83 protein-coding genes, 1 tRNA gene and 1 other annotated feature are annotated in these 80,747 nt (G+C 59.5%); of the genes, 38 read left to right on the top strand and 46 right to left on the bottom strand.

Features of this window, described 5'->3' with window-relative positions:
* Positions 1-51: 51 nt before the first annotated feature.
* The 3 genes from NFS22_RS11950 to NFS22_RS11960 form a co-directional block, all read right to left on the bottom strand.
* Entirely contained in the window at positions 52-213 is a 162-nt protein-coding gene (locus NFS22_RS11950; protein ID WP_251317986.1) for a hypothetical protein, read from the bottom strand.
* A gap of 32 nt (positions 214-245) precedes the next feature.
* Positions 246-740: a recombinase family protein gene (locus NFS22_RS11955; RefSeq protein ID WP_251317987.1), complete on the bottom strand. Its 495-nt coding sequence runs from the start codon at positions 738-740 to the stop codon at positions 246-248.
* Positions 741-858: 118 nt separating this feature from the next.
* Positions 859-945: transfer RNA gene (locus NFS22_RS11960), tRNA-Leu, on the bottom strand.
* 364 nt (positions 946-1,309) lie between these two features.
* Between NFS22_RS11960 and larE the strand changes: the two genes are divergently transcribed.
* The 9 genes from larE (at position 1,310) to NFS22_RS12005 (ending at position 9,041) form a co-directional block, all read left to right on the top strand.
* Complete coding sequence (larE, locus tag NFS22_RS11965) at positions 1,310-2,065, top strand: ATP-dependent sacrificial sulfur transferase LarE (RefSeq protein ID WP_251317988.1); 756 nt, start codon at positions 1,310-1,312, stop codon at positions 2,063-2,065.
* A 13-nt stretch (positions 2,066-2,078) separates the two neighbouring features.
* The gene (larB, locus tag NFS22_RS11970; RefSeq protein ID WP_251317989.1) at positions 2,079-2,837 is read left to right on the top strand and encodes a nickel pincer cofactor biosynthesis protein LarB; all 759 of its coding nucleotides are present in this window, start codon (positions 2,079-2,081) and stop codon (positions 2,835-2,837) included.
* Positions 2,834-4,063, top strand: coding sequence for a nickel pincer cofactor biosynthesis protein LarC (larC, locus tag NFS22_RS11975; RefSeq protein ID WP_251317990.1), 1,230 nt, complete (start codon positions 2,834-2,836; stop codon positions 4,061-4,063). Before larB ends, larC begins: the two co-directional genes overlap by 4 nt.
* A 92-nt stretch (positions 4,064-4,155) precedes the next feature.
* Entirely contained in the window at positions 4,156-5,688 is a 1,533-nt protein-coding gene (locus NFS22_RS11980) for an ABC transporter substrate-binding protein (protein ID WP_251317991.1), read from the top strand.
* On the top strand, positions 5,685-6,665 hold the full coding sequence (locus tag NFS22_RS11985; protein ID WP_251317992.1) for an ABC transporter permease: 981 nt from the start codon (positions 5,685-5,687) through the stop codon (positions 6,663-6,665). The genes NFS22_RS11980 and NFS22_RS11985 overlap by 4 nt, the downstream gene beginning before the upstream one ends.
* A complete protein-coding gene (locus NFS22_RS11990) occupies positions 6,662-7,480 on the top strand; it encodes an ABC transporter permease (RefSeq protein ID WP_251317993.1) in 819 nt (272 codons plus the stop codon). The genes NFS22_RS11985 and NFS22_RS11990 overlap by 4 nt, the downstream gene beginning before the upstream one ends.
* Before the next feature lie 9 nt (positions 7,481-7,489).
* Positions 7,490-8,287, top strand: a complete 798-nt coding sequence (locus tag NFS22_RS11995; protein ID WP_251317994.1) for an ATP-binding cassette domain-containing protein — start codon at positions 7,490-7,492, stop codon at positions 8,285-8,287.
* Positions 8,284-8,901: an ABC transporter ATP-binding protein gene (locus tag NFS22_RS12000; RefSeq protein WP_251317995.1), complete on the top strand. Its 618-nt coding sequence runs from the start codon at positions 8,284-8,286 to the stop codon at positions 8,899-8,901. Before NFS22_RS11995 ends, NFS22_RS12000 begins: the two co-directional genes overlap by 4 nt.
* Positions 8,898-9,041, top strand: coding sequence for a hypothetical protein (locus NFS22_RS12005; RefSeq protein WP_251317996.1), 144 nt, complete (start codon positions 8,898-8,900; stop codon positions 9,039-9,041). The genes NFS22_RS12000 and NFS22_RS12005 overlap by 4 nt, the downstream gene beginning before the upstream one ends.
* Positions 9,042-9,271: 230 nt before the next feature.
* On the opposite strand, the gene NFS22_RS12010 is transcribed toward NFS22_RS12005, so the two are convergent.
* The 5 genes from NFS22_RS12010 to NFS22_RS12030 form a co-directional block, all read right to left on the bottom strand.
* Positions 9,272-10,096, bottom strand: coding sequence for a hypothetical protein (locus NFS22_RS12010; protein WP_251317997.1), 825 nt, complete (start codon positions 10,094-10,096; stop codon positions 9,272-9,274).
* Between the two features lie 6 nt (positions 10,097-10,102).
* Positions 10,103-13,816, bottom strand: a complete 3,714-nt coding sequence (locus tag NFS22_RS12015) for a phosphoribosylformylglycinamidine synthase (RefSeq protein ID WP_251317998.1) — start codon at positions 13,814-13,816, stop codon at positions 10,103-10,105.
* Positions 13,817-13,902: 86 nt separating this feature from the next.
* Entirely contained in the window at positions 13,903-15,423 is a 1,521-nt protein-coding gene (locus tag NFS22_RS12020; RefSeq protein WP_251317999.1) for an ABC transporter substrate-binding protein, read from the bottom strand.
* A gap of 13 nt (positions 15,424-15,436) precedes the next feature.
* Entirely contained in the window at positions 15,437-16,249 is an 813-nt protein-coding gene (gene pgeF / locus NFS22_RS12025) for a peptidoglycan editing factor PgeF (protein WP_251318000.1), read from the bottom strand.
* 154 nt (positions 16,250-16,403) lie between these two features.
* Positions 16,404-16,616, bottom strand: coding sequence for a hypothetical protein (locus tag NFS22_RS12030; protein ID WP_251318001.1), 213 nt, complete (start codon positions 16,614-16,616; stop codon positions 16,404-16,406).
* 276 nt (positions 16,617-16,892) lie between these two features.
* On the opposite strand from NFS22_RS12030, the gene NFS22_RS12035 reads away from it, so the two are divergent.
* Positions 16,893-17,606: a helix-turn-helix domain-containing protein gene (locus NFS22_RS12035; protein ID WP_251318002.1), complete on the top strand. Its 714-nt coding sequence runs from the start codon at positions 16,893-16,895 to the stop codon at positions 17,604-17,606.
* Positions 17,603-17,974 (top strand): hypothetical protein, encoded by a 372-nt coding sequence (locus NFS22_RS12040; RefSeq protein WP_251318003.1) that lies wholly within the window; start codon positions 17,603-17,605, stop codon positions 17,972-17,974. Before NFS22_RS12035 ends, NFS22_RS12040 begins: the two co-directional genes overlap by 4 nt.
* Before the next feature lie 255 nt (positions 17,975-18,229).
* On the opposite strand, the gene NFS22_RS23730 is transcribed toward NFS22_RS12040, so the two are convergent.
* The gene (locus NFS22_RS23730; RefSeq protein ID WP_277614767.1) at positions 18,230-19,075 is read right to left on the bottom strand and encodes an AraC family transcriptional regulator; all 846 of its coding nucleotides are present in this window, start codon (positions 19,073-19,075) and stop codon (positions 18,230-18,232) included.
* A gap of 357 nt (positions 19,076-19,432) precedes the next feature.
* On the opposite strand from NFS22_RS23730, the gene NFS22_RS12055 reads away from it, so the two are divergent.
* The 5 genes from NFS22_RS12055 to gnpA all read left to right on the top strand — a co-directional run bounded on the left by NFS22_RS12055 (position 19,433) and on the right by gnpA (position 25,176).
* A complete protein-coding gene (locus NFS22_RS12055) occupies positions 19,433-20,824 on the top strand; it encodes a carbohydrate ABC transporter substrate-binding protein (protein WP_251318004.1) in 1,392 nt (463 codons plus the stop codon).
* A gap of 98 nt (positions 20,825-20,922) precedes the next feature.
* Positions 20,923-21,795 (top strand): carbohydrate ABC transporter permease, encoded by an 873-nt coding sequence (locus tag NFS22_RS12060; protein ID WP_251318005.1) that lies wholly within the window; start codon positions 20,923-20,925, stop codon positions 21,793-21,795.
* Positions 21,796-21,807: 12 nt separating this feature from the next.
* Complete coding sequence (locus tag NFS22_RS12065; protein ID WP_251318006.1) at positions 21,808-22,698, top strand: carbohydrate ABC transporter permease; 891 nt, start codon at positions 21,808-21,810, stop codon at positions 22,696-22,698.
* An 87-nt stretch (positions 22,699-22,785) separates the two neighbouring features.
* Positions 22,786-22,989, top strand: a complete 204-nt coding sequence (locus NFS22_RS12070) for a DUF6903 family protein (RefSeq protein WP_251318007.1) — start codon at positions 22,786-22,788, stop codon at positions 22,987-22,989.
* A gap of 12 nt (positions 22,990-23,001) precedes the next feature.
* Complete coding sequence (gnpA, locus tag NFS22_RS12075) at positions 23,002-25,176, top strand: 1,3-beta-galactosyl-N-acetylhexosamine phosphorylase (protein ID WP_251318008.1); 2,175 nt, start codon at positions 23,002-23,004, stop codon at positions 25,174-25,176.
* 172 nt (positions 25,177-25,348) lie between these two features.
* On the opposite strand, the gene NFS22_RS12080 is transcribed toward gnpA, so the two are convergent.
* From NFS22_RS12080 to NFS22_RS12115, 8 genes are all read right to left on the bottom strand, one after another.
* On the bottom strand, positions 25,349-26,332 hold the full coding sequence (locus tag NFS22_RS12080; protein ID WP_251318009.1) for a 2-dehydro-3-deoxygalactonokinase: 984 nt from the start codon (positions 26,330-26,332) through the stop codon (positions 25,349-25,351).
* Positions 26,329-26,967, bottom strand: a complete 639-nt coding sequence (locus tag NFS22_RS12085) for a bifunctional 4-hydroxy-2-oxoglutarate aldolase/2-dehydro-3-deoxy-phosphogluconate aldolase (RefSeq protein WP_251318010.1) — start codon at positions 26,965-26,967, stop codon at positions 26,329-26,331. Before NFS22_RS12085 ends, NFS22_RS12080 begins: the two co-directional genes overlap by 4 nt.
* 68 nt (positions 26,968-27,035) lie before the next feature.
* Positions 27,036-28,520 carry a tripartite tricarboxylate transporter permease gene (locus NFS22_RS12090; RefSeq protein WP_251318011.1) on the bottom strand — a complete coding sequence of 495 codons (1,485 nt, stop codon included), beginning with the start codon at positions 28,518-28,520 and terminating at the stop codon, positions 27,036-27,038.
* Between the two features lie 15 nt (positions 28,521-28,535).
* A complete protein-coding gene (locus NFS22_RS12095; protein ID WP_251318012.1) occupies positions 28,536-29,003 on the bottom strand; it encodes a tripartite tricarboxylate transporter TctB family protein in 468 nt (155 codons plus the stop codon).
* A 101-nt stretch (positions 29,004-29,104) separates the two neighbouring features.
* The gene (locus tag NFS22_RS12100; RefSeq protein WP_251318013.1) at positions 29,105-30,154 is read right to left on the bottom strand and encodes a Bug family tripartite tricarboxylate transporter substrate binding protein; all 1,050 of its coding nucleotides are present in this window, start codon (positions 30,152-30,154) and stop codon (positions 29,105-29,107) included.
* Positions 30,155-30,367: 213 nt separating this feature from the next.
* Positions 30,368-31,393, bottom strand: coding sequence for a sugar kinase (locus NFS22_RS12105; RefSeq protein ID WP_251318014.1), 1,026 nt, complete (start codon positions 31,391-31,393; stop codon positions 30,368-30,370).
* Positions 31,394-31,524: 131 nt separating this feature from the next.
* The gene (eda, locus tag NFS22_RS12110) at positions 31,525-32,469 is read right to left on the bottom strand and encodes a bifunctional 4-hydroxy-2-oxoglutarate aldolase/2-dehydro-3-deoxy-phosphogluconate aldolase (RefSeq protein ID WP_251318015.1); all 945 of its coding nucleotides are present in this window, start codon (positions 32,467-32,469) and stop codon (positions 31,525-31,527) included.
* A gap of 338 nt (positions 32,470-32,807) precedes the next feature.
* Positions 32,808-33,188, bottom strand: coding sequence for a helix-turn-helix domain-containing protein (locus tag NFS22_RS12115; protein WP_338147968.1), 381 nt, complete (start codon positions 33,186-33,188; stop codon positions 32,808-32,810).
* Positions 33,189-33,271: 83 nt separating this feature from the next.
* On the opposite strand from NFS22_RS12115, the gene NFS22_RS12120 reads away from it, so the two are divergent.
* Entirely contained in the window at positions 33,272-33,565 is a 294-nt protein-coding gene (locus NFS22_RS12120) for a hypothetical protein (protein ID WP_251318017.1), read from the top strand.
* A gap of 143 nt (positions 33,566-33,708) precedes the next feature.
* On the opposite strand, the gene NFS22_RS12125 is transcribed toward NFS22_RS12120, so the two are convergent.
* Positions 33,709-33,876 carry a hypothetical protein gene (locus tag NFS22_RS12125; RefSeq protein WP_251318018.1) on the bottom strand — a complete coding sequence of 56 codons (168 nt, stop codon included), beginning with the start codon at positions 33,874-33,876 and terminating at the stop codon, positions 33,709-33,711.
* 89 nt (positions 33,877-33,965) lie between these two features.
* On the opposite strand from NFS22_RS12125, the gene NFS22_RS23735 reads away from it, so the two are divergent.
* The gene (locus NFS22_RS23735; RefSeq protein WP_277614768.1) at positions 33,966-34,088 is read left to right on the top strand and encodes a hypothetical protein; all 123 of its coding nucleotides are present in this window, start codon (positions 33,966-33,968) and stop codon (positions 34,086-34,088) included.
* A 64-nt stretch (positions 34,089-34,152) separates the two neighbouring features.
* On the opposite strand, the gene groL is transcribed toward NFS22_RS23735, so the two are convergent.
* From groL to NFS22_RS12140, 3 genes are all read right to left on the bottom strand, one after another.
* Positions 34,153-35,778, bottom strand: coding sequence for a chaperonin GroEL (gene groL, locus NFS22_RS12130; protein ID WP_251318019.1), 1,626 nt, complete (start codon positions 35,776-35,778; stop codon positions 34,153-34,155).
* 178 nt (positions 35,779-35,956) lie between these two features.
* Positions 35,957-36,241 carry a co-chaperone GroES gene (locus NFS22_RS12135; RefSeq protein ID WP_251318020.1) on the bottom strand — a complete coding sequence of 95 codons (285 nt, stop codon included), beginning with the start codon at positions 36,239-36,241 and terminating at the stop codon, positions 35,957-35,959.
* 506 nt (positions 36,242-36,747) lie between these two features.
* Positions 36,748-36,990 carry a helix-turn-helix domain-containing protein gene (locus NFS22_RS12140; RefSeq protein ID WP_251318021.1) on the bottom strand — a complete coding sequence of 81 codons (243 nt, stop codon included), beginning with the start codon at positions 36,988-36,990 and terminating at the stop codon, positions 36,748-36,750.
* Between the two features lie 146 nt (positions 36,991-37,136).
* Here NFS22_RS12140 and NFS22_RS12145 point away from each other — a divergent pair, with 146 nt between their 5' ends.
* The gene (locus NFS22_RS12145; RefSeq protein WP_251318022.1) at positions 37,137-37,334 is read left to right on the top strand and encodes a hypothetical protein; all 198 of its coding nucleotides are present in this window, start codon (positions 37,137-37,139) and stop codon (positions 37,332-37,334) included.
* Here the strand turns inward: NFS22_RS12145 and NFS22_RS12150 are convergent.
* The 10 genes from NFS22_RS12150 to NFS22_RS12195 all read right to left on the bottom strand — a co-directional run bounded on the left by NFS22_RS12150 (position 37,304) and on the right by NFS22_RS12195 (position 47,157).
* Complete coding sequence (locus NFS22_RS12150) at positions 37,304-38,233, bottom strand: diacylglycerol/lipid kinase family protein (protein ID WP_251318023.1); 930 nt, start codon at positions 38,231-38,233, stop codon at positions 37,304-37,306. The two genes, NFS22_RS12145 and NFS22_RS12150, sit on opposite strands and share 31 nt — an antisense overlap.
* 70 nt (positions 38,234-38,303) lie before the next feature.
* A complete protein-coding gene (locus NFS22_RS12155; RefSeq protein ID WP_251318024.1) occupies positions 38,304-39,419 on the bottom strand; it encodes a THUMP domain-containing class I SAM-dependent RNA methyltransferase in 1,116 nt (371 codons plus the stop codon).
* A gap of 51 nt (positions 39,420-39,470) precedes the next feature.
* Positions 39,471-40,499: an ankyrin repeat domain-containing protein gene (locus tag NFS22_RS12160; protein ID WP_251318025.1), complete on the bottom strand. Its 1,029-nt coding sequence runs from the start codon at positions 40,497-40,499 to the stop codon at positions 39,471-39,473.
* Entirely contained in the window at positions 40,496-41,341 is an 846-nt protein-coding gene (gene murI, locus NFS22_RS12165; protein ID WP_251318026.1) for a glutamate racemase, read from the bottom strand. The genes NFS22_RS12160 and murI overlap by 4 nt, the downstream gene beginning before the upstream one ends.
* Before the next feature lie 72 nt (positions 41,342-41,413).
* Positions 41,414-42,229 carry a two-component system regulatory protein YycI gene (locus NFS22_RS12170; protein ID WP_251318027.1) on the bottom strand — a complete coding sequence of 272 codons (816 nt, stop codon included), beginning with the start codon at positions 42,227-42,229 and terminating at the stop codon, positions 41,414-41,416.
* Positions 42,230-42,232: 3 nt separating this feature from the next.
* Complete coding sequence (locus NFS22_RS12175) at positions 42,233-43,594, bottom strand: hypothetical protein (RefSeq protein WP_251318028.1); 1,362 nt, start codon at positions 43,592-43,594, stop codon at positions 42,233-42,235.
* A complete protein-coding gene (locus NFS22_RS12180) occupies positions 43,584-45,362 on the bottom strand; it encodes an ATP-binding protein (RefSeq protein ID WP_251318029.1) in 1,779 nt (592 codons plus the stop codon). The genes NFS22_RS12175 and NFS22_RS12180 overlap by 11 nt, the downstream gene beginning before the upstream one ends.
* Before the next feature lie 51 nt (positions 45,363-45,413).
* Complete coding sequence (locus NFS22_RS12185; protein WP_251318030.1) at positions 45,414-46,118, bottom strand: response regulator transcription factor; 705 nt, start codon at positions 46,116-46,118, stop codon at positions 45,414-45,416.
* Positions 46,119-46,142: 24 nt separating this feature from the next.
* Positions 46,143-46,685, bottom strand: coding sequence for an NUDIX domain-containing protein (locus tag NFS22_RS12190; RefSeq protein WP_251318031.1), 543 nt, complete (start codon positions 46,683-46,685; stop codon positions 46,143-46,145).
* 259 nt (positions 46,686-46,944) lie between these two features.
* On the bottom strand, positions 46,945-47,157 hold the full coding sequence (locus tag NFS22_RS12195) for a helix-turn-helix transcriptional regulator (RefSeq protein WP_251318032.1): 213 nt from the start codon (positions 47,155-47,157) through the stop codon (positions 46,945-46,947).
* 132 nt (positions 47,158-47,289) lie between these two features.
* Here NFS22_RS12195 and NFS22_RS12200 point away from each other — a divergent pair, with 132 nt between their 5' ends.
* On the top strand, positions 47,290-47,544 hold the full coding sequence (locus tag NFS22_RS12200) for a hypothetical protein (RefSeq protein ID WP_251318033.1): 255 nt from the start codon (positions 47,290-47,292) through the stop codon (positions 47,542-47,544).
* A 95-nt stretch (positions 47,545-47,639) separates the two neighbouring features.
* Here NFS22_RS12200 and rplL read toward each other — a convergent pair whose 3' ends face one another.
* Positions 47,640-48,017, bottom strand: a complete 378-nt coding sequence (gene rplL / locus NFS22_RS12205) for a 50S ribosomal protein L7/L12 (RefSeq protein WP_160570392.1) — start codon at positions 48,015-48,017, stop codon at positions 47,640-47,642.
* Between the two features lie 72 nt (positions 48,018-48,089).
* Positions 48,090-48,641 carry a 50S ribosomal protein L10 gene (gene rplJ / locus NFS22_RS12210; RefSeq protein ID WP_251318034.1) on the bottom strand — a complete coding sequence of 184 codons (552 nt, stop codon included), beginning with the start codon at positions 48,639-48,641 and terminating at the stop codon, positions 48,090-48,092.
* A 25-nt stretch (positions 48,642-48,666) separates the two neighbouring features.
* Positions 48,667-48,799 (bottom strand) — a sequence feature (ribosomal protein L10 leader region).
* Between the two features lie 134 nt (positions 48,800-48,933).
* On the opposite strand from rplJ, the gene NFS22_RS12215 reads away from it, so the two are divergent.
* The 11 genes from NFS22_RS12215 (at position 48,934) to NFS22_RS12265 (ending at position 56,801) form a co-directional block, all read left to right on the top strand.
* Positions 48,934-49,566: a TetR/AcrR family transcriptional regulator gene (locus NFS22_RS12215; RefSeq protein ID WP_251318035.1), complete on the top strand. Its 633-nt coding sequence runs from the start codon at positions 48,934-48,936 to the stop codon at positions 49,564-49,566.
* A gap of 209 nt (positions 49,567-49,775) precedes the next feature.
* Complete coding sequence (locus NFS22_RS12220) at positions 49,776-50,693, top strand: GGDEF domain-containing protein (RefSeq protein ID WP_251318036.1); 918 nt, start codon at positions 49,776-49,778, stop codon at positions 50,691-50,693.
* 20 nt (positions 50,694-50,713) lie between these two features.
* A complete protein-coding gene (locus NFS22_RS12225; RefSeq protein ID WP_251318037.1) occupies positions 50,714-51,397 on the top strand; it encodes a PilZ domain-containing protein in 684 nt (227 codons plus the stop codon).
* 452 nt (positions 51,398-51,849) lie between these two features.
* A complete protein-coding gene (locus tag NFS22_RS12230) occupies positions 51,850-52,761 on the top strand; it encodes a stage III sporulation protein AB (RefSeq protein ID WP_251318065.1) in 912 nt (303 codons plus the stop codon).
* Positions 52,762-53,271, top strand: a complete 510-nt coding sequence (locus NFS22_RS12235) for a stage III sporulation protein AB (protein WP_251318038.1) — start codon at positions 52,762-52,764, stop codon at positions 53,269-53,271.
* Between the two features lie 33 nt (positions 53,272-53,304).
* Positions 53,305-53,499 carry a stage III sporulation protein AC gene (spoIIIAC, locus tag NFS22_RS12240; protein ID WP_251318039.1) on the top strand — a complete coding sequence of 65 codons (195 nt, stop codon included), beginning with the start codon at positions 53,305-53,307 and terminating at the stop codon, positions 53,497-53,499.
* Between the two features lie 8 nt (positions 53,500-53,507).
* Positions 53,508-53,888, top strand: a complete 381-nt coding sequence (locus tag NFS22_RS12245; protein ID WP_251318040.1) for a stage III sporulation AC/AD family protein — start codon at positions 53,508-53,510, stop codon at positions 53,886-53,888.
* Positions 53,885-54,946: a stage III sporulation protein AE gene (locus NFS22_RS12250; protein ID WP_251318041.1), complete on the top strand. Its 1,062-nt coding sequence runs from the start codon at positions 53,885-53,887 to the stop codon at positions 54,944-54,946. Before NFS22_RS12245 ends, NFS22_RS12250 begins: the two co-directional genes overlap by 4 nt.
* On the top strand, positions 54,943-55,440 hold the full coding sequence (locus NFS22_RS12255; protein ID WP_251318042.1) for a stage III sporulation protein AF: 498 nt from the start codon (positions 54,943-54,945) through the stop codon (positions 55,438-55,440). The genes NFS22_RS12250 and NFS22_RS12255 overlap by 4 nt, the downstream gene beginning before the upstream one ends.
* Positions 55,437-55,952, top strand: a complete 516-nt coding sequence (locus NFS22_RS12260) for a stage III sporulation protein AG (protein ID WP_251318043.1) — start codon at positions 55,437-55,439, stop codon at positions 55,950-55,952. The genes NFS22_RS12255 and NFS22_RS12260 overlap by 4 nt, the downstream gene beginning before the upstream one ends.
* A 201-nt stretch (positions 55,953-56,153) precedes the next feature.
* Positions 56,154-56,801: a SpoIIIAH-like family protein gene (locus NFS22_RS12265; protein WP_251318044.1), complete on the top strand. Its 648-nt coding sequence runs from the start codon at positions 56,154-56,156 to the stop codon at positions 56,799-56,801.
* Between the two features lie 96 nt (positions 56,802-56,897).
* Here NFS22_RS12265 and NFS22_RS12270 read toward each other — a convergent pair whose 3' ends face one another.
* The 8 genes from NFS22_RS12270 to NFS22_RS12305 form a co-directional block, all read right to left on the bottom strand.
* Positions 56,898-57,983, bottom strand: a complete 1,086-nt coding sequence (locus NFS22_RS12270; protein ID WP_251318045.1) for a 6-phosphofructokinase — start codon at positions 57,981-57,983, stop codon at positions 56,898-56,900.
* A gap of 243 nt (positions 57,984-58,226) precedes the next feature.
* Positions 58,227-60,452 (bottom strand): polyphosphate kinase 1, encoded by a 2,226-nt coding sequence (gene ppk1, locus NFS22_RS12275; RefSeq protein WP_251318046.1) that lies wholly within the window; start codon positions 60,450-60,452, stop codon positions 58,227-58,229.
* Between the two features lie 536 nt (positions 60,453-60,988).
* Positions 60,989-62,473: an L-fucose/L-arabinose isomerase family protein gene (locus NFS22_RS12280; RefSeq protein ID WP_251318066.1), complete on the bottom strand. Its 1,485-nt coding sequence runs from the start codon at positions 62,471-62,473 to the stop codon at positions 60,989-60,991.
* A gap of 15 nt (positions 62,474-62,488) precedes the next feature.
* Complete coding sequence (locus NFS22_RS12285; RefSeq protein WP_251318047.1) at positions 62,489-63,124, bottom strand: DUF4867 family protein; 636 nt, start codon at positions 63,122-63,124, stop codon at positions 62,489-62,491.
* 14 nt (positions 63,125-63,138) lie between these two features.
* Positions 63,139-64,614 carry a xylulokinase gene (gene xylB, locus NFS22_RS12290; protein WP_251318048.1) on the bottom strand — a complete coding sequence of 492 codons (1,476 nt, stop codon included), beginning with the start codon at positions 64,612-64,614 and terminating at the stop codon, positions 63,139-63,141.
* 11 nt (positions 64,615-64,625) lie between these two features.
* A complete protein-coding gene (locus tag NFS22_RS12295; RefSeq protein WP_251318049.1) occupies positions 64,626-65,804 on the bottom strand; it encodes a sugar ABC transporter permease in 1,179 nt (392 codons plus the stop codon).
* 16 nt (positions 65,805-65,820) lie between these two features.
* Entirely contained in the window at positions 65,821-67,362 is a 1,542-nt protein-coding gene (locus NFS22_RS12300; RefSeq protein ID WP_251318050.1) for a sugar ABC transporter ATP-binding protein, read from the bottom strand.
* A 94-nt stretch (positions 67,363-67,456) separates the two neighbouring features.
* Positions 67,457-68,650, bottom strand: coding sequence for a substrate-binding domain-containing protein (locus NFS22_RS12305; protein ID WP_338147969.1), 1,194 nt, complete (start codon positions 68,648-68,650; stop codon positions 67,457-67,459).
* A 332-nt stretch (positions 68,651-68,982) separates the two neighbouring features.
* Between NFS22_RS12305 and NFS22_RS12310 the strand changes: the two genes are divergently transcribed.
* Together NFS22_RS12310 and NFS22_RS12315 are read left to right on the top strand one after the other, a co-directional pair.
* Positions 68,983-70,122, top strand: a complete 1,140-nt coding sequence (locus NFS22_RS12310) for an ROK family transcriptional regulator (RefSeq protein ID WP_251318052.1) — start codon at positions 68,983-68,985, stop codon at positions 70,120-70,122.
* 56 nt (positions 70,123-70,178) lie between these two features.
* Positions 70,179-70,532 carry an arsenate reductase family protein gene (locus tag NFS22_RS12315; protein WP_251318053.1) on the top strand — a complete coding sequence of 118 codons (354 nt, stop codon included), beginning with the start codon at positions 70,179-70,181 and terminating at the stop codon, positions 70,530-70,532.
* A gap of 516 nt (positions 70,533-71,048) precedes the next feature.
* On the opposite strand, the gene NFS22_RS12320 is transcribed toward NFS22_RS12315, so the two are convergent.
* Entirely contained in the window at positions 71,049-72,371 is a 1,323-nt protein-coding gene (locus NFS22_RS12320; protein WP_251318054.1) for a Na+/H+ antiporter NhaC family protein, read from the bottom strand.
* Between the two features lie 250 nt (positions 72,372-72,621).
* Positions 72,622-73,209: an Ntn hydrolase family protein gene (locus NFS22_RS12325; RefSeq protein ID WP_251318055.1), complete on the bottom strand. Its 588-nt coding sequence runs from the start codon at positions 73,207-73,209 to the stop codon at positions 72,622-72,624.
* 355 nt (positions 73,210-73,564) lie between these two features.
* Between NFS22_RS12325 and NFS22_RS12330 the strand changes: the two genes are divergently transcribed.
* Positions 73,565-74,548 carry a glycoside hydrolase family 25 protein gene (locus NFS22_RS12330; RefSeq protein WP_251318056.1) on the top strand — a complete coding sequence of 328 codons (984 nt, stop codon included), beginning with the start codon at positions 73,565-73,567 and terminating at the stop codon, positions 74,546-74,548.
* A gap of 206 nt (positions 74,549-74,754) precedes the next feature.
* Here NFS22_RS12330 and NFS22_RS12335 read toward each other — a convergent pair whose 3' ends face one another.
* Positions 74,755-75,840, bottom strand: coding sequence for a sugar kinase (locus NFS22_RS12335; RefSeq protein ID WP_251318057.1), 1,086 nt, complete (start codon positions 75,838-75,840; stop codon positions 74,755-74,757).
* Between the two features lie 186 nt (positions 75,841-76,026).
* On the opposite strand from NFS22_RS12335, the gene kduI reads away from it, so the two are divergent.
* The 3 genes from kduI to NFS22_RS12350 all read left to right on the top strand — a co-directional run bounded on the left by kduI (position 76,027) and on the right by NFS22_RS12350 (position 78,497).
* On the top strand, positions 76,027-76,869 hold the full coding sequence (gene kduI / locus NFS22_RS12340; RefSeq protein ID WP_251318058.1) for a 5-dehydro-4-deoxy-D-glucuronate isomerase: 843 nt from the start codon (positions 76,027-76,029) through the stop codon (positions 76,867-76,869).
* Between the two features lie 9 nt (positions 76,870-76,878).
* Positions 76,879-77,679: a gluconate 5-dehydrogenase gene (locus NFS22_RS12345; RefSeq protein WP_251318059.1), complete on the top strand. Its 801-nt coding sequence runs from the start codon at positions 76,879-76,881 to the stop codon at positions 77,677-77,679.
* Positions 77,680-77,822: 143 nt separating this feature from the next.
* A complete protein-coding gene (locus NFS22_RS12350; protein ID WP_251318060.1) occupies positions 77,823-78,497 on the top strand; it encodes a GntR family transcriptional regulator in 675 nt (224 codons plus the stop codon).
* An 84-nt stretch (positions 78,498-78,581) separates the two neighbouring features.
* Here NFS22_RS12350 and NFS22_RS12355 read toward each other — a convergent pair whose 3' ends face one another.
* Positions 78,582-79,283: a hypothetical protein gene (locus tag NFS22_RS12355; protein WP_251318061.1), complete on the bottom strand. Its 702-nt coding sequence runs from the start codon at positions 79,281-79,283 to the stop codon at positions 78,582-78,584.
* 200 nt (positions 79,284-79,483) lie between these two features.
* Between NFS22_RS12355 and NFS22_RS12360 the strand changes: the two genes are divergently transcribed.
* Positions 79,484-80,278: a recombinase family protein gene (locus NFS22_RS12360; protein ID WP_277614769.1), complete on the top strand. Its 795-nt coding sequence runs from the start codon at positions 79,484-79,486 to the stop codon at positions 80,276-80,278.
* 142 nt (positions 80,279-80,420) lie between these two features.
* On the opposite strand, the gene NFS22_RS12365 is transcribed toward NFS22_RS12360, so the two are convergent.
* The coding region (locus NFS22_RS12365; protein ID WP_251318063.1) for a DUF4368 domain-containing protein at positions 80,421-80,747 on the bottom strand (327 nt) is incomplete at its 5' end.

Raw genomic sequence — 80,747 nt, forward strand, 5'->3', positions numbered from 1 at the left:
AGGGAAAAGCAATCACTTTGTTGTCTGCCGGTATTGACTTTTATCAGTCCTTTATGGATCTATTTTGCGTGCCTGATTGATTGTTTCAAACAGCTCCCTGCTGGTCTGCTCCTCCAACTCCGTGCTGACCCGGCAGTAAGCAGCTACACGAAGATGACGCAGTTCTATTGGACGATGGTCTTGCGTAGGAAGAATTTCAGTCACCTTTCGCATTCGCACGACCTCCCGCAATTTTCTTCATTATATCAAAGCGAGAGCTTCATGGCAATGTGATTTTGCGGTTCTTTGGAGCGGCTGAGTTTCTCCTGCTGTACCGCCATAAACATCTCGTCAGAAATAATGGCCTCATGGGAGCCGGTATAGAGATACCGTTCCATGAGGCCATTGTTTTCGATCTGGACAGCGCCGGTGCTGAGCGTCTTCTGGAGTAGCACCCGTCCGGTGTATTTTTCATTGGAGAGCAGTTTGTCGATGGCTTCACGATTCCATCTGGGTTTGTCGGTGGGGGAGGGAATGCCCTGCCTTTCCAGACCCGCAGCAATTTTCCCAAGGCTGTCACCAGCAAGATACCGTTCAAATATCCAGCTCACCACCTTGGCTTCGTCCGGATTTATTTCCAGTTCTCCATCAGAATTGATCGTGTATCCATAGCACTTGCGCTTTGCCATTTTGGAGCTGCCGTCCTGAAAGCCTTTCCGGAGGCCGTTCTTAATTGCTTCACTTTTTTGTACCACATTCATTAAAATTTCCTCCTATAAACAAGAATACCGCAGTGAAATCACTGCGGCACAAAGGGTTTATGTGACTATACATAAAAGTTGACAGACCACTCCCTTGGTGTAGTCTGTCAACTTATCATGGTGCGCGAGGCGGGAGTCGAACCCGCACGCCCTTGCGAGCACTGGCACCTGAAGCCAGCGAGTCTACCAATTCCACCACTCGCGCATGGTGCACTCGTTCAGCGCAAGAAAGATGTTACCACATCTAATTCCAGATGTCAACACTTTTCGCAAATTTTTTTATTTTATTTTTTCACATGCCATACATACGAAAAGATGGGATTTTTATCCCTCCGGATATTGACAGTGGTTGGGCGGCTTTGGTATACTAAACGGGCAGCAGGAAGCTGCAAAAGGGCCAGAAGGCCCGCAAATCCAGACAAATCAATTTACAATACGCACCCGGCGCAGAAGGCCCGCAAATCCAGACAAATCAATTTACAATACGCACCCGGCGCAGAAGGCCGGGGCTTGCCAGAAGGCATACCGCAGCGGTATGTCTTTTTATTTTTTGAAAGGTGGAACCAGCCATGACGCTGGAAAAATTTTTTGCGGAAAATCCCCGGGTGGCGCTGGCCTTTTCCGGAGGGGTGGACTCCGCCTACCTGCTGTGGGCAGGCGTCCAGGTGGGAGCGGAGGTGCGGCCCTATTTTGTCAAGACACCCTTTCAGCCCCGGTTTGAGCTGGACGACGCCCGGCAGCTGTGTGACAGCCTGGGCACAAAGCTGACCATTATCCACTTTGACATCCTCACCGATCTCCAGGTGACTGCCAACCCTGCTAACCGCTGCTACTACTGCAAGCGGCGGTTATTCTCCCTGTTAAAGGAGAGGGCGGCGGCGGACGGTTTCTCCCTGCTGCTGGATGGCACCAACGCCTCAGACGAAGGGGGAGACCGGCCCGGTATGCGGGCGCTGGCAGAGCTGGAAGTCCGCTCCCCTCTGCGGGAGTGCGGACTGACTAAGGAAAGCATCCGCTGTCGGTCCAGGGAGGCGGGGCTGTTTACCTGGGATAAACCCTCCTACGCCTGCCTGGCTACGCGGGTGCCTACCAGACGGGCTATTCTCCGGGAGGACCTGGAAAAAGCGGAGGAAGGAGAAATGCTGCTGTCTGGCCTGGGTTTCCGGGACTTCCGCCTGCGGCTGACTCACGGCGGCTGCAAGCTGCAGGTGACAGAAGACCAGTTCCCCCTTGTCCAGGCCCGCCGGGCAGACATTTTGGCCGCCCTGTCCCCCCTCTTCCCTGAAATAACCTTGGACCTGCGAGCCAGAATTTCAATCGACTAAGGAGGTGCTCCATATGGACAACCGGTATGATATTTTACAGCTTCTCCGTCAGGTGGCGGAGGGGGATATCCCCCCTGAGGAGGCTCTCCTCCAACTGAAGCGGGAACCCTTTCAAGACCTGGGCTATGCCAAGGTGGATTTCCACCGCTCCGTCCGTCAGGGGGCGGCGGAGGTTATCTACGGCGCAGGCAAAACGCCGGAACAGATCGCGGGCATTGCCGGGGCTATGGGGGAGCGGGGCTGTCACAACGTCCTCATCACCCGGCTGAGCCGGGAGGCGGCGGATCTTGTGGGAAAAACGGTCCCTCTGGACTACCACCCCGTCTCCCGGCTGGCCGTGGCCTGGCCCGGGGAGACAAAGTCTCTGGGCCACATTGTGGTAGCCACCGGTGGCACCAGCGACATGGCCGTGGCCGAGGAGGCTGCCCTCACCGCCCAGGCACTGGGTAATAAGGTCACCCGGCTGTACGACGTGGGGGTGGCCGGGCTCCACCGGCTGCTGTCCAACCTGGAGCCGCTGATGAGCGCCCGGTGTGTGGTGGCGGTGGCCGGGATGGAGGGAGCGCTGGCCTCCGTCATCGGCGGGCTGGTGGACTGCCCTGTCATTGCCGTACCCACCAGCGTGGGCTACGGGGCCAACTTCGGCGGGCTGTCCGCCCTGCTGGCTATGCTGAATTCCTGCGCCTCCGGGTGCAGTGTGGTCAATATCGACAACGGCTTTGGGGCTGGATATCTGGCCAGTATGATCAATCAAATGGAGGGAATTTCATGAAAACCTTATATTTGGAGTGCAATATGGGGGCCGCAGGCGATATGCTCATGGCCGCGCTGTACGAGCTGCTGGACGAGAAGCAGCAAAAAAGCTTTTTGGACACCATGAACGCTCTGGGTCTGCCCGGCGTGGAGGTGTCTCCCGCCGCCGCAAAGACCGGAGGGATTGCGGGCACTCACATGAAGGTGACGGTCCACGGTCTGGAGGAGCATGAGCACGGCCACCACCACGATGGCGGCCACGAGCACGGGCACAGCCATGAACACCACCACCATCATCACGCCACACCGGGGCACATTGCCGGGATCATCCAGGGGCTGCCCCTGCCCCAGGCGGTAAAGGAGCGGGCCCGGAGCGTCTACGACGCAATTGCCCAGGCGGAGGCACAGGCCCACGGCTGTGATGTGGGGGATGTCCACTACCACGAGGTGGGGGCGCTGGACGCGGTGGCCGATGTGGTGGGGGTGTGCTGCGCCATGGACCTGCTGAACCCTCAGCGGGTGACGGCCTCACCCGTCCACGTGGGCAGCGGGACGGTGAAATGCGCCCACGGCGTTATGCCCGTTCCCGCTCCCGCTGCCGCCGCCCTGCTGGCGGGAGTGCCCACCTATGGCGGAGCGGTCCAGGGAGAGCTTTGTACCCCCACCGGGGCGGCGCTGCTGAAATGCTTTGTCCAGAGCTATGGCCCCATGCCCCTTATGGTGACGGAAAAAATCGGCTATGGCATTGGCTCCAAGGAGTTTGAACAGGCCAACTGCGTCCGGGCCTTTCTGGGGGAGAGCCGGGAGGAGCCCCGGGAGGAGATTGTGGAGCTGGTGTGCAACATAGACGATATGTCCCCTGAAGCTCTGGCCTTTGCCTGTTCCTGCCTGCTGGAGTTGGGCGCCCTGGACGTATACACCACCCCTGGCACCATGAAAAAGGGCCGCCCCGGTCACGTGCTCACCGCGCTGTGTCAGCCCGGCGGGGAGGACGAGTTTGCCCGTCACATCCTGGCCCACACCACTACCAACGGCCTGCGGGTCAGGCGGTGCGGGAAGTACTTTCTGGAGCCCGGCGCGGGCCAGGTCCAGACCCAGTGGGGGCCGGTTCGGGTAAAGCTGGCTCAGGGCTATGGCGTGTCCCACACCAAACCGGAATTTGAAGATGTGGCCGCCCTGGCCAAAGCCAACGGACTGCCCTATCAGACCGTATTCCAGGCCGCCATGGGACAAATCAAAGGGTGAGGCATTGGAAGGGGCGGTCTGCGGCCGCCCGCGATACCCGCAAACCAGACGGGCGGCCATAGGCCGCCCCCATACAGAACAAGGAGTATTTCATGAAAAAAGTCACCCTTTTCCTTCTGGTACTCTCCCTTTTGGCCGGCTGTCAGGCCGCGCCGCCGGAGGACGGCCCTCGGGACAAAACCAGCGTCACCGTGGTCATGCCCCCTACCTCAGAGCCGGAGGCCGGCTTTGACCCCGCCTTTGGCTGGGGGGCGGGGGAGCACGTCCATGAGCCGCTGATTCAGTCCACACTGACGGTAACCAACCCCGATTTGACCATTGGCTATGATCTGGCCACCGGCATGGAGGCCAGTGAGGACGGCCTGACCTGGACAGTGAGCATCCGGGATGATGCAAAATTCACCGACGGAACGCCCCTCACCGCCGCCGACGCGGCCTTCACCTACAACACGGTGAAAACCACCAGCTCGGTGAACGACTTCACCATGCTGGACTACGCCGATGCGGTGGATGACACCACCGTGGTCTTCCACATGACCCGCCCCTTCTCCATCTGGCCCTACACCATGGCCATTGTGGGCATTGTCCCGGAGCACACCTACGATCCAGCCGTCTACGGGTCCAACCCTATCGGCTCCGGACGGTACATTTTAAAGCAGTGGGATCGGGGCCAGCAGGTCATTCTGGAGGCCAACCCGGATTACTACGGCGAACCGCCCCGGATGGAGCGGGTGGTCATCCTGTTTATGGAGGAGGACGCCGCCTTTCTGGCCGTCCAGGCCGGGCAGGCCGACTTGGCCTACACCTCCGCCGCCTATTCCGACCAGAGCGTGAACGGCTATTCCCTGCTGTCCGTCCAAACGGTGGACAACCGGGGGATCAACCTGCCCGTCTGGAACAACGCGCTGACCTCCGATCCGCTGGTTCGCCACGCCATCAATCTGGGGCTGGACCGGCAGGCTATGATTGACCATGTGCTCAGCGGCTACGGCACCCCCGCCTACAGCGTGTGCGACGCAATGCCCTGGTGGTACAGCGCCGCCCAGGTGTCCGACAACCCGGAACAGGCAAAAAATGTTCTGGATTCGGCGGGCTGGCTTCCCGGAGCGGACGGGGTGCGGGAAAAGGACGGGGTGCGGGCATCGCTCACCGTCCACTACGCCGCCGGGGATTCTGTCCGTCAGGGACTGGCTGCCGAGCTGGCAAACCAGCTCAGGGAGCTGGGTATTGAGACGAACATCAAGGGCGTGGGCTGGGACACCGCCTATGACGACGCGCTGTCTAACCCTCTGGTCTGGGGCTGGGGGGCCCACACACCCATGGAGCTGTATAACATCTACCACACTGCCCCTAATTCTGACAGCGCCCGGTACTCCCCCTATTCCAATGCCGCAGTAGACGATCTGATGGAGGCCGCCTTGGCCTGCCCCGGCCTGGAGGAGTCCTATACCCTGTGGCAGGCGGCCCAGGAGGAGATTGCCAAAGACGTCCCTTGGGTGTGGCTGGTGAATGTGGACCACCTGTACTGGGTGCGGGAGGGCCTGGAGATAGCGGAACAGAAAATTCACCCCCACGGCCACGGGTGGTCTGTGGTCAACAACGTAGATCAATGGAGCTGGACATGAGACACCGACTGCAATTTACCGCGAAAAAACTGATCCGCATGGCCTTGCTGCTGCTGGGCGTCAGCCTGACGGCCTTTCTGCTCATGGACGCATCCCCTCTGGACCCTCTCCAGACCAACGTGGGCCAGACCGCTCTGGGCTCCATGAGCTCGGAGCAGATTGCCAGGCTGGAGGAGTACTGGGGTGCAAACACCCCGGCGGCGGAGCGGTATCTAGGCTGGCTGGGGTCGGCCCTGCGGGGGGACCTTGGCGTATCCCTGCTCTACCGCAGGCCGGTGCCGGAGGTTATTGGCCAGCGGCTGGCAAACTCCCTGTGGCTGCTGGTGCTGGCCTGGGCGCTGTCCGGGGCGGCTGGGCTGGCTCTAGGTGTGCTGGCCGGGGCCAGCCGGGGCCGGTGGCCTGACAGGCTGGTCCGGGGCTGGTGCCTGCTCATCTCCAGCACTCCCGCCTTCTGGCTGGCCCTGCTGCTGCTTATGGTCTTTGCCGTGTGGCTGAAGGTGTTACCCGTCGGGCTGTCCGTCCCCATTGGTGCGGCCGCTCCAACCCTGGCGCAGCGCCTGCGTCACGCCCTGCTGCCTGTGCTCACTCTGTCCATCACCGGCGCAGCTAATATCGCCCTTCACACCCGGGAAAAGGTGGTTGACGTGCTGGACAGCGACTACATCCTCTTTGCCAGAGCCCGGGGGGAGAAGCACATTCTCCGCCGCCACGTACTGCGCAACGTGGCTCTGCCCGCCATCACGCTGCAATTCGGCTCCATTGGGGAGATTGTGGGGGGCTCGGTGGTGGTGGAGCAGGTCTTCTCCTACCCCGGACTGGGTCAGGCGGCGGTGGCTGCCGGGCTGGGGGGCGACATGCCTCTGCTGCTGGGCATCACGGTTATCACCGCCGCATTGGTCTTTGGGGGAAATTTGGTCGCCGACCTGCTCTATGGGGTGGTGGACCCCCGCATTCGAAGGGGGGCGGCCAGAGGATGAAAAACCGCCGGAAAAACGCCCTCATTCTGTTGTTTTTTGCATGCTTATTACTGCTTGCTATCACATTGGCCGGGGGCGCACTATCAGAAACGGCTTCTGAGACTAACTTTGCACACAAAAACCTGTCCCCCTGCCCTGCCTACCCCTTCGGTATTGATTGGATGGGCCGCGATATGCTGGCCCGCACTTTGGCGGGGCTGTCTCTGTCCATCCGGGTGGGAGGGCTGACGGCCTGCGTCAGCGCGGCTATCGCCCTGGCCCTGGGAACGGCCTGTGCCCTGTCCGGCGGCTGGGTGGATGACCTGATCTCCTGGCTCATCGATCTGGTGATGGGAGTCCCCCACATCCTGCTGATTATCCTCATCTCCCTGGCCTGCGGGCAGGGCTTTTGGGGGGTGACGGCGGGGGTGGCCCTCACCCACTGGCCCTCCCTGGCCCGGCTGGTTCGGGGGGAGGTCATCCAGCTGTGTGCGGCCCCCTGGTTTCGGATGTCCAGGCGGCTGGGGGTATCCCGGGGCCAACTGCTCCGGGACCACCTGCTGCCCCATCTGCTGCCCCAGTTTTTAACAGGGCTTATCCTCCAGTTCCCCCACGCCATCCTCCACGAGGCCAGCGTCACCTTTCTGGGCTTTGGCCTGCCCCCGGAGAAGCCCGCTATTGGGGTAATTCTGGAGGAGAGTATGGCCTATCTCACCACCGGCCGGTGGTGGCTGGCCCTGTTCCCGGGGCTGACCCTGGTGGCGGTGGTGGCGCTGTTCGCCCTGATGGGAGAGCGGCTGCGCCTGCTGCTGGCCCCGGCCAGCGCTCAGGATTAGGAGGGAGCTATGAAACCGATTCTCACTGTGGAAAATCTGTCTGTCTCCTTCACCCGCTATGGCCGGGGGCTGTCCCGGGTGGAGCTGAACCCCATCCGCCGGCTGTCTCTCGCTGTGGAGCCAGGTCAGGTGGCGGCAGTGGTGGGGGCCAGCGGCTCCGGAAAAAGCCTGCTGGCCCACGCCATCTTCTATCTGCTCCCCCGGAATGCCCGGGTGTCAGGGACGCTGCTCTATGACGGCGTCCCCCTCACCCGTCCGCTGGCCGAAAGCCTCCGGGGCCGGGAGCTGGCCCTGATCCCCCAGGGGGTGACCTATCTGGACCCCATGATGAAGGTAGGCCCTCAGCTCTGCAGGGGACAGCGGGACCAGGCCTCCCGCCTGCGCTGCCGCCAGGCCCTGGGCCGCTACGGACTGGGCCCGGAGGTGGAGGAGCTGTACCCATTCCAGTTGTCCGGCGGGATGGCCCGGCGGGTGCTGATCGCCTCCGCCGTGGCGGGGGAGCCCCGGCTTGTGGTGGCCGACGAGCCCACCCCCGGCCTGGACCTTCGGGCCGCCGGGCGGGTGCTGGGTCACTTCCGGGAGCTGGCCGGTCAGGGCGCGGGGGTGCTGTTCATCACCCACGACCTGAACCTGGCCCTCACCGTGGCCGATAAGATCGTGGTCCTTCAGAACGGGCAGACGGTGGACGAAGTTCCGGCCTGCGCCCTTCAAAAGGGTGAGGGGCTGACCCACCCCTACACCCGGGCTCTGTGGCGGGCCATGCCCCAAAATGCCTTTGACCCCGGTGAGGAGGTGGGCGGCCCATGATTCTGGAGGCGAAAAATCTCACCTTCCGCTATCCCCGCCAGCAGGGGGCGCCCGCGCTGGAACGGGTCAGCCTCACTCTGGAGCCGGGGGAACAGGTGGGCCTGTCCGCCCCCAGCGGGCGGGGGAAGACCACCCTGTGCCGGCTGCTGGCCGGGTGGGAGAAGCCCGACAGCGGCCAGGTGCTGCTGGACGGTCTCCCTGTCACCGGGTATCGGGGGTTCTGCCCCGTCCAGCTGCTGTGGCAGCATCCGGAGGAGGCGGTGGACCCCCTTCTCCACCTGGGTACCACCCTGCGCCAGGCCGGGACAGTGGACCGCGCTGTCCTGGATGGTCTGGGCATTCAGGACAGCTGGCTGGAGCGCTACCCCTCGGAGCTGTCCGGAGGAGAGCTGCAGCGCATCTGTGTTGCCCGGGTCCTGCGGCCCCAGCTGCGCTTTCTCCTGTGTGACGAGGCCTCCGCCATGCTGGACCTGATTACGCAGGCCCGGCTGTGGCAGTTCCTTCTGGCTCAGGCGGAAGCGCGCCGGCTGGGCCTGCTGGTAGTCAGCCACGACACCCAGCTGCTGAAGCGGCTGTGTACCAGGATTCTCAGCTGGAAGGAGCTGACTTTATGACAAAAGGGCGGGCACAGGATGATATCCCACATGATGGCGAAGCCATCGCCGCAGCCCCTGTCTTTGAAAGCGAGGGTATCACCGCCAGAGACGCAGGAGAGGTCGCAGGCAATGTCCAGATGATGTGGCAGACAGTTTGACGCCCTTGTGGTGTGTATCAATTTACACACTGTTCTTCCAAAGAAAAAGCCAGATGCATATGAACATACACATCTGGCTGAGCTTGTCAGAGTAATCTGGTTGTCCCTCACCCTGGCAAAACAGAAAGTCATCTTCTATTGAGAGCTGATTGCAGCAGTGAAACAGTGCAGATCGCTCAGACTGCTTCCACCGTTCGCTCCACAAAAGAGAGCCTGGGGAGGGGAGGCGGTCAGTCTTGAAGCGCCGGAGACACCAGCTTGGAAAGGTTCTCGAGCTGGTTCCGCCCAATGCAGTAGGCATACAGGTGTGTAAGGTCAATTTCATAGCCGTCCTGGAACCGCAGGGCATAGTTATAAGTGGGATAGGTGCGGCCAGCACCACGTCCGGCTCTGTAGTCTTTGCGATAGTATTCCGCTTCCTCCAGTTCCTCGAAAGGGTGCCAACTGGTCCGGATGCCGAGAACATAAGTAGATACGCCGGTGGAGGTGGCCTCGGTCCGGCTGAGGCAGGAGAGCAGAACCGGCCCCCAAAAGAGTGCCAGCCCGGCGGCAATCAGGAGCAGCCCACCTTTCAGTTGGGATATAAAGGGACGAAATTCAATCTTGGATTGGAACCAGTCCCGCAATGCGAAAAACAGGATGTTGAGCGCAATGCTAAAAATGCCGATCTCCAACATGCACACAAGGAAAGCCGCAATTGTGCTGGAGAAACCATAGCGCAGATAAAGGGTGTCAGGTCCCACCAGAAACCAGTGGTGAAGCTGATTTTGGTAGACGAAAACAAACAGGTACAGCGAAAGCGCGCAGCCCAAAATAAGGGCAAGAAAAGAGTATTCCGGCTTTTGAGCTGTATCGATTTTCTGGTCCTCCCACTCCTGTCTCTTCCGCTGGTTGGAAGGGAGGCTGCTGTAAGTGGGCCCTTTCTTTTTCTGGCACCACCAGGCCTGTCTTTTGTCCGCCTTGACGCTGGACTGTTTGGACAACGCGCTGGCCCGCTCCCGCTTCTTTTGGAGCTTTTTCCGCTCCAGGGAAGCGGGAGATTTTTTCCTTGCCACGGCGGTTTATTTAAAGTACTCCGCCCCGCTCTCAAACAGGGGCATGTGCTTCTCGCCGGGGATGTTGACGGCTACGAAGGGCCCGCGGCGCTCCAGGTGGCCCATCTTGCCGAAGACCCGGCCATCAGGGGAGAAGATGCCTTCGATGGCCTCCATGGAGCCGTTGGGGTTAGCCAGGATGTCCATAGTGGGGCGGCCCTCCAGGTCCACGTACTGGGTACCCACCTGGCCCTTGGCGATAAGGTCCGCAATAACGTTGGAAGGGGCCACAAAGCGGCCCTCGCCGTGGGAGATGGGGATGGTGTACTGGTCGCCCACGCTGCACTTGAGCATCCAGGGGGACTGGACGCTGGCCACCCGGGTGGTGACATACCGGCTCTGGTGGCGGCCAATCTGATTGTAGGTCAGGGTTGGGCAGCTTTCGTCCATGGGACGGATCTCGCCGAAGGGCACTAGCCCCAGCTTGACCAGAGCCTGGAAGCCGTTACAGATGCCCAGCATCAGGCCGTCCCGGTGCTTGAGCAGGTCCATGATGGCGTCGCTGAGGGTGCTGTTGCGCAGGAAGGAGCAGATAAATTTGGCGGAGCCCTCCGGCTCGTCGCCGCCGGAGAAACCGCCAGGGAGGATCACCATCTGGGCGTCCCGGATGGCTTTCTCCAGCGCCTGGGCGGACTGGGCCAGAAAATCAGTGGTCAGGTTGCGCACCACCACAATCTCCGGGTCGATTCCGGCGCGGATGCAGGCTCGGGCGGTGTCGTACTCGCAGTTGGTGCCGGGGAAGGCGGGAATCACCGCCTTGGGGTGGGCAGTCTTATGCTTGCAGACGGCGGGGGACCGCTTGTCCCAGGAAATAGCCTGAACTTCTTCAGAACTGCCCGCCCTGGTGGGGTAAACCTCCTCCAGCACACCCTCGTTGAGGACCAGCAGCTCGTCGATGGGGGCAGAGTCGTCCCCTAGCGTGATGACTGGCTCCTTAGTGGTAAAGCCCAGCGGTTCGGCACCGGATTCGTTGATTTCCTCGGTCAGTTCAACTACAATGGCGCCGGGCCGGCCGACGCAATGCCAGGGAGTGGCGTAATTGTGCTCCACCCCTTGGAACCCAATTCGGTTGCCGAAGGACATGTTCATAATTGCCGCCGCCGGACTAGTCTGCTGGTCCAGCGCCCAGGCGGCTTTGACCTTGCCCAGCTTGTGGAGCTTGGCGAGACGTTCCCAAGCGCCGATGACGGCAGATGACCAGGAGATATCAAGGTCTTCATCCGCAAAGAGATAGACCGGATGTCCTGCTTCTTTAAACTCAGGCGTGATAATCTCACCCGCCTTGACGGGAGCAATCGCAAAGGAGATAAGGGTGGGAGGTACATCCTTGTCCAGGAAGGAACCGGACATGGAATCCTTGCCGCCGATGGCGGCGCAGTTGAATTTTAACTGCGCGTGCAGCGCGCCCAACAGAGCCTGGAAGGGTTTGCCCCAACGCTTGGGGTCGTCCCGCAGCTTTTCAAAAAACTCCTGGAAGGTGAGATAAGCCTTTTTATAATCTGCTCCAGCGGCCACCAGCTTGGCAATGGAGCTGATTACGGCATCATAAGCGCCCCAGAATGGATTGCGCGACATATCGTCCGGGTCACAGCCCCAGGCCATGACGCTGGCCTGGTCGGTCTCCTGCCCCGGCAAAACGGGCAGCAGCGCCGCCATGGCCTGGGCGGGGGTGGTCTGGGTCTTGCCGCCGAAGGGCATGAGGACGGAACCCGCGCCAATGGAGCCGTCGAACCGCTCAGTCAGTCCCCGTCGGGAGGCGCACTGGAGGCTGGAAGCCATTTCACGCAGGGAAGTAAAACGCTCCCCGGATACTTTGCCGCCCCGGTCCGCTTGAACCTTGGCGTGCTTCACCGCGCCGTTGGTATTCAAAAAGGCCCGGGACAAATCGGCGATTTTCTGCCCCTTCCAATACATGACCATCCGGGGGCTCTCGGTGACCACGGCCACCTGATAGGCCTCCAGGTTTTCTTTCTCGGCGGCGGCAATGAACTGAGCCGCATCCTCGGGGGCGACCACCACCGCCATGCGCTCCTGGCTCTCGGAGATGGCAAGCTCGGTGCCGTCCAGGCCGTCGTACTTTTTGCGCACGGCGTCCAGGTCGATCTCCAGGCCGTCGGCCAGCTCGCCGATAGCCACCGACACGCCCCCCGCGCCAAAATCATTGCACCGCTTAATCAGCCGGGTGACCTCCCCGTCCCGGAACAGCCGCTGGATTTTCCGCTCCTCAGGGGCGTTGCCCTTCTGGACCTCGGAGGCCATGGTGGTCAGCGACTTCTTGTTGTGGCTCTTGGAGGAGCCGGTGGCCCCGCCGATACCGTCCCGGCCGGTGCGGCCTCCCAGAAGGATGACCACATCCCCGGGGGCGGGGCGCTCCCGGCGCACATTCTCCGCCGGGGCCGCGCCCACAACCGCGCCGCACTCCAGCCGTTTGGCGATATAGCCCTCGTGGTAGACCTCGGCCACATGGCCGGTGGCCAGACCGATCTGGTTGCCATAGGAGGAGTAGCCCGCCGCCGCCGTCTGGCACAGCTTGCGCTGGGGCAGCTTGCCCTCCAGGGTCTGGTCAAAGGGGACCCGGGGGTCCCCCGCGCCGGTAAAGCGCATAGCCTGGTGGACGTACACCCGGCCGGACAGGGGGTCCCGGATACAGCCGCCGATACAGGTGGCCGCGCCGCCGAAGGGTTCAATTTCGGTGGGATGGTTGTGGGTCTCATTTTTGAACATGAGCAGCCAGTCCTGCTCCTCGCCGTCCACCTGGGCGGGGACGTGGATGGAGCAGGCGTTGATCTCCTCGCTCTCATCCAGTTCAGGGAGCAGGCCCCGCTTTTTCAGCACCTTGGCGCCAATGGTGGCAATGTCCATCAGGGTCTGGGGCCGCTGAGCCGCCTTCTCCTGGCCGTAGACCTCCACCCGGGCGGCCAGATACCGCTCGTAGGCGGCTTTTACATCGGGGTCGTTGATGGTAATTTCGTCCAAATGGGTGGAGAAGGTGGTGTGGCGGCAGTGGTCAGACCAGTAGGTGTCCACCACCCGCACCTCGGTGATGGTGGGGTCCCGCTTCTCCTCGTCCCGGAAATAGGTCTGGAGGAATTTCAGGTCGTCAATATCCATAGCAAGCCCCAGCTTGTCCAGCAGGGCGGACAGGGCTCCCTCGTCCATGGAGATAAAGCCGTCCACCGTGCCCACCCGGTCGGGGATGGCGTGCTCCCGCACCAAAGTCTCGGGCTTGTCCATAGACGCCTCCCGGCTCTCCACCGGGTTGATGAGAAAGGCCTTGATCTTGTCCAGCTCCTCCTGAGACAAAGCGCCCTCCAGGAAATAGACCTTGGCATAGGCAATGAGGGGCCGCTCCACCCCGGCCATCAGCTGGATGCACTGGGCGGCGGAGTCCGCCCGCTGGTCAAACTGGCCGGGCAGGGCCTCCACGGCGAAGCAGACCCCCGCAATGCGGGGCATGGGGAAGTGCTCGTCGTAGACCACGTCCACCTGGGGCTCAGAGAAGACAATGTCCTTGGCCCGCTCGTAGACCTCACGGTCAATCTGATCAGCGTCATACCGGTTCAGAATGGTCACATTGTGGAGGGTGTGGATTCCCAGCTGCTCCCGCAGCTGTTTGCACAGCCCCTGGGCCTCCACGTCGAAGCCCTCTCTCTTTTTGGAATAGCAGCGGTAAACACTCATGTCGGTTCCTCCATTATTTAAAATGTATGGGCGGCCTGCGCCGCCTGTTTCTCTTTTCAGGCGGCCACAGGCCGCCCATACGGACATCACTGAACGGTCCAATTCTCCAGCTGATAGAACACATTTCCCCGCACCGGCGACAGTCCGGACAGCTGGCCCCACTGGGTGAGGACGGAGCCGTTTTTGAACAGAATGGGGACAATGGGGGCCTCCTCATTCAGCAGGGCAAAGAGCTGGCTGGCACACAGGGCCTTGTCCTCAGCCGCCCCCTGCATGGCGGCCAGGAGGGAATCCGCCTCCTCGGCCCACCAGCCGCCATAGTTGAGAGCTCCGGCGGAGGAAAGCAGAGGTGCCAGGTCAAAGCCGGCGGTAAATACCGTCTCCCCCAGGTACAGGTCAAACGCTCCCCGGCTCAGGGCGGCGGTGTAATCCTCAAAGGGCAGCTGCTGCAAATCCACCGCGAAGCCGGCTGCCTCCAGCTGATAGGCAATCAGCTGGGCGGCGGAGGTCTTGGCTACATTTTCGCTGTTTACCAAAAAAACCAGCTGGCTGCCCTGGAGCCGCAGTTCCTCCATCTGAACCGCCAGCCCCTCCGGATTGTAGACCAGGGGGGCGTCCCCCGGCTGATACAGGGCGCTGGCCGGATGGACAGGCAGAAGGGTAGAGATGGCGTGGTTAGAATAGGCGGTGGTGGCAATGGCGTCCCGGTCCACCGCCAGGGAGACGGCCCGCCGGGCGGCGGCACTGCGGAAGGGACCCGTCCGGGTGTTGAAACCCAGGTAGAGGAAGTCGGTGGTGGGGTAATCCCAGGCCTGGTAGTTGCCGCCGTAGCCCATGGCGTTGGTGGCCATCAGGTCCACGTCCACCAGCGAGATCGCCCCACCGTCAAAGGCATAGATCAGCTCGTCGCTTTTGCTTACCCCCCGGAGGAGGATGGCAGAGGCGGGGAGGGTCTTGTCCCGCTGCCACCAGCCCTCCCGGGTGGTGAGGCAGCTGCCGTCCTCTGAAAGCACATAGGGCCCGGTGCCGACTGGGCGGTCCCCATCCCCCAGGGCAATGGGGATGTCCAGCAGCACAGGCAGAGAGCCATTGGCCCGGCGGAGGGTAATTGTGAGCTGATAGGGGGCCTCCTCCGAAGAGGAGACAGAAACAACGTCGGCCAGCCGCTCCTGATAGCGGCTTCCGGCGGAGCGGGCCAGGTTCAGAGCGTCCGCCGCCTCCCGGGCGGTGAGGGGGGTACCGTCGGAGAAGGTGACTCCGGAGCGCAGAGTGAAGGTCCACACCAGCTTGTCCTCACTGGCGGTATAGCTTTGACACAGCAGGGGCTGGGCCTGGAAGGAGGCGTCCACTGTGAACAGGCTCTCGTAGAGCAGGGAGGCCAGCGTCAGATTGGCCCGGTTGCCGGCCAGAGTGGGGTGAAGGCTGTACGCCGGATAAAAAGCCAGGGTAAAGGGAACGGGCTCAGGGGGCGGAGCCTCCTCCTGGCTGGCGTCCGCAGAGGAGGACCCGGCCGCGGAGCCGGAGTCCGCAGGGGGCGCTTCACCGCCGCAGGCGGCAAGGGTGAGGAAAAGCGCGGCGGTCAGGACAGAGGCGAGCAGTTTTTTCATGGGTATCTCCTTGTTACAGCAGCTGGATCATAGCGGCCATGCTGCCCCGCTGGCTCCCCTGGACCCGGTGGGACCAGAAGGTGTCTAACTCGCAGGCGGTGCAGGCGGAACACAGGGCAATGTGCTCCGGGCGCAGCCCCACCTCTTGCAGCATATAGGCGTTGATCCCCTTCAGATCCACGGAGAATTTTCCTTCTCTGGACAGAGGACGGATAAAGGGCTCCGCCCCCTCCCCCAGTCCAGAGCGCAGGCCGTCTGGGACGTCGGCGTGGGTTTCAAAGCAGCATGGGCCAATCCCTGGACCGATAGCCGCCAGAATGTTTTTTGCCTGACAGCCGTAGTTATGGACCATAGCCGCCGCCGTCCAGGCGGCGATCTTGGCGGCAGTCCCCCGCCAGCCGGCGTGGGCGGCAGCGGCGCACCGGCGCACCGGGTCGTAAAGCAGGATGGGGATGCAGTCCCCGGAGAAGATGGTCAGACAGACACCGGGCTCTACGGTAATCAGACCGTCGGCCTCATAGGTGCCGGGGGCCTCGGGGCAGTCCATCACGTCCGCCCGGGTGACCGGACGCACCTGGCTGCTGTGAATCTGATGGTTTTTCACCAGCGCGTTGGGGTCGGCACCGATCGCGGCACAGAACCGGGTGAAATTTTCACGGACATTGGCCGGGTCGTCCCCCCGGTTGGCCCCCAGGTTCAGGCTGTCCATGGGCGCAGGGGACACGCCCCCCAGCCGGGTGGAGAAACCGTGGGCCGCTCCCGCCCAGGCGGGATCCGGACAGGCATAAAAAAGGACGCCACAGCGCTCCAGCTTTGTAATCTCCATGACATCTCCTCCGGCAGTCTCTTATTTTCAGCGGTTTCCCGCCCTCTGGGCGGGAAACCAGCTTTGTCTTATTTTAGCCTAAAACCTGGCAAAAGACAACCCATAACAAAGGAGAATTGGAGTATATTTTTCAGGTCGCTCAGGGCAAATTGCCTCAAAGCTGCTCCAGCTCCCGCAGGGTGTCGTCAATGGTTTTCTGGGGCAGATAAATGGATGCCATCTCCGCCAGCTGGTCCAGAGAGAGTGTGCGGGCCGCGCTTACCATGGGATGCTTCATAAACCGGCCGAAGCGGCGCTGGAACACAGCTTTGGATTTGGGATTGTCCAGAAGTTCGCCTACTGTGATCTGCTTATTGCGTAAGTCCATGTAGTTCACCTCCAGAACAGTCTATGCTGATAGTGCCCCGGCCTTGACAGCAGATCAACAGTATTTACAGCGGATCAGATTTGCTGTTATACTGATTCTTAATAAAACGATGTAATCTTTTTATCAAGAAACAGTATTATGTCCAGTTGGGGCCAAAAAACACCTCTACAGACCTGATATCAACCTTGTCAACCTGAGGTTGACAAGGTTCCAGCTTTCTTTTCTTGCCAAATAGGGCCGGTTTTGGTATGCTGAACGTAAAAGGAGGGAACTGATATGTCATTAGGAGAACGCATCGCCCTGGCCCGGAAAAAGGCGGGGCTGTCTCAGGAGCAGCTGGGGGACAAGCTGGGGGTATCCCGCCAGGCGGTGAGCAAGTGGGAATCGGACCAGACCAACCCGGACGTGGCCTATGTGGCCCAGATGTGCCGGCTGCTGGGGGTGTCCTCTGACTGGCTGCTGCTGGGGGAGGAGTCCGCCCAAAATGCCGCCCCGGAGCGGTGCCCCGGCTGTCAGGCTATCGTCAGCGGACTGGACCAATTCTGCCCCAACTGCGGACGCAATTTAAAGAGCGGTCCGCCGGAGGGCTACAGCATACTTTTAAAGGCCGCCTTCTACACAATGCCCAATCCGGCGGCGGATCTGCTTCGCCTTTCCCAAAGCGGACAGTTTCCCCCAAATTCCCCTCTGGCCAATCCCATATCCTATGAGGAGGCCCTGGATTTAACCGCATCAGCCCCCTTGGTTTTGGGCCGGGGACTTTCTAAAGAACAGCTGTTCTCCGCCTGGGATGCCATAATTTATCCCAACAATTTCCTTTTCTTTAAGGATAGTGACGAGGAAGACCCACGGGTGCTGGCCCACTATCCCGGATTAAACCCCAGCACTTTGATAAGCGCTTCGCCAAGGGAGCCGATGTCTTTCGGTATGATGGTCCTGGCCGTCATTCTGGGTGTTGTGGGTGCTGTTATTCTCCTCATGTTTCTATGAGAGAAAAAGGCTTTGACCTGGCTGTCCTCCTGGCGGCCGGAGGGTTTTACCTGCTGAACCGCCTGTGGGTGGCCGGCGGTCCGGCGGGCTGGTTTCTGTCCTGCTACGCCAACGACATCTTCGCCGGGGCGGCCATCGCGGCCTGGACCGATCTGCTGCTCCGCCTGGGCCGCCTGCCCCCGGTGCGCTCCTGGAGACAGACCGTCCCCCTGCTGCTGGTGTGCGGTTTTGTTTGGGAAGTGCTTGCCCCGATGTGGAAAACAGGGGCCGTCTTCGACCCCTGGGACTTTGCCGCCTATCAGGCCGGGGGCCTGCTCTGGCTGATGGGACAAAAAACCTTCCGCAGTAAACAAACGCAAAAATCCTGACAAATGGGCAGGGGCCCCTGCAAATCATCTGTAGGGGACGCCGCCCTCGGCGGCCGCTGGCCGCATTTTTGAAGATTGCTATAAGAACCTGTATTCACAGGCGTTGAACGCCGTCTGGCCGGGTCTTTAGCCGCCCCTGCCGCGTTAAAAAATCTTGAAATACATCCAGTATTCCTGCGATTTTTTGCCTTGCAGGCCGGCAAAATCCCTCGCCCATCCGGCGTCCTCCGCCTATGAATACAGGTTCTAAGGGCTTCAAATGCTCCGGCTGTATCGATATTGCCGGCGGTACTCCATAGGGCTGACGCCCTCCACCCGGCGGAAGCACTGGGAGAAGTAGCTGGGAGAGGAAAACCCCAGCATTTGGGCAATGAGGGACAGGGAGTGGTCAGTCTCCCGAAGGAGGAAGCGGCTCTCCTCCACCCGCCGGGAGATCAGGTAGCTGATGGGGGAGGTGCCGAACTCCCGGCGAAAGGTGTGAGCCAGATAGTATTTGTTCACATGGGCCAGCTGTGCCAGCTGGTCCAGACTCAGATCCTCCTTAAAATGGTTGTCGATATACCGCCTTACCAGGCCGCACTCCCGGCTGGCCCTGGGGCTGGAGGCCTCCGCGCCCAGGGTCAGGTCCCCCTGACGGCTCAGGCAAACCAGCACCACCTCCAGCAGGTGACGGCATACCTCCTCGTGGCCGGCCTGGCCCTCGCTGGCCTCATGGAGCATCAGGTCCAGGCAGCTGTGCAGCTGCCGCCAGCCGCTGTGCAGATGGAACATGGAGTAGCCCTCTGTCCCTCCCATGGCCTCCAGCCCCTCCACCCCCAGAACAATGTATTCCAGGGGACTGTCCATCTGGCTCAGCTCGGTGTGGAGCACGTTGGCGTTGACGATAATCAGATCGTGGATGGCCACTGGAAACTCCTCATGCTGGGTGCGGAATCTGCCGTGGCCGTCGGTGATAAAGAACAGCTCGGCGCAGCCGTGGGTGTGCAGGTTGGAATTCCACTCCTGGGAGTACTGCGCTTTGGAGATATAGCTCAGCCGGAGGGTCCTGGGGCTGGAAAACTCAGGGCCGGTTTGAGGAAGGGTGTACTGTGTACTGCTCAAGGCAAACGCCTCCCGTTCTGCGCAATTTTGCGAAAATGTGTGGGGACGAACTCTCGATTCCATTATACCTCCACCTAAAAAATTGTGCAACTTTTAAATTCCGGCGCCATTTTCTCCGTCCGATTTCGGCGCTGTTTCGACAGACTGCCATCCCTTTGCCGGAGCGAATTATAGATTATCGCAAAAGCATCCGGGGTTTTTATGAAAAAATGTACAAAATTGCAAAAAAGCAATATATCTAAAGAGTTGCGCAAGAATCGGGCTGTTATCCGGGGCGGGGCGCATATATACTTATGAGCATAAGGCCGTTGCTTTGGCCAAACGCGTATGCCCAACCATTTGAGGAGGTTAGAAACGATGAAAAAGATTCTCAGCTTGCTCCTTGCATCCGCCATGTCCCTGTCCCTGCTGGCCGGCTGCGGCGGCGCACCCCAGACGCCTGCCCAGTCCAGCAATCCGCCCGCCAGCTCCAGCTCCAGCCAGAACGGCTCTGAGCCCTCCGCCCCCGCCGGCCCCATCAAGGTGGCCGCCCTGTCCTCCGGCTACATTGACGCCTACCCCGACATGTGGAAGGAGGTCTGCCAGGCCTTCACCGCCGAAACCGGCATCGAGGTCACCCTCACCCTGGAAAAAAACCTGGAGGACGTGATCGGTCCCTCCATGCAGGGCGGCGACTACCCCGACGTGGTGCTGCTGGCCACCGGTCGTGAGAAGGGCCTGACCGAGCAGTTTATCAAGGATAAGCTCATTGCCGACATCACCGACGTGCTGTCCATGACCATCCCCGGCGAAAGCGCCACCGTCAGCAGCAAGCTGATCCCCGGCTTTGTGGGCACCAACGCCACCAACCCCTACGGCGACGGCAAGACCTACCTGGCCCCCATGTTCTACTCCCCCTGCGGCCTGTTCTACAACGCCAACCTGCTCAATGAGAAGGGCTGGACCGTCCCCACCACCTGGGACGAGATGTGGGAGTTGGGCGACAAGGCCAAGGCCGAGGGCATTGACCTGTTTACTTACCCCACCACCGGCTACTTTGACGCCTTCTTCTACGCCCTGATGTACTCCGTGGGCGGCGCTGACTTCTTCAACCAGGCCACCTCCTACGCCGAGGGCGTGTGGGATACCGCCGAGGGCCAGCAGTGCTTTGACATTGTGGCCAAGCTGGCCGAGTACACCGCCAAGGTGACCCCCGCCCAGGCCAACGAGAGCGACTTCAGCCAGAATCAGCAGCTGATCCTGGACAACAAGGCCCTGTTCATGCCCAACGGCACCTGGATCGTGGGCGAGATGGCCGACGCTCCCCGTGAGGACGGCGACGCCTTCCAGTGGGGCATGACCGCCCTGCCCGCCGCCAAGGCCGGCGGCGCCGGCGCCAGCTACGCCTTCCTGGAGCAGATCTGGATTCCCTCCGGCGCGCAGAACGTGGATGCCGCCAAGCAGTTTGTCGCCTATATGTACAGTGATGATGCCGCCGATATCTTCCTCAAGGGCGGCGCGGTTCAGCCCATCAACGGCATTGTTGACAAGCTGGAGGGCGACAACGTGATGTTCTACTCCATCTATGACAACGGCGCCAACGCCGTGGTAGGCATTTTCTCCGCCTACGCCTCTGTGGCCGGTCTGGGCACCGTGCGTGAGGTCTTCTTCGATCCCGTCAACGGCCTGGTCAGCGGCAACGTGACTAAGGACCAGTGGATTGCCGACATTAAGGCCGCCAGCGACCAGATGCGGGAGAATCTGGTGTAATAATAATCGCAAGTCTGATTCAATAGTCTGTCATGCAGGCGGCGGTGAGTGTGATCTGCTCACCGCCGCCGCTGTTTCAGCGAGAAAGGAGCGATTTCATGCGCAGCAAAGGCCGCAGCCGGTTTATCTTTTTGTGTGTTGCCCCGGCGGTCATCCTGTTTTTCCTCTTTATGGTTATGCCCACCATCAATGTCTTCCGCATGTCTCTCTTTGAGCGGGGGGCCTACTCCCCCACCGAAACCTTTGTGGGGCTGAACAACTTTAAGGTCCTGTTCAAGGACACCAAGTTTATCACCTCCATGCAGAACACCATCCTGCTCATTGTCACTGTGACTATCATCACCTTTTTCTTTGCCATTGTCTTCGCGGCCATCCTCACCCGGGAGAAGATCAAGGGCCAGAATTTCTTCCGCATTGTCTTCTACATCCCCAATATCCTGTCCATTGTGGTCATTGCCGGTATTTTCTCCGCCGTCTACAAGCCGGAGAACGGCATGCTGAACAGTATCTTCTCCCTGTTCGCCGGGCGGGAGGTTATGGTGCTGTGGAAGGACCAGCCTATGGTGATTGTCAGCATTATCATTGCCATGGTGTGGCAGGCCATTGGCTACTACATGGTCATGTACATGGCCTCTATGTCTGCCGTCCCCGCCAGCCTCTATGAGAGCGCCGGGCTGGACGGCGCGGGCCGGGTAAAGCAGTTTTTCCAGCTCACCCTGCCCCTGATCTGGACCAATATCCGCACCACCCTCACCTTCTTCATCATCTCCACCATCAATATGGCCTTCCTGTTTGTCAAGGCCATGGTGGCCAAGGGCTCTTCCGACGTGGCTCTCAGCTTCATGTACAACCAGAAGGACGCCGGACTCTACGGCTACTCCATGGCCGCCGGCGTGGTGATCTTCCTGTTCTCCTTCCTGCTGTCCGCCCTGGTCAGCAAGGTGACGGAGCGGGAAGTGCTGGAAATGTAAGGAGGGACGGCTATGAATACAACAAAAAAGACCTCCTCCGGCGAGACGCTGTATAAGGTTTTCATCTATGTGGTGCTGGCCATGCTGGCCATTGTCATCATAGTGCCGGTGGCCTGGGTGTTCCTGGCCTCCGTCAAGCAGAACAGCGAGTTCTACGGCAACCCCTGGACCCTTCCCGCCTCCTTCTACTGGCAAAACTTTGTGGACGCCTGGAACGCCGCCAGCATGGGCAGCTACATGCTCAACTCGGTGATTGTCACTGTGCTGTCCCTGGCCATCCTGCTGGTGGTGGCTCTGCCCGCGGCCTACTGCCTGTCCCGCTTCCGGTTCCGGGGGGGACGGTTCCTCAACCTGGCCTTTATGGCGGGGCTGTTCATCAACGTGAACTATATCGTGGTGCCCATCTTCCTGATGATGCGGGACTGGGACAGCTGGATGAACTACTTTTTCGGCAAGACTATCTTTTTGAACAACCTGCTTATGCTGGCTGTCGTCTACGCCGCCACCGCCCTGCCCTTCACCATCTATCTGCTGTCGGGCTACTTCGCCACCCTCCCCCACGACTTTGAGGAGGCCGCCTACATTGACGGCGCGGGCTACGGCCAGGCCATGATCCGGGTGATCTTCCCTATGGCCCAGCCCTCCATTATCACCATCATTCTGTTCAACTTCCTGTCCTTCTGGAACGAGTATATCATCTCCATGACCCTGATGAGCAGCTCCACCGGACAGAAGACCCTCCCCGTGGGTCTGCTCAACCTGATGCAGGGTCAGCAGTCCAAGGCGGAGTTTGGCATTATGTACGCCGGACTGGTGCTGGTGATGCTGCCCACTCTGATTCTCTACATGTGCGTGCAGAAGAAGCTGACCCAGGGCATGACGGTGGGGGGACTGAAGGGATAACCCCGCCGAAGGGGCGGCCTGTGGCCGCCCGCGACCCCGGGGACTGATAACCCCCTACACACAGCGCATTTGAAATGAGGTGCATTTATGAAATTCTGGAAAGAGCACACCAGCCTGCGGGTGACGCTGATCGCCCTGTTCTTCTTTGTGGGGCTGGGGCTGGTCATCTACGGCTGGACCCTGACAGGCAAGCTGTCCGGCCTGGGGCTGATGATTGTGGGTGTCATCCTGCTGCTGGCCGCCCTGATGATCTACAACAAACCCTTCGAGACGGAAAAACGCAAGCTGTAAAGGGAGGCACATATGACCGACACACACAACACAGGCCGGGTGACCATCCCCACCGACGTGGATGTGGTCCCCGAGACCCTGGAGCTGCTGAAACGCTGGGGGGCGGACGCCATCCGGGACTGCGACGGCACCGACTACCCCGAGGAATTAAAGGGAGTGGACGCCAAGGTCTACTCCACCTACTATACCACCCGGAAGGACAACGAATGGGCCCGAGCCAACCCCGACGAGGTCCAGCAGTGCTATATCATGACCGGCTTTCACACCGCCGCAGGCGGCCCGCTGTCCATTCCCCTGATGGAGGGCATCAGCCAGGAGCTTCTGGAGGTGAACACCAGGGACGACATCAAGCGCTGGTGGGAGGTGGTGGACCGTACCACCGGCCAGCCTCTGGCCCCCGAGGCCTGGCGGTATGAGAAGGGCTGCGTCATTCTGGACAGCCCAGAGGACTTTCACGACTACACCGTCAGCTTTCTGGCCTACCTGATCTGGGACCCGGTCCATATGTACAACGCCGTCACCAACGGCTGGACCAATTTTGAGCACCAGATCACCTTCGACGTCCGCCAGCCCAAGACCCGAAAATTCACCATGGAGCGGCTGCGGAAGTTTATCGCCGACCACCCCTATGTGAATGTGATCCGGTACACCACCTTCTTCCACCAGTTCACCCTGGTCTTTGACCAGCTGAAGCGGGAGAAGTATGTGGACTGGTATGGCTACTCCGCCTCCGTCTCCCCTTACATTCTGGAGCGGTTTGAGAGGGAGGTTGGATACAAATTCCGGCCTGAATACATCATTGACCAGGGGTACTACAACAACCAGTACCGGGTGCCCTCCAGGGAGTTCAAGGATTTTATGGCCTTCCAGCGCCGGGAGGTGGCCGCCCTGGCAAAGGAGATGGTGGACATCACCCACGAGCTGGGCAAGGAGGCCATGATGTTCCTGGGAGACCACTGGATCGGCACCGAGCCCTATCTGGAGGAGTTTAAATCCATTGGCCTGGACGCTGTGGTGGGGTCCGTGGGCAACGGCTCCACCCTGCGGCTCATCTCTGATATCCCTGGGGTGAAGTACACCGAGGGCCGCTTCCTGCCCTACTTCTTCCCCGACACCTTCCACCAGGGGGGCGACCCCGTCCGGGAGGCCAAGGAGAACTGGGTCACCGCCCGCCGGGCCATTTTGAGAAAACCCATCGACCGCATTGGCTATGGCGGCTACCTCAAGCTGGCCTGCCAGTTCCCCGAGTTTATCGACTATGTGGAGTCGGTCTGCAATGAGTTCCGGGAGCTGTATGACAACATCAAGGGGGCCGCGCCCTACTGCGTGAAGACGGTGGCTGTTCTCAACAGCTGGGGCAGGGCCCGGTCCTGGGGCTGCCACATGGTCCACCACGCCCTGTATCAAAAGCAGAACTACTCCTACGCCGGGGTCATTGAAGCCCTGTCCGGCGCCCCTTATGACGTGCGGTTCATCAGCTTTGACGATCTCAAGGCCGACCCAAGCCTGCTGGACGGGGTTGATGTCCTCCTCAACGTGGGGGATGGCGACACCGCCCACACCGGCGGGGCGGTCTGGGAGGACCCGGAGGTCTCCGCTGCGGTGAAGCGGTTTGTCTGGAACGGCGGCGGCTTTATCGGCGTTGGCGAGCCCTCCGGACATCAGTACCAGGGCCGCTATCTCCAGCTGGGGGCCGTGCTGGGGGTGGAGAAGGAGACCGGATTTACCCTCAACTATGACAAATACAACTGGGAGGAGCACCCCGGCCACTTCATCCTGGCCGATTGCCAGGGGGATGTGGACTTCGGCGAGGGCAAAAAGGGCATCTATGCCCTGGAGGGGGCCCAGGTGCTGGTCCAGCGGGACAGAGAGGTCCAGTTGGCGGTGAACGAGTTTGGCGCTGGCCGGGCGGTGTATATCTCCGGCCTGCCCTACTCCTTTGAAAACAGCCGGCTTCTCCACCGGGCCGTGCTGTGGTCGGCCCACAGTGAGGGGGAGCTCTATGTGTGGCTGTCCACCAACTGCGATGTGGACGTCCACGCCTATGTGAAAAACGGCAAATTCTGCGTGGTCAACAACACCTATGAGCCCCAATCCACCACCATCTGCCGGGGGGACGGCTCCTCCTTCTCCCTGAATCTGGAGGGCAACGAGATCCGGTGGTATGAGATTGACGATCACCGTTGAATACAGCCAGCGCGCCCCTTGTTACACACTTCGGCGGCCGGGAGCGCCGCATGCTTCAAAAGAATCATGTTGATTTTTTGGGGTACTTTTGATTATAACTGCAATAAAAACATCCTTTCCGTCCCGTTTCAATGGGACAGAAAGGATGTTTTCTTTATTGGGAAGGACAAATTTACCGCCTGACACTTAATATCTTTTTCAGACCGCTGACACCGTAGCTCTTTTCCCGAGAAATGGGCAGCCACAGCACCTGGTCTATGAAGGGGCTGTCTTCCAGGAGGATGGAGAACAAGCGGTACATGAATTCGTCAGACACCAGGGCTGCCGTGCGGCAGTTGGGCCAAAAGTGTTGGCAGTAGTACTCCAGCGACTGCCGCACACCCCCCAGGATGACCCCCTCGCCGTAGGAGAAGCGCTGGGCCGGGGTGCCCTTACCGAAGGCATCCATAGCCCGGCAGATATACAAAGCCCGGTTGAACCCGAACTTTTGCAGGTTTTCATAGCCCTTGCGGACCATCTCCGGGTCCAGAGGGGAGCCGTCAGAGACCAGGACGGGAGAGAGGATCGTGTCCTTTTGGATGGCGTGGAACAGCTCACCGGTAAAGTTGGAGATGATATCGGCAATCTGTTCCCCCTGGAGATAGGTGACGTGGGTGTGGGAGCCTGGCAGGATCATGGCCAGGTCTTTGGGCGCGCCCAGGCTCTGGAGCTCGTCCAGAGCTCCGATAATCTCAATCTCCTCCCCGCGCATATTGTTGACGTAGGTGATATCGTCATTGACCGTTTTCAGGCCGGGGATCAGAACGATCTCCCGGTGGAAGCAGGTGTCCTCCAGAAAAGGGACCAGGCTGTCTGCAAAGCCCTCCAGGGTGAGGGGGAGGGCCAGGTGGGGCACCTCTTTCAGCCCATAGGCGCAGGTAATCATCCCCGAGGCGTAGATGGCGGAGATGTCCCCCTCCTCCAGGCTGTTGGCAGACAGCACGTGGTCATACAGCTCTTTCAGGCCCTCAATCAGCACCCGGTTGCTCCCGGAGATGGCGGAGTCTTTGGAGCCCACCGTTTTCTTTGCGGTGTACCGCACCTGAAAGTCCCGGTCCAGCAGATAGGCCCGGGTGTTGGAGGTGCCGGAGTCGTAGTAGAGAATATAGTCTTTCATCTCAGCTTCTCCCTGTAGGCCCGGGCGGTGGCGGTGATTTTGTCAAAGTGCCCCTCCTTCACCAGCAGGGGGCTGACCAGACTGCCTCCTACGCCCACGCCCACAGCCCCGGCCTGGATGAAATCGGCGCAGTTGTCCACGGTGATATTGCCCACCGCGCTGACAGGGATGTGCTTTAAGGGGGCCTTCACCGCCTTGACGTAGGCAGGACCCAGCAGGCCGGCGGGGAAGAGCTTTACAATATCCGCTCCGCACTGGTAGGCGAAGGCGGTTTCGGTGGGGGTCATGGCGCCGGGGATAGACACCTTGCCCAGGGCCTTGGTGGCCCGGATGACCGCCTCGTCCACGTTGGGGGAGATCATATACTCCGCCCCGGCCTGGGCGGCCAGCTCCACCTGCTCTGCCGTCATCACGGTGCCCGCCCCCAGGCAGACAGCATCTCCCAGCTCCGACTTGATGGCCCGGAGGGAGGCCAGGGTCTCCTCCAGGTTGGTCTGGTCAAAGGTGACCTCAATGCAGCTTACGCCGCCCTCTGCCAGGGCGCGGGCCAAATCCACAATCTGAGCGCTGGAGATGCCCCGGACAATGGCGATAATTTTTTCCGCGTAAATGCGGTCCAGAACGGACTGTGCCATAGGTAATTCCTCCTTGTCAAAAAGGCGGGCAGAGCGCCGCCAGAGGGGGCGCTCCGCCGCAAAACAGATTATGCCGCTTTTTTCCGGAACAGCAGGGCTTTGATCTTACCGCCAAACAGGCTGATGATAATCAGGGCGATAAAGAACCAGCAGATTACGGAGTTGAAGAACACGGTGGGGTCGCCGCCGGACTTCAGCAGAGCAGTGCGGAAGTTCTTCTCGGCCATGGGGCCCAGAATCAGGCCCAGGATGGCGGGGCTGGTGGGCACCTTGACCTTGGCCAGGAAGTAGCCCACAATGCCGGCGATGAGCATGACCCACACGTCAAACAGGCTGTTTTTCATGGCGTAGGAGCCGATGACGCACAGCACAAAGATGGCGGGGGTGAGGATGACCTTGGGCACGCTGAGTACCTTGGTAAACAGGCGGATACCGGCAAAGCCGAACAGGCACATCAGGGTGTTGGCAATGAACATGCCCAGGAAGATGGTATACACCAGCACCTTGTTGGTGTTGAACAGCATGGGGCCGGGGGTGAGGCCCTGGATGGTGAGAGCGCCGATCATAATGGCGGTAACCGCGTCTCCGGGGACGCCCAGGGTGAGCATGGGGATCATAGCTCCGCCGGTAACGCCGTTGTTGCCGCCCTCGGGGCCGGAGATGGCTTCCACCGAGCCCTTGCCGAACAGCTCAGGCTCCTTGGCGACAGACCGGGCCACGTTGTAACCCACAAAGGAGCCGATATCCGCGCCCGCGCCGGGGATGATGCCGATAAAGGTGCCAATCAGGCCGGTGAGGGGGGCAATGCGGATGATCTTTTTTAGATCTTCCTTTCTGGGGAGGATGTTGGTCAGCTTTGCCTGGACCTCCTCCTCGCTGAAAATATCCTCAATATTCTCAAACGCCTGGCTCATGGCGAACAGGCCGATCATAATGGGGATGTAGCTGATGCCGCCCATAAAGTTGAAGTTGCCCTCTGGGGCGAAGCGGATATAGCTGGTAACGCTGTCGATACCCACACAGGCCACCAGAATGCCCAGACAGCCGCAGATCAGGCCCTTTTCAATGTCTTCACCGGAGATGTTGCCGATAATGCACAGGCCGAACACGGCCAGCAGGAAGAACTCAGCGGAGCTGAACTTCAAAGCCAGCTTGGCCAGCAGAGGACTGATGAGCCACAGACAGGCCACAGAGACAAGGCCGCCCAGGTAGCTGGACAGGGTGGCGGTGCCTAGGGCCCGGCCGGCCTCGCCCTTCTGGGCCAGGGTGTAGCCGTCAATGGCGGTGGCGGCGGAGGCGGGGGTGCCGGGGGTGTGCAGCAGCACGGCGGAGATGGAGCCGCCGTAGATGGCGCCGCAGTAGATGCCCAGCAGCATCAGGATACCCTGGGCGGCGTCCATGCCGAAGGTCATGGGCAGCAGCAGGGCCACGCCCATGGTAGCGGTCAGGCCGGGCAGCGCCCCAATGCAGATGCCGGACAGCACGCCGATGGCCATATACAGAAAGACCATAGGGGTCAGACTGGTCGTAAAAATCTCAACTAATAAGCTCATGAACGTCCCTCCTTCTTAAATTGTGAAGATGCCGAAGGTATGCACCGGCACGTTCAGCAGGAAGCGGAAGGCACAGTACACCACCATGGTGATGGCGGCGGCAATGACTACGGTGATTACGGGGTTCTTTTTGGCAAACCACTGGATGAAAATCAGCTCCAGCACAAAGGTGGCGATAATAAAGCCCAGAAAGGGCAGCAGCAGCAGATAGACCATCAAAATGCCCATGGTGAGGTACACCCGGCGGGTGCCGGTGGTCCACAGCTCAATTTTGCTGTCCTTTTCTGGGGGCATTTTCAGGGTGCGGAAGAGCAGGATGGCCGTACAGGCCAGCAGGACGATGGAAATGACGATGGGCCACAGACCAGGACCGGGAACGCCGGTGCCGTAGTCGGCCGCCTTGGGATACCCGGAGGCCATGGCAATCACGCCTATGCCCAGTACCGCACAGATGGCGGCTAAGACCAGGTTGCCTTTTTTCATACGTTTTCTCCCTCTAAATCATCAAAATGGGGGGCCGGGAAGCGGAAGCCTTAGCCCGCTCCCCGGCCCGTCAAGTGCCAATGGTGCTATGGATCAGATTATTAGCCGATCTTCAGGCCCAGATCCTCCACCAGGCCGGTGTACAGCTCCAGCTGCTCGCCGATCATGGTGTTGAAGGACTCGCCGTCCATAATGTCGATCACGTTGTTGGTGTTGGCCATGAACTCCTTGAAGGCATCGGAATCGGCGGCCTCAGAGAAGATGCGGTACAGCTCGTCCACCACTTCGTCGGGAGTGGAGGCGGGAACGCCCAGGCCGCGCCAGGTACCCAGAACGGCGTCATAGCCGCACTCCTTGCAGGTGGGCACGTCGGGGATGGCCTCCAGACGGTCGTTGGCCATAACGGCCAGCACCTTCAGGTCGCCGGACTGGACAAAGCTGTTGACCTCGGCGTAGGACACGGCCACGGCGTCGATATGGCCGCCCAGCAGGTCGGTGATGGCGCCGTTGGCGCCGTCGTAGCCCACGTGGTTGAACTCAGTGCCGGCGGTCTTGGCCAGGCCGGCGGCGGCCAGGTGCCAGATGGCGCCGATGCCGGAGTTGCCAACCTGAACCTTGTTGGTCTTGGAGTACTCAATGAAGTCCTCCAGGGTGTCAAAGCGGTCGTCGTCAGCCTTCACGGTGATGGCGGAGGCGGCGGAGTTGACCATCATGATGGGCTTGAACTGGGAGTAGGTCAGGCCGGCGTTGTTGCCCATGGCCTCCAGGGTGGCCAGCTCAACGGTAATCATGGTGACGATAGAGCCGTCGTTGGCGGCCTGAGCGCCGTACAGCATGCCGGTGGCGCCGCCCGCGCCGGAGCGGTTCTCCACGGTGATGTTCTTAAAGCTGCCCTTGGCCGCGTCGGCCAGGCCGCGCATCACGGCGTCGGTGCCGCCGCCCGCGTCGTAGGGAACAATGCAGGTGACGCTCAGGTTGGACAGGTCCACGCCGTCGCTGGCGCCGGAACCGGCGGTGCTGTTGCCGCTGGTGCTGGGAGTGCTGGGGGTGTTGTTGTTGTTGTTGTTGTTGTTGCCGCCGCCGCCGCAGGCCGTGAGGGACAGGGCCGTGGCCAGCGCCAGAGCAAGCGCGGTAATCTTCTTCATCTTCATACTTCTACCTCTTTCCAATAAAGTTTGGTATATATTTGACATCCGTGAGGATGGTCAAACCGAAGGTCCTTCTCCTGCGGGTTTCCCGCAGGAGGGACAGAGGGCGCGCCCTCTGTCAAGATTGATTCCTGTGTTATGATACTATAAACCGCCCAGGCAGTCAACCGGTGTATGGAAGTTTTTGGTCGTTTTGCCCGGATACACCGGCTGGTGTTACCGCTGGATACGGCCGGAGCCGTCGCCGCCGGCCAACTTCTCCACCTCGGCAAGGGTGACCATGTTGTAGTCGCCCTCAATAGAGTGCTTCAAAGCGGAGGCCGCCACTGCGAACTCCACCGCCTCCTGGGTGGTCTTGCCGTGGGTCAGGGAGTAGATCAGGCCGCCGCCGAAGGAGTCGCCGCCGCCCACCCGGTCAATGATGTGCAGGTCGTACTTCTTGGAGAAGCAGTACTCGTCCTTGGCCACGTTGTACAGCATGGCGGACCAGCCGTTGTCAAAGGCGGAGTGGCTCTCACGCAGGGTGATGGCCACCATCTCAAAGCCGAATTTGCCGGCCAGCTGCTTGGCTACGGACTTGTAGCCCTCGTGATTCAGGGAACCGGCGTAGATGTCGGTGGCCTCGGCCTCAATGCCGAACACGTCCTTGGCGTCCTCCTCGTTGGAGATACACACGTCCACATACTGGCACAGGTCGGTCATAGCCTCCCGGGCCTGGTCCCGGGTCCACAGCTTGCCCCGGTAGTTCAGGTCGCAGCTGATCTTGATGCCCTTGGCCTTAGCGGCCTTGCAGGCCTCCCGGCAGATGTCCACCACGTTGGGGCCCAGGGCCGGGGTGATGCCGGTGAAGTGGAACCACTCTACACCCTCAAAGATGGCATCCCAGTCGAAGTCGGCGGTGGTGGCCTCCTGGATGGCGGAGTGGGCCCGGTCGTAGATGCACACAGAGCCCCGCTGGGAGGCGCCCTTCTCGTTGAAGTAGATACCCACACGGTCGCCCCCCCGGACGATCTTGCTGGTGTCCACGCCATAGCGGCGCAGGGAGTTCACCGCCGCCTGGCCGATAGCGTGGGCGGGCAGCTTGGTGACATAGGAGACATCCATGCCGTAGTTGGCCAGAGAGACGGCCACGTTGGCCTCGCCGCCGCCGAAGGTGAATTCCAGGTGGTCAGCCTGGACAAAACGCTCATAGTTGTAGGGCTGGAGCCGGATCATCAGCTCACCGAAGGTTACCACTTTCATGATTATGTTCCTCCTAAAATAATTTTGGCAGGGGCGGCCTGTGGCCGCCCGCTCTCAAAACCCACTCTGTGATCTTGATCGGGCGGCCACAGGCCGCCCCTGCAGAATGGCGTCAGAGATGGAAAAGGCAATTATTTCTGCACCAGATGGAGGGCAAAACCGCCCACCTCGCCCTTGAGGTAGATGGCTTTGGGCTTGCGGGTGGACTCGTCGAACTCCACGCCCTGGCGGCTCAGGTGGTAGACGGCCCGGTCCAGACTGTTGGTGGAAATGGCGATATGGCCATTCCTGCCCAGATAGGGGGCCTTCATGCACTCCACGGCGCTTCCGGCGAAGATGGAGCTGCTGCCCGGCTTGTAGTCAAAGCCGAAGAAGGCGCACAGGGTCTTGGCCGCCCGCTGGGCCTCCACCTCGTTCTCACAGTTGATGCCCACGTGAGCCAGGGAGAAGCCAAGCATGGTCTTCACCGCCTCCTTGCTGATGGCGGTGATCTCGTCCCATTTCTCCTCCTCAATCAGCTCCTTCTTGCACATCCAGGTTCCGCCCACGGCCACGATCTGGTTGTAGCCCAGGTAGTCGTTGACGTTTTTGGAGTTGACGCCGCCGGTACACATCCATTTGCAGCCCTTCAGCGCCGCGCCGATATTCTTCAGCATGGCCACGCCGCCGTTGGCCTCGGCGGGGAAAAACTTCACCACCTCGCAGCCCTGATTCATGGCCTGCTGCATCTCGCCGGCGGTGGAGGTGCCGGGCACCATGATGCCGCCCTTGTCAATGACATGCTGGGTGACCTTGGGGTCGTAGCCAGGAGCCACAATAAAGGTGGCGCCGGCGGCCATAGCCCGGTCGGCCTGCTGGGTGGTGAGCACGGTGCCAGCGCCCAGCACCATCTCGGGGACCTCCTTGGCAATGGCGCGGATGGCGTCCTCGGCGGCGGCGGTGCGGAAGGTGACCTCGGCTGCGGGCAGTCCGCCGGCGGCCAGGGCCTTGGCCAGCGAGACAGCCTTGCCGGCGTCGTCAATGGCGATAACGGGAACGATACCGATGTTGGAAAGGGTTTGAAGAATTTCATTCATAATGGTTTCTCCTCCAAATAATTTAATCCTGCGGCTCGCTTAATCTTTGTTCGCTATGCCTCTATTATACAACTTGCATACTAGAATACAATCGGCGGATTGGCAGAAATAAAAGCAGTTTTTTTGTGTAAAATACCTATACTCCCAATTTTATATTCCATCTTCGCCATAATAAGGCCAAGGGCCGCAGGATCTATAGACTGCCATTGCAGGGGCGGCCTGTGCCCGCCTGTCACAGGCCGCCCCTGCAGATTCCGCGTCAGTAATTTTGAAGCTTGCAAAAGGACGGGCATGAGTTTTTGACAAGCAAAAATCCCGGCCTTGCGGCCGGGATTTCTTTATAGTTTATGCGCCGCCACCCAGTCAACAAAATCACTGACCAGTTCCAGCTGTCTGCCGTCCAGCGCACGCAGCTTGTCCGCCACTGCCTTCCACTCCTCCCCAGGCCATTTGCCGCTGCCCACCAGAAATTCATCCGGCGTGGTATCCAAAGCGGCGGCCAGCTTCATGATCGTCTCGGTGGAGGGAATGGATTTAGCCCGTTCAATGTTCGACATATGCTGATTACTGATATCTACGCGCTCTGCAATTTGCTCCTGTGTCAGATTCAAACTCTTCCTGCGCTTCTTTATTCTGACTCCAATCAAACTGTAATCCAAAGTCATACGAACCCCTCCCTTACCAACATCATACTGAGAAGGGTTTGCATATTTAATCATTTTAAAGCAGGAAAATATTTATTGACTTATAGTAAAACTGAAATTATAATAGGATTATCAGTTTATAGATTGAAGGGATCGTCATGTATCAAAAAATGTACCACATACTGTTCAACGCCATCACTAACGCCATAGAGAAGTTAGAGTGGCAAGATTATCAGGCGGCGATGGCCCTTTTGGAGGCGGGCTGTCTGGATGCGGAAGATGTTTATATGATGCAGGGCCCTGAACTGTCCGTGTCTTCTAAGGACACGCCGCCTTCTGTCTGCTGTCCTATGTGGTGCCTTCAAAACGGATCACCGGAGTTTAAAAAAGAGCTGGCCCAGATGATGGAAAATGGCCTGGATGATGATGAGGAGGAGGAGGAAGAGCCTTAAAGCTTACAGCAAAGCGCAAAAATCCCGGCCAAAAGGCCGGGATTTCGAACAAATTCAGAATTTCTGACAGCGAAGCTGTAGCGGCGGCCTGTGGCCGCCCGCAGAAACAAATGGCCTGCCTGTGACAGCAAATCTGATGATTTTTATACGTTCACCAGCTCCCACTGGAAGTCCTCCAGCTTCAACCGGCTGCCCAATGTCGTGCCCTCCGGGAGCAGGAACATGGTGATGGAGTGCTCCTGGCCGCTGTCGGTAACTAATTCGGCGTAATCGCCGTTGATGGCGCGGACTGTATAAAAAATGGTGTCCAATAAAATTCCCTCCTCGCAAGAAAAGTCCGGTTTATGGGACTGCTCCTCTTGTATACTGTAGTCACAATACAAGAAAGGAGCAAGACGCTATGGATTACAACATTGTTTGGGTAAGGGGACACGTGGAGGTCTATGACTGGGCCGGGCGGTTTTGCTTCTCCGCCGACAACGAGCGGGAGGCCCGGGAAGAGCTGGCCGCGTCCGCCGCTTAACGGGCCGTCAAGGCAGCGGCCCCTGTAAAAAAGCCCGGAGCTTACGCTCCGGGCTTTGGACTTTTTAATACATGCCCATATCGGGGGAGGGGGCGGCGGGAGGAGCGGGGGGCTGGGGCTTGTCAGCCACCAGAGACTCGGTGGTCAGCAGCACGGAGGCGATAGAGGCGGCGTTCTCCAGGGCGGAACGGGTGACCTTGGTGGGGTCCACGATACCGGCAGGGATCATGTCGCAGTACTCCTCCTTGTAGGCGTCGAAGCCGTAGCCCACCTTGCCGGACTCCTGGATCTTGGACAGGACCACAGCGCCGTCGATACCGGCGTTGGCGGCGATCTGCTTCACGGGAGCGGTGAGCGCCCGGGCAATGATCTGCACGCCGGTCTTCTCATCGCCCTCCACCTGGGCCAGCAGGGCCTCCACGGCGGGGATGGAGTTCAGGTAGGCGGTGCCGCCGCCGGCCACAATGCCCTCTTCCACAGCGGCGCGGGTGGCGTTCAGGGCGTCCTCAATGCGCAGCTTCTTTTCCTTCATCTCCACCTCGGTGGCGGCGCCCACCTTGATGACGGCCACGCCGCCGGCCAGCTTGGCCAGCCGCTCCTGGAGCTTCTCCTTGTCGTAGTCAGAGGTGGTGACCTCAATCTGGCTCTTGATCTGGCCAATGCGGGCCTTGATCTCGTCGGAGGAGCCGGCACCATTGACAATGGTGGTGTTCTCCTTGGTGATCTTGACCTGGCGGGCGGAGCCCAGCATGTTCATCTGAGCCTCCTTCAGCTCCAGACCCACATCGGCGGAGATGACCTGGCCGCCGGTGAGGATGGCGATATCCTGAAGCATCTCCTTGCGGCGGTCACCGAAGCCGGGGGCCTTGACGCACACCACGTTCAGGGTGCCGCGGAGACGGTTGACAATCAGGGTGGACAGGGCGTCGCCCTCCACGTCCTCAGCGATAATCAGCAGCTTCTTGCCGGACTGGACCACCTGCTCCAGAATGGGCAGCAGCTCCTGGATGTTGGAGATCTTCTTGTCGGTGATGAGGATAAGGGCGTCGTCCAGCTCGGCCACCATCTTCTCGGTGTCGGTGACCATATAGGGGGTGATATAGCCCCGGTCAAACTGCATGCCCTCCACAACCTCAGAGGAGGTCTCGGCGGTCTTGGACTCCTCAATGGTGATAACGCCGTCGTGGCCCACCTTCTCCATGGCCTCGGCAATCAGCTTGCCAATGGTCTCGTCGCCGGAGGAGACTGCGCCTACCCGGGCAATGTCGTTGGAGTCCTTCACCTTCTGGCTGTTGGCCTTCATGGCCTCGATAGCGGCGGAAGCGGCCTTGGCAATGCCCTTCTTCATAACCATGGGGTTGGCTCCGGCGGCCAGGTTCTTCAGGCCCTCGGCCACAATGGCCTGAGCCAGCAGGGTGGCGGTGGTGGTGCCGTCGCCGGCCACGTCGTTGGTCTTGGTGGAGACCTCCTTCACCAGCTGGGCACCCATGTTCTCAAAGGGGTCCTCCAGCTCGATCTCCTTGGCAATGGTCACGCCGTCGTTGGTGATGAGGGGAGCGCCGAACTTCTTGTCCAGCACCACGTTGCGGCCCTTGGGGCCCAGGGTGATCTTCACGGTGTCGGCCAGCTGGTTGACGCCCTTCTCCAGAGCCTTGCGGGCTTCCTCACCGTAGCAAATAATTTTAGCCATAAAGCATTACCTCCAAAATATATTTTGTTAAGGCTTCCCCCCCTCAGGGGGGAAGCTGGCGCCGCCGCAGGCGGCGGCTGATGAGGGGGCTGCGGAGGTGCTGAGCCTCTCAAGAACTCACCCTCATCCGCCCCAGTGTGAGCACTGGGGCACCTTCCCCCTGGAAGGGGGAGGCTTATCACTCTACGATGGCCAGGATGTCGTTCTGGCGGACGATGGTGACTTCCTCGCCGTCCAGCTTGACCTGGGTGCCGGAGTACTTGCTGGTGATGACCTTGTCGCCCACCTTCACGGTCATGACGACCTCCTTGCCCTCCACCATGCCGCCGGGGCCAACAGCAATGACCTCGGCCACTTCGGGCTTCTCCTTGGCGGCGCCGGTGAGGATAATGCCGCCCTTGGTGGTCTCCTCAGCCTCCACCAGTTTCACAATAACACGGTCAGCCAGGGGTTTGAGTTTCATAATGGGTTCCTCCTTATATGACTTAATTTTTTAGGATCAACAAACTTTGTTTTAGCACTTAAAAGTTTCGAGTGCTAACTCTGTTTAAGATAATAACCTCTTCCGGCAAAAAAATCAACCCCCAATTTCAAAAAATCGGGGGTTGATTTGAAAGGTTTTACATTTCGTTCACAAACAGCCTTTCGGAGTGCTAAATTCGTGGAGCTTGCAAGGGCTGTCGGGCTATACTACCATTAAGCAAGAGCAGGCAGGGCCAATCCTCAGCAAGTTCCAGGAGGTGAGGCCGGTGAGCGTAGGCGAGATCCTGACATTACATTTGCTCATCATTGCGGCGATCACTTTGGTAATCACTATCGGACGGCACCTAAAGAAGCAGCCGCCCCCTAACCCCAGTAAGAAGACGGCATTTTCTCAAGCTATAAACTTGTCTGAAGATTGACTGTCTTCCAGCTGCAACCTGGTTGACCGCCCTCTTGCGCATATTATAACTTTATCCCTCCGCTTTGTCAAGCCGTCCCGTCCGGGGCGGCTTGGTTCATTTCCCGGCAGTCCGTCCGGCCCAGAAGGTAATCTGTGCTGACGTTGAAGTAGTCCGCCAAAAAGACCAGGCCGTCAAAATCCGGGCAGCTGGTGGCATACTCATAGCATTGATAGCCACGCAGTTTTAGGCCACAGATTTCCGCCATTTCACGCTGTTTCAGGCCCCGCTCCTGGCGTAGTTTCTTCAAACGTTCAGAAAATTTTATCATAAAATACCTCCAGGCACTTGACACGCATAATCTTTACATATATTATAGACGCATAGTTGTTACATAAAAGGAGCCGCAAACATGAATCCTATGCTCAACATCCTATTCCTTGACAACCCTCACATTCCAAAGCAGGTCCGCGCATTTTGCAACCCCTCCCGGAGTACCGGGAGGCGGAACAGGTCTTTCGGGCCGCAGAGCAGGAGCTTGAAAGGCGGTTGGGCTATGAGGTATTCAACCGGTTCATTGAAGCGCAGTCCCACTACACAGCCCAGCAGACCCACGCCTATTATCTTTTCGGCCTGGGTCTGCGTCAAGAGGTCTTATCGGCGCTGGTGGGCTGATAACCGGCCCCGGCGGGATAGAAGAAGTTCACCTTCTTTTCCGACAGGCGGATGGTAAAGGCGGTATCCCGCATGACCTCGCCGTCCACCACCACGGTGATGGGCTCCCGGGCGGAAAAGCTCACACACTGGCCATGATGGGCAAAAATCAGCTCCGGATACCTGCGGTACTGCCCCTTGGCATACTTGCCCACCAGGCGCACAAAGGTAAACAGGCTGACCTGTTTTACCAGCAGCATGTCCAGCACGCCGTCGTCTGGCATAGCCTCCCCTACGGGCATGAACCCCCCGCCGTAGTGCCGACCGTTGCACACGCACAGCAGCGAGGCGGGCTTGTCCTCCCACCGGAGCTCCCCCATCTGCACCGACATAGGCCGGGCGATTCCCTTAAAAAAGATGTTTTCAATCAGAGCCAGGGTATAGGCCCCGATTCCCGAGACAAACCGCCAGTCCTTGTACCGGTGGACATCGGCGGCCACCCGGGCGTCTACCCCGGCGCAGGCCACGTCAATGCCCAGATGTCCGTTGCAGTCGATCAGGTCAAAGGGGGTCTGGGGCCCGTTGGCCAGGGCCTCCAGGTCATAGAACACAGTCCGGTAATCGGGGCCGAAAATTTTCAGGAAGTCGTTCCCCGTCCCCTTGGGGACGTTGGTGACGGCCACATGCTCCAGCCCCGCCGCGCCGTTGACCACCTCGTTGAGGGTGCCGTCGCCGCCGCAGGCGTAGACCCGGAGAGGCTCCCCGGAACGGGCCGCCTCCAGGGTAAAGCGCCGGGCGTCCCCCTCCCCCTGGGTGTACACCACCTGGTGAGGGAAGGATAACTTGTCCAGCAGCTCTTCCATCTGACGGGTGGTCTCCTTTTTGCCCGCAGCGGGATTGATGATGAATAGATGGTGCATGTCCTTCCCCCCTTGCAGGGGCGAATATGATCCGCCCAAAAGCCTCCCTTTGCAAAGGGGGCTTTCTCACTTACAGGTACATAAACAGGTCACATTTCAGCATCCCGTTATACAGCTTGCGCTTTTTGTCCGCCCGCTTGCCAAAGGTCCGCTCAAATTCGGTGTGGGAGGACAGCAGATACAGCTTCCAGCCCTCCGGGAACTTGTCCCAGGCCTTGCCAAAGGCGCGGTACAGCTCCTCCGCCTCCCTGCGCTCCATCACCCGCTCGCCGTAGGGCGGGTTGGTCACCACCCGGCCGTACAGTCCGCCCCAGTGGAACCGGGTGGCGTCGTCCACGTCAAAGCGGACGATATCCTCCACCTCGGCCAGCTGGGCGTTGTGGCGGGCCAGGGCTACCGCCTCGGAGTCAATGTCGCCGCCCCAGATCTCGTACGCGCCGTCAAACTCCCGGTCCATCGCCTCACCGGCGGCGGACATCCAGTGCTTTTTATCCAGCCAGCCCCACTTCTGGGCAGAGAAGGACCGGTTCAGGCCGGGGGCCCGGTTCTTGGCGATAAGAGCCGCCTCAATGGGGATGGTCCCCGAGCCGCAGAAGGGGTCGCACAGGGGGTCCTTCCCCCGGTAGCGGGACAGCAGTACCAACCCGGCGGCCAGCGTCTCCCGCAGGGGGGCGGCCACTCCCTGGGCCCGGTAGCCCCGCTTGTGGAGGCCGGGACCGGAGGTATCCAGCATCAGTACCGCCTCATCCCCCATAATAGAAAACTGCACCTGATACAGCGCCCCGGTCTCCGGGAGGGTATTCAGGCGGTATTTGCCGCCCAGCCGGGCGGCAATCGCTTTTTTCACAATGGACTGGCAGGCGGGCACCGAGTGGAGGGCGGAGTTGAGGCAGTGGCCCTTCACCGGGAACTGGCCCTCTCTGGGGATAAAGTCCTCCCAGGGCAGGGCGCGCACCCCCTCAAAGAGGGCGTCGAAATCCCGGGCGGGGAAGCTCCCCAGCACCAGCAGCACCCGCTCCCCGGTACGGACGTTCAAATTGAGCCGGGGCAGATCAGCGTCCGTCCCGGCGCACAGCACCCGGCCGTTTTCCGCCCGGACCTGCGGCAGCTCCAGCCGCCGCAGCTCATCAGCGCAGATTCCCTCCAGCCCGAAGAGGGTGGGGATGGCAAATTGTAATTCTGACATGGGGTTCCTCGTTTCTCTTTTGTAGGGGCGGCCTTTGGCCGCCCGTCTTTATTACGGCTGCAATCCGGTCAGCCCCGCCTCTCTCAGGTGGTCCTGGGGGGTCTTGCCGGCAAAATCGGGCTGGGTCAGGGAAATGTCCATGGCGAGCAGCTCCCCTGCCCGCTTCTCCGCCCGGCGGGCGTCGGCCTGAAAGTGCTTGTCCCCTCTGTAGTGCCGGTAGAGCAGGGCGCAGCAGGACAGCAGATTCCGGCCCATCTCGTCCCGGCTGTCCAGCCCCTTTTCCAGCCCCTTGAGGAAGGCGGTCATAGCCTTCTTGCTGGCGAAGGGCCTGGCGGTGGGGCCGGAAAAATCCTGCATCAGAAAATCATACTCCACCGTATCCAGATAGAAGGGCGGAATCTCAGGCAGGCGGTCGGGATACATCTCCCGGACGGCGGCCAGGGTCTGGGAAAAATCCCTCCAGCAGGACATCCAGGGGACGGTGCCCCCCTTCCCCTGGTGCCAGCTCAGCCAGCCATCCAGGAAGGGCCGCTTGCAGCCCTGGAGCATACTGGTTCGGGGCGTGAAGATATCACAGCCGCCCCGGACTAAAATGCTGTCCATCCGGTCATCCATGGTGGGGGTGACGTCCTGAAGCTCCACCCCGGGACAGCTCAGCAGATACTCGGCCATCTCGTAATTTTTGTCCTGCACGGCGTAGCGCAGAGCGGTATAGCCGTATCGGTCCCGCTGGTTGATGTCGCAGCCCAAGTCCACCAGCTTTTGGGCAAACTCGTTCTCAAATTGGAGCAGGTACTCCAGGGAAAAATCCCGGCACCGGAGGAAGAAGGCCCGCATCAGCTCGTTCCGGCCCTCCTGGGCGTAAAGGCCGCCCTCCTGCCTGTTCCAAAATTCCACCGCGTCCCGGACACGGCCGATGGTCAGCTCCATCAGCGCCGTCCGGCCGTACTCCTCCACCCCGTCCAGCCCGCCGCGGCTGCTGAGGAACTCCACCAGGGCGTCAAAGTCCACCTTCAGCAGAATTTCGTAGAGCTCCATACCCGAAAAATGGATCCCCTTTTTGATCGGCAGCAAACTCATGGCCGCTCCTCCCTCCTCTGTCCGCTCAGCTCCATGGGCGGGTAAAACTCCACCCGGTCCACCCGCTCCAGCCCCACCTGACGGGCCCGGAGGGCGTACTCGGCCACGTCGCCGGTGGTGTAAACGGTCAGCTTGCCGGGGGAGGTCTGGGGATTGGCCAGCCCCTCACGGTCCAGGTAAGTCTTCAGCCCCTGGGCCATCTCCTCCGCTGGATCAACGAGAGGCAGGCCGGGGTACAGCTTATGGATGCTGTCCGCCACCAGCGGGTAGTGGGTACAGCCCAAAACGCAGCAGTCCACCTTGTCCTCCAGCACCATCTGGTCCAGCTCCTGACGGAGGTTTTCCTCCACCTGGATCATCCCCTGGGGGTCCCCCAGGCTGTGCTCCACCAGCCGGGCCAGGTCGGAGCAGCCGCAGCTGAGCACCACAACCTTTCTGGGGCTCTGGGCCGATATCTTCTGCGGATAAATTCCGGAGTTGTGGGTAAAGACGGTGGAGATCACCCCCACCTTATCTGCCTCCAGCCTGGCCGCTGCGTCCGCCCCCGCCTGAACCGCGTTGAACACAGGGCAGGACACCTCGTCCTCGCATTGGCCAATCACGCAGGAGATGGTGTTGCAGGCCACCAGCAGGGCTTTCACCTCCTGGCACTCCATAAACCGGAACATATACCGGGCCATGTCCACAATGGTCTTCTGAGAGTGGTTGCCGTAGGGGATATGGGCGCCGTCGCCGAAGTAGAGCAGTTCCTCGCCCGGCAGCAGCTTTTGTACCTGACGGGCCACGCTGAACCCCCCGATTCCGGAGTCCAGAATGCCGATTGGGCTGGTTGAATGTGACATAGGGTTCCTCCAAGTTTCCAATGTAGAGGCGGGTAATACCCGCCCCTACAGTCTATGCTCCTCTCTCCCCGCTTAGGACACCCGGCTCAACCCTCCTGTGACGGTATCCAGCTGATAAGCCCCCGTGTCGGTGGTTATCCGCCACACCGGGGTGAGCGTAATGGGGCCGGACAGAGAGGCGGCGGCCACATAGCCCGGTTCAATGGCATCGATGCGGTTGCACACGTCGCCCAAGGCGCTGACGCCGTTGTAAAAATTGATCAGAGCGGTGGCCACCGAGATATTTTTCCGGGCAGCATCCTCCTGGGGACTGCCCACCAGCTGCCTTCCGGAGGTCATAGCGGTCAGGCTGTCCCCCCGGCACACCAGGGTCACCTGCTGGTTAAACAGGGGCACGCCCCTCCAGGTCTGACGGAAAATCAGCTCGTCCTCCGCCTCCTCTAGGATAATCCCCTGGAAACCCATGCGCGCCATCAGCTCCAGGCAGTCTGCCGCCCGGTCGCTCCCCAGGGGAAAGGCCCCCCTCTCCAGCTGGGCGGAAAAGGTGCTGTCGCTGTGAAACTGGACAGAGCCCTTGTCGTTGAAATAGCGGTAGACCTCGCCCCCCCGGGACTCGGCGGTTACCGGACCGCCCAGCAGGGCGGCGGCGGCCTTCTCCTCCCCGGTCAGGTCCCGCTCCACAGTCTGGGGTAGCAGCTCCATAGCCTGGGGGATGACGTCCTCATCCACCTCAACCCCCCGGTTGCGCAGGAACTGGACCGCATCCTCCCGGGCCCGGCTGAGCAGACGGCTGCCCTGAATGGCCTGGCCTCCCACCAGCACCAGAAGGGCCAGGTTGGTGACGGCCAGGATGACCAGGATGATATTTTTCATCTTGCTCCATGGCATGGCTCAGCCCTCCCCCTGGCGGTTGTCTCTGGCCGACCAGCCGGCGGTCAGGGTGTCGCCGCCGGCCTCGGTGTAGGTGAGCAGCAGCTCCTCCCCGCTCAGGCCCCGGGCCGACAGGGCGGCAGCCCCCTGTCTGGGAGGCAGGACCAGAGATGCGGCGCCGTTGTTGGTATAGCTGCGCAGATAGAGAGAAAACTGGACCACCTCGCCCCCCTCTACCACAAAGCGGGCGGCCCGCCCGCTCTCCGTCAGAACGGGGATGCCGTTGAGACTGTAGCCAAAATCGATCTCCCAGCCCTGCTGTGTGGCCTGGGTGGACATGAGGTAGAGCCGGGCCTCGCCGCACCTGGTCCCCATGGCGGACAGGGCGATCTGGCGGCAGGTCTCTACGCTGTCGAAAAGGGTCCCCGCCTCCCCCTGGCTCAAAACGGGGAACAGCCCGCCGCCCTCCCGGCCCTCATACTGATACTGGGCCACCCCTCGGTCGGACAGGCGCACGCTGTCATCCCCGCTGCGGGCCACCTGTTCGTCGGTGGAGTAGAAGCTGGTGGAGTTGAGTGAGAAGCCCAGGTCCTGGACCAGAGCCCGGAGAGTCTCCTGTCCGGCGCTCATAGGGTTGGCGGCGGTGTACACCGCCGGGGCGGGCATCTGGGAGAAGAGGAGGGTATCGGGGTCCAGTTCCCGGTAGTAGTCCGACTCAAAGGCGTAAAAGGCCCCGTTGTCCGTCAGTCCGGACAGCGCTCCGGCCAGGGAGAAGGGGTCGGCCACCTCAGAGCGGCACCGGTAGTAGTTTCCGCTTTTCTCGTCCCGGTAGTACAGGTCCACCCCGTCCTCCCAAACGGTGAGCACCAGGCGGCGGACGGTGGCCGTCAGCGGGGTATCCCCTCCGGACAGCCAGCCCGCCAGCACAGGCATAGGGATCTGGCCCTGAAAGTCCATATACACGCCCAGAGAGCTGGTAAGGGCGCTCTCCCATTGCTGGCGGCCAATCCGCTCCGGCTCGCCGGCGCTGGACAGCGCCTCCACCAGCGACCCGGCCACCTGTTGGAACAGCTCCTGACAGGCCGCCTGGTCATACTGCAAGCCGCAGCGTATCCCCTCCGTCCCCTCGGGCACGCTGAAGCTGTCCGGAAGGCCGGCCCCCACCGGAATGTTGGCCACCATGGCCATGGGCAGCGCCCCCGAGCTCCGGCTGTCTCCCTGGACCTGACCGGGGGCAGTCTGACGGCCCTCCTCCCGGAGCAGACCCCGCAGGGGGGTCACCAGCGGGGTCTGGGCGGCCAGCCACAGGGCAGATATGGTCAGCAGGATGATCAGCACATCCTTGAGCAGCTCCACTGTCCAGATTCTTCTGTTATGTCCCATCGCCCGGTCCCTCAATGTTCAGGTCCAGCCGGATCATCAGTCCGGGGCCCTCCTTGTTCAGCAGGACAATCCGTCCCCGGTGGCGCTCCACAATCTCCTTGGCAATGGACAGTCCCAGGCCGGTGCCCCCCGACTGTCGGGAGCGGGCCTTGTCCACCCGGTAGAACCGCTCAAAGATGCGGGGGCGGTCCTCCTCGGGAATGCCAATGCCGTCGTCATCCACAATCATCCACACTCTGTCCCGCTTCCGTCCGGCGTAGATATCGATATGCCCCCCGTCGGGGGTATATTTGATGGAGTTGGATACGATATTCATGATTACTTGCAGCACCCGCTCCCGGTCGGCCAGAATTTCAGGCAAATCGGGCTCCAGGTCCAGGGTGAGGGTGTGGTTGTGCTTTTGGGCCTCCATGTAGACGGCGTTGTAAATGTCCTTCACCGCCTCGCCAAAGGGGAAGCGGGACAGCTTGAGCTCGTCCCGCTCCGAGTCAAAGCGGGACAGGGTAAGCAGGTCCTGCACGATATGGGTCATCCGGTCGCTCTCGTTGAGGATGACGCCCAAAAACTTCTTCTCCATATTGGGGGGCATCTCCCCGGTGTTGTCGATAAGGGTCTCGGCATAGGAGCGGATGTTGGTCAGGGGGGTGCGCAGCTCGTGGGACACATTGGCCACAAATTCCCGGCGCATCTCCTCGTTTTTCCGCTGCTCGGTGACGTCGTGGAGGACCACCAGCACGCCGCCCCCCGCCCTTCCCCGGTCGAAGGGGGCCATCAGCAGCTGAAGGAAACAGTCGCGGACCTGAAGCTCCCCCTCCAGGTGGTCGGGGACATCCAGCACCCGCTCCAGGGGGGCGATCAGACCAAACAGCTCCCCGTAGGTGGTCTCCGACCCGATAGCCCGGCGGAGCATCCGGTTGGCGGCGGGGTTGGAGTGGATGACCAGGCCCTCTTTTGAAAAGGCCACCACGCCGTCGGTCATGTGGAGGAAAAGGGTGTCCAGTTTGTTGCGCTCGTTCTCCACCTGGCGCAGGGTGTCCTGAAGCTGGCCGGCCATGTCGTTAAAGGTGTCGGTCAGCACGCCGATCTCATCCTGGGAGGGCACCTTGATCTTTTGGGAAAAGTCCCGCTCCGCCACCCGCATGGCCCCCTCAGTCAGGCTCTGGATGGGGGTGACCATGGTTTTGGACAGCAGGAAGGACAGCAGAATGGAGATGACCAGGCCGAAGATCAATGCCTCGATAATCAGCACCAGCATCTGATCGGTCAGGTCGTTGGAGGTGGACTTGTTGTCCACAATATAGATAATATAGTCCTCGCCGCCCCGGTGGACGGGAATGGCCACATCCATATAGTCCAGGGCCAGGTTGCTCTCGTCCCCCACCTCGCCGGTGGTCAGGCCGGTGGTCAAAGCAAAGGTCAGGTTTTCGGTGTACTCCAGCTGGGCCTCCCCCCCGTCGGGGGAGACACGGACTACGCCGCTGCCGTCCAGAATGTAAAGCTTGCGGTTGCGGTTGTCCACGCCCAGCTCGCCCACATAGGCGTCCAGCACCAGGTCCAGCTGGACCGCCCCGTCCTCCTCCTCCTCTGAGGGGGTGGTCAGGTCGTGAAGGAGCAGCGGGTCGCCAAATACGTCGGCCATCTGGCTGTAAAAATCCTCCAGGTAAAAGGCGGTCACCGAGTTAATCAGAAAGGCCCCAACCACCATCATCAACGACAGGATCAGCAAAACCATAATCATAACCAGCTTCATATGCAGGCTGCGCAGCATGGCGGGACCTCCTTTCAGATTTCAGCCTCCCCTGAAAAGGGAGCCGGGGCGTTATTCGCCAAAGTAGTAGCCCATCCCCCGCTTGGTCTTGATGAACATGGGGGAGGCGGGGTCGTCCTCGATCTTTTCACGCAGGCGGCGGACGGCCACGTCCACAGCCCGGACGTCGCCCACGTAGCCCTCATAGTTCCACACGTGCTCCATCAGGGCCTCCCGGGAGAAAATCTTCCCCGGACGGGCGGCCAGAAAGCGGATCAGGTCGTATTCCCGCTGAGTCAGGTCCAGGGGAGTGCCGTCCTTAAAGATGGTGGCCCGCTCCTCGTCTACCTGCACCCGGTGGCCCAGGGGAGTCTCCGGCTGGGGCGCGGGCGCCGGAGCGGCGGGAACCATGGACACCCGGCGGATGTTGGCCTTCACCCGGGCCATCAGCTCCCGGTTTTTAAAGGGCTTGGTGATGTAGTCGTCCGCCCCCAGCTCCAGGCCCCGGACCTTGTCGTCCTCCTCCTCCCGGGCGGTGAGCATGACAATAGGGACGGCCGACCCCGCCTGGCGGAGCTTCTGGCACACATCAAAGCCGCTCATACCGGGCAGCATCAGGTCCAGAAGCACCAGATCCGGGTTCTGCTCCAGGGCCAGCTGCAAGCCGGTAGGGCCGTCCAGCGCCTCCAGGGTGTCGTATCCCTCCTTTGTCAGATTAAAGGACAGAATGTCCACAATACTCTGCTCGTCCTCTACGATCAGGACCTTTTTTGCCATTTGTTAACCTCCTTTTCTGCCCGCTTACAGGCCCAGCAACACCTTTACCTTCAATGTGGTGGACACCGTTTTGCCGTCGGTAATGGTGCCGTCCATCACCTGCCTGACCAGCTCGTCAAAGGGCATGGTGACCACGTCCAGAAATTCGTCCTCGTCCAGGTGCTGCCTCTTCCGGGTGAGCCCCCGGGCCAGATACATGTGCAGCGCCTCGTCACAAAAGCCGGGGGAGGCCAGGCTGTAGCCCAGATAGGTCCACTCCGCCGCCTCCAGACCGGTCTCCTCGCTCAGCTCCCGCTGAGCGCCCAGCAGACGGTCCTCCTCCGCGCCGTGGTCCAGCTTGCCCGCGGGCAGCTCCAGCAGCAGCTGCTGGATGGGATAGCGGTACTGCTTGACCAGATAGACGGTGTTGTCCTTGTCCAGGGCCAGCACCGCCACCCCGCCGGGATGGTAGACTACCTCCCGGGCGGCCAGCGTGCCGTTGGGCAGCCGGGCCTGATCCAGGGTCACCTTGATAATCTTCCCCTCAAAAATCGTCTCACTGCTTACCATCTTTTCGCTCAGATCCATAATCATAATCCTCCTTGCGGATTTTGTGCTCAGTTAGAGGTAGTATAACACAAGTAAGGCTTTTGGTAAAGATGCGCAATGGATTTTACACGGAAATCAATTTTTAGAACATCCAGCCGCATTTGTAGGGCGGGACGACCCGGCCCGCCGCTGGTTGACAGCTTTTTTGGGCGGCGCGCCGAGGCCGTCGCGCCCTACAGCGCCAAAATTGATTTCCTTGTGGACTTTCACTGGAAAAACCCGCCCCAACGGGCGGGTTTCAGTCCCGAAATTCAAACAGCTTGCAAACCGGCACCTCAAGTGCGTCTGCAATACGGAAAATCACATCCAGAGAAGTTCCCGTTCTGGCCAGCTCAATATTTCCCATGTGGACACGCTCGATATCCACCATCTCCGCAAGCTTTGCCTGTGTCAGCTTTTTCTTTCTGCGGTAATAGTGCACATTCATGCCTAATTGCTCATATTTTTCCATTTGCGTTGCATCCATAGAACCACCATAAACAGTATAGGACCATTCACTGTTTATTTAAACATCTTTAAATTTATCTAAAGATAATTGACAAGATACATTTTCGGTCTATAATATGACATAAGGAATGATAACATGGACCAATATATGGAGATGCTGACCCACATGCTGAAAAATCAACCCGCCAAAATCGAAGTAACCTTTCCCAATCTCAGCTTCCGTGCGGATGAAATTGTCAGCACCGCCGCCTTTCAGGCTCTGCTGCAAATTCAAAAAATACTCCAGGACAATTCCCTGAGCGACAGGGAGTGCTTCTACAAAATTGAAGCCATTGTCTATGAGCTGGAGCGGATCGGACTCTCCTGCGGCAGCCGGCATGATTTTGGATAGGAAAGGGCTCCCTCAGTGAGGGAGGCTTTTTCAACTGACGAAAAGGACCTGTGGCCACAGCCGCAGGTCCTTTTTAATCGTTGGTATGGAAGAATTTACTTCAGCTCCACCTTGGCACCGGCCTCTTCCAGCTTCTTCTTCAGTTCCTCGGCCTCGTCCTTGGACACGGCCTCCTTCAGGGTCTTGGGGGCGCCCTCAACGGCGGCCTTGGCCTCAGCCAGGCCCAGACCGGTGATCTCGCGGACGGCCTTGATGACCTTGATCTTGGCGGCGGCGTCGAAGCCGGCCAGAACCACGTCGAACTCAGTCTTCTCAGCAGCGGCCTCAGCGGCACCGCCGCCGGCGGCGGGAGCGGCCATAGCGGCGGCGGACACGCCGAACTCCTCCTCCAGAGCCTTTACCAGCTCGGACAGCTCCAGAACGGTCAGAGCCTTGACTTCCTCGATCATCGCAGTAATCTTCTCACTAGCCATGATAAATAAACCTCCTATATTGTGTAATATATAATGTGTTGTCACCCTCACTTGGAGGACGTTGTGTGCCGCTTACTCAGCGGCGGCGGGGGCCTCCTCAGCGGGAGCGTCCTGAGCGGCGGGCTCGCCGTTCTTCTCGGCAATGGCTTTCAGCACGATAGCCAGGCTGGTAATGGGAGCCAGCATCATGCCCAGGGCCTGAGCCTGGAGCACATCCTTGGAGGGCAGCTCGGCCAGGGCCATGATCTCCTCCAGGGAGAGCACCTTGCCGTCCATGAAGCCGCCCTTGATGTTGAACTTGCCCTCACCCAGCTTCTTGGCGTGCTTGTTGACCACGCGCATAGGGGCAATGGGGTCGCCGGTGCTGGTGGCCAGGGATGTGGTGCCGTTGAGCACGTCATCCAGCTCCTTCAGGCCGGCGTCGTCCAGGGCGAAGCGGACCAGGGTGTTCTTCACCACAGCGTACTGCACGTCGTTCTGACGCAGCTCAGCGCGCAGTGCGGTGTCCTCAGCCACGGTGATGCCCTTGTAGTCCACCAGCACGCCGCTGGCGGCGCCCTTCAGCTGCTCTTCCAGAGCGGCCACGATGGCCTTCTTCTCGGAAAGGACCTTTGCGTTAGGCATTTTTGGTTTCACCTCCAGAAATTCTTCCGCGAAACAAAAAACCTCCCGTCGCAAGACAGGAGGACAGCACAATCAAAGCATATTCCTTTGAAAGCACTCTCGGCAGGAATTACGCCCGTAAGGGCCCCTGCTGTCTTTGAACGCAAAGCGGATTATATCCCAGAGCGGAGAAAATGTCAAGCAATTTTTATAAAAATGTCTCAAGAGAGGAAATGGAGCCAGAAGCTCTTGTCAAAAAGAACGGATTAGTATATAATATCTCTGTAAATAAGTAACTATTGCAGGGGGGGACGTGATTGCGCTGGATGACACCAAAACGAGAATCATTCTTGCAGCAATAAAGGCGGTGCGGCAGTATGGCCTGGAGGGGGTGCGCATCCAGAATGTCAGTGAGTTGGCGGGGATTTCATCCGGGGCGATTTACCGTCACTTTGATGGCAAGGAGCAGCTGCTGGCAGAGTGTTTTACTTATGTGGACAAACAGGCGGCAGCGATTTTTGAACATTTGGAGTTCAATCCTCTGCGTATGCTCACTGACCCTGTGGGGGCGGTAAAGGGATTATGGCTGCCCTATTTTCGGTTTTGGACATCCCACCCGGATGAAACTGTTTTTTACCACCGCTTCCGGGACAGTACATTTTTTCCTCAGTACGACAAAGGCCGGGATATTACCTATTTTAAGACATTTTTCGGAATGGTTCACGCCTTCAAAAGGGTATTTCCCAGCCTGGACAGAATCAATCAGGACCTGTTATGGCTCCATGTCCTTACATCCACTGTTATGTACGCAAAATATGTGGTGGAAGGAATACTGCCCAATAACCAGGAAACCGAGGATACCGTGTTTCAGTTTCTGACCACTGGATTGAGTGGATATTTGAAACCAGATAAACCGCAAAAAAGCGGTTCATTTTGGGCTGTATGATAATAAACGTTCACTTACGTTGGAATAACCTTCTTTTTATTTGGAAAACTGTCAGCATCGAATACAAAGGAGGCTATCACTATGTTCAGTCAGGAAACAGCTTTTACATTCTACAATAAAATGGAGATTCAATTTTCGCTTCAACGCAACATAAGGAAAATTAAGTTGTTTTTAGGATAATTTGAGCAAATATAGTGAGGAGTGCAGTTATGGAAAAAATACTGATTGTTGATGATAGTCTCCTGCAAGCGACGCAGCTGAAGACAATCATAGAGGACGAATATGATGTTACCATTGCGCAGACAGCGGAAGATGGCCTGCGCAGAGCGCATGATGAAGATTTTTCCCTCATTTTGCTGGACGTAGTGATGCCGGAAATGGATGGATTTACGCTGCTGAAAAAGCTGCAGGAGGAACTCATCACCCAAAATGTCCCGGTCATTTTGATTACCAGCCTTGCGGACGCGACGAGTGAACAGCGCGGGCTTATTTTAGGGGCCGTGGATTATATTACAAAGCCATATATTCCCCTGATTGTCAAAGCGAGAGTGAACACCCACGTCAAGCTGTACCGATACCGCCGGCAAATTGAAGAACAATCTATGACCGATCAGCTGACCGGGGTTGCCAACCGCCGCAGATACGACCGTTACAGCTTGACGAAATGGCACGAAGCGGCCCGCCTGCAAGTCCCCTTTTCCATCTGTATGTTCGATATCGACCATTTCAAAGTGTATAACGACACATTTGGTCACCCGGCGGGGGATAAAGTGATCGCTTCTGTGGCAAAAACAATATCCACCTATTTGAAACGCAGTACAGACTTTGTGGCCCGTTACGGGGGAGAGGAATTTGTGGCAATCTCCATGGGCGAGCCCTCTGAAAAAATATTTGAGTATCTGCAAAAAATCCGGCAGGCGATAGAAGATTTACATATTTCCCACAACCCGGATGTGTCCGAATGGGTCACAGTCAGCATAGGGGGCGTTACCGTGATTCCGGAAACGGGGAACGACTATGACATTTACTTGAAAATCGCTGATACAATGCTGTATGACGCGAAAAAGAATGGACGCAACAGAGTTGTTTGGGCCGACGAGCAGTTAAAGCAGAAATTTGAAAAATAGGCAAAACCGGGAGTAAACGTATGAAATTTTTCAAATTATTTGGGAAGAAAACAGACGCGCCGCCTCAGGAAATAGATCATGACGAGGATGAGCTGGAGATCTATTCCGGAATGCGGGTAGAAGTGACGGCTCCGGATGGCCGTATGCTTTTCGTGGCAAAGCTGATAGGTCTGCACGGAAATCAGGCGGAATTGCATCAATATTCGGAAACCGATATTTCTCAGGAGGAACCCTTTCCTGTCAGAATCCGCGGGTACAGCGACCATAATCGAAAGGCTGTCTATATGGAGGGTGTGATTGCGCCCTTGCTGCAAAAGAAATGGTCAGTCACGGAATTGAAGGTATGCCATGTTGGAAACGACCGCGCATTTTTCCGCCTTGATACAAACCTTGACGCCACCGCCACCATGTTCAGCGGTTTGGCAATGGGGGAAAAGCAGTGCAAGCTGCTGAATATCAGCATAGGCGGAGCCTCCATCCGTTCGGAGCACCGATACTATGTCGGTGATAAATTTTTGCTGAAAGTCAGGCTGTTAGAGGACAGGCCGGAATCCGCCATGTTCAGTCAGGTCATGCGTGTCATCGAAAAGGGCGACGCCGGTTTTGAATATGGATGCCGGTTTCTGGAACTGACCGACGCCGATCAGGAACAAATCACGCAAAATATTTTTGCGGCGCAAAGGAAGAAAATGGGACGGTCATAATCATTTTCCTGACAGGAAAGAAGATATGAAATGGGTATGTTCCGTTGTTACATCTGGAGCGGTAAACGGCTCCAACAGAAATCATAACCCGGACAGAATTCAGGAGCGCTTCTTGCCGTGCTCCTTCTCCTTTTCTGACAATGGCTCTATAAGCAGCCGCTGGAATAGAGATGCCAAATCAAACCTGTTGACAGTAAGCTGATTTAAAATAAACATGCATAGCCGGCTTGATGGCGGCTATGCATGTTTGCTGTTTGTGTGGTTTTTGTGCCTGAAATGCTGTATATTCAGTTGTTCTCAGTGTACAGGTGTTCTTACCTATCAGGTTGGAAAAGAGCCATTCCACATATCCTGTCTGACTTTCTCAATGTAATACTCGCAAGGCTGATATTTTTTTGCTGTCATAACCCCCGGCTTGTCCTCATAGGATGGGACAAAGGCTGGTGAAGAACATGATACAGGTGACTGGGGCAAAGAGCTATGTCCAGGCGGTGCAGGCCCTGCCTCTGCGGCTGCGGGAGGAGGCGCTGTCCCTTTCGGAGGGGGAGCGGGCCAGGGCGGAGGAGCTGCGATTGCGGGCGGGCTGGCCCATGACGGTTCTGATTGATGGGGTAGAGCGCCCCCTGGACGGGGATCCGGTGGAGCCCGGGGAGCTGGAGCAGTTGATAGAGATTGCCAGCCGGGCGTCGATCCACACAGTGCTGGACCAGATTCGCCGGGGCTACCTCACCGTTGAGGGAGGGCACCGTGTCGGACTGTCCGGAACCGCTGTCCTCCAAGGGGGGGAAATCCACGCCCTGCGGGCCATCTCCTCGGCCAATGTGCGCATTGCCCGGCAGGTGAGGGGGGCGGCCGCACCGGTGCTGGACAGGCTGTGTTCCAAGGGAGTGCTGACTGACACCCTGATTCTGGCTCCCCCCGGCCTGGGCAAGACCACCCTGCTCCGGGACCTGATCCGGTCGGTGTCAGAGGGGGAGGGCTGTTCCCCTCTCCGGGTGGCCCTGGCTGACGAGCGGGGGGAGGTGGCCGCGCTGTACAACGGCCGGCCTCAGCTGGAGGTGGGGCGGCGCACCGACGTGGCGGAGGGCTGTCCCAAGGCCCAGGGGCTGATGCTGCTGCTGCGGGCCATGAACCCCCAGGTGCTGGCGGCGGATGAGATTACCGCCCCCCAGGATGTCCAGGCCCTGATGACAGCGGCGGGCTGCGGGGTCACCCTGCTGGCCACCGCCCACGGAGAGGGCCGAGTCAGCCTGGAGCGCCGCCCGCTGTACCGCCCGCTGCTGGAGGAGGGACTGTTCCGGTTTTTGGTCCTGATCCGCCGGGAAGGGGAGGGGCGAGTTTATACGGTTGAGGAGCTGAGGTAGATGATTCGTCTGATGGGAGCCGTCCTGGTGGCGGCGGGGGGAGCCTTTTTGGGCTTTCAGGCGGCGGCGGGCCTGCGCCGCCGGGTGCGGGCGGTGCGTCAGATGGGGGCCGGGCTGGCCCTGCTGGAGCAGGAGCTGGAGCTGAACGCCCCGCCCCTGTCCCGCCTGCTGGAGCGGGGCGCCGCCCGGAGCGAGGGTCCGGCGAAGGCGCTGTTTCAGTGCTGTGTCCAGGGTTTGGACCACCTGGAGCGGGAGGAATTTTCCAGCCTGTGGCGGCGGCTGGCAGGAGAACACCCCGAGCTGACTGTGGAGGGACAGGCCATTCTCTCCCCCCTGGGGGACACTCTGGGGCGGTATGAGGCCCCCCGACAGCTGGAGGCCCTGTCCGCCGCCCGCCGCCGCCTGGAGGAGCTGGCCGCCCGTTTGGAGGCGGACAGCCGGAGACAGGGGAGGGTCTATCAGGCCCTGGGCCTGTCCGGTGGGGCGTTTCTTGTTATTTTGCTGCTGTAATATGATACCATCACGAAAGAGGGCGTTTTCCATATGGAGGTTGATCTCATTTTCAAAATTGCGGCCATCGGCATCCTGGTGGCGGTGCTCAACCAGGTGCTCAGCCGGGCGGGACGGGACGAGCAGGCCATGATGACCACCCTGGCGGGGCTGGTGGTGGTGCTGATGATGGTGGTCCAGGAGATTGCCAGTCTGTTCAGCCTGGTAAAGGACCTGTTCGGGCTGTGATGGAGGCCATGGTGAAGCTGGCCGCCGTGGGGGTGACGGCGGTGGCGCTCAGCGCGGTGTTAAAGCGGGGCACCCCGGAGCTGGCCCTGCTGCTGGCCCTGGCTGCGGGACTGTGGATGCTGGCTCTGGCGGCCAATGGCCTTGGGGCGGTTGTGGCGCTGATGGAGGAGCTGGCCCAGCAGGCCGGGCTGTCCGAGGCCCTGCTGGAGCCGGTGTTCAAGACGGTGGCCCTGTCGATTTTGACCAAGCTGACGGTGGAGCTGTGCCGCTCGGCGGGAGAGGGCGGGGTGGCCGCCTTTGTGGAGACGGCGGGGATGGTGCTGGCCTTGCTGGCTACCCTGCCTCTGGTGCGGGCGGTGGCCCAGCTGATGGGGGAGCTGCTGGTATGAGGCATATGCTGATGTTCTGCCTTTTGGCGCTGCTGTGCGCCGCCCCGGCGGGGGCGGCGGAGCTGTCCGTCCCCGAGCTGGACCAGGTGTGGGAGACGGCGGAGGGCTATGGGGTGGACAGGGAGGCCACGCTGGACGGGGGGCTGTCCCGTCTGCTGGACCAGGCCCTGAGCCAGCTGGGGACTCTCTTCCGGGCCAGCCTGTCCACCGCGGCCAAGCTGGTGGCGGTGGTGCTGCTGTGCTCCCTGGCCGAGAGCGCCAAGGTGGGAGAGGGAGAGGGCCTGCAGGCGGTTACCATAGCCGGGGCGCTGGCGATTACGGCCCTCACCATGACGGATATGGCCGCCATGATCGGCTTGGGCCGGGACACGCTGACCAGAATGGAGGACTTTTCCAGCCTTCTGCTGCCCGTTATGGCGGTGCTTGCGGCGGCGTCAGGCTCGGTGAGCGGGGCCGCCGCCCGGCAGGGGGCTACGGTGCTCTTCTCCCAGCTGCTCATCACCGCTATGGACAGGCTGCTGGTTCCGCTGGTCTACTCCTTTGTGGCGGTGAGCTGTGCCCACGCCGCCGTAGGCAATCCGGGGCTGAAAAAGGTGGCTGGTCTGCTGAAGAGCGCCGTCACCTTTATCCTCACCGCCCTGCTGTTGGCCTTTGTGGGCTATCTCACTGCCAGCGGGGCCATTGCGGGCAGTGTGGACGCCGCCGCCGTCAAGGCCGCCAAGCTGGCCATCTCCCGGGCCATCCCGGTGGTGGGGGGGATTTTGGCGGACGCCTCTGAGTCGGTGCTGGCGGGGGCGGGGGTGCTGCGGGGGACGGTGGGCATTGTGGGACTGCTGGTAGTGCTGGCCCTGTGCCTCACCCCCTTCCTGCGGCTTGCCCTGCAATATCTGGTGTACAAGGCCGCCGCCGCCCTGTGCGCCATGGTGGCCCAGCCCAAGCTGTCCGGTCTGATTGATGCCATAGGTTCCGCCTTCGGCCTGGTGCTGGGGATGACGGGGGCCGGGGCGCTGGTGCTGCTGGTCAGCCTGGTGGCCTCCGTGTCGGCGGTGACACCATGATGGGGGCGGTGCGCAGCTGGCTGCTGGCTGTAATTGCTGTGTCACTGCTGTGCGCGGTGGCCGACGCCCTGATACCCTCCGGCGGGGTAAAACGGGTGGGGCGGCTGGTGTGCGGTCTGGTGCTGATGGGGGCCATTTTGTCCCCTGTGGCCAGCCTGGACGTGGAGGGAAGCCAGCGATGGCTGGAGAGCTGCCTGGCCTCGGTCCGGAGCCAGGAGGCGGAGCTGGAAGACAGGGTAAACGGTCAGATGAAAGTCATCATAGAACGGGAGTATGCCGCATATATTGTGGACAAGGCGGCGCAGCTGGGCCTGGAGTGTACTGTCCGGGTGGAGTGTCGGCTGTCGGAGGAGGGCCTGTATCTCCCCGACCGGACGGAGGCGGAGGGCCTGTGGACGGCCAGCGCCCAGGAGGAGATGATCCGGATCATTGCGGAGGACCTGGGGGTTCCGGCCCAGCGGCAGATTTACCTGGAGAAGGAGGAAATACCGTGAAATGGAAGTGGCCCGAGGCGGCCCAACGGTGGAAGGGGGCGCTGGGGAAGTACATATATGTGGTATTGGTCATAGCGGTGGGGATGGTGCTGCTGCTTCTGCCCTCAGGGGGACGGGACAGCCCCGGGGAGGAAACTCCGGCCCGGGAGGAGGGGGCCTCCTTCGACCTGGATGCCTTTGAGAAGAAGCTGGAGTGCACCCTGTCCCAGATTGAGGGGGCGGGGGAGGCTCAGGTTGTCCTCACCCTGGACGGGGGCAGCCGTCAGGTGCTGGCCCGGAATCAGGACCGGGACGGAGACGGCGGAGGGTCCAACACGGTGGTCACCGTGGGCAAAGGGTCGGGCCAGCAGGAGGTGGTCCCCCTCCAGACGGTAGCCCCGGAGTTTCGGGGGGCGCTGGTGGTCTGTCCTGGCGGCGGCGACGCCCGGGTGCGCCTCCAGCTCATTGAGGCGGTGGCCGCCCTGACCGGACTGGGCTCTGACCGGATCTCGGTGTGCGCCGGGGGGGCATGAGGGGATTTATGGCAATTATCAGATTTGCGGCCACATGCAGGGGCGGCCTGTGGCCGCCCGACTGTTACAGACAGCGGCCAGCGGGCCGCCGGGGGCGGCGGCCCCTGCAGCAGGGTCCGGCCCATGTGCCAGCATTTTGACATTTGCTGTAATCTGCATGGCAGACAACATCATACAAAATCAATATGAGGAGGAATTATCATGAGGACGAAGAAGACCGACTGGTCTCAGCTGTGGAAGCGGAACGCGGTGGTGGCGGCAATCGCGCTGTTTGTATGTGCGGCGGTGTATTTGAACTGGAATTACGGCAAGGAGGACGGCACTGATGTGGGCAAGACCCTGGGCCAGTCCGCCATGGTGGGCGGCGAGACCAAGGACCCGCTGGTCAATGGAAGCGGCGCGAGCAGCTCTGCCCAGGGGGCGGCGGTGGAGGACGGCACCGGAGACGCGCCGGCGGGAACGAACGCTCAAACAGGGGGCGAAACCGGCAGCAGCAGCGCCTACTTCGCTACCGCCCGGCTCAACCGCCAGCAGGCCCGGGACAGCGCCCTGTCCCTCCTCCAGGACGCCGCCGCCCGGGAGGACGCCGACGAGGCGGTGAAAAACCAGCTCAATGACAACATCCAGACCATGGCCAACTACACCGTCACCGAGGCCCAGATTGAAAATCTGGTGGTGGCCAAGGGATACGCCGACTGTGTGGCCTTTATCGGGGAGGACACCCTGTCTCTGGCCGTCTCCACGCCGGAGGGCGGGCTCACCGAGGCGGACACCGCCAAAATCCTGGATGTGGTAAAACAGACCGCCGGCTTTACAGCGGATCAGATCACCATTATCGAAGTGGAATAAAAAAAGCCCCCATTAGGGGGCTTTTTCAGCCTGTTAAAACACTTATCCGGCGTGATTCAAATGTGATACCGGGGCTGCAGGGGCGGCCGCGTTCGATCAATCGTCGCCGAAGCTGATGCCCAGCAGGCGGGCCTCGGTGATAATGTCGGACTTGGGGTCGATTGTTTTCAGCTTACCTGCGATCTCCTTCAGGGGGACGGAGGTAATCACATGGTTCTGGATGGCCACCATGTTGCCGTACTCCTCCTTGGAGATCATCAGGGCGGCGGTGGTGCCCAGGCGGGAGGAGAGCACCCGGTCGTAGGCGCAGGGGGCGCCGCCGCGCTGCATGTGGCCGGGGACGGTGACCCGGACCTCCTTGCCCGTCTTCTTCAAAATCTTGTCGGCAATGGCGTAAGACACAGAGGGGTACTTCTCCAGCAGCTTGGCCATGTGCTGCTTATACTCCTTCTTGGACATGGCCGCCTCCTTCTGGGAGATGGCGCCCTCGGCCACGGCCAGGATGGTGAAGCCGTTGCCCGAGGCGGCCCGCTGGTGGATCTTGGCGATGACGCTGTCGATATGATAGGGAATCTCGGGGATGAGGATGATGTCCGCGCCGCCGGCGATACCGGCGTTCAGGGTGAGCCAACCCGCCTTGTGGCCCATGATCTCCACCATGAACACCCGGTTGTGGGAGGCGGCGGTGGTGTGGATGCAGTCGATCACGTCGGTGGCCAGGGAGATGGCGGACTGAAAGCCGAAGGTGGTGTCGGTGCCCCACAGGTCGTTGTCAATGGTCTTGGGCAGGCCGATTACGTTCAGCCCCTCCTCGCTGAGCAGGTTGGCCGTTTTCTGGCTGCCATTGCCGCCCAGCACCACCAGGCAGTCCAGCCGCAGGCGGCGGTAGGTGTATTTCATGGCCTCCACCTTGTCCAGGCCATTTTCGTCAGGCACCCGCATCAGCTTGAAGGGCTGGCGGCTGGAGCCCAGAATGGTGCCCCCACGGGTGAGCAGGCCGGTAAAGTCAATGGGGGACAGCTTTTTGTAGTCCTCATAGATAAGGCCCTTGTAGCCGTCGATAAAGCCAATGATCTCCACCTCGTTGCCATAGATGTTGTACAGTCCCTTGGCAACGCCCCGCATGGTGGCATTGAGAGCCTGGCAGTCGCCGCCGCTGGTGAGAAGTCCGATCCGTTTCATAACCTTACTTCCTTTCAGAAAAAATATGAAAGCCGTTCCGGCTTGGTAAACGGAAATATGGCTCCCTCTGAGAGGGAGCCGTCACCGCCGAAGGCGGTGACTGAGGGAGTAAACTGACAATTTGAATCTCTTTGCCGCGTAAAAACTCCCTCCGTCACGGCTTTGCCGTGCAGCCTCCCTCAGAGAGGGAGGCTTTTCATCATTCATAAAGTCACCGGTTCCGGCGCGCCCAGTGGTCACGCCCTACGGGTCTTTCTTAATTAGCTTTCCCAGCAGTCCGCGCCGGGTCTTCCGGATGGCGGCAGCGGGCTTTTTGGCAGTCTTGGGGGCGGCGGGAGGGGCCTTGACCGGCTTGGGCTTGAGGGCGGGCTGGGGTGGTTCGGCCTGGGGCTGCTCCAGCGTCCAATCTCCGGCGTAGGCCTGGTCACAGAAGTGCTCCTGGGCGTTGAAGGGCTCCCCTGACTGCCGGACATAGGCGCCGTCCGGCTGCTGCACCCGGCCCTTGGCGGTGTCCCGCAGCTGGCAGGCGAACATCTCCTCCAGATGGGCCCGGAGCTGGGGGTCCCGAACGGGGACGGCTACCTCCACACGGCGGGTGGTGTTGCGGGTCATAAAGTCGGCGGAGGAGATATACACCTGCCTGCGCTCCTCCGGGCCGAAGATATAGATGCGGGCGTGCTCCAGATAGCGGCCCACAATGCTGTGGACGGCAATATGCTCCGTCAGTCCGGGCAGGCCGCCCACCAGGCAGCAGATGCCCCGGATCACCAGGTCGATTTTCACCCCGGCCTGGGAGGCCTGGATGAGCTTGTCAATAATCAGCTTGTCGGTCAGGCCGTTGAGCTTAAAGCCCAGATAGGCGGGCCTGCCCAGCCGGGCCTGCTCAATCTCCCGGTCGATAAAGGCCAGCACCTTGGGGCGCAGGCAGGCGGGGGCCACCATCAGGTGGCGGCTGTCCTCCACCACCTCGCCCATGGACAGGCAGTTGAACACCTGGGCAGCCTCCGCTCCAATTTCAGGGGAGGCGGTCATCAGGGCGTAGTCGGTGTACAGCCGGACGGTGTCCTCGTTGTAGTTGCCGGTGCCCACCTGGGTGATATACTCCACCTGGTCGTGGTGCATTCGGGTGATGAGCAGCAGCTTGGAGTGGACTTTCAGCCCGTCCAGGCCGTAGATGACCCGGCAGCCGGCCTGCTCCAGCACCCGGGACCAGCCAATGTTGTTCTCCTCGTCAAACCGGGCCCGCAGCTCCACCAGCACCACAATTTCCTTGCCGTTCTCAGCCGCGTCCACCAGGGCCTCCACAATCTTGCTGTTGTGGGCCACCCGGTACAGGGTCATCTTGATGGATACCACCTCAGGGTCCTGGCCGGCCTCCTGGAGCAGCCGCAGCAGGGGGCGGACGCTCTCATAGGGGTAGGTGAGCATCAGGTCCCGTTTTCTGATCTGCTCAGTCATGGGGCGGAGGGGGTCCACGTTGGGGGAGTTCTGGGGCACCCGGCGGGGGTAGAACAGCTGGGGCTTGTCCCGGAGTATGTCCCGCACGGCCCCGAGGAAGGACAGGTCCAGGGGGACGTCGCTGGAGAACAGGTGCTTTTTGGACAGGCCCAGGCAGGCGCACAGGGAGTCCCGCACCGTGTCGGACAGCTTGCCCTGGTACTCCAGCTTGACCGGCTGGAGCCGCTTGCGGCGGCGGATCAGCTTTTCCATGCTCTTGCGGTACTCCTCGGCCAGCATGTCGCTCATCTCAGAGGAGGCCTCGTCCATGTGAATATCGGCGCTGCGCACCAGACGGATCAAAACGGTGCCCTCCACCTTATAGTGGGTGAAAATCTTGGGCAGCAGGCTGGCAATCAGGTCCTCCACCAGGACAAAGCGCCCTCCGTCGCCGGACAGGGGGACCAGACGGCGCAGTACGCCCTCGCCGCAGGGGACAATGCCCATGCGCTCGCTCCCGCTTTTGGTTTTCAGGATGGCCACGGCGTAGATGGCCTTGTTGCGCAAAAAGGGGAAGGGCTGCTTGCGCCCGATAATCTGAGGGGAGAGCAGGGGCAGCACGTTGGAGGTAAAGTACTTCTCTAAAAAAGACTGCTGCTTGTCAGACAGGCTGTGAAAGCGGCAGATTTCCACCCCCTGCTCCCCCAGCTCGGACATAAGGGCCTTACAGACCCGGTCCCGCTGGCAGAGCAGCTCACGGGTGCGCTCCAGCACAGCGGCGGTCTGCTGGGCGGAGGTCAGCCCCGTTTTGTCGTCGGTGGCGGTGAGGTGGAGGGTGTCCATCAGCATGCCCACCCGGACCATATAAAACTCGTCCAGGTTGCTCTGGAAGATGGAGGCGAAGTTCAGCCGCTCACACAGAGGGTTGGCGGGATCCTCCGCTTCCTCCAATACGCGCTTGTTGAATTGGAGCCAGGACAGCTCCCGGTTCACATAACACTGCGCCACAGCGGGCGCGGACTGGTCTTTCATTGTGGATGGCGCCTCCTTTTGTGGTTTACTGCGCTGATATAAATGTACCACCCTTTTCCAAACGGCGCAAGCCCTTTTCACGACTTTTTCTGTTTTTCCGGACCGCGCCAGCTGACAGGTGGGGCCCGCAGGGCAGACTCTCCTTCCGGCTGGAAGCGCGGCCCGCAGAGACAAACGGGCCTGTCTGTAACAGACAGGCGGCCAAAGGCCGCCCCTGCATGTGGCTGCAAAGCTGATGATTACTACAGGCGGTGACTGAGGAAGTTACACAGCATTTTTCCGTGCAAACCCCCTTCGTCACGGCTCCGCCGTGCCATCTCCCTCAAGGAGGTAGGCTTTTGGCGCAAAAAAAACCACGGGCATATGCCCGTGGCGGATCATGGAAGAGCTGACGCATTGCTTTCCCCCTTCCAGGGGGAAGGTGCCCCCAAAGGGGGCGGATGAGGGTGACCCAAGAGGTACATACATTTCCGGGATCCCCCTGGAGGGGAAAGCCTTTTCCTGTTTCCCGGGAAAAGGCTTTGTGGGTTTCAAATTCAGGCCCAGGGATTTTCCGTGGGATAAGGGAGGGCCTTGGGCTGGTTGTAGGCGATATCCTGTACGCCCAGGAACTTGAAGACCTCAAACAGGGCCTTGCCGTAGTGGCCGAAGGCCACCGCCCCGTGGTGGGGGTAGCGCTTCTGAATCAGGACGTGGCGGTAGAACCGGCCCATCTCGGGGATAGCGAACACGCCAATGCCGCCGAAGGAGCGGGTCTTCACGGGGAGCACCTCGCCCTGGGCGATGTAGGCCCGGAGGATCCCATCGCTGTCGCACTGGAGACGGTAGAAGGTGATGTCGCTGGCGGCGATGTCGCCCTCCAGAGTGCCCCGGGTAAAGTCGGGCTCGCTGTCCTTGGGCTCCAGCAGCCGGTGCTGGATGAGCTGGTACTTCACCGCCCGGTCGGCGCACAGCTTGCAGCTGGGGGTGTTGCCGCAGTGGAAGCCCATAAAGGTGTCGGTGAGGGTGTAATCAAACTTGCCCTTGATGTCCTCCTCATAGATGGAGGCGGGGACGGAGTTGTTGATATCAAGGAGGGTGACGGTGTCGCCGGAGACGCACATGCCGATGTACTCGGACAGAGCGCCGTAGATATCCACCTCGCAGGACACGGGGATGCCCCGGCTGACCAGGCGGGAGTTGACATAGCAGGGCTCAAAGCCGAAGGCCTCGGGGAAGGCGGGCCAGCACTTGTCAGCGAAGGCCACGTACTGCCGGGAGCCCTTGTGGGCCTCGGCCCAGTCAAGGAGGGTCAGTTCCAGCTGGGCCATACGCTCGTTCATGTCGGCGTAGTAGCAGCCCTCGCCCATCTCCTTGGCCATGTCGGCGCACACCTCGGGGATGCGGGGGTCGTTGGCGTGGGCCTTGTAGGCCACCAGCAGGTCCAGCTCGGAGTTCTCCTCGATCTCCACGCCGATCTCGTACAGGCCCTTGATGGGGGCGTTGCAGGCGAAGAAGTCCTGGGGCCGGGGGCCAAAGGTGATGATTTTCAGCTGGGACAAGCCAATAAGGGCGCAGGCGATGGGCTTGAACTCGCCGATCATTTTGGCGATGTCCTCGGCGGTACCCACAGGGTACTCGGGGATGAAGGCCTTGAGATGGCGCATCCCCAGATTGTAGGAGCAGTTGAGCATGCCGCAGTAGGCATCCCCCCGGCCGTTGATCAGGTCGCCGTCACCCTCGGCGGCGGCCACGTACATGCAGGGGCCGTCGAAGTTCTTGGCGATGAGGGTCTCGGGGGTCTCGGGGCCGAAGTTGCCCAGGAAGACTACCAGGGCGTTGCAGCCGGCATCCTTCACCTCGGCCACCGCCTTGAGCATGTCCTTCTCGTTCTCCACAGTGGTCTTGCACTCGTAGACGGACAGGCCGTCCTTGGCGCAGGCGGCCACAATGGCGGAGCGGCGGCGCTCAGACAGGTCAATAATGAAGCAGTCCCGGGAGACGGCAATAATGCCCAATTTTACTTCGGGAATGTTGGTCAGCATATAAATTCCTCCTTAAATATCCTTGGAAATGTCGATGTTTTCGCCTTTCAGGCCGGTGTGAGCCCCCTGAGCGGCTTCACTGGACTCCGGATGGGCCAGCAGCCACTTGTTTCGGGCGGTGAGCCACTTGTCCTCCTCGTTGATGGGCGTTGCGCCGGGGACGCCGGTGTTGGTCCCCCGGGGCAGGACTACCGCCACCCGGAATCCTTCCCCCTCGCTGACGTGGCAGGGGGCGTAGTGCAGGGTGGTGGCGTAGACCTCCACCGCCACTCCGGCGGGGACCTTAAAGGCCTTCACCTTGACAGTGTCCAGCACACCGTCCACAATCTCCTCCTGCCTGGCCAGCAGGAGGATGAAGTCGCCAGTGCCCACGTTGACCTCGCTGTCCCGGTGGTACTCCAGGCAGTTGAGCTTGGTGTTCCGGCCCCAGCACATACCAAGCTGGACGGGCATCCCGCCGTAGGCGTTGTTTTGGAACTGGCCGTAGAGACAGGTGGCTTCCAGCACAGGGATGCTGGGCTCGTAGGCCACCCCCGCCTCGGGCAAGGGGATGGTGTTCATGGCGTTGACCAGGCAGGTGGTGTCGTAGCCCTCCAGCACCTTGCCGTAGGGGATAAATTCCGGGTCTTGGATGGAATAAATCTTCATAAAATTACTCCTCGTTATTGCAGGATGGGGAACAGTTCCTTCATTGCGGGGTAAATCTGCTTGAACTGCCGGTAGCGCTCCTCATACCGGGCGGCGATAGCCGGGTCGGGGGAGACAGTCTCGGCGGTATGGACCAGCTTTTTGCAGGCGGCTGCCACCGTGGGGTATAGTCCGCAGGCCACCATGGCCAGCATAGCCCCGCCCATGCCCGGGCCCTGTTCCGACTCGGGGAGGTCCAGCTGGATGTTCAGCACATTGGCCATGATCGTCTTCCACAGGGCGCTCTTGGCCCCGCCGCCGCACAGCTTGCTGCGCTGAATGTGGATTCCCAGCGCCTTTGCCACCTCAAAGCTGTCCCGGATGGCGAAGGCCACCCCCTCCAGCACCGCCTGGGTCAGGTCGGACCGGCTGGTGTCCATGGTCAGGCCGGTGAAGGTGCCCCGGGCGTTGGTGTCGTTGATGGGGGAGCGCTCCCCCATCAGGTAGGGCAGGAAGTAGACATGGTTGTTCCCCAGCTTTTCCGGGGTAATATCCCTCTGCTCCCCGGCGTAGTCCTGGGTCTGGAAAATGTCGTCCATCAGCCACTTGTTGCAGCTGGCGGCGGACAGCATACAGCCCATAAGATGGTAGTGCCCGTCGGCGTGGGCGAAGGCGTGGAGGGCGTTGTTGGGGTCCACGCCGAACTTCTCGCTGGAGATGAAGATGGTGCCCGAGGTGCCCAGGGAGATGTTGCAGGCTCCCTCTCCCACGGTTCCGGTGCCAACAGCGGCGGCGGCGTTGTCCCCCGCTCCGGCGCAGACGATCACTTGTTCAGACAGACCCAACTGTTTGGCTATGTCGGGCTTCAGGGTGCCCACGGCCTCATAGCTCTCAAAGAGCTTGGGCATCTGCCCCTCGGAAATGCCGCAGATATCCAGCATCTCTCTGGACCAGCACTTGTGCTCCACGTCCAGCAGGAGCATGCCGGAAGCGTCGGAGCAGTCGGTGCAGTGGACGCCGGTGAGGACGTAATTGATATAGTCCTTGGGGAGCATGATCTTGTCGATTTTGGCAAAGAGCTCGGGCTCGTTTTCCTTCATCCACAAAATCTTGGGGGCGGTAAAGCCGGCAAAGGCGATGTTGGCGGTGAGCTGGGACAGCTTTTCCCTGCCGATGACGTCGTTGAGGTAGTCCACCTGTTTGGCGGTGCGGCCGTCGTTCCACAAAATGGCGGGACGGAGGACCTTGTCCTCCCCGTCCAGCACCACCAGGCCGTGCATCTGGCCCCCGGCCCCGATTCCCGCCACCTGGGAGGGGTCAAAGCCGGTGAGCAGCTCCGGAATGCCCTCCAGAACGGCTTTTTTCCAGTCCTCCGGGTTCTGCTGGCTCCAGCCTGGCTGGGGGAACTCCAGAGGGTACTCCTTGGAGATGATATTCTTGATGGCCCCCTCCCCGTCCATCAGCAGCAGCTTGACGGCGGAGGTGCCCAGGTCGATTCCGATATACAACATAAGCCTACCTCTTACTTCGCCCCGGACTTGCGGCTGGTGACCACGTCGAAGATGACAGCGATCAGGAGCACGCCGCCCTTGATAACGTACTGCCAGGAGTCGCCCAGGCCCATGATGGACATGCCCATGTTGATTACGCCCAGCAGCAGCGCGCCAATGACCACGCCGCCCACCGTGCCGCTGCCGCCATAAGCGGAGGCGCCGCCGATAAAGCAGGAGCCGATGGCGTCCATCTCAAAGGAGGTGCCGGTGGAGCCGTTGACAGAGCCCACACGAGCGGTACACAGCAGCCCGCACAATCCGGCCAGCAGGCCCATGTTGGCGTAGGCGATAAAGTAGATTTTGTCGGTGTTGATACCGGACAGCTTGGTGGCCTTCTCGTTGCCGCCCACGGCGTAGAAGTACCGGCCAAAGGCGGTTTTGGAGGTGATAAAGTTATAGATCAGGCAGATGGCCAGCACCCACACCAGCATCACGGAGATGCCCCGGTACTGGGCCAGCATCCAGCAGTACCAGAGGATCAGGGCGGCGATCAGGCCGGACTTGGCAAAGTCGGCAAGGGCGCTGTTCTGGTGATAGCCTTTTTTGGAGCGGTCCTTGCGGCTCTTGGCGGTGTTGGCCAAAATCAATACCGCGGCCGCCACGCCCACAATGATGGGGGAGAGCTTGATGGCGCCGTCGTCCAGGCCGGGGATTTTGATGTAAGCGGTAAAGATGTTCAAAAAGGTGGGGTCCTGCACGGCCACGGTCTTGCTGTTGAGCACAAAGCGCCCCAGGCCGCGGAAGATGAACATGCCGCCCAGGGTGGTAATAAAGGGCGGGATGCGGACATAGCCGATCCAGTAGCCCTGCCACACGCCCACCAGCAGACCCAGCACCAGGCACAGCAGAATAACGGGGATGGCGGGCATACCCATATTGGTCACCATCACGGCGGCCACGCCGCCCACCAGGCAGACCACAGAGCCCACAGACAGGTCAATGTTGCCGCCGGTGAGGATACACAGCAGCATGCCGCAGGCCATAACCAGCACGTAGCCGTTTTGCAGCATCAGGTTGGTCATATTCTGGGGGGACAGCAAAACCCCCTTGGTCAGCGCGGAAAACAGAGCAAATACAATCACCAGGGCGATTACCATGGCGTATTTGGTCAAAAACTTTACCAGATTAAATTCGTTTTTCTGAGTCATATTGTTACCCTCCCTATTACGCCTTGTTGGTATCCCGGATGATGTAGCCCATAATGCCCTCCTGAGTGGCGTCCTTGGCGTCCAGCTCGGCCAGCAGGCGGCCCTCGTTCATCACATAGATGCGGTCGCACATGCCCAGCAGCTCAGGCAGCTCAGAGGAGATCATCATCACCGACTTGCCCTGGGCCACCATCTGGTTGATGAGGCTGTATATTTCGTACTTCGCGCCCACGTCAATGCCACGGGTGGGCTCATCCATGATAAGGATGTCGGGCTCGGTGAACATCCACTTGCCCAGCAGGGCCTTCTGCTGGTTGCCGCCGGACAGGTTGCCCACGTTCTGCTCAATGGTGGGGGTCTTGGTGCCCATGTCCTTTGTCATCTGCTCGGCCACGCCAATCTCCTGGTCCCGGTCGATCACGCCGCCCTTGCACACCTTGTCCAGCCGGGCCAGGGTGGTATTAAAGCGGATGGATTCATCCAGAATCAGGCCGTTGGTCTTCCGGTCCTCGGTGACGTAGGCCAATCCATGGCGGATGGCTTCCTGGGGCGTTTTCAGCGTGACCTTTTTACCGCCAATGTACAGCTCTCCGGAGATGCCGGTGCCGTAGCTGCGGCCGAAGATGGACATGGCCAGCTCGGTGCGGCCCGCGCCCTGCAATCCGGAGAAGCCAACAACCTCACCCTTGCGGATATGGAAGGAGATGTTGTCGTCCACCACCCGGTCGGGATACAGGGGGTGGTGAACTGTCCAGTTTTTCACCTCCAGATTGACCTGGTCCTGGACGTTGTGCTCCCGGGTGGGGTAGCGGTCGTCCATGGAGCGGCCCACCATGCCCTTGATAATCCGGTCCTCGCTGAATTCGTCAACTCCCTTTACCAAAGTTTCAATGGTGGAGCCGTCCCGGATGATGGTGGCCTTGTCGGCACAGTAGATGATCTCGTTGAGCTTATGGGTGATGATAATGGAGGTGAGGCCCTCCTTTTTAAATTCCAGCAGCAGGTCCAGCAGCATTTTGGCGTCCTCGTCGTTGAGGGAGGAGGTGGGCTCGTCCAAAATGAGCAGCTTTACCTTTTTGGAAAAGGCCTTGGCGATTTCCACCAGCTGCTGCTTGCCGGTGCCAATGTCCTTTACCAGGGTCTGGGCTGGCTCACGCAGGCCCACCTGGCGCATGTGGCGCTCGGCCTCGCCGTAGGTTTTGTCCCAGTCTATGTAGCCCATGGAATTTTTAATCTCGTTGCCCAGGAACATGTTCTCCCCAATAGACAACAGGGGGATGAGGGCCAGCTCCTGATGGATGATGACAATGCCCACGGCCTCGCTGTCCTTTTGAGTTTTGAACTGGCAGGGCTTGCCCTCGTAAAAGATCTGGCCGGTGTAGCTGCCCACGGGGTAGGTACCGGACAGCACGTTCATCAGGGTGGACTTGCCCGCCCCGTTTTCGCCGATCAGGGCGTGGATTTCACCGGCCTCTACCTTTAAATTGACGTTGTCCAGGGCCTTGACGCCGGGAAATTCCTTGGTGATGGATCTCATTTCCAAAATAGTGTTTGCCAAGCGGTGTTCCTCCTTTCGATGTTCTCCCCAAAATAAGGTGGGCGGGGCGTCCGCCCCGCCCACCAGTTTGCCTTATGACTGAGGGGTTATGCGATTAGCCGTTGGTGGCCTTCAGGTAGCCGTCGTCGCCCACGGTGTAGTAGCCGGGAGTGACCAGCTTCTCTTCCATGTTGTCAGCGGTGACCACGTCGGGCACCAGCAGGAAGGAGGGGCACTTGTTGCCGGGGGTGGTCTCGTAGGAGTCGGTGTCATAGGCGCAGTCGAAGCTCCAGCCGGAGGCGGAGATCAGAGAGGCGTCGATGGTGTCGCCGTTCAGAATGGCCTTGGCCAGGTCCAGGGTGACAACGGCCTCGTTGGCCACGGCCTTGTACACGGTCATGGACTGGGTGCCGTCCTTGATGTTGCGCAGGTTGGCCTCGTCGCCGTCCTGGCCGGTGATGACCACGGAGTTGGAGCCGGCGTAGTCCTGGGTGATGGCCTGGGTTACGCCCAGGGAGGTGGAGTCGTTGGAGCACAGCCAGGCGTCCAGCTGGGAGCCGTCGGAGTAGTAGGAGGCCAGCACGTTCTGGGCACGGTCCAGAGCCACGTCGGTCTGCCACTGGTCGGTGGCCACCTGGTCAAAAGCGGTCTGACCGGACTTTACAATCACCTTGCCGCTGTCGATGTAGGGCTTCATCACGTCCATAGCGCCGTTGAAGAAGTAACCGGCGTTGTTGTCGGCGGGGTCACCGGCGGTGAACTCCATGTTGAAGGGGCCGGCGGCGCTGTCCAGCTGCAGGGCGTCACGGACATACTCGCCCTGGAGCTTGCCCACGGTGTAGTTGTCGAAGGAGACATAGTAGCTGCTGTTGTCGTTCATAATCAGGCGGTCATAGGCGATCACAGGGATGCCGGCGGCGCCCGCGTCATTCATCACGGTGTTCAGGCCGTTGCCGTCGATGGCGGCGATAATCAGCAGATCCACGCCCTGAGACAGCATGTTCTGAATGTCGTTTACCTGCTGCTCATTCTTGTTGTCGGAGTAGGTTACGATAGTGTTGTAGCCGGCGGCCTTGAACTGCTCGTCCAGGTAGGCACCGTCACGGTTCCACCGCTCCAGGGACTTGGTGGGCATGGAGATGCCCACGGTCTTGGCGGAGGTGTCGCCGCCGGTGGAGGGCTGGCTGGAGGCAGGCTGGCTGGTGCCGGCCTGGCTTCCGTTGTTGGGAGTGGAGCTGTTTCCGCCGCCGCAGGCGACAAGGGAGAGGGACATGCAGGCTGCAAGGATCAGTGCCAATGTCTTTTTCATATTCATTTCCTCCTAATGATGATCTGTTCCGGTTTCCCCATCTCTTGGGGAAACCACAGAAGCACGTGCTCCTGTAAACTTAATTCTATAAAGTTATTTTACCAATGTCAATAGTTTTTTGCTTTACCATTGCAATTTTGGCGGTAATGCACGGAAGACAAAGGGGCAAATTGGTGGTTATAACGAAAATCTTTATTTAATCAATAAAACGACTTTTGTTAATGTGGGGCAAAGACGCGTATTTTTCTGATTTTTTCGCAGATTGGAATTGACTGTTTGCAACTTCGTGATACAATATAGTAAAAGACTGGCTAAAAGAGGAGAAGATTTAAATGGAATATGATGCTGGCCTGACTGACCGCCGCCGGCAGACCCGCAGCAATATTTACCGCTATATCTATGACGCCAAGGGCTTCTGCTCCCGGCAGAGCCTGGCCCGGGACCTGGGGCTCAGCCTGCCCACGGTGTATCAAAACCTGTCCAAGCTGATGTCCGCCGGACTGGTCCGGGATTCCGGCGAGCAGCAGTCCACCGGGGGGCGTAAGGCCAGCGGGCTGTCCATTGTGCCCGACGCCCGGGTGGCGGTGGGCATTTCGGTAACGGAGCACCGGCTGCGTATCGCGGCGGCGGACCTGGTGCTCAACGAGCTGGCCTACCAGGAGGTGGACAACGGGCCCATCCACCGCTTTGCCGACATGGGCGGACTGCTGGCCCAGGTACTGGAGGAGTTTCTGGACCGGTTTGCCATTGACCGGGGCCGTCTGCTGGGGGTAGGAATCGCCCTGCCCGCGGTGATGTCCCCCGACAGCCGGTATATCACCGCCGCACCCACCCTGCGGCTGAAGGACACAACCCTGGAGGGGCTGACAGACTCCATCCCCTACCCCACCTATGTGGAAAACGACGCCACCAGCGGCGGCCACGCCGAGTTTTTTGTCCGGGGCAGCGGCCGGAACATGGCCTACCTCTCCCTGGAAAACGGAATCGGGGGGGCCATCCTTGTGGGCGGGGCCCCCTACCTGGGGGACAACCGCCGCAGCGCCGAGTTCGGCCATATGTGCGTGGAGCCGGGAGGACTGCCCTGTACCTGCGGGGCCCAGGGCTGCCTGGAGGCATACTGTTCCCCCCGGCGCATCCGAGGCGCCTTTGGCGTGCCGCTGGAGGAGTTCTTTTCCCAGCTGGAGTGCCGGGGCCCCCGGGCGGGGGAGTATGAGGCCCTGTGGGACAATATGCTGCGCCATCTGGCCATTGGGGTGAATAATATCCACATGGCTCTGGACTGTGATGTGGTGATCGGCGGCGTGTTAAGCGAGTTTCTGTCCCCCTACCTGCCCCGCCTGCGGGAGTATGCCGCCGGAATCAACTTTATCGTGTCTGACGCCGCAAACCTGCACCTGAGCACACTGCGCCGGCATACCGTCTCTCTGGGGGTGGCGCTCCACTTTGTGACAGAATTTTTAGAGCATATTTAGAGAAAATCAGGAAAAATTTGATACCGTCAACACATTTATAAAATGGAGGGTTATGGATGATATTTGTGGAATATCCTAAATGCACCACCTGCCAAAAGGCCCGCAAGTGGCTGGAGAGCCGGGGGGAGGATTTTACCTCCCGGCACATCAAGGAGGAAAATCCCACCCTGGAGGAGCTCAAGCTCTGGTGGGAGCGCAGCGGTTTGCCGCTGAAACGGTTCTTCAACACCAGCGGACAGAAATACAAGGAACTGGGATTGAAGGACAAGCTGCCCAATATGAGCCAGGAGGAGCAGCTGGCCCTTCTGGCCTCAGACGGGATGCTGGTGAAACGGCCCATCCTGGTAGGGGATGATTTTGTCCTGACCGGCTTCCGTGAGGCGGACTGGAGCAAGCTGTTGGACAATTAAAATTTCTGATATTGAATCTGTCGGGGTGGCCGCAGGCCGCCCCCTGCAAGTGACAGCCATTCTGACGTTTGCTGTAATTTCCAAACATCTCCAACACTCTGTTTGTATTGTGAGGGAAAGATTGCGTATACTATCTTTTGCCAGACAGACATAACCCACAACAGAGAAAAGGAGTTTTGAATATGAAGGCAACCGGTATCGTGCGCCGTATCGACGATTATGTTATTATTGGGGACAAAGTCGGAAAGCCTTGAAAACACTGGTGTTTCGCTGATTTTGTCCAACTTCCGCGCGCCGGATAATCGTGGGCAGGAAGGCTTACGGTGAGCTGCAGCCGTATAGAAAGGAGAATAGCAGAACAGGCCCAAAGGGTCAATACCTCCGCAGCCGGCTTTGCCGGCTGCGGGGTATTCTCCTTTCCCCAAATCGTATGGAATAAAACGCTCTGGCTGCTTTTGTCAGCAGCCAGAGCGTTTTGCTTTTCACCACAAAAGAGCGGGAACCAAAGGATCTGTTTTACGCTTTTTTCTTCCCCGCGCCCACCAAAATGTAGACGATAGAGGCCACTGCCAGCAAATAGGGGTAATACAGGCAGGGCATGATCTGGAAGGCGGACAGTACTCCTCCCGAGGCGGAGATGGCCACCAGCATCTGTGCGCCGTAGGGGATGACACCCTGGAACACACAGGAGAAGGTGTCCAGCAGGGAGGCCGACTCCCTGGGTGTGATGTGGTACTCCTCGCTGATCTCCCTGGCAATAGGACCTGCCATCACAATCGCTACGGTGTTATTGGCCGTTGCAATGTCCATAGCCCCCACCAGCAGGCCCACGCCCAGACGTCCGCCCACGCGGCCCCGGAACACCCGGCGGATAAAGGCCAGCAGGGCCTCAAAGCCGCCAAACTCCCGGATCAAGGCGCACATGGCGGACACCAGAACGGTGACCATAATAGTCTCAAACATCCCGGAGGCCCCGGAACCCATGCTGCCCAGCAGGCCCATAAAGTCAATCGTCCCGGTGGGCAGGACAATGGCTACACCAGCCGCAATCCCCACAATCAGCACCACAAATACGTTCAGTCCGGCAATCCCGCCAGCCAGCACCAGCACGTAGGGAATGAGCAGCAGCAGGTTATAGTCCGGAATGTCAATGTGCCCCACCCCGGCGTTGATGGACTGGATCAGAATGACAGCCAGGGTGGCAATGGCGGCGGGCAGGGCGATTTTAAAGTTGGCCCGGAATTTGTCCCGCATTTCACAGCCCTGGGTATTGCAGGCGGCGATGGTAGTATCCGAAATAAAAGACAGGTTGTCACCAAACATGGCTCCACCCATAACAGAACCGACACACAGAGGCAGCGAAAAGCCGGAAACATTGGCCACCGCCGCGGCAATGGGAGTAATCAGGGTGATGGTTCCCACCGAGGTGCCCATAGCGGTGGACACAAAGCAGGCGGCCACAAACAGCACCGCCACCGAGGCCCAGGCCGGAGTGACCGACAGCAGGAAATAGGCCACCGCCTCGGCGCTGCTGCGGCCGGTGACCCCTACGAATACACCGGCCACCAGGAAAATGAGGATCATGGTCATGATATTCTTATCCCCAACCCCCTGAGCCATAACAGCCAGCTTGTCGTCGAACTTCAAGCCTCGGTTTTGCAGACAGGCCACCAGCAGCGCCACCATGAACACCACCACAATAGGGATGTTGTAGAACGCCATCTCAACGCCCAGGCCGTACTCAAAGACCAGTCCCATCCCCAGGTACAGCACCAGGAATACCAGAATGGGTAGCAGGGCAGCCGCATTTTGCTTTGGTTTTTTCTCTCTCAAATCCATAAAGACTCCTCCCTTTTCTCCAGGTTTTTTCTATTTTAGAGTAATTTCCCCGCCGTGTCAATGCGGTTTGAACAAATGGTTGGAGATTTCCTTCACAATCTGTTTAAAGCAGAACTATTTGCTTCTGCGGGCGGCCACAGGCCGCACTTACAACTCTTGTATCAGCAATTTTGAAGCTTGCTGTATATCTGTATAGTTATCTATCCTTTACGCAAAAAGGGGAGCGGCTAAACCAACCGCTCCCTTTCTCTTATTCTGGTCTACGGATAACCTCAAACTGGGCGTTTTTATCGATGAATTCATCAAACAGCACGCCCTTGGACAGCACCTCACGGAATGCCCTCTGCACTCCGTTGATGTCAAACCCGTACCGGCTTACGCCGTAATAGAAATTTTCATAGTGCCGGTTGTCGCCGCAGGAAATCAGCTTGCCGTCCTTTTCGTGGGCCGGTTCCACATCTGTAATTCTGCTGTTCCCGGCGTGCTCCGAATCAATATGAAAGGTCTTGGCCTGAAATCCACTGCCGTTCCAGCCGCACACCAGGCTGAACACATCACATTCACCCTCGGCTGTCATCTCCTGGTATCTTGCGGTAACCCGGTCAAAAACCTCTTCCAGGCTGTCCAGGCAGCCCTCTTTCAAGGTGAAGTCCGGGTTAATATACTCCTGGAACAGATAATAATTATCCTCAATGGCGCCTGACAGGCCGATGATAACATGTTCGTTGATCTTAAAAATCTTTCTGAAATTATGCAGCACTCCGCCGTTGCTCAGATTGAGCCGCTGCTCTCCACAGACAATGACGAACTGGTCACACATAGCAGCTTGGACTAACATAGCCGCTCCCTCCTGAACAGATGGTACTGCCTGGGCAACTGGGCAGTACCGCTTTATGTAAAGACAATCCTACACCTGTACCGGCGCTTCTCCAATAAAAGGATCAATAGCTCGGCGGCCTTGATCCGCATATTTCTAAGGATTTCTTCACCCCTACAGCGCCAAGCTATTAAGCACTACTAACATATCATATTGACTTCTATTTGTCAACAACCCCGCTTCCGCATTCTTCCAAGTGGCAGGTATTGCTCACATTCTTAGATGTACTACAGTTCAACAACTGACTCTTAATTCTTGGCTTTTTTTGCCGATATAATGATAGAAAAAACTGTCGAAACAGGGGAGGAGAAGCGCAATGAACCCATATCCGCCTGACGTACTTCCGGAGCAGGACCAGGAGCAGGCTGACCAGCCCGCAGTTGTCCCGCCCAGGCCCCGGCATCATCAGTCCCCGCCGTCCCGCAGGTCCTCCGGAGGGGGGAACTGGCTGAGCAAGCTGACGCTGGTTGTCTCTCTTCTGGCGCTGATTGTGTCCTGCATTACGCTGTTTCTGATTCTGCGCCCGCCGGCGGAGGAGCCGGAAGAGGAGCCCGCCCCGCCTGTGGAGGAGCCTGTCACCTTCCGGTTTGGCGACAAGGTGCTGACTCCTCTGGAGGGCATGCCTCTCAACCCCTACAACCGAGAGAACTTCTCTGTGGACAGCAGGGGCCGGGTCACCTATGAGAAGGACGGCAAGCGGGCAAAAACCGGAGTGGATGTATCCACCTATCAGAAGGAGATCGACTGGCAGGCGGTGGCGGGAGACGGCATTGACTTTGCCATTCTCCGCCTGGGCTACCGGGGCTATACCGAGGGCGGTCTGTTTATGGACCAGACCTTTGAGACCAACCTTCAGGGTGCCCTGGACGCGGGGCTGGATGTGGGAATCTATTTCTTTTCCCAAGCCATTACCCCCGAGGAGGCGGAGGCCGAGGCATCCTTTGTCCTCAACGCGGTGGAGGGGTATAACATCACCTACCCCATCGCCTTCGACTGGGAGCCCATCACCCCCGGCAGCGGCGCCCGCACAGACAGCCTGGACAACGACACCCTCACCCGGTGCGCCGACGCTTTCTGCGCCAAAATTCAAGAGGCGGGGTGCCAGCCGGCGGTCTACTTCAATCAGAGCCTGGGCTATCTCCGCTATGACCTGCGGGAGCTGACCGGCTATAACCTGTGGCTGGCGGAGTACGACACCAAGCCCGACTTCTACTACCACTTTGACCTGTGGCAGTACACCCACACCGGCCAGGTGGCCGGCATCCAGGGGGATGTGGATCTGGACCTGGACTTGAGATAGGGCCAAAGCACTTGAAAAAAGCTTTTTTCTGCTTACAGCCAATCGTCAGATTTACTGCCGCCTGCCTGTTGCAGGCAGGCCCATTTGCCTCTGCGGGCGGCCGCGGGCCGCCCCTGCAGATCCAGTGTCAGCAATTTTGAAGTTAGCTATAATTACGGCAGCTACAGCAAAAGCGGACCCATCCTGCGGGAAGGGTCCGCTTTTTGTCAGCGCTTGATGTCGTAGTTCATGTTCATCAGGTTGCGGATGGACTCCACGTCGTCGGTAATATTGGCGTCGCCGTGGATGGTATGCTTGATGACGCTGCTGGCCACGGCGAAATTGACCATATCCATGGGCTTGTACCCGTTCATCATGGCGTAGATCAGGCCGCTGGCAAAGGCGTCGCCGCCGCCCACACGGTCCAGGATGTTGAAGGTAAACAGCTTGCTCTCAAAGGTGTGGCCCTGATACCACATGTAGGCCATCAGGCTGTTTTCGCTGCCGCTGTGGGCGTAGCGCACATGGCGGGCGATACATTTCAGATTGGGGTAGCGCTCCACAAAGGCCTGGAAAATCTCGTCCTGCTGCTCATAGCTGGGCTGGAGGGATACGCCGTCCTTCCAGTCGCCCTTGCTGTGGTCGCTCTCGTCCCGCCACAGGTGGTAGGGCTCAATGCCCAGCAGCACGTCCACATAGGGCAGGCACTGGGTGCAGAAGTCCCGGGCCTCTTCCCAGGTCCACAGCTTGCTGCGGAAGTTGCCGTCAAAGCTGACGGTGATGTCCTTCTCCCTGGCCTTTTTCATACAGTCCAGAATGAGCTGGGCGCAGCTGGGGGACAGGGCGGGGGTAATACCGCTGAGGTGGAGCCAGTGGTAGCCCTCCAGAAGGGCGTCCAGGTCCACGGTGGAGAAGTCATACTCGGTGATGGCGCTGTGCCGCCGGTCGTAGGTGACCTTGCTGGGGCGGATGCCGTAGCCTGTCTCCAGATAGTAGGTGCCCAGGCGGTGGGTGGGGGTCTCCTCTCTGCTGCTGAGGATCATGGGAGTGCAGTGGACGTCGTTGGAGCGCAGCATCCGGACGGCGCTCTTCCCCAGGCTGTTGTTGGGAACAACGGAAAAGAAGGTGCTGTCCACCCCCAGGTTGGCCAGGGCCAGAGCAATGTTGGCCTCACTGCCCCCGTAGCTGGCCTCAAAGCTGGTGGCCACCCGAATCTTCTCGTAGTTGGGGGGCGTCAGACGGAGCATGATCTCTCCAATGGTGATAAAACGGGGGGAGCCGGCCAGGGGACGAATGGGGTTTGCATGTTTCATCTTCTGTTCCTCCTGCATATTTGATGGGAAAAATATGGTTTTTGGCTGTACACGGGGGGATAAAAAGTGTATAATCGGAGCGAAGGAGAGAGCCGGATATTTGTAAATTCCCGATACGCTATTATATTCCATCTGCCCGGCTTTGTCCAAGGTTTTTGAGGGAATTTCACAGAAGAGGTTAAAAATATGGATATTCGCTATTCCGCAAGTCCCAACGACGTAAAGCGGTATACCACCCAGGAGCTGAGAGACGAGTTCCTGATTACCGGTTTGTACGTGCCGGACACAGTAAAGGCCACCTATTCCCATGTGGACCGCATGGTGGTAATGGGCATCATGCCGGTGAGCGAGAGGGTACCTATCGACAAGGGGATTGACGTATGGGCCAACTTTGGCACGCGGTATTTTCTGGAGCGCCGGGAGGCGGGTGTGTTCAATCTGGGAGGCCGCGGCTTTATCGAGGTGGACGGCGAGCGCTATGACCTGGGCTATGAGGACTGCCTCTATATCACCAAGGGCGCTGAAAAGGTCTGCTTTGGCAGCGAGGACGGGGCCGATCCCGCCAGATTCTACCTGGTCTCCGCCCCCGCCCACAGGGCGTTTAAAACCACACTGCTTACTATGGACAGCGCCAACCACCGCCCCTGCGGCCAGGCGGAGCTGTCCAACCAGCGGGTCATCAACCAGTTCATCCACCCCGATGTGCTGGAAACCTGCCAGCTCTCCATGGGTCTGACCCGGCTGTCCCCCGGCAGCGTTTGGAATACCATGCCTGCCCACACCCACGAGCGGCGGATGGAGGTATACACCTACTTTGAAATTCCCCAGGATCAGGTGGTGTTCCACATGATGGGCCAGCCTCAAGAGACCCGCCACCTGGTGATGCAGAATTTTGACGCGGTAATCTCCCCCTCCTGGTCCATCCACGCAGGGGCGGGCACCGCCAGCTACACCTTTATCTGGGCCATGGGGGGAGAAAATCAGGCCTTTGACGACATGGACGTGATCCCCACCGCTGATTTGAAATGAGGTAATCGTATGGACATGAAACAGCTCTTTTCCCTGGAGGGAAAAACCGCCCTGGTCACCGGCGGCGCCTACGGAATCGGCTTTGCTATCGCTGAAGCTCTGGCGGCCGCAGGGGCAAAGATTGTCTTCAACTGCCGCAGCCAGTCCAACCTGGACAAGGCCATGGAAAGCTATGAGGCCAAGGGCATCCAGGCCCAGGGTTATATTGCCGACGTCACGGATGAGAAACAGGTGGCGGAGCTGGTGGCCAAAATTGAGGCCGACCTGGGCGGCGTGGACATTCTGGTAAACAACGCCGGCATCATCAAGCGTATTCCCATGGCGGAGATGTCCACCGAGGACTTCCGCCAAGTGGTGGATATCGACCTGGTGGGCCCCTTTATCTGTGCCAAGGCGGTTATCCCCGGAATGCTGAAAAAGGGACATGGCAAAATCATCAACATCTGCTCCATGATGAGTGAGCTGGGCCGGGAGACCGTCTCCGCCTACGCTTCCGCCAAGGGCGGGCTGAAGATGCTCACCCGGAATATCTGCGCCGAGTACGGCGGAGCCAATATCCAGTGCAACGGTATCGGCCCAGGCTACATTGCCACCCCCCAAACCGCCCCCCTCCGGGAGCGCCAGCCCGACGGCAGCCGCCACCCCTTCGATCAGTTCATCATCTCCAAAACCCCCGCCGCCCGCTGGGGCGAGCCGGAGGACCTGATGGGCCCGGCGGTATTCCTGGCTTCCGACGCCTCCAACTTTGTCAACGGCCACATCCTCTATGTGGACGGCGGCATTCTGGCCTATATCGGCAAACAGCCGTGACACAGCGCTCTTTCCACAGCGGGGACTTCGCCGGCGGGCGGAGTCCCTGGCTTTTTCCGGTATACTAGTAGACAAATCGCCGCAGTTGTGCTAAAGTAAAGACAATGTGCCCAAACAAGTCCGTCACGGATATAGGAGTCTGTATGAAACTGTTAGAACGCCTGCCCCGGGAGAGCGGCCGGGACTATGCTCTGCGCAACATCAAAGAGAATATTATCAATCTGGAGCTGGCCCCCGGCAGTCAGATCAGCGAGAATGAGCTGGCCGCCGAGATGGGCCTGTCCCGCACTCCGGTGCGGGAGGCCCTGATTGAGCTGTCCAAGGTGGAGATTGTGGAGATTCACCCCCAGCGCAAAAGTACAGTCCCCCTTATCAATTCCGAGCTGGTGGAGGAGTCCCGCTTTATGCGCAATCTGCTGGAGTGCGCTGTGGTGGAGCTGGTGTGTGAGATGGCCGGCCCCATGGATATCGAGCGTCTCAACGCCAATATCCGCCTGCAAAGCTTCTATCTGGACGGCACCTACACCAATGAGCTCATGGCCTTGGACAATCAGTTTCATGGCATGCTGTTTGAGATTGCCAAAAAGTCCCGGGTGTTTCAGCTGATCCAGAATATCGCCATCCACTTTGACCGGGTGCGGGGGATGGCCCTGTCCTCGGTAAAGGACCTGAAGGTGGTCCAGGACCACCAGGATCTGGTAGATCTGATTTGCCGGAAGGACGCCAAAGGGGCCCAGGAGCTGATGACCCTTCACCTGAACCGTTACAAAATTGATTTACCCACCATCCGGGCGGCATATCCGCAGTATTTTAAGTGAAATGTTCAGATTTTTGGGGAGTTTCCCCTGGTATACAGTATAAGCGCCGGCCCTCCTTTCCGGGGAGGGCCGGCTGCCGTCTGTTCAGAAGCTGAGAATTTCCTCCCAGATATCCTGGGCAATTTCGTCCACCAGTCCGAAATCCACATGGGGGTTGTAGATGGCTTCCAGATCATCGTGCATAGCCTTGGCCTGGGCCAGGGAGGATACCGCCTCCTCCACAAGGGCGGCGGATACCTTTCTGGCAAACCGAAGCCGGGGCCGGCTGCGCCGCAGGGCCTCCCCATCTGCCGCCGCTTCCAGGCGGATACGGCGGTAGGGCGCTGTCGGAAGGGGCAGACCGGCGGAGACAGTGAGGAAAGCCAGCCCTAACCGGGGCACCAGCAGATGAGCCAGACGGTCGGGCGCCATGGGGTCGGGACAGGCTACCACGTCATAGCCGTTGGCCGTCACCCCGGCCAGCAGATGAATGAGCAGTTCGTGGGCCAGCCCGCAGATGTCCGTCAGGGCATACACCCGCCCGCACTGGGCCAGGGCGGTGTCGTACAGGCATACAGGCCCCTGGTGGGTGATTGCGCCCAGAAAGCGCAGCTTGACCCGTCCAGACGCCTCGGCTTTCCGCCGGGGGACTTCCCGGGTGAGAATGCCGCGGGCCCGCTTGGCCAGCTTTTGGGACAGAGCGTCGGTGAGCAGCACGGAGCGCTGGTCTTCCATAATCTCCGCCGCCGCCCCCAAACAGCGGTAGGCCCGCTGATAGCAGCCCTTGTAACCAACCATGCAGTCCATAATCTCCTTGCGCAGCGGCCAAAGAAACTCTTTGTTGTAACAGTCCCCCATATTCACATAACGCTCCACCGCACCAGGATATTTGGGCTCCACCACGTGGGGCGCGGTGCCGTAAGAACACTTTTGGGGGACAAGCTATTGAAAAAATAAAGCGTGACTGCTCATTTTTACAACCAAATAGAGAGAGCTAAAAACACTTTATGACTTGGTCAAATCTGTGGTTCTTTACGGATGACGGAATCCGGGGAACTACTTTCAAGCGTCCGGGGCTGGACGCTATGTTAGACGAAATCCGGGCGGGGAACGTGGCAACGGTTATCATCAAAGACCAGAGCCGAATCGGGCGTGACGTGGTTGAAGTGGGGCTATTAAAGCGCACCTTTGACGAGTACCATGTGCGTTTTATTGCCGCAAATGACAACCTTGACACCGCCAACGGCTTTGATATTATGTCTATCTTCCGTGACGTGATAAACGAGTGGTACGTTGCCGACACCAGCCGCAAAATCAAGGCTGTTTTCAAGTCCAGAATGGAAAAGGGCTTGCGCTGTTCGGGCAGTGTCTGCTATGACACTGCCATGCGTGAGCCTTTTAATATATACGTCTGCCTGTTTTTTATCTGGTCAGCATTGGCACTGGTTTTATTTGTCCATAAGATAACGGTTTATCAAGGCTTTATCCAATACATCAAAGCAGGAAATAAAGAGGTATCGGATATAAAGATTTTGAATCTGCTATCTGATTGTGAAGAAAAACTGAATATTAACACAAGAGTGGAACTATCCTGTAATCCGTTGATTGCTTCCCCTATGCTGATTGGTTTCTTTCGTCCAAGAATCATTTTACCTGTTGGGGAATTAGAAGATAAAGAACTGAAAAGAAGATACACTTTTTCTTGTTCCCTACTTGACATTACCAAAAGGCACCAACCACATACCACTAGACACCAAGATTTTGTCCATTCTCATTTCCTTAAAACACCAGAAAAGTTATGAAAAAGTCCTGAAACCCTTGATATTACAGTGTTCCTAATAGGAGCCATTCATATGAGAGACAATGAAAGCAAAACTGTCTCTCATAAGTTAGATACTCGTAAGACAGTATTAGATTTGTTTTTTGGAAACGGCGTAGCGTTGGCTATGCCGTTTCTCCGTTTTGTAAGTCGTTCAGCAGGGACGCGGGGAGTATTCCCACAAGGTCATAGGATATGTCAATCTGCTGTTCCCTGTGTCCGTTTGAAGTGTCCGGCATATGGACGTAAACTGCTTTCACCATGTCATTCAATACGGCGGGTGTCAGTTCGTCCATGTCAAGATACTCATGTACCTTACTAATGAACCGTTCAATGTTCTCTGCCTGTTCTTCCTGTCGGTTAATTTCTTCATTTAGAAGCTGTACCAATAGATAAAAAGGTGCTATAATGAGGGTATGATACAGAAAAATGAGAGACGCAGGTATGCGAGC

It is taken from the genome of Flintibacter muris (genome assembly GCF_943192995.1).
GTDB lineage: Bacteria > Bacillota > Clostridia > Oscillospirales > Oscillospiraceae > Lawsonibacter > Lawsonibacter muris.

Coding starts and splice junctions, on each gene's coding strand:
- NFS22_RS11950 (WP_251317986.1), bottom strand. CDS start 213: ATGCGAAAGGTGACTGAAATTCTTCCTACGCAAGACCATCGTCCAATA.
- NFS22_RS11955 (WP_251317987.1), bottom strand. CDS start 740: ATGAATGTGGTACAAAAAAGTGAAGCAATTAAGAACGGCCTCCGGAAA.
- larE (WP_251317988.1), top strand. CDS start 1,310: ATGACGCTGGAAAAATTTTTTGCGGAAAATCCCCGGGTGGCGCTGGCC.
- larB (WP_251317989.1), top strand. CDS start 2,079: ATGGACAACCGGTATGATATTTTACAGCTTCTCCGTCAGGTGGCGGAG.
- larC (WP_251317990.1), top strand. CDS start 2,834: ATGAAAACCTTATATTTGGAGTGCAATATGGGGGCCGCAGGCGATATG.
- NFS22_RS11980 (WP_251317991.1), top strand. CDS start 4,156: ATGAAAAAAGTCACCCTTTTCCTTCTGGTACTCTCCCTTTTGGCCGGC.
- NFS22_RS11985 (WP_251317992.1), top strand. CDS start 5,685: ATGAGACACCGACTGCAATTTACCGCGAAAAAACTGATCCGCATGGCC.
- NFS22_RS11990 (WP_251317993.1), top strand. CDS start 6,662: ATGAAAAACCGCCGGAAAAACGCCCTCATTCTGTTGTTTTTTGCATGC.
- NFS22_RS11995 (WP_251317994.1), top strand. CDS start 7,490: ATGAAACCGATTCTCACTGTGGAAAATCTGTCTGTCTCCTTCACCCGC.
- NFS22_RS12000 (WP_251317995.1), top strand. CDS start 8,284: ATGATTCTGGAGGCGAAAAATCTCACCTTCCGCTATCCCCGCCAGCAG.
- NFS22_RS12005 (WP_251317996.1), top strand. CDS start 8,898: ATGACAAAAGGGCGGGCACAGGATGATATCCCACATGATGGCGAAGCC.
- NFS22_RS12015 (WP_251317998.1), bottom strand. CDS start 13,816: ATGAGTGTTTACCGCTGCTATTCCAAAAAGAGAGAGGGCTTCGACGTG.
- NFS22_RS12020 (WP_251317999.1), bottom strand. CDS start 15,423: ATGAAAAAACTGCTCGCCTCTGTCCTGACCGCCGCGCTTTTCCTCACC.
- pgeF (WP_251318000.1), bottom strand. CDS start 16,249: ATGGAGATTACAAAGCTGGAGCGCTGTGGCGTCCTTTTTTATGCCTGT.
- NFS22_RS12030 (WP_251318001.1), bottom strand. CDS start 16,616: ATGGACTTACGCAATAAGCAGATCACAGTAGGCGAACTTCTGGACAAT.
- NFS22_RS12035 (WP_251318002.1), top strand. CDS start 16,893: ATGTCATTAGGAGAACGCATCGCCCTGGCCCGGAAAAAGGCGGGGCTG.
- NFS22_RS12040 (WP_251318003.1), top strand. CDS start 17,603: ATGAGAGAAAAAGGCTTTGACCTGGCTGTCCTCCTGGCGGCCGGAGGG.
- NFS22_RS12055 (WP_251318004.1), top strand. CDS start 19,433: ATGAAAAAGATTCTCAGCTTGCTCCTTGCATCCGCCATGTCCCTGTCC.
- NFS22_RS12060 (WP_251318005.1), top strand. CDS start 20,923: ATGCGCAGCAAAGGCCGCAGCCGGTTTATCTTTTTGTGTGTTGCCCCG.
- NFS22_RS12065 (WP_251318006.1), top strand. CDS start 21,808: ATGAATACAACAAAAAAGACCTCCTCCGGCGAGACGCTGTATAAGGTT.
- NFS22_RS12070 (WP_251318007.1), top strand. CDS start 22,786: ATGAAATTCTGGAAAGAGCACACCAGCCTGCGGGTGACGCTGATCGCC.
- gnpA (WP_251318008.1), top strand. CDS start 23,002: ATGACCGACACACACAACACAGGCCGGGTGACCATCCCCACCGACGTG.
- NFS22_RS12080 (WP_251318009.1), bottom strand. CDS start 26,332: ATGAAAGACTATATTCTCTACTACGACTCCGGCACCTCCAACACCCGG.
- NFS22_RS12085 (WP_251318010.1), bottom strand. CDS start 26,967: ATGGCACAGTCCGTTCTGGACCGCATTTACGCGGAAAAAATTATCGCC.
- NFS22_RS12090 (WP_251318011.1), bottom strand. CDS start 28,520: ATGAGCTTATTAGTTGAGATTTTTACGACCAGTCTGACCCCTATGGTC.
- NFS22_RS12095 (WP_251318012.1), bottom strand. CDS start 29,003: ATGAAAAAAGGCAACCTGGTCTTAGCCGCCATCTGTGCGGTACTGGGC.
- NFS22_RS12100 (WP_251318013.1), bottom strand. CDS start 30,154: ATGAAGATGAAGAAGATTACCGCGCTTGCTCTGGCGCTGGCCACGGCC.
- NFS22_RS12105 (WP_251318014.1), bottom strand. CDS start 31,393: ATGAAAGTGGTAACCTTCGGTGAGCTGATGATCCGGCTCCAGCCCTAC.
- eda (WP_251318015.1), bottom strand. CDS start 32,469: ATGAATGAAATTCTTCAAACCCTTTCCAACATCGGTATCGTTCCCGTT.
- NFS22_RS12115 (WP_338147968.1), bottom strand. CDS start 33,188: ATGATTAAATATGCAAACCCTTCTCAGTATGATGTTGGTAAGGGAGGG.
- NFS22_RS12120 (WP_251318017.1), top strand. CDS start 33,272: ATGTATCAAAAAATGTACCACATACTGTTCAACGCCATCACTAACGCC.
- NFS22_RS23735 (WP_277614768.1), top strand. CDS start 33,966: ATGGATTACAACATTGTTTGGGTAAGGGGACACGTGGAGGTCTATGAC.
- groL (WP_251318019.1), bottom strand. CDS start 35,778: ATGGCTAAAATTATTTGCTACGGTGAGGAAGCCCGCAAGGCTCTGGAG.
- NFS22_RS12135 (WP_251318020.1), bottom strand. CDS start 36,241: ATGAAACTCAAACCCCTGGCTGACCGTGTTATTGTGAAACTGGTGGAG.
- NFS22_RS12140 (WP_251318021.1), bottom strand. CDS start 36,990: ATGATAAAATTTTCTGAACGTTTGAAGAAACTACGCCAGGAGCGGGGC.
- NFS22_RS12150 (WP_251318023.1), bottom strand. CDS start 38,233: ATGCACCATCTATTCATCATCAATCCCGCTGCGGGCAAAAAGGAGACC.
- NFS22_RS12155 (WP_251318024.1), bottom strand. CDS start 39,419: ATGTCAGAATTACAATTTGCCATCCCCACCCTCTTCGGGCTGGAGGGA.
- NFS22_RS12160 (WP_251318025.1), bottom strand. CDS start 40,499: ATGAGTTTGCTGCCGATCAAAAAGGGGATCCATTTTTCGGGTATGGAG.
- murI (WP_251318026.1), bottom strand. CDS start 41,341: ATGTCACATTCAACCAGCCCAATCGGCATTCTGGACTCCGGAATCGGG.
- NFS22_RS12170 (WP_251318027.1), bottom strand. CDS start 42,229: ATGCCATGGAGCAAGATGAAAAATATCATCCTGGTCATCCTGGCCGTC.
- NFS22_RS12175 (WP_251318028.1), bottom strand. CDS start 43,594: ATGGGACATAACAGAAGAATCTGGACAGTGGAGCTGCTCAAGGATGTG.
- NFS22_RS12180 (WP_251318029.1), bottom strand. CDS start 45,362: ATGCTGCGCAGCCTGCATATGAAGCTGGTTATGATTATGGTTTTGCTG.
- NFS22_RS12185 (WP_251318030.1), bottom strand. CDS start 46,118: ATGGCAAAAAAGGTCCTGATCGTAGAGGACGAGCAGAGTATTGTGGAC.
- NFS22_RS12190 (WP_251318031.1), bottom strand. CDS start 46,685: ATGGATCTGAGCGAAAAGATGGTAAGCAGTGAGACGATTTTTGAGGGG.
- NFS22_RS12195 (WP_251318032.1), bottom strand. CDS start 47,157: ATGGAAAAATATGAGCAATTAGGCATGAATGTGCACTATTACCGCAGA.
- NFS22_RS12200 (WP_251318033.1), top strand. CDS start 47,290: ATGGACCAATATATGGAGATGCTGACCCACATGCTGAAAAATCAACCC.
- rplL (WP_160570392.1), bottom strand. CDS start 48,017: ATGGCTAGTGAGAAGATTACTGCGATGATCGAGGAAGTCAAGGCTCTG.
- rplJ (WP_251318034.1), bottom strand. CDS start 48,641: ATGCCTAACGCAAAGGTCCTTTCCGAGAAGAAGGCCATCGTGGCCGCT.
- NFS22_RS12220 (WP_251318036.1), top strand. CDS start 49,776: ATGGAAAAAATACTGATTGTTGATGATAGTCTCCTGCAAGCGACGCAG.
- NFS22_RS12225 (WP_251318037.1), top strand. CDS start 50,714: ATGAAATTTTTCAAATTATTTGGGAAGAAAACAGACGCGCCGCCTCAG.
- NFS22_RS12230 (WP_251318065.1), top strand. CDS start 51,850: ATGATACAGGTGACTGGGGCAAAGAGCTATGTCCAGGCGGTGCAGGCC.
- NFS22_RS12235 (WP_251318038.1), top strand. CDS start 52,762: ATGATTCGTCTGATGGGAGCCGTCCTGGTGGCGGCGGGGGGAGCCTTT.
- spoIIIAC (WP_251318039.1), top strand. CDS start 53,305: ATGGAGGTTGATCTCATTTTCAAAATTGCGGCCATCGGCATCCTGGTG.
- NFS22_RS12245 (WP_251318040.1), top strand. CDS start 53,508: ATGGTGAAGCTGGCCGCCGTGGGGGTGACGGCGGTGGCGCTCAGCGCG.
- NFS22_RS12250 (WP_251318041.1), top strand. CDS start 53,885: ATGAGGCATATGCTGATGTTCTGCCTTTTGGCGCTGCTGTGCGCCGCC.
- NFS22_RS12255 (WP_251318042.1), top strand. CDS start 54,943: ATGATGGGGGCGGTGCGCAGCTGGCTGCTGGCTGTAATTGCTGTGTCA.
- NFS22_RS12265 (WP_251318044.1), top strand. CDS start 56,154: ATGAGGACGAAGAAGACCGACTGGTCTCAGCTGTGGAAGCGGAACGCG.
- NFS22_RS12270 (WP_251318045.1), bottom strand. CDS start 57,983: ATGAAACGGATCGGACTTCTCACCAGCGGCGGCGACTGCCAGGCTCTC.
- ppk1 (WP_251318046.1), bottom strand. CDS start 60,452: ATGAAAGACCAGTCCGCGCCCGCTGTGGCGCAGTGTTATGTGAACCGG.
- NFS22_RS12285 (WP_251318047.1), bottom strand. CDS start 63,124: ATGAAGATTTATTCCATCCAAGACCCGGAATTTATCCCCTACGGCAAG.
- xylB (WP_251318048.1), bottom strand. CDS start 64,614: ATGTTGTATATCGGAATCGACCTGGGCACCTCCGCCGTCAAGCTGCTG.
- NFS22_RS12295 (WP_251318049.1), bottom strand. CDS start 65,804: ATGACTCAGAAAAACGAATTTAATCTGGTAAAGTTTTTGACCAAATAC.
- NFS22_RS12305 (WP_338147969.1), bottom strand. CDS start 68,650: ATGAAAAAGACATTGGCACTGATCCTTGCAGCCTGCATGTCCCTCTCC.
- NFS22_RS12310 (WP_251318052.1), top strand. CDS start 68,983: ATGGAATATGATGCTGGCCTGACTGACCGCCGCCGGCAGACCCGCAGC.
- NFS22_RS12315 (WP_251318053.1), top strand. CDS start 70,179: ATGATATTTGTGGAATATCCTAAATGCACCACCTGCCAAAAGGCCCGC.
- NFS22_RS12320 (WP_251318054.1), bottom strand. CDS start 72,371: ATGGATTTGAGAGAGAAAAAACCAAAGCAAAATGCGGCTGCCCTGCTA.
- NFS22_RS12325 (WP_251318055.1), bottom strand. CDS start 73,209: ATGTTAGTCCAAGCTGCTATGTGTGACCAGTTCGTCATTGTCTGTGGA.
- NFS22_RS12330 (WP_251318056.1), top strand. CDS start 73,565: ATGAACCCATATCCGCCTGACGTACTTCCGGAGCAGGACCAGGAGCAG.
- NFS22_RS12335 (WP_251318057.1), bottom strand. CDS start 75,840: ATGAAACATGCAAACCCCATTCGTCCCCTGGCCGGCTCCCCCCGTTTT.
- kduI (WP_251318058.1), top strand. CDS start 76,027: ATGGATATTCGCTATTCCGCAAGTCCCAACGACGTAAAGCGGTATACC.
- NFS22_RS12345 (WP_251318059.1), top strand. CDS start 76,879: ATGGACATGAAACAGCTCTTTTCCCTGGAGGGAAAAACCGCCCTGGTC.
- NFS22_RS12350 (WP_251318060.1), top strand. CDS start 77,823: ATGAAACTGTTAGAACGCCTGCCCCGGGAGAGCGGCCGGGACTATGCT.
- NFS22_RS12355 (WP_251318061.1), bottom strand. CDS start 79,283: ATGGACTGCATGGTTGGTTACAAGGGCTGCTATCAGCGGGCCTACCGC.
- NFS22_RS12360 (WP_277614769.1), top strand. CDS start 79,484: ATGACTTGGTCAAATCTGTGGTTCTTTACGGATGACGGAATCCGGGGA.